Here is a 115,343-nt window from a genome sequence, read left to right as displayed (position 1 = left end):
GATTGCAAGCAGGATGGTTACGGCAGATTTGGAGCCTGCAACGGTAGAGAGCAAGAGAGCGTGGTTCGATGATCATTCGGCTGATTTTCGTCCGCTGTGGATTCTGCTCATTGAGGGAGAAGTCGCGGCTTGGTTCAGCTTTCAATCGTTTTATGGCAGGCCTGCTTATAATGCAACGGCAGAAATAAGCATATATATAGCGGAGCCCTATCGCAAGCTGGGTCTCGGCTCCGTGCTGATTCAGAAGGCCATCGATGAATGTCCGCGTCTGGGCCTCAGCACGCTGCTCGGCTTCGTGTTCGGGCACAATGAGCCAAGCTTGGCGCTGCTTCGCAAGTTCGGCTTTGAGGTATGGGGGCATTTGCCTAAGGTCGCGGTACTCGACGGCGTAGAGAGAGATCTTGTGATCTCGGGGAGACGCGTATGAAGAGAACTCTGGTAATAAGCGATATACATGGCTGCTATACGCCGTTTAACGATTTGCTCGAACAGATGAACTATTGCCCGGGAGAGGATCAGTTGATGTTGCTTGGCGATTTCGTCGATCGCGGTCCCCAGAGCCGGGAAGTGGTGGAGCAGGTCATCGGGCTGGTTCAAAAAGACGGCGCGATAGCTATTCAAGGCAATCATGACGAACGGCTCGTCGATGTCATGCTGGAGAGGAGCGAGCAGGCGCTGCTCAAGTTTATCGGACATGGCGGCAGGCAGACGGCAGAGAGTTACGCCGGTATCAAGCAGGGCTCGATAGAGCATGTCATCGAACAAGCGAAAGCAGCTGTTCAGGAGCATTATACGCATCACATGGCGTTTCTCGATAACCTGCCTTACTATCATGAGGATGAGCATTTTATTTATGTGCATGCCGGCCTTAATCCGAACTATTTGAATTGGAAGGATCAGCCGACCAGAGATTTTCTCTATATCAAGCAGCCTTTCTTAAGCAGACCGACGAACGTAACTAAAACCGTTATCTTCGGCCATACCAAAACGATTGATATCCACGGAAAACCTGATATTTGGTTTGGTCCCGGAAAGATTGGCGTCGACGGCGGCTGTTCGACCGGACTTCAGCTCAATGGATTGGCGATTACCGGAGCGGATGAGTTTAACGTTTATTCTGTGCAGTGGAGGCTGTAGACGATGCGGTTGTACCCGAATGCCCATTTTAAAAGTTTGCTGCTGAACCTGTTTCTCACCGCGCTTGCGTTTGGGTATGCGCTGATCATGTGCTGGCTGTTATTTTATCGCAATCGTTATTTTGGCGAAGGCTACAGCTATAATTTAGTTCCTTTTTATACGATCAAAAAATATATCATCCATCATGATCATTTTAACTTTGATATTTGGTTCAAGAACTTATTCGGCAATATCGTTCTCTTCATGCCGATTGGCCTATTTCTTCCGCTGTTAAATAAGAAGTACAGCCGTGGATTTGTTCTCACCGCGGCCTCGATCATGCTCATTACAATCGTGGAAATGACTCAAATGCTGACGCGCGTGGGCAGCTTCGATATCGACGATATCATTCTTAACACATTTGGGGCGCTGCTTGGTTTGCTGAGTATGAAGCTTCTCGTTCGTCAGGTCTAATGATCGCCATTAAAGCTAGAGAGGGAGAATCGGATGGATCCCCCAGCTCCTATTGTTCGGACAAGAGATGTTTACGTACGAGACGCCGCGAATCGACAGCAGTGTGCTGCTAACGGTTTTACTGTTGTTTCTAGGCTTGATCGAATTGATTTTCTCGGTTTGGAGCTTTATTATTTTTGTAAAAGCAGTAGCCGAAGTCCATCAATTTTCGGCGTGGAAATCGCTCGGGAGCATGTTAATCCCTGCTTTGATTCTAGCTGCCATCGTGATTGTTATTGTGATCATTGCGATAAGAGTAATTGTTCAGTAATTCGCTAACGCATTAATGTTAAAATAATAGCAGTGACTGGAATGCCAAAAACGAAAGGAAGAGTAACCATTGAGTAAATTTTGGAGTCCGCTGACGGCTTCGCTCGTGCCGTACGTGCCTGGCGAACAGCCGAAGGATAAAACGTATATCAAGCTGAATACAAATGAGAACCCCTACCCGCCTTCTCCGAAGGTCATCGAGGCAATTAAGGATGCGTCAAATGCCGACCTGCGCTTGTACCCCGATCCTACCTGCGAGAGTCTTGTGAATGCGGCTGCCGCCTATTACGGATTGCCCGCCGGGCAGGTTTTTGCAGGCAATGGCTCGGATGAAATTTTGGCATTTGCTTTCGCGGCATTCTTCGATCCGGCTAAGAAGCTGTTGTTCCCGGATATCACTTATAGCTTCTATAAGGTATACGCTAAGCTTTACGGCCTGCAGACGGAGCTTGTTCCGCTGGACGAGCAGTTCCATGTACGGGTCGGAGACTTCCGCGCGGATAACGGCGGTATCATCATACCGAATCCCAATGCGCCAACCGCCCAATTGCTTCCGCTCGATGATATTCGCAAGCTGCTTGCAGATCATCCTAATCAGGCTGTCATCGTCGATGAAGCCTACATTGATTTTGGAGGACAGTCGGCGGTAGAGCTTATTAAGGATTACCCGAATTTGCTCGTCGTTCAGACGCTCTCGAAATCTCGTTCTTTGGCAGGCTTGCGCGTTGGGTTTGCATTTGGCAGCGAGGAGTTAATTGAAGGCTTGAACCGAATCAAAAATTCATTTAATTCCTATACAATTGACCGGCTTGCGCTGGCAGGGGCGGATGCTTCCTTTGAGGATGATGCTTATTTCAAGGAAACGACAGCGAAAGTGATCGCCACGCGGGAGCGTGTAACGGAGCAGCTTCTCGCGATGGACTTCAAGGTAACCGATTCGAAAGCGAATTTTGTATTCATTTCACATAAATCTCTCGCTGCTAAAGCCATCTTCCAGCAGCTGCGCGACAAAGGCGTATTGGTCCGTTATTTCGATCAGCCTCGCATCGATGAATACTTGCGGGTAAGCATTGGAACGGATGAAGAAATGAATGTTTTTATCCAGGCGCTGCAAGAAATCGTAGGCGAGTAATGGAAGAAACGGTGAAGGAGCAGGTGTTGTTTAAGCGCTCGATGCGCGCGGTGCTGCTGCTCAGCCTTATTTATGCCGCGGCTGGAAATGCATTTTTGTATACGGCTTACTTTAACAGTGCAATCGTGGAGCGCAGCTACCTGGTATGCGGTCTGATGGTTCTCGCATTCGCGATTCCCATCGTTAAGCTGTTTCGAAATCGGCATTGGTACTTTCCGATCTTCATCTTCTTGTTTTGGATCCCGTTCAGCGTTTTGCTTGCATTCGTGTTAAGCCAGATTCTGCCGCTATCCCAAAATAACACCGACTTTGGACTGCTGCTCGTTTATTTCCTCATCCTAAATGTTATGGTGATGGTGCTCAGCATCGCACTCGCTATGATCTTTAATGCTTGCTGGATGATGTGGGGCAAATACAACGGAATTAAAAACAACCGAATCGAAAATAATCAAATCAAGAAGCAATAAAACAGGGAAGCCATAGCTGTTCTCCGAGTGAAGGGGAGCATGTATGGCTTTTTTTTCTGTTCCGGCAAGCCTTGACTTTTTATCAAAACCGTCTTACAATTCCCTTAAACTAACTAACGTTCGTTAGGTAAACGGACGAACCGAGCATGACGGAGGTATGAATGATGAGTAGTGAGCCTACAACGGCGGAGAAAATTAAGCAGGCGGCATTAACGATGTTTACGGAATCCGGCTACGAGGGAGCGGCCCTATCAGAAATTGCCAAGGCGGTTGGCATTAAGACGCCGTCCATTTATGCGCATTATAAATCGAAAGAGCAGTTGTTCGTCCAGCTAATACAAGAAGTGATTGCGGAAGAGCTGAAGCAGTATGTGGAGCTTCTTCGGGAAATGGAGCAGGAGCCGATTAAGCAGCAGGTATATCGATTGTTTGCTTTCTTCACGGATCTTAACCATATAACAACCGGCCAGGCCTTTTTGAAGCGGACGATTCTTGTGCCTCCGCGCCATTTGAGGGATCAGCTTAGGCAGGATTTCCTGCGGCACGAGAATGAGCTGAGCGAAGGGATTGCTGCAGTCCTTCATAAAGGAGCGGCAGAGGGGCTTTTTAACCCGGAAGAGGAAGAACGTTTAATCGCCGTTTTTTACGTATGCGTTGATGGATTGCTCGTCGAAAACCAATTATACGAAGAAGAGCTGTTCGAAAAAAGAAAGCAAATGGTATGGCAATCATTATGGCAGCTTTGGACGATGACAGCGGGAGAGGAATGAATAAGCATGCAGTGGGTATTTTTATTGTTGGCTGGATTTCTTGAAGTAGGCTGGACGTTTGGCCTTAAATATTCGGAGGGCTTTACGCAGCTTGTGCCCAGTATTATTACGGTCGTGCTGCTCGCAGCCAGCTTTATGCTGTTTGCCCGCGCGATGCGTACGATTGAAATTGGCGTTGCGTACGCTATGTTTACGGGGATCGGTACGGTGGGCACTGTTGTAGCGGGTATTCTGATTTTGGATGAGCCGACTGATTTCTGGCGTTTATTTTTTATTGCTTTGCTTGTCGGCGGCATCGTCGGGCTGAAGCTGGTGTCGAAGGAAAAGCCTGCATCCGAGGCTGAAGCGAGTCGGTCAAGCGCAGTCCACGTAGAGCGAGAAAAGGTGGGATCTTAATATGGCTTGGGTCTTCTTAATTATTTCCGGATTAGGGGAAGTCGGCGGCGTAACGTTTATGAAATTGTCTGACGGTTTTAAACGCTGGAAAGGAACGGTAGGGGCAATTGGCGCAGGCATTGTCAGCTTTTTCTTCTTGTCCAAGGCGCTTCAGACCATCCCGATCAGCACCGCATACGGCATATGGACGGGAATCGGCTCGATCGGCAGCGTTATGCTCGGGATGTTTATTTTCCGAGAATCCCGGGATTGGCGTAAATTGTTGTTTTTATCGATGATTATTTCGGGAGTTATTGGATTAAAGGTCGTAAGCGGAGGCCATTAAGTCTCGTGAAATAGCATAAGACCGTGATGGAGAGCTGGAGAGCTTTCTGTCATGGTCTTTATTTTTATGGCGGGGGGTCTTACAATGAAAGAAAACATTGTTCGTGGATAAAGAAAGAGGGAACACTCATGATGGATGAGAAGCAGTTGGAGTCATTTATCGGGCTAATGAAGAAGACTCTGCTTTCCGAGCTTGTTCTGGGCAGTATCGACCCTGCGGATCCGATCCGTGTGGACGAGACCCCGCAAGGCTGGAAGCTTCTGGGCGCTGGCAATTATGCGGGTGTATTTACGCACCGCGATTATTCGGATATTGCTGTAAAGGTATACGCGCCCGGCCGCGAGGGTTGGGAGAGCGAATGCGAGGTTTATAAGCGGATTGGCAGCCATCCTGCCTATTCGATGTGTTATCACGCCGGCGAGCATAACGGGCATTATTATTTGATCTTGAAACGGCTGAAAGGAAAAACACTGTATCAATGCATCATTGATGGAGTCGTTATTCCCGAAAAGGTGATTCAGGATATCGATGAAGCACTCGATTATGCCCGGTCCCGGGGCCTCCACCCGCATGATGTGCATGGCAAAAATGTCATGGTAAAGGATGGACGCGGCATCGTCCTTGATATTTCCGATTTTTTGAAGGAAGAGCCGTGTACGATGTGGGAGGATTTGAAAAAAGCCTACAATAAAATTTACATGCCCTTTCTGTCCAAGAAGGCGATCCCTGTGCCCGAATGGGTGCTGAACGGCGTTCGCAAAGGCTACCGATGGATGAGAAACTCTTCAGTCATCGGACGCTCGTCCTAACAAGGGAGCCAAGCAGCGGCATCCGCTAAGAATGCCGCTGCTTGGAGTAACGCTGCCGTACCGTGTTAATGCTCCTCGTCAAAAGCATCCAGCAGCACCTTGGCGAGATCGGCATCCTTCTTAAGCACATGAATCCGTCTCAAGGAATTGCCTTCAATGGTAATTTTGGATTTCAGTCCATTGGCTTTGAAATGGGCCTCCAATCGGTCAATCAACTCCGATCTAGAACCCCCCTCCGTACGAACGGGTATCCATCGATTCCAAAATAATGCCATTTTGCGTCACCTCCTTAAAGTTTTACAAAGTAAAACTAGTTTAGGAAGCATGTGCCTATCGGCTAGGTCGGCTAAACCGAATAAGGGGGCACAATTCATATTTATTCGGAGAGAACGCACAAACATGACAATAGGCAAAAAAATACTTGCGGCGCTATCCAAAAATTGAGCGGGGATAACGAGATCATTCCTTCCGTATGCTAAGAAAGTGATTTGGCGGCCTGTCTATTGACAAACTTAACTGTAACTGATAAAATTACAGTACGAAGCAGGGAGGCCCATAAACAGTGAACAGCGAATTTACGATTGCCGTACACAGTCTCGTTTACTTGGCTTATTTACCAGAACGAATGGCTAGCAGCGATATGATTGCCGAGAACGTCGGTACGCACTCTGCTCGTGTTCGCAAGGTAATGGGTGGTTTGCGCCGCAGTGGATATGTGGATACCCGCGAAGGCTCAGGCGGAGGCTACAGGCTGACGATTGATCCCAATGTGGTAACACTTGCTGACATCTATCGAGTGATGGCACAAGGCTCGCTCATTCCGAGCTGGTGCTCGGGCAATCCAGAGATGGATTGTGTCGTTGGATCGAATATGAATCAAGTGATGTTCGGTATATTTTGCACGGCAGAGAAACAGCTGGAAAGCCATTTTAGCGCGATAACGATTCAGGATGTGTTGAAACAAATTCATGCTTGCGGATAGCAAATGACGTTTCAATAAGCGGTGAGACGGGTATTCCCTTTATCATACACATTATTGTTTGGAGAGGATGATTGAAATGGCAGTAGCATTGACAAAAGAAAACTTTAACGAGAGCATTCAAAACGGCGTTTCCCTGGTAGATTTCTGGGCACCTTGGTGCGGACCTTGCAAAATGCAGCTTCCAATTGTTGAGGAGCTTGCAACTGAGCTGGAAGGCCAAGCTGTAATCGCAAAAATTAACGTGGATGAGCAGCCTGAGCTTGCTTCCCAATTTGGCGTAATGAGCATTCCGACATTGATTTTGTTCAAAGACGGTCAACCCGTTGACAAAATGGTCGGCGTTCAAAGCAAAGACGCTTTGAAAGCAAAAATCTCCGGTCAAATGTAAGCAACTTTTTATAATGAAGAAACGTCTAAATATCGTCTGGTATCAGTCTAAGGCTGCTCACCAGGCGATATTTTTTTAATGATCCTGCTGTATCTCTAGTAAACATAAATTGCTATATTAAGCATCTAATGGATAGGAAAACAGCGGAAAATGCACATTTTTTACACATTTTCACAATCGTTTCTGTTGCTTTCTAATAGAGATATTAGTAGAATTGATCTAATTGTGCGCATTGGCGTGCCCAAACTTTGATTTATGGAGTGGTGATGGAGTGAACGCAGTCATGACGAAAAAGGACAGCACGGTAACCGGAGAGTCTCTGCGGCAAGGGTTGACGTCTTCAAAAATATTGATCATTATTCCGGCTTACAACGAAGAGCACAGCATAAGCCATGTGATCTGTGATGTGAAGACTCATTGCCCGTCTGCTCATATCTTGGTCATCAATGACGGCTCGAAGGACCGGACTCGCGAGGTAGCTGAAGCGAACGGTGCGGCTGTTGTGACACTTCCGACTAATCTGGGTATTGGCGGCGCGATGCAGACCGGATATCGTTATGCTTACCGCTATGGATATGATGTTGCCGTACAAGTGGACGGAGACGGGCAGCATAAAGCAGAACAGCTTCATCTCATATTGGACCCGGTGCTTAGCGGGAAAGCCGACTTGGCGATTGGCTCGCGTTTTATAGAGCAAACGGGGTTTCTCTCTTCGGCGTCACGGAGAGCCGGCATCAAAATTTTGTCTACCATAGTCAGCGCGATGACGCATAAGCGTGTGCTTGACGTAACATCAGGCTTCCGTGCGGCCAACAAACGGGCGATTTCGGTATTTCAAAGCGATTACGCAACGGACTATCCAGAGGTGGATTCCATTGTGTTGATCCATCGCAGCGGTTTGCGTACGAGCGAGGTTGCGGTTGTCATGGAAGCACGTACGGGCGGGACATCATCAATAAATGCCATGCGTTCTGTGTATTATATGATTAAGGTTACGCTGGCGTTGTTTATACGCAGCCTGAAGGCAACCAAGCCGGCTGAGGTTCAATCTTAGAAGCAAGGGCAGGCTTCGATTATTTTTTGCTACAAATAAGAGTTCGTGATCGCTTGAAGGAGGATACACCATGCAAGCCTTGTGGATTATCACAAGTGTAGGTTTTTTGTTTGTACTGATTATGTTGATTAACCGGAGATTGCTGCGCGAGCAGTATTCGATGCTTTGGCTGTTGTTTGGCGTGGTAATGCTTATTTTATCCGTTCGCGTACAGATCATTGATGCAATGGCAGATGCAATTGGTATCGATTATGCACCGGCGCTGTTATTTTTGGTTGGTATTTTGTTCTGCATCGCACTTATCCTGCATCTTACGGTTATCGTATCGAAATTGTCGGAGAAGGTTATTCGGCTCACGCAAGAGCTTGGAATATTGCATCACGAATTGCATGAACGCAAAAGGTCGGATTCATAATGGCATATATTATATTGTTTCTTAATATTTTGCTGCTCGTTTCAGGTCAATTATTGTGGAAAACAGGAATGAACAAGATGGATACGGCGAAAGGCGATACTTGGGTATCGCTGCTCTGGTCGCCCCATATTTGGTCGGGGCTTGTTTTGTACGGCATCGCGACGGTTTTGTGGTTATACGTTCTCAAGAAGCTGCCGCTTAGTTTAGCTTATCCGCTGCAAAGCTTGGCGTACGTCATTGCGCTTGTTGCAGCTGTATTTATATTTCACGAATCGGTACCGCTGCAGCGCTGGATTGGTGCCGCAATTATCTTGGCGGGCGTAATCGTACTCGCTTGGAAATAGGCCGCATTCAGCATTGAGGGGGATATGCGAAATTGGTGGGATGGATTAGAAATAACAAAACCTGGACGATAGCGATCGTCCTCATTTTTATGTTCGCCTTTTATTTAAGAGCCGATTTTCTTACTTCCGTAAAGCATACGGTATCGCATGATACAAAGTATTATGATGAGATGGTTCATCGACTGCTGGACAAAGGGATCTACGGCTATAAGGAAGAGGTTTCGAATGCAAGGGTGACACCGGGTTATCCCTTATTTATGACTGGCGTGTATTTGATTGCAGATGCGATCCATGTAGAGCCTTACCCGCTTATTAGATGGATTCAGGCGCTTATTAGCGTTGCTTCATTGGCTTTGATTTATGCTATTGCCATGCTGGCAACCCGGAATAAATGGGTAGCTATGCTGTCGATAATCATCGGTGCGATTTATCATCCCTTTATTTGGTCGACCGGGGCAGTGCTCACGGAAACACTCGCCTTATTTTTCTTAATGGCTTATCTGGCCATGCAGCTTTACGCTTTTCGTACAGAACGGAAGCGCGATGCTGCATTTGCCGGTGTCCTTTTGGGCTTAACGGTGCTTGTAAGAGCAGAGTTTTTGCCTATTTTTGTACCGTTATACGGTGTATTTCTTCTTCAGCGATGGTTTAGCCGCAGAACGGACCTGATGGATACGAGGAAGTCGAAATGGGCGATTTTCAAAAAAGTTGCTTTATTAGGCATCATTACAGGTCTTTGCCTGTCGGCTACGATGCTGCCATGGTGGATTCGCAATGTGGTAACCTTGAACGAATTTGTATTGACGGCTTCACAATCGAATCCGTTTAAAGCGGGTACATATCCGAATAAGGATTATACCGACAAAATTGTCGTTCAAAACGGAATGTCGCAAAATGAATACGCATGGGCACGAATCAAGGCGGGCTTTTCGCAGCAAACCTGGAAATATGTGAAGTGGTATACGGTTGGCAAGCTGGAATATACGTATAATCGGATGTTCTTTGGATCTGGGCATCAGCCGGGATACACGGTATATCCAAAAGGACATAATGTACATCAATTCATTGTATACGGCAGTCTCATACCGCTGCTGCTCCTAATATGGAGATGGAGACACCCAGCGGTTATGCTCGCGGTAGTCATCATCATTATGTCGTTGATCCGGCTCGTATTCGTTCCGGAATACCGTTACAATTTTACCGTCATGCCGCTTTTTATCATTCTATCGAGCTGGTTAGGCGTGTTTTTACTGCAAAAAATCAAGACTTCGATCGGACGCGGAAAAATTGCTCAGCCGATGAAATAAGGAATAAGGAAAGACTGTGTCGGATCCATATCCGATGCAGTCTTTTTTTTATATGGCCTGCAACTTCCTTCATGTATGATGCGTCTAATTTATGAATAAATTGGAAAAGCATTGGAGGGTGAAGCAGTGAAGAAAAAGAACAGCAAAAAGCTTGCGGTCATGCTGTCCGCAGCGATGCTCATGAGTGTATTGCCTGCATCGGCATTTGCTGAAAGCGTTAGCAGGCCTGCGGGAGCGGGGGCGGTATCTACGTCTGCGTCAGGAGGAGATACGGTGGATGAAGCTTTTGCGGCTCCGGTTAATGTAGCCATTACGAAGGAGAAGGCTGAGGCATTGGCCAGGCAGTATGTCAGCATTCCTAAGGAGTATACGCTGCAAGGGGCTAACCTTTCAATGGAAACGCTGGCAGGCGGCAAACGCAATGCCTGGGGCCTCGACTTCGTCAAGAAAGTTAACGGCAAGCATTTAGGAAGTATTTATGTTCGTATTCATGCGGATGACGGGCAGCTGCTCGAATTTAACTCTTACACCGATAATCCCTCCGCTAAGCCGACTTATCCGCTTAAGGTAGAGCGTGATGACGCGCAGCAAATCGCGCTGAAATTCATTAACGCCATAGCAGCCAAATACAAAGACAGTATTCAATATAATCCGGAATACGGACTGCAGCTTCTTCCTCCGCTGACGGGCGAGGTGCTACACAGGCTCCGTTATGACCGAGTGGTGAATGATATTCCCTACGTGGACAACTACATAGAGCTTGAGGTGGACAGCGAAGGGCATGTTCGCAGGTACTCGCTCCAATGGGATGATACGATCAAGTTTCCGAAGGTCGATGCGCTTCTAACAGCGGTGCAGGCAAGCGAGAAGCTTCGTGCCGCAGCGGTTCCGCAGCTAACCTATATCGTGCCTTATAATGCACAGGGGAAAAGAAAACCGCTGCTTAGCTATGAACTTTCGCCTATAGCTATTGATGCTGCAACGGGCGTGCTTAAGGAACAAGCGAATTTTCCGTCTTTCAGGGCGGGAACGGTTTCTGATACGCCTCTGTCAGAGAAGCCGCTTGGCGAGATTCCTAAAGCGGGTGCCGTAACCGAGAAGCAGGCGGCAGATGCGGCTAAGGCTGCTTTTAAGCTGCCCGCTGATGCTGAATTGAACGGTTCCAACTACAGCGAACAAATAAATGAGAGCACAGGCATGGTGGAAGCGTTCTGGCATTTAAATTGGTCCATAAAGAAGGACGGCAAAGAAATTGGCTCAGCCTCAGTTTCTGTGGACGGACGCACGGGAACCGTGCGCAGCTTCTATATCTATTCGTACAATGACCAGGGGCAAGCCGGCAGTCCGAAGGTGTCGCTGGAGCAAGCCTCCGCTCTCGCGGTAGAAACGGTGAAGAAGCAATTGCCTTGGCTGACGGATAAGCTTTATTTCGTTAAGCCTGATCCCAAACAGTATGAGGGAATTAGCGCAGGGGATAATCGTCAGTACTATTTTAGCTTTGTTCACAAAATCCACGGCGCAGTCATTAATTATGACAACATTAATGTTGCGATCGATTCGAGTACGGGAGAAACGGTTAATTTTGATGCTTACCTATCGAACTTCGAATATCCTGCTCAGGCGCCGGCATTGATCAAAAAGGAGCAGGCAGTTGCGAGCTGGTTGAATTACTACCGCACGCAGCTTACGTACCGGCTTGTTCAGCAGTTTTCTTGGAACGGACAGCCGATTCCAATCGAGAAATATAACCTGATGGTGGCTTCGGGCGAAATCAATGGCGATGAGGTCCAGACGCAGACAGAAGCAGAGCTTGTATACCAGCTGGTGCCTCGTCTGATCGATGAATCGGTATTTCTGGATGCGGAGACGGGCGGCTGGCGCAATAGGGAAACCGGTGAGGCCACGCAGCTGGAGAAGCCGAAGGCAAAGGATATCGAAGGGCACTGGGCGCAGCGCCAATTGGAATTGATGGTTGCCTATAAAGCGCTCGATGTCAAAAATGGCGAGGTGCGCCCGAATGAGCCGATCACTCGCGGCGAGCTGATCAAGATGCTGGTGCTCGCAAGAAGCAGCGGCCAATCGCCGCTCTACGGTTCTGCCGATCGCTTAGAAGCCAAGGCTTCATTTAACGATGTAGCTGCTGATTCCAGCTATTTCGTATATGTTGAGTCCGCGTTGGAGCAAAATCTAATCGATGTGGGCGACGGCTCTTTTAATCCGAGCGGCAAAGTATCACGTGACGAGATGGCTGAACTGATCGTGCGCGCTTTAGGTTATAATGCGCTTGCGAATTACGATCATATTTTTAAAGCGACATTCAAAGACTCTGCGCAAATTGAGCATAAGGGTCAGGCGGCTATCGTCGTCGGTCTGAAAATCATGAGCCTCGCAGACGGCAAGTTTCTGCCTAAGAAACAGGTGACGCGCGGCGAAGCATCGGTAGCCTTCTTCCGGTACCTGCAATCCCGCGCAGAGCTGAAGGAAGCTCCGATAAGAATGTAGCGCAAACGGAAAATGGCTTGGCATCACCTTGTGAAGGGGATGCCAGGCCATTTTACTGCTTCAAGGACAAGAGCTAGTCTGTTTTCTTATTGTTTGTGGTGTAGTTAGATGTAGACTTCGTATCTTCGATCGTATCGTTAACGAATGCCATATCCTGGTTTTTTGCGTGCATATTCGTTGTTCCTTTGTAGTTTCCTTTATGCTTTTTGTTTTCCATTAACTCATCTCCTCGTCGTATTTATTGGTGAAGCGCTCATACATAAGCCAGTGCTTCCGTAGTATTTCCGCAGCCGGGCTAATCATTCTCTTGCGGACTCTAAATGTGAAGAAGGGGCATCTTGCCGGCATTGCTTTATTTTTTAGCCGGATGAAAGTGGTTCCTGCCAGCGGGTTACACTTTCAATGTAGGTGATGCTGGGGTATAATAGCTGGAGTTGTTTACTTTCGGGAAAATAGGGGTGTCTTATCGCATGGCATTGAAAGCTGGAATCGTAGGTCTTCCGAACGTCGGAAAATCGACTTTGTTTAACGCAATTACGCAAGCAGGAGCAGAATCAGCCAATTATCCTTTTTGTACTATAGATCCTAACGTTGGTGTTGTTGAAGTACCGGACGAGCGTCTGGACAAGCTGGTTGAGCTTGTCGTTCCGAAGAGCATCGTGCCAACAGCTTTTGAATTCGTTGATATTGCCGGTCTGGTTGCAGGCGCGAGCAAGGGCGAGGGGCTTGGCAATAAGTTTTTGGCGCATATCCGCGAGGTAGACGCAATTGTTCACGTTGTACGCTGCTTCCAAGATGAGAATATTACGCATGTATCGGGTAAAGTAGATCCGATCAGCGATATTCAGACGATTAATTTGGAGCTTATTTTGGCGGACATCGATTCGGTTGACAAAAAAATCGAACGCTCCCGTAAAAATCTCAAGGGCGGAGACAAGAAGGTTGCCCAAGAGATCGAAGTGCTGGAGCGCATTAAAGAAGCATTGTATAACGACATGCCGGCGCGCAGCGTTGAGCTGAGCGACGATGAGAAACTGCTCGTGCGTGATTTGCACCTGCTTACGATGAAAACGGTATTGTATGCCGCTAACGTAAGCGAGGAAGAGGTTTCGAATTCGGACGGCAACGAGTATGTGCAAAAGGTACGTGAATTCGCAGCGGCTGAAGGCGCGGATGTTGTGCCGATCAGCGCGAAAGTTGAAGCGGAAATTGCAGAGCTTGAGGGCGAAGACAAGGAGATGTTCCTTGAAGAGCTCGGCATGTCGGAGTCAGGTCTCAACCGTTTGATCAGCTCGGCTTATAAGCTGCTGGGATTGTACACCTACTTTACGGCAGGCGTACAAGAGGTCCGTGCATGGACGATTCGCAGCGGAACCAAAGCGCCGCAAGCGGCGGGTGTTATCCATACCGACTTCGAACGCGGATTCATTCGCGCTGAGGTTGTTTCCTTTACCGATCTTGCAGCAGCCGGCTCCATGGTAGCGGCTCGCGAGAAAGGTCAAGTTCGCCTCGAGGGCAAGGAATACGTTGTGCGTGACGGCGACGTTATCCATTTCCGTTTTAACGTGTAAATGATTTGGCAATGCTATAGCCCTGTAAGTGCTGTTTGGCGCTTGCGGGGCTTTGTTGTGGCTTGATCTTGTCTTTGGGGTAACCAAAGATGCTTGGCGGGCATATGAAGATTAGAGCGATATCGCAATTTGGGCGCGGATTGCCAGCTGTTAATCCAAACCAGCAGTCGATAGAAATCCGCTGGTATGGTATAATAAACATTATCCTAATGGAATAAATAGAGGTGAATGATCGTGTTTGACCGTTTACAAGCACTCGCAGACCGGTATGAGAAGCTGAGTGAGCTGTTGTGTGATCCGGATGTATCCAGTGATCCCAAGCGGCTTAGAGAGCTTTCCAAGGAGCAGTCAGATTTACAAGAGGCTTATGATGCCTTTACGGAATATAAACAAGTCACCGAGCAGCTTGATGATGCCAAGCTGATGCAGGCAGAGAAGCTCGATGACGAAATGCGTGAAATGGTTAAGATGGAGATTGACGAACTCAGCAAGCGCCAAGCGGAGCTTGATGAGAAAATTCGTATCGTGTTATTGCCGAAGGACCCGAATGACGACAAGAACGTTATCGTCGAAATTCGCGGCGCGGCTGGCGGCGACGAAGCGGCTTTATTCGCATACGAGCTTTACCGCATGTATACGAAATTTGCGGATACGCAAGGCTGGCGCGTAGAGCTCATGGATTTCAGCGAGAATGACCTTGGCGGATTCAAAGAGGTTATTTTCATGATTACGGGCAAAGGCGCGTACAGCAAGCTGAAGTTCGAGAGCGGCGCGCATCGCGTGCAGCGTATTCCGGTAACGGAATCCGGCGGACGGATTCATACATCGACTTCAACGGTAGCGGTTATGCCGGAGGTTGAAGATGTAGAGGTTGAAATTCTTGACAAGGATATTCGCGTCGATACGTTCTGCTCCAGCGGAGCAGGCGGCCAGTCGGTTAATACGACGAAATCAGCGGTACGCGTGCTGCATGTCCCTACGGGCATTATGGCAACTTGTCAGGATGGCAAATCGCAGAACGAGAATAAGGCGAAGGCACTTGCCGTGCTTCGTGCCCGGATCTCTGATGTTCGCCGCCAAGAGGAAGAAGCGAAATACGCCGGCGAGCGCAAAAGCAAGGTTGGAACGGGAGATCGCAGTGAGCGTATCCGTACGTACAATTTCCCGCAAAGCCGCGTGACGGATCACCGTATCGGATTGACGCTGCATAAGCTGGATTCGGTCATGAACGGAGACTTGTCAGAGGTTATTTCCTCCCTGACGATTGCAGAGCAAGCCGATATTATGGAACGTGAAATGGCTTAACAAAATGGCGCTGGACCGCTGGTTGCTTTCGATAAGCAGACAGAGGTTCGGCGTTTTGTTGGGTTACGGGCATTTAAGGCCGTGTTGGGGATGACTGAGAAATGGGTTATGCTGCGGTGCGGCTTTACGGGATAGAATTTGGATTTGAAGGGACGATGCGGAAATGAGCAAGCAACCAGGGGAGCGGTGGTTTAAAGAGCCGTTGACGCTTCGGCAGGCCAGCGTGCAGGCGACCTCGATATTGCAAGCGGAAGCGGTGGAGGAGCCTCGCAATAATACCGAGCTGCTGCTTATGCATCTGCTCGGTATGGACCGCGCCGCGCTGCTTCGCGACGGCGGAGATCCTTTTCCAAGCGAGCGGATTGCGGAGTGGGAAGCGCTCATCCGCCGCAAAGCGGCGGGCGAGCCCGTGCAATATATGATCGGCGAGCAGTGGTTTTACGGGCGGCCGTTCACGGTGACGCCGGCCGTGCTCATTCCGCGCCCGGAGACAGAGCTGCTCGTGGAGGCGGTTCTTGAGGCCGCCGACCAGCTCTGGCCAGCCGCGCAGGGGCTTGCGCCGACGGTGGTCGACGTCGGCACAGGCAGCGGCGCCATCGCCGTGACGCTAGTTTCGCAGCGTCCCGCGTGGCGCGTGTGCGCGTCCGACCTATCGCCGGACGCGCTGGCAGTCGCCCGCACGAACGCCGCCCGCCATGAAGCGGCGGACCGGCTGACGCTCGTGCAGGGCGACCTGCTCATGCCCTTCATACCCGGGCATGAGCAGAGTGAACCCCCGCACGGCGAGCTTCGCATCGACGTGCTGGTCTCCAATCCGCCGTACATACCGTCGGCGGACATGGAGGGGCTGCAGCGTGAGGTGCGCGACTATGAACCGCATCTCGCGCTGGAAGGCGGGGCGGATGGGCTTACGCCATACCGCCGGATGATCGAGCAGCTTCCGCTGCTTGCGCAGATGCCCCGTATCGTCGCGTTCGAGCTCGGCATGGGCCAGCCTCGTATCGTTGCAGAGAAGCTGCGGGCGCTCGACCGCTGGGATGACATCCGCATCATCAGCGATTACGCGGGTATCGAGCGCCATGTCATCGCAACGCAGACGCGCTAATGGCGCGGAAAACAAAAGAATGCCCCGAAAGCGCACAGACTTTCGGGGCATTCTTTTTGTGAATACGGGCTGATAAGAGGCTAATTTTTAAACCTAGTCGGCAGGAGCAGGAGCAGGAGCAGGAGCAGGAGCAGGAGCTGATGCTGTACAGGCTTTCCGCTTCGGAATGCCGGCTATCATAAGCCGCGCTTTCGCTGCTTGCTTCTCGGAATGCCGGCTATTATAAGCCGTGCTTTCGCTGCTTGCTTCTCGGAATGCCGGCTATTATAAGCCGTGCTTTCGCTGCTTGCTTTTCGGATTGCCGGCAATCATAAGCTGCGCTTACGCTGCTTGCTTCTCGAATAGCCGGCAATCATTAGCCGCGCTTTCGCTGCTTGCTTCTCGGAATGCCGGCAATCATAAGCTGCGCTTACGCTGCTTGCTTCTCGGAATGCCGGCTATCATAAGCCGCGCATTCGCTGCTTGCTTCTCGGATTTCCGGCTATTATAAGCCGCGCTTACGCTTCTTGCTTTCGGATTGTCGGCAATGATAAGCCGCGCTATCGCTGCTTGCTTTTCGGATTGCCGGCAATCATAAGCCGTGCTTTCGCTGCTTGCAATAGGTTTTCCGCGTAGTGGACACTGTAAACTACACAGCCAATTTTATTCGGGTTTGAGTTTATATACAGGACTTCAAACAATAAGCCGGTCCCTGTTTCTGTCCGGGTGCATCCGGACAGAATTAACGGGAAATACTCCTGCTAATTTTCGGAAATCTTTAATTTCATAAAGAATAACAGGAAAAACTCCTGTTAAATGCTGAAAACCGGCAATATTATTCCGCAGCTTAGGATTTAGCAGGAGAAATTCCGGTTAAATCAATATTCCTTAGGTTATTCCGATTTTTAACAGGAGAAATTCCATCTAATCCGTTCGTATACCCGAGCGAACAGGCGGAATGTCGGCTGATTCCGTTCGTCTCTGCCATATTCCTGCATCAACGCAAATGTATCGCGGGAAGCGGGAGCAGCAAATACAATTATCGCTGTAAGCTTGCCCTAAGGTTGCCCGGTTCCACTTCCGTTCGCCTCCCGTTCACCTCGCAGTCGCACTCAACACCATTAGTCGATCCAAAAAAGCAACCTTAGCTCTCATCACCCAGCATCACTTACTCCGGCATCATATTCGTGCTGATCGCAATGCGGTTCCACGCATTGATCGTGATGATGGCCATAATAATCTCTCCGACCTGCTTGCTGTCGAAATGGCGGGCAGCCTCCTCGTATACGCTATCCGGCACATGCTCCTTCGTGATGAGCGTAACGGATTCCGTCAGGGCAAGCACCGCTCTTTCCGCATCCGTAAAATAACGCGTATCACGCCAAGCGCTCAAAGCGTATATCCGCTGCTCGGTCTCGCCGAGTGCTCTTGCATCCTTGGTATGCATGTTGATGCAGTAGGCGCAGCCGTTGATTTGCGAAGTGCGAATTTTGATAAGCTCCTTCAGCTCCTTGCTGATGCTCGTCGTGCCTAAATATTTCTCCAGCCCGAGCATCGCTTGATAAGCGGCGGGAATTTCTTTTGCGATTACCGTTCTTTCTGCCATGGTTTTCATTCTCCTCTATCATCCGAATTGTTGGCCATTCGGCCGTTTTGCATGTCTTCATAATCTAAGACAAAGCAGTGCGCTCGGTTGTGACAGGAAAAGAATGATTCCGCAAAAAAAAGTTATTCGGCCAGGACATGCTTTAACTTATCGGGGTTCAGCATAACGAAAATCCGCTCAAAATGCTGATTTTCCGGATCAAGCTGAAAGCTAATCACGCTTCGCGGCTTGCCGTCTTTCATGATAACGACACCGGCCTGCCCGTTGACGACAGTGAAGCGGTGGCCGTCTCCAAGGAAGGTTCTCGGGATCACTCCCTGCAGGAAGGCCATGACGCGAGCCCTGCTGATAATCGCGAAGATAGCCGCACGTACCTTGCCGCCTCCATCGGAGACAAGTACCGCCTCTTCGGTCAGAAGCGCAACCAGTTTATCGTAATCGCCTGTCGCGGCGGCCTCCATAAAGGTAACGACGAGCGGCTCGGCTTTCACGGTATTGATCGGCAGAAGCTCTCGTTCCTTTTGCAGCTTCTCTTTGGACCGGCTGTAAATTTTGCGGCAATTCGTTTCCGTCTTTTGCAGGCAAGCGGCAATTTCATCGTAATCATAGGCAAGCGATTCCCGGAGGACAAATACTGCCCGCTCTACCGCGGAGAGCTGCTCCAACATAACAAGCAGGGCATAGGAAATGGATTCATGCTGAACGTATAGCTCGGCAGGGTCCATGACCGCATGGTCCGTGACCATGCGGCCGACGTTCGGCTCCGGGAGCCACTGGCCGACATATACCTCTCTCCTTTTGCGCGCAGATTGGCTGAGGTTAATGGATCGGTTCGTTACCATCCGGACAAGATAGGCTTTTTCATTATGTATGTCACTAGCGTCAAGCAGGCTGTAATCCGCAAATACGTCCTGAACCAGATCTTCGGCTTCGCTGAATGTGCCAAGCATGCGATAGGCGATGGAATGGAGCAGGGGGCGATAAGCGGCATAGGTTTTTTCGAAATCCATCAGAGATCCATCCTTGTCTTTTGCAAAATAGAGGAGCGTCAATAATGCAAATGCCGTCAAGTTGTTTCTTTAATTATAAACGAAAGTTCTTTTTTACAAATATATGAAATTATAAAATTTCGATGCTTACCGGGATTCTTTTATTTCACCGCGAATCTATCTTTTTCCGCCAGAGGACGGCTAGAATCGTTTACGTTTAAAAAAGATAGTTTGCTAGGTTTATATATTCCGATTGGAGGACATAATGACGGATAGATACGTTCCGGAACGCAAGCAGACGCACTGACGGGTGCGACGAGAGGAGCTTGTGTGTATGTCCAGCCATTATTCCATTCATTCTTATTCCAATGTTGAGGAATTACCATCATCCAAATCCGTTCGTTCCAATAAATTTGGTTACCGTAAATCTTATGGTTTTATTATATTTGCACTTATTCTCTTAATAATGAGCTGGGAAGCCCAGCAAATGGACGCGGCGGTCGCTGGCGGCCAAATCCCGCAGGAATCCATCCGTCTTCGTATATTAGCCAATTCCGATAATCCCGCTGACCAAGTCGTAAAACGCCTTGTTCGGGATGAGATCGTTAAAGCGATGAACAGCTGGGCAACAGGTCCTCAGACGATTGAGGAAGCACGCCAGACGATTCTCGCCAATATGCCCGAAATTGAACGGATTACTGCGGAGGTATTGGAAAGCCGCGGTTTTGAATACGGCTCGCACGCAGAGCTTGGCATGGTGGCATTCCCGACGAAAATGTACGGCAATCAGGTTTATCCGGCCGGCGACTATGAAGCGCTCCGGATTACGCTTGGCGAAGGCGGCGGCCAAAATTGGTGGTGCGTGCTTTTCCCTCCTCTATGCTTCATCGACGCAGCAAGCGGCGAGGCATCGGCAGCTTCTGCTGCTGCTTCCGATTCTGCTGAGGGTGATGCGCTGAAGGCGGATACGGCTCCTGTGAAAACGGCAGCGCTTGAAACGGCTGCGGCAACTTCAGAAGGCCAAGCGCCGGAAGCGAAATTTTTCCTTTGGGAGATCATCGAATCGCTTATCAACTGGATTAAATCATTGTTTTCATAAGGAATGGCAGTCACGTCTTGCAAGCCGAAGATGTGACTTTTTTTGTTCAAAATATGAAGGATAATAAGTTTCCGAAGCTTATCGGGAATCTTATATATCACCGCGAAACGTGCATTTGCCGACATAAGACGGCGAAAGCCGTTTACGCTTGTTTGGGGACGCGTATGCTATAATAGCGGAAGAATGGATAATTTATTATGAGAGCAAGGATTGAAGGATAGAGATGACGATAATGAAAGTATGGCGCGTGAAGCAGGCGAATGAGGAACAGTTGGGTTCGGAGCTCAGGGAGGCAGCCGCTTGGATAAGGGAGGGCGGACTAATCGCTTTTCCGACAGAGACGGTCTATGGGCTTGGTGCGGATGCTCGGAGCACTGCCGCCGTGGAACGGATATTCAGTGCGAAGGGGCGTCCCTCGGATAACCCGCTAATTGTGCATATCGCGCATCGCAAGCAGCTGGATAAGCTGGTGCTCCCATATCCTAAGCTGGCCTCTGCGCTTATGGACCGCTTTTGGCCGGGACCGCTTACGATTGTGCTGCCTGTTCGCGATGAGGTGCTCTCGCCCCTTGTGACGGCAGGGCTGTCTACGGTAGGCATTCGGGTTCCGGATCACAGGACGGCGCTTGCGCTGCTTGAGCAAGCGGACTGCCCGATTGCCGCGCCAAGCGCGAACCGCTCAGGTAGACCGAGCCCGACGCTGGCGGAGCATGTGCTGGAGGATCTGGATGGGCGCATAGACGGCCTTGTGGATGACGGACCGACGGGTGTTGGCTTGGAATCGACGGTTATTGAATTGGAAGGCGAGCTTGGCATTCGTATTTTGCGTCCGGGCGGCATTACGCGTGAAGCACTGCAGCAGGCGGTACCGGAAGCGAGAATCGACAGCGCCTCGATAGAGGAGCCTGAGACAGCGCCTCGTTCCCCCGGCATGAAATATGCGCATTACGCACCGCAAGGGGAGCTAGTGCTTGTACAAGGCGATCCGGGGGCCGTAACCGCTTATATTCATACACAAGTAGATGCCGCAAGCCGGGATGGGAAAGTTACTGGCGTGCTGGCATTCGAGGAGCGATTAGCCGATTACAAGGCTGACCATGTATTGTCGTTAGGAAGCGAAGCGGAGCTGGGCGCTGCCGCCCATCGCTTGTATGCGGCTCTGCGGGAGCTTGACCGTGTTGGCGCGGAACGAATTTGGGCGGAGGGAAGCAGCGAGCAGGGCATTGGTGCCGCGCTGATGAACCGCTTGGCTAAGGCAGCCGGTAATCGAATCGTTCGTGTATAGAAGTAATCATGCAGGCTGGAGCTGGTGCATGTGTTAAGAGTAACATCGTCTCAAATCAAGAGCTGCCTCATGCTCTTACACTGCAGTTAGTACAATGCAACTCGTGCTGGGTCACCCATTATCTCGCTACAATGCAGTTTCTGCAATGGAAAGCATGTCTCGGGGCAGTTTTGTGGCGTGTTGATGGAATTCTGTTGTACTTTCTGCAACGCAGCTCAATTTGTCGGGTACCATGTGAGGTTTCTGTTGTAGAAAGTGCAGTAGAATTAGTTGGTGTTGGTGTTGGTGTTGGTGTTGGTGTTGGTGTTGGTGTTGGTGTTGGTGTTGGTGTTGGTGTTGGTGTTGGTGTTGGTGTTGGTGTTGGTGTTGGCGTTGGCGTTGGCGTTAGTGCTGATGCTGGTGTTAATGTTGGCACTGGCATTGATGTCGGTGTTGATGTAGATGTTGGTATTGAAATTGTAATTGAAATTGAAATTGATATGGATATGGATATGGATATGGCTTCAGTTACAGTTTGAACTGTGTTAAGTATGTTTGTGATAAGTATGTTTGTCCCCATGCCCGCATATGTTTGGTAGAGAAACCAGGCGGACATGGGGGAGATAGACTGTGGTTGAAGCACATTTGCATGCCGGGCAGTTTTTGACGCTACTTATTATTGCGTTAGCGCTTGGCTTAGACGCCTTTTCGCTCGGACTTGGCATAGGATTAAAGGGCATTCGGCTGCTGGATATTTTGAAGCTGGGCATAGTTATCGCTTTGTTTCATGTTCTAATGCCGCTGGCAGGCATCTATACGGGACAGTATGTGGGCGTTTTGCTCGGCGATGTAGCTACGACCGCTGCAGGTATTTTGCTGGTTCTGCTTGGCGGGCATATGATATACAGCTCCTTGCGAGGAGACGCGGTACAGTCCTTTGACCACAAATCCTTATGGGGCTTGCTCGTGCTCTCGCTTAGTGTCAGCATTGATTCATTCTCTGTCGGCATTACGCTCGGCATGTTTGCGGCCAATATGTGGACGACCATTTTGTTGATTGGGCTGCTGGGTGGGCTCATGTCCATACTTGGCTTAATGATCGGCCGTAGAGTTAGCGGCAATCTCGGTGAATACGGCGAGGCTGTAGGCGGCGGAATTTTGTTTATTTTCGGTATTTTGTTTATTTTTTGAGCGAAAGACAGCTTGGAAAAGTGTGCAAAAAGGAGTTGGCAGTGTGAAACGTATACTATTTGTTTGTACTGGCAATACATGCCGCTCGCCGATGGCGGAGGCTATGCTGCGCAGGATGGCTGCTTTGAGAGGCATTACGGTTGCGGTTCGCTCCGCGGGCATATCCACGATCGATGGACTGCCGGTGTCGGCCCATGCGGTGGAGACGCTTAAACACCGGGATATCGAGCATAAGAGCACATCGCTTGCGCTGACAAGCGAGGCGGTCGGTTGGGCTGATATTATTTTGACAATGACGTCTAATCATAAGCGCGGGCTGCTGCAATGGTATCCGGAAGCGGTAGACAAAACCTATACGCTGAAGGAATATGCGAACCAGGATGCCCGGGTGCTCGCTGATATCGAAGAGCTGGAGCGCCTGTATACGGAGCTGCATATGAAGCAGGCTTTGGGCCAGCAGCTGACATCGGGGGAGAGAAGCCGTTTGCTGGAGCTGGAACGCAGAATTCCAAGCTTCGACATCGTGGACCCTTTTGGAGGCTCGCTCTCCATGTATAACAGCAGCGCGAATGAAATTGAAGATGCGCTCGTTAAGCTTCTGGACAAGCTTTCCAAAAGATAATTCCGCGTTTGTCCCATCGATATGGATTGATTTTTCGAGCCTCTTCGGCTATTATGGAAATACAATATACGGTTTCCGATGTAACTGGCGACGGAAGTGGGCTAACCACGGTGGAGCATCGGAATATACGGCCGGTCGCCTGGGCAAAGAGCAGCATGCTATTAAGCATGTCTTGCTCTTTTTTCGTCTTTTTCTGCAAAAACAGGTATACTAGCACTGTGATGTGTCATATCGAAGGAGGTCTTTTGCGTTGAAAATTGCTATTGGTGCCGATCATGCAGGCTATCGTTTGAAGGATGAGGTTGTACCGTTTCTTCAATCGCTCGGCCATGAAATTGAAGATGTAGGATGCAGCTGCGATCAATCGGTTGATTATCCGGACTATGCACTCCCCGTATGCGACCTTGTTACGAGCGGCAAAGCAGAACGCGGTATCTTGATTTGCGGAACCGGAATCGGCATGTCGATTGCGGCCAATAAAGTGCGGGGTATCCGCTGCGCGCTCGTCAATGATATGTTCTCCGCGAAAGCGACCAGGGAGCATAACGATACGAACGTATTGGCGCTTGGGGAACGTGTTCTTGGTCCCGGAGTTGCTTTGGAAATTATTCGGATTTGGCTCGAAACGCCGTTCTCGAACGGTGTACGTCATGTCGGCAGAGTAAATAAAGTGATGCAAATTGAAGAGCAGTTCAGCAGCCAGTCCTAAATAGGGGGCCATCGCGATGAGCATAAAAGAAAATGTACAGCTTGGAGTCATTGCAGCACAGGTAGAGACGATCGTTCGAGAGCTGGCAGCGGCAGGCGGGCTTGCCCTGGGTCAGCTGTTAGTAATCGGTGTAAGTACTAGTGAAGTGCTGGGCCATCGCATTGGAACAGCAGGAACCGTCGAGACTGCTGCACAAATTTATGCGGGCGTTGAAGCTGTGCGAAGCGAGCTCGGCTTTATTACGGTGTACCAATGCTGCGAACATTTGAATCGGGCGCTCGTTATCGACAGGGCAGCAGCCGAGCGTTACGGCTTGGAACCTGTTGGTGCGGTGCCCGTTCCGAAAGCCGGCGGATCGATGGCAGCCTATGCCTACCGCCAGTTGAAGGATCCATGCCTCGTCGAAATGGTACAAGCGCATGCCGGCATCGATATCGGAGATACGTTCATCGGCATGCACCTGAAGCGGGTAGCCGTTCCGGTCCGTCCGTCGATTCGCGAGATCGGGGAAGCTCATGTTACGATGGCTGTCACGAGGCCTAAGCTAATCGGCGGCTCACGCGCGGTATACGAGCTGGGCAATGAGATAACGGCGGAGCAATCTGCTGGAACATGCGATTAGCCGAATGCAGGGAACGAATGAACTGATTTAATAAACCAATTAATAATATACAGGCTGTCTAATTTGAGGAGGAATATGAAAATGGAAAATTTGCGCAAACAAGATCCGGAAGTTTTGAAAGCACTAGGCCTTGAGCTTACTCGTCAACGTGATAACATCGAGCTTATCGCATCGGAGAACATCGTTAGCGAAGCGGTTTTGGAAGCGATGGGAAGTGTACTTACGAATAAATATGCAGAAGGCTACCCAAGCAAACGTTTCTACGGTGGCTGTGAGCATGTAGATATCGTTGAAGATATCGCCCGCAACCGTGCCAAGGAGTTGTTCGGCGCAGAGCATGCGAACGTACAACCTCACTCCGGCGCACAAGCGAACATGGCTGTTTACCTTGCTGCCTTGCAGCCTGGCGATACGGTTCTAGGCATGAACCTTGCGCACGGCGGTCACTTGACGCACGGCAGCCCGGTTAATGCATCCGGCTTGCTTTACAACTTTGTTGCATACGGCGTACAAGAGGATTCCTTCACCATCGATTATGAAGAAGTCCGCAAGCTTGCTTTCAAACATCGTCCTCGTTTGATCGTGGCTGGCGCAAGCGCGTACCCGCGTACTATCGATTTCGAGAAACTTGGCAAAATCGCTAACGATGTTGGCGCTTTGTTCATGGTTGATATGGCTCACATTGCCGGTTTGGTAGCAGCGGGTCTTCACCCGAGCCCAGTGCCGCATGCGCATTTTGTTACAACGACTACACACAAAACGCTTCGCGGACCACGCGGCGGTATGATCCTTTGCCGTAAGCCTTGGGCAGCAGCGATTGATAAAGCGGTATTCCCTGGTTCGCAAGGCGGTCCTTTGATGCATATTATTGCAGCAAAAGCGGTAGCTTTCGGAGAAGCCCTTAAACCGGAATTCAAGCAATATGCAACGCAAGTTGTCAAAAATGCAAAGGTTCTTTCCGAAGAGCTTGTTGCAAAAGGCTTCAACATCGTTTCCGGCGGTACAGACAATCACTTGATGCTGCTTGATACGCGCGGCCTGAACATTACAGGTAAAGTGGCTGAGCATGTACTTGATGAAGTTGGTATTACCGTAAACAAAAATGCGATCCCGTTTGATCCAACAAGCCCGTTTGTTACTTCTGGAATCCGTATCGGTACGCCGGCGGCAACGGCTCGCGGCATGGATGAGAAAGCAATGAAAGTCATTGCTGAGGTTATCGCGCTGGTACTTAACAGTCCGGAAGATCAAGAAGTACTTTCTAAAGCCCGCGGCTTGGTACGTGATCTTACTGCGCAATATCCGCTTTACCCAGGTATGACTTACTAATCAGATCTGCTCTAAAATAGTTTTGTTTCAGAGGACCTATTCGGTGTTTATACACGAGTAGGTCCTCTTTTTGTAAATAAGAATTTATAAGTTTACACAGATAAATATGCTTATATATCTCCGCGAAACGACAGCTTTTGCCACAGAGGACGGCGACAGCCGTTTACGCTTGGTTGTTCTTCCGGCGGCGGATAATAAAATGAGCGGAATAAAATATTTAACCAAGAAGAATGATATATAAAACAACTATATCGTATGACTTGGTTATTTATTTAGTAAAAACGAAGAAAGAGAGCGGATTATTTTATATTTTTATTGATTTTATGACAATGCAGTGAATAAGGGAAATCACAATGATATTGCGCTTTATTTCGTTATTGTATATAAAAAGATAAATTATTATCGAAATGAATTGGGAAAAATAAGAATTTTTAATGATTTATGTATTTTATATAATTTGATCTATATTTGTAAGTTATTACCTGTAATCGCTTCGAAGCGTTAAAGTAACAGAATAATAAACTGAATAAACGCTGTAAAGCATTAAAGCAACAAATTAATTAATTGAATAAACGCGTCAAAGTGCTAAAGTATAGCTGATATTAGTCATTTAATACATAAATTTACTGCATATATATTGTTGATAAATTATTAACATGGATGTATAGTGAAAATTATTAGTAAACTTCAATCTCTATGTTTGGATGGGATGAGTGTATAACATTAGCTCAAGAGGATATGCGCATTTGGATCAGACAAGCTTTTTCTCTGATGCAAACGTTTGTATATAAGGCGAGTAAGGTGGACGATACTACCCACTGCTGAACACAGTAGAGAAAAAAACGGGAGGGTAACAATGAGAACAAGAAAGTCTGCTTTTTCATTTATCGCTGCTTTACTCATTCTTGCTATTATCGCGGTAGGTTGTACGCCGAAAGAAGAAACAAGCAACAACGGCGCTGCTAACGGCGGAAACACTGGCGAGACAACTGAAGCAAAAGTGTTCCGTTTGAACATTCATTCTGAGCCTTCGACTCTTGATCCGGCACTGATGGAAGACAATGTTTCCGGTACGCTTGCTACAGGTATTTATGAAGGCTTGACTCGCAAAGACGAAAATGGTGAGACCATTCCTGCAACGGCAGAAAAATGGGAAACATCTGAGGATGGACTTACTTACACGTTTACCATTCGCAAAGATGCGAAATGGAGCAATGGTGACCCTGTCACAGCAAATGATTATGAATTCTCTTGGAAACGCGCGCTTGATCCTGCTACAGGCTCGACATACGCTTACCAATTCTACTACATCGTTGGCGCACAAGATTATAACGAAGGCAAAACAACGAACGCTGACGCCGTTGGCATCAAAGCCATTGATGCTCAAACGCTTGAAGTGAAGTTGAACTCGCCTACCCCTTATTTCTTGAGCCTAACTTCTTTCTACGTATACAACCCTGTTCATCAATCGGTGAAGGATAACGAGGCTTGGGCGGCAGATGCGGCTACAATCATCGGTAATGGTCCTTTCAAAATGAGCGAATGGCAGCACAATACATCCATTAAACTCGTTCCTAACGAGAACTACTACGATAAAGACCAAGTGAAGTTTGCAGGCGTTAATTTCACAATGCTTGCTGATTCTGCGACTGAACTTGCGAACTATGAGACGGGTGAGCTTGATTACACAGGTAAACCAACCGGTGAAATTCCTGCCGAGCAAATCCCGGTTCTGAAAGAATCGAAGAAGGATGAGTTCGTTACAAAAGGAATTGCTAGCTCGTACTACTACATGTTTAACACAGAAGAAGTTCCTTTCAACAACGTAAAGGTCCGTAAAGCACTTGCGATGGCGATTGACCGTCAAGCGATCGTGGAAAGCGTAACGATGGCCGGTGAGGTTCCTTCATTCGGTTTTGTTCCGCCGGGCATTATTGGTGAGAAAGAAGATTACCGTACAGAAGTGAAAGATGATTACTTTACAGAAAATATTGATGAAGCGAAGAAGCTGCTTGCTGAAGGTCTTGCGGAACTGAAGCTTGCTAAGTTCCCTGAAGTAACATTGACTTTCAACACAAGCGATGGCCACAAGAAAATAGCTGAAGCAATTGTTGAAATGTGGCGTCAAAATCTTGGCATCGTAGTCGTTGCTAAGAACGAAGAATTTTCCGTGCTATTGAAAAACCGTACGGCAATGAATTACCAAATTTCCCGCGCAGGCTGGGGAGCGGACTATAACGATCCAATGACGTACATGGATATGTTCGTTACTGGCGGCGGCCAAAACAATACAGGTTTTGCTTCGCCTGAATACGATGCTTTGATCAAAAAAGCATACGCAAGCGGAGATCAAAAAGAGCGTATCGCTGCTATGGCTGAAGCAGAGAAAATCCTGATGGATCAAATGCCGATTATGCCGATTTACTACTACAGCAACGTTTACATGCTGAAACCTGGATTCAAAAATATCATCACAGATTACAAAGGCGACATTGATTACACAAGAGGTTATTACGAAGCGAAATAGTCATCCTTCCAGTACCTGAAGGTAGGGATATATGCGGGGTGTCCGCATATATCCCTTTCTTATTGACTGATTCAGACTCTAGCACTCACATTTCTTCTTGTTTATATTCTATAAGGAGGTGTCCATTGCGTTGATAAAATATGTATTCAAGAAGTTTCTGTCCATGTTCGCTTCGTTGTTTGTTCTTGCGTCAGCTACTTTTTTTCTCATGAAAATCATCCCGGGCGATCCCTTTGTCAGGGAAAAAGCGATTCCGGAAAAAATAAGAGAGCATCTCCTGGCAATGTACGGCCTTGACCAGCCGGTGTGGAAGCAATACTTGATGTATTTAAACAATTTGCTTCACGGCGATTTGGGTATGTCGATGAAGCAGCAGTATATGTCCGTTTCTCGCATTATCAAAGAAAGCTTTATTTATTCTGCTCAAATTGGACTTTTTGCCGTCATTCTGTCGCTAACGGCAGGCCTTATCCTGGGCATCATTGCTGCGCTTAATCACCGCAAATGGATGGATAGCGCGACGATTATCATTGCGGTGCTTGGGGTTTCTATCCCAAACTTTCTTGCCGCATCTATTTTGCAGTACGTATTCGGAAGCAAGTTGCAATGGCTCAGTGTATCAGGTCTTAACGACCCGACCGACTTCATTATGCCCGTGCTTGCGCTTTCATTCCTTCCCGCTGCATTTATAGCGCGTTTGACACGTTCGACGATGCTGGAAGTGCTGTCTGCCGATTATATTAAGACCGCTCGCGCCAAAGGCTTGAACGGCCGCATCATCTTGGTGCGTCATGCGCTGCGTAATGCTATTTTGCCGGTGGTTACTTATATCGGCCCGATGACTGCGAATATCATTACCGGATCGGTCGTTGTCGAGCAAATTTTCGGTATCGGCGGAATCGGAAAATATTTTGTACAAAGCATTACTAACCGTGACTATACGCTCATAATGGGGCTTACTTTATTTTATGGCATTATCCTGATGGCTGCGCGGTTTTTGACTGATGTTGCTTACGGTCTTGTCGATCCTCGAATCAAGCTGACAAGAGGTGGGGGGAAATGATGAAGGATAACACCTTTACGCCGGATCAATTTGCTAAGCTGAGTAAAGACGAGAAGCATACGGAAGTCGTTGTCCGCGAAAGTATTTCGGCATGGAAAGATGCCTGGCTGCGGCTGCGTTCGAATAAAATTGCGATGATCAGCTTAATTATTCTAATCATCGTTTCTTTGATGGCGATTTTTGGCCCGATTATATCCGAACAGGATTATCAGACGAATCATTTGAAGGAAAAAAATCTTGGTCCTTCGGCTACCTATTGGTTTGGCACGGATGATCTCGGTCGTGATCTGTTCACCCGAACTTGGATGGGGGCAGGCATTTCTCTGCAGGTTGGTTTATACGCTGCGCTTGCCGATTTGGTTCTCGGCGTTATTATCGGAGGAATCATGGGGTATTTCGGCGGACGCGTGGATGAAATATTGAACCGCTTTTGCGAAATTTTATATTCGATTCCGAGCATGCTCATTATTATTCTATTAATCGTAATTTTTAAGCCAAGCATGCTTACCATCGTGGTTGCGCTCAGTATAACCGGGTGGATCAGTATGGCATGGATTGTGCGGGGCCAGATTATGCAGCTCAAAAACCAAGAATATGTCATGGCTGCCCAAGCGCTTGGCGCCGGCACAGGACGTATTTTATTCCGGCATCTGATTCCGAATGCAATGGGACCGATTATCGTAACGCTGACACTGACCGTTCCGAGCGCTATTTTTGCAGAAGCTTTTTTGAGTTTCCTCGGTCTTGGCGTTCAGTCTCCGGCTGCATCTCTAGGTACGATGATCAATGATGCGATTAAAGCATGGACGCTGTATCCGTGGAGAATGATTTTCCCGGCGGCGGTCATCAGTATTACAATGCTTTGCTTTAATATTTTTGGCGATGGTCTAAGAGATGCGCTTGATCCGAAAATGAAAAAGTAGGAGGTGGACAAGGATGGAGAAGTTACTTGAAGTAAACAACCTTCGTGTGAATTTCAAAGTTCGCGGCGGTATCGTTAAGGCGGTTCGCGGCGTTAACTTTCATGTTAATAAAGGCGAGGCAGTAGCTATCGTCGGGGAATCCGGCTGCGGCAAAAGCGTAACTGCCCAGTCGCTCATGCGTTTGATTCCATCGCCTCCGGCAGAGACCAGCGGATCGATTAGGTTTAAGGACAAAGATATTTTGAAATTGTCGAACAGCCAAATGGAGGACATCCGCGGCAAAGAAATGGGTATGATCTTTCAAGATCCGATGACGTCGCTTAATCCTACGTTGACCATTGGACGGCAAATTACCGAAGGGTTGATTAAGCATCAAGGCATTAGCGGTTCGAAGGCTGCTGAGCGGGCTATTGAAATGCTTAATCTCGTCGGTATTCCGAACGCTGCATCACGGGTTAACCAATATCCGCATCAGTTCTCAGGCGGTATGCGCCAGCGGGCGATGATTGCTATTGCGCTTGCTTGCAACCCGTCTTTGCTTATTGCAGATGAGCCGACTACGGCGCTTGACGTGACGATACAGGCGCAAATTATGCGTGTGATGAAGGATTTGCAGCAAAAGCTGGGCACTTCTATTATTCTTATTACTCATGATTTAGGCGTTGTAGCTGATATGTGTGACCGCGTTATCGTTATGTATGCCGGTAAGGTCGTCGAAACGGGCACAAAATGGGAGATTTTCAAAAATCCAAAGCATCCATATACGAGAGGGCTGCTGCGCTCGCTTCCGCGTCTTGATCAGAAGAAGGAAGATCCGCTTGTGCCGATTTACGGAACACCGCCGGATTTAATTAAACCGCCGACGGGCTGCAGCTTCTGCGCCCGTTGTGATGAAGCCATGAGGGTATGTGTAGACAATGATCCTGAATTGCTCCCGGTAGACGGCAATGAATCGCATGCATCGGCATGCTGGCTCGCACATCCTTATGCAAATCGGGAGGTGTCTGTATGAGTGCACCGTTAATTGAAATTAATCATTTGCGCAAGTTTTTTAATTTAGGCGGTGGAGCAACGCTCCAGGCCGTTAATGATATAACCTTCTCTATTCAAAAAGGAGAAACCGTCGGCGTTGTAGGTGAATCGGGCTGCGGGAAGTCAACGGCCGGCCGTACGATCATGAGGCTCTATGAGCCTACAAGCGGCGGCGTCACCTTCGACGGACAAGATATTTATAAGCTGAAGGGTGCTAAGCTAAAAGCGATGCGCCGCGATATGCAAATGATTTTCCAAGATCCGTACGCATCGTTAAACCCGCGTATGACGGTTATGGACATCATCGGTGAAGCGCTTGATATCCACAAGCTTGTGGGCAGCAAGAAGGAACGCAAACATCGCGTCGAGCATTTGCTCGATGTCGTAGGCCTCAATCCTGATCATGCCACGCGTTATCCGCATGAGTTTTCCGGCGGTCAGCGGCAGCGAATTGGGATTGCCCGCGCGCTTGCGGTTGATCCGCGGTTCATTATTGCGGATGAGCCGATCTCGGCGCTGGACGTGTCCATTCAAGCGCAGGTTGTAAACCTAATGCAGGATTTGCAGCGCAAAATGGGTCTCACTTATTTGTTCATCGCGCATGATCTGTCGATGGTTAAGCACATCAGCGACCGCGTAGCGGTTATGTATTTGGGTAAAATCGTAGAGCTTGCAGAGAGCAGCGAGCTCTACGCAAGTCCTGCACACCCGTATACACGGGCGCTGCTGTCGGCTATACCAATCCCGGATCCGGAGGTTGAAGCGAACCGTGAGCGTATTGTATTGACCGGCGATCTGCCGAGCCCAATCAATCCGCCTACGGGCTGCCAATTCCACACGCGTTGTCCGATTGCAACCAATAAGTGTAAGGTCGATGAGCCGGCGCTGCTCGAAGTGAAGAAGGGGCATTTTGCCGCTTGCCACTATGCTTCGGTGTAAGGTGAAGGATAAACAACATGTGATTTAAAAAATAAAAAAATGGCGGAGCAAGGGTATACCCTCGCTCCGCCATTTTTATTTGGTCAGGTTTAATCACTGCTTTTTATTTAACTTTAGTTGCTATAATCTTCTAATCTAATTGGGACTGATCCCATTAGAATTACCGCATCTTTATCCTCGTATTTCTGGGCCCATAACATCTCAAAGGTAAGGGAGTCTACATGGTGCCGTTTGAACTCAACTTCAGGAAAAGTAAGGGCCAAGATATAAGAGGATGCTGTATCGCTTGAATCAATGAACTTAAAATCTTTGGCTTTAAGTGGCGGAAATAATCCATCGGGCAGAACTATGCTTACATCCTCTACATCTGTCCACACTTTATAGCTAAACTGTGCAGAATATTCGATTTTTCCATTTATATTTTTAAAATGACCGCTGTCCGAGAATTTAAGTTTATCTTGAGGCACATTGTCTTTTGTTACATATATTTGTAAATAAAACTGACCTGTGCTAATGCTCACGGTTCTCCCGTCTGCAAGAATCAGGTTTGCTCTATTAAAAAAAGGAACAAACTCTTTCAATGTAAAGTATAGTTTGTTATCGATGATATTAGGGGAATCGACCCTGATTTGTTTAGTTATTAATTCTTTGTTTTGCATCAGTTCAATTGCTTTAACATTAATATTATTCACAGAATACGGAAGATATAAAGTTATTTTTTTATTATCTGTTTCTGGAGTATCGACAAACATCAAGTAATTTTTTTCATTAAGTTTATATGAACTGATTTCTTTTAAAACTACGTCTTCCACATGATGATCGTTTTGGATTTCTTGCCGAGAGGTGCAAGCTATGACTAAAAGCGTTATACATATTAAATATATTATAGATAATAAATGTTTCAGAAGCTTACACATCCTTAGTTGAAGGTCGGAGTTTGTGAAAAGAAACTCGAAGTGTGGCATGGCTGTTATAATTTCGACTAATATACCATACATTCCTTTTTGTGGAACGAATCATTTGTGCTATCTTGTTGCGCAACATAATTTCGTAATTAGATATAAGAATTTGAGTTGAAAGAGTTTTGTTCACATATTCCATGAACTTATCCACAATAATATAAACAACCTGTGGACAAATGAGAATAAGCTGGGGATATGTCTGTGAATAGCTGTATTTTCTGAATTTTAATTCTATTTCAGTGATGCGAATTGATGGTAGATTATTCGGTTATGGCGTTGTCATCACGTCCTCGCTCAGAAGATGAGACGGAACCCGTACGTAAAACCCTGTGCAGAGAGTGCTGCAGAGGTTTTTTTTGATCCGATGGAAACAGCGTTAAGCCTGAAAGGGAACAAATGTGTTAATATATGGGTACGACGAAACGGCGCAGGAGGTTAAGATGGCTCAATTTGCAGTGATTATGATCATTGTGGTATTCCTCTTTATTTTACTAAGCGTAATTATGAAGGCGACTGGTTCTAGCCGAAACGGTCGATCGGGCGGCAGGGGACAAGGGTCGTTTGGTCGGACCAATGCATTTGCGCCTTGGCCGAAAGCGGATATGCCTTCAGCGCTGGGTGTGCCGTACGGACACCCTGCGAGGCGGGCTGCGGAACGCTTGGAGGCGGCGCTCAGCTCAGACTTTGAGAGTCGCGCGAAGGATCGCGTACTGAAGGAATTCCCGAGTATATCAGATAAAGAATGGGATTGGACATGGTTTGAACTCAAGCGGTACTTCTTGATGTGCAGCATTATGCGCAGCGTTCCGATGTACAGCAAGCAGGTGGATGCCGTATGGCATGAGATGCTTATGTTTACCAGGGAGTATGAGCAGTTCTGCACAAGCTTCTGCGGCGAAATGATTCACCATGCGCCTCATGAACCGGGAGCACAGCCGCAGCCGGGAGAGCGGGCGCTGTTCGATTGGGTTTACGGCGAGCTGTTCACCCAGACGCCGGCTAGCGGAAGAATATGGGGAGCGTTCTATCGGACTCGCATGTCAGAGCAAAGACTTGAAGAATTGAAGGAATTCAGCAAAGAAACGATTCGGGCACAGTGGTTTAATATGAAGGCAACGGCCCGTTTCACTGACTTAAATGAAACGGTAGATTATTTAATAGAACGTGCCGGGTCCCAGCTTTCGGCTGTTGGCAGCGGCAAACCGCCTTACGGGAATGAAGCGCGCCCCGCGAGCAGCTATGGCTATGATCCAATACTGGGAGCAACCGGCCTCCTGTCGGGTATGCTTATCTATCATTCAATGTCGAATCCGAATGATTTCGCTCAGCAGATGGATCAAGCCCAGAACGAGGAGCAGCGCAAAGCAAATGGCAGCGGCGATTCAACGTACGCCTGCAGCGGTTCCTCCGACGATGGCAGAAACGATTCTGGGGGTGACCACGGCGGTTCAGGAGGGGATTCTTCCAGCGGCGGAGGAGATAGCGGAGGATCTTCATGCGGTTCCTCCTGCGGAGGCGGCTGCGGCAGCAGCTAAAGAGCATCTAACTCATATAGACTGGCAAAGGCCAGCGCCTTCCACGCGGGAGGCGCCGGCCTTTATTGTATTTAAAATTTATTAATTTTCACTAATAAATATGCTTATCCATCTCCGCGAAACGAGCTTTTGCCGCCAAAGGACGGATGCAGCCGTTTGCGCTTGGCGCGTTTTGCAAAACACAAGATGCAACGGCTTGTTTACAATGCTATAATATACGGGATTGTGTCAGGGCTTGCAACGATTAGAACAACAACAATAACAACAACAATGTACGGGAGGAATACCGCTCCATGAGCAAACTAATCATTTGCGACCATCCGTTAATTCAGCATAAGCTGACTTTTATTCGGAATAAAGAAACGAATACCAAAGATTTTCGGGAATTGGTTGATGAAGTCGCAACATTAATGTCATACGAAATTACGAGAGAAATTCCGCTTGATACGATCAAGGTACAAACACCGGTCGCTGAGACGGACGCTAAGGTTGTATCGGGAAGAATGCTTGGCCTCGTCCCTATTTTGCGTGCCGGACTTGGCATGGTAGACGGCATCTTGAAGCTTATTCCATCTGCGAAGGTAGGCCATATCGGTCTTGCCCGCGATCACGAGACGCTTCAGCCAAAGGAATATTATATTAATCTGCCAACGGATGCTCCAAATCGCATGCTTATCGTCATTGATCCGATGCTTGCAACCGGCGGCTCGGCTATCGCGGCTATCAACTCGCTGAAAAACCATAAATGTGATCAAATCAAACTAATGTGTCTGATCGCTGCTCCGGAAGGCGTGAAAGCCGTACAGGAAGCGCACCCGGATGTTGATATCTACATCGCTGCTTTGGATGAGCGCCTCAATGAAAAAGGCTACATTGTCCCTGGTTTAGGCGATGCTGGAGACCGCATGTTTGGAACAAATTAGTTGCAATCGACATGAAACGATAATAGGAGTGAAAGATTTTGTCTAAACTGAAGGTAATGACCATTTTCGGAACGCGTCCGGAAGCCGTCAAGATGGCGCCGCTCGTGCTGGAACTGCAAAAGCGCGAAGACGAAATCGAATCGATCGTATGCGTGACCGCTCAGCATCGCCAGATGCTGGACCAGGTTCTCGATTTTTTCGAAATCCATCCGAATTACGATTTGAATGTCATGAAGGATCGTCAGACGCTGACAGAGACGACAGTCCGCGTATTAGAAGGACTGGATCCCGTGCTCACGGAAGCCAAGCCTGATATCGTACTCGTTCACGGGGATACGCAGACGACGTTCCTTGCGAGCTATGCTGCGTTTCTAAAGCAAATACAAGTGGGTCACGTAGAAGCGGGGCTTCGTACATGGAACAAACTATCCCCGTACCCGGAGGAAATGAATCGGCAGCTTGCCGGCGTGCTCTCTGATGTGCATTTTGCACCGACGGAATGGTCGGCAAACAACTTGCGCAAAGAGAACAAGTCGGATGCTGCCATTTATGTGACTGGCAACACGGCGACTGACGTATTTCAATATACGGTGGACGAATCCTTCTCGCATCCTGTGATCGACTGGGCGAAAGGGAAAAGAATGATTCTTATGACGGCTCATCGCCGCGAAGCGCTTGGCGAGCCGCATCGGAACATTTTCCGCGCGGTAAAACGGATTGCGGATGAGCATGAGGATGTCGTTGTCGTATATGCGGTGCATCCAAACCCGGCAGTAAAAGAGCCTGCCAATGAAATATTGGGCGATCATCCCCGCATCCGCTTGATTGATCCGCTTGATGTGTTTGAATTCCACAATTTTTACCCGCATGCTCACATGATCATGACGGATTCAGGCGGCTTGCAGGAGGAGGCTCCGTCCTTCGGAGTACCGACGCTTGTGCTGCGTGATACGACGGAGCGTCCGGAAGGCATCGAGGCAGGCACTTTGGAGCTTGTAGGGACGGATGAGGAGCTGGTATACAGTCGTGCACAAGCGCTTTTAACCGATTCTCAGCTGTACGCCCGCATGAGCCAAGCAGCCAATCCGTATGGCGACGGTCAAGCTTCGGAGCGTATTGTAGACGCGATATTGCATCATTTTGGCAGGTTGAAGGAACGTCCGGATTCGTTCACACAACGTTCATAGATTGCGATAAGGCAATGGCCTGAGTGGCGAATGTACAGCATACAGTAGTACTGTACGGTTTTCGGGGGTCATAATACCTTATGTATCAAGGGTTTTGGTCGATCTGTTCACTAAAAGTTTGCAGTTAATTCAATTGACAAACGTGTCACGGCTTGGATAAAATAAATGAGGATTGACAGGGGTATGAGCCATGAATAAAAAGGACAGAAGGGACAATCCGCTGTTTGCGGCCGGACTCGTTGGCGCACTCGGAGTGCAAGTCGCTGTATGTATCTTTTTAGGCTATTGGATCGGCTCGTCGCTCGGGAACCGCTTTGGGGATCCGAAGGCATGGTCGCTCGGTGGCATACTGGTCGGTCTGGCTGTCGGACTACTCTCAGCCATTCTGCTTGTTAAGAAGGTTATGGAGGAAGCCGATGGATAAAATAATGAAGACAGCAATACGTACGCTTGTTTATGCAATGGCGGTATGCCTAATTGTATGGGCGTTCCTTCCGGAATGGCGTACGGTGTCTCTCGGCCTTCTTGTGGGATTGGCAGCAAGTTCCATGAATGCGTTTTTACTAAGGCGCAGAGTAGAAATGGTCACCCTAGGAGCAGCAGGGGTCGGGCCGCGCAAGAGAGGTCTTGGTCTTGGAAACCGTATCGCAACAGTGTTGTTGGTTGCCATGATCGCCTATCGTTTTCCGGAGGACCTGAACATGCCGGCAGCTTTAGCTGGCTGTATGGTCATGCCGTTTGTTCTATTGGTAGCAGCGTATATCCACAATAAACGACAATCTTAGCGGAAAGGGGTGAAAATTTTAGATGCATGAATTTCCCATATGGCAGCTCGGGCCGCTTCAAATCGACATTTCGAGCTTCATTGCCATTACGGTTTCAGTTATTGTAACGTTTTTGATCGCGAAGTTGGCTGTTCGCAACCTTTCTGTGGACAACCCTTCAAAGTTCCAAAACTTTTTGGAATGGGTTGTCGATTTCGTACACAACTTTATCTCTAGCACGATGCCTTTAAATCGTGTAAAGCCTTTCTTGTCTTTAGGGATGACGCTCATTATGTTTATCTTCATCTCCAACCTGCTCGGATTGCCTTTCGGTATCGTGACAGTTCCGCATCACGCGATTTCTTGGTTGGGTGTTACGGAAGAGATGGTTGCTAATCATGCTGAGCTTGCGTGGTGGAAATCGCCAACTGCTGATATCTCGGTAACGGCAGGTCTAGCGCTAATCGTATTCGTGATCGTCCATTTCCTTGGATTAAGACTGAATACGAAGCACTATCTGAAGCATTACTTCCATCCGTTTCCGGTTTTCTTCCCTGTTAACGTGATCGAGACGATCTCTAAGCCGGTAACGCTGGCGCTGCGGTTGTTCGCGAACATTTACGCGGGTGAGGTGCTTATCGCAACCATCTTGATGATGGGATGGGTGGGAACGCCTTTTCTTGTCGCATGGCAAGGTTTCAGTCTTTTCGTCGGCGGTATCCAAGCTTTCTTGTTTACGATTCTTACGATGGTGTATATCTCGCAAGCAGCTATCCACGATGAAGAGCATTAATTTCCGCTTTATGCCTCGGAGTGTCTTTTAGTACTGAGGTTGGCTATACAAACAAAAACAACAATATTCGAGGAGGATTTTAAAAATGGAATTATTAGCAGCAGCTTTGGCAGTAGGTTTGGGCGCAGTTGGCGCGGGCGTAGGTAACGGTATGATCGTTAGTAAAACAGTTGAAGGTATCGCTCGTCAGCCTGAACTTCAAGGTAAATTGCAAACAACTATGTTTATCGGTGTAGGTATCGTCGAAGTTGTGCCTATCATCGGCGTAGTAATCGGTTTCTTGGCTTTCTTCCAAGCATAATAACTGATAATGGCGGGGAAGGCCTTAGCCCTCTTCGCCTTCGTTATGATTAAGACAATATTGTGTTGAGAAAGGAGTCGCTTCTATGTCATGGCATTGGGAATCAACAGTATATGCGATCATTGCCTTCGGGATATTATATTGGTTGCTAAGTAAATATGCATTCGGCCCGTTGTTCGGTGTAATGGAGAAGCGCAGACAGCTTGTTCTCGAACAAATGAACACAGCTGAAAGCAGCCGTAAAGCAGCTGAGCAGCAAATGGAAGAGCAGAAGATTGCTCTCCAGCAAGCTCGCAAGGAAGCTTACGAAATTATTGAACAATCGAGAACGACAAGTTCGAAGCAAGCTGAAGAAATCGTTCAAACTGCGAAATCGGAAGCAACTCGTCTTAAAGACGATGCCCTCAAAGATATCGAAAGCGAGAAAAACAAAGCAATTGCAGCCCTTCGTACAGAGGTTGGCGGCATTTCCGTGAAAATCGCATCGAAAATTATTGAGAAGCAAGTAGATGAGAAAGCGCAAGAACAGCTGGTTGGTCAATATTTGAAAGAAGTTGGAAATAAATGAGCCGCGATGCAGCCGTAGCGAAGCGCTACGCTAAAGCATTGTTCGAGGTTGCTGAGAAGCAGCAGGTTGTTTCGGAGGTAGAGGAGCAGCTTAAGCTGATCGTGCAAGCTCTCGAGCAAGACGCTGACGTTCAAAAGTTCCTATCTCTTCCGAGCATTGATCCGGCAAGCAAGATTGCCGTTCTAAAAACAGCGTTTGGCGATCGTGTATCTGCACTTGTGATCAACACGCTGGAAATTCTTGTATCCCGCAGACGCCAAGACATTATTGCCGATGTATACGCGGCTTACACGAAGGTTGCGGGGGATTCGCTTGGTCAAGCGCATGCAACGGTTTATTCCGCACAAGCCTTGTCTGATGAAGAGCTTGCCGGAGTAGCGGCGCAGTTCGGACAATTGACCGGCAAAACTATTATTGCACAGCAAATCGTAGAACCTGCTTTGCTTGGAGGCGTACAAGTACGCATCGGCGACCGCCTATATGACGGTAGCTTGTCCGGCAAGCTGGAACGTTTACAAAAATCGTTTAAAATCTAATGCACTGTAGATAGGGGTGAACGAATTGAGTATCAGACCTGATGAAATCAGCACGCTGATTAAACAACAGATCGAACAATATAAATCCGAAATTCAAGTCGTAGACGTCGGCACCGTAATCAATGTCGGTGACGGTATCGCCCGCGTACACGGTTTGGAAAATGCGATGCAGGGCGAATTGCTCGAATTCTCCAACGGTGTTGTCGGTATGGCTTTGAACTTGGAAGAAAGCAATGTCGGTGTCGTTATCCTTGGGCCGTACACGGATATTCGTGAAGGCGATCAAGTAAAACGTACAGGCCGCATTATGGAAGTACCTGTCGGCGAAGAGCTTCTTGGCCGCGTAGTAAACCCGCTTGGTCAGCCGCTTGACGGCAAAGGACCAATCAACACGACTCAATTCCGTGCGATTGAATCTCCAGCACCTGGCGTTATCGACCGTAAATCGGTTCATGAGCCTATGCAAACGGGAATTAAAGCAATCGATGCGATGGTACCAGTAGGCCGCGGACAACGTGAGCTTATCATCGGTGACCGTCAAACGGGTAAAACAGCGATTGCAATCGATGCAATCATTAACCAAAAAGGCAACGGCGTGAAATGTATTTACGTAGCTGTCGGCCAAAAACAATCCACAGTTGCCAACGTAGTTGAAACTCTTCGCCGTCACGGCGCTCTTGAGTACACAATCGTCGTAACAGCTGGCGCATCCGAGCCTGCTCCATTGCTCTTCCTAGCTCCTTACGCGGGCTGCACAATGGGCGAGTACTTCATGTACAAAGGCGAGCACGTTCTTGTTATCTATGATGATCTATCGAAACAAGCAGCAGCTTACCGTGAGCTTTCACTCTTGCTTCGCCGTCCACCGGGTCGTGAAGCATACCCAGGGGATGTATTCTATCTTCACTCCCGTTTGCTTGAGCGCGCAGCTAAGCTAAGCGACGCGAGAGGCGGCGGTTCAATGACGGCATTGCCATTCATTGAGACGCAAGCATCAGACGTATCGGCATACATTCCTACGAATGTTATCTCGATCACAGATGGTCAAATCTTCCTAGAAGCAGATCTGTTCTACTCGGGTCAACGTCCAGCGGTTAACGTTGGTATCTCCGTATCCCGTGTAGGTGGCTCCGCTCAAATTAAAGCGATGAAAAAAGTAGCTGGTACGCTCCGTTTGGATCTTGCGGCTTACCGCGAGCTTCAAGCGTTCTCGCAATTCGGCTCTGATCTTGATAAATCTACACTAGCTCGCCTTAACCGCGGTGCTCGTACAATGGAAATTCTGAAACAAGACGTTAACCAGCCAATGCCGGTTGAGAAGCAAGTAATCTCAATCTACTCCGCTGTTAAAGGTCACTTGGATGAAATTCCAGTATCGGATATTCTTCGCTTTGAGAAAGAGTTCCACGCGTACTTGGATTCGAACAGCCCGGAAATCGGCCAATCGATCCGCGATACGAAGGACATCGTTGCTGACAACGAGAAAGCTCTTGTAGATGCGATCAATAAATTCAAGAAAAGCTTTGCTGTATCAGCATAATCTAGCGTAAACAGCTGTCGCCACGTTTGTGGCGAAGCTTGTGCTGCGCTGTGAAATAGAAGTCAACGCCCGTTCATATGTCCGGGCTTAGACTGCTTACTCCACCAACACCAGGCTTTGGAGCAGGTCCAAAGCAACAAAGGCGGGTGAAACCAAATGGCAAAAGGTATGCGCGATATTAAGCGCGAGATCAAGAGTAAACAAAATACGAAGCAGATTACGAAAGCGATGGAGATGGTTGCCGCTTCCCGCCTAAGAAAAGCACAGGAAGCCGCGCAAGCAGCGCGTCCATACGCCGAGAAGCTGAAGGAAGTTGTAGCGAGCATCGCTGCCGGCACTAGAGATGTGAAGCATCCTATGCTGGAGTCACGTCCGGTGAAGAAAACGGGTTATCTCGTTATTACTTCGGACCGTGGTCTTGCAGGAGGCTACAATGCGAATATTCTTCGTAAAGTAACGCAAACGATTCGTGAGAACCATAAATCAAGCGATGAGTACGTGTTGTTCGTTATCGGACGGAAGGGCCGCGATTATTTCCGCCGCCGTAATATGCCAATCGTTGAGGAAGTGACTGGGTTGCCAGACGCTCCTTCATTCGCTGACATTAAATCGGTTGCGTATTCCGCAGTTCAAAAGTTTTCCGAAGGCGCGTATGACGAGCTTTATCTATACTACAATGAATTCGTAAATGCGATTACTCAAGTACCGACAGCATTGCGTTTGCTGCCGCTTGAAGAAGTGGGCGGAAATGCAGCTGTTACATCGTATGAATACGAGCCATCACCAGAAGGCGTGCTTGAAGTTCTGCTGCCTAAATACGCGGAAACGCTTATTTACAGCGCGGTACTAGACGGCAAAGCGAGTGAGTTCGGCGCACGTATGACTGCCATGGGAAGCGCAACGAAAAATGCGACGAAGATCATCAACCAATTGACGCTCACTTACAATAGAGCGCGTCAAGCGGCGATTACCCAGGAAATTTCCGAAATCGTTGCAGGGGCAAATGCCCAATCTTAATATAGGCACTGCAAGGGCCGGACGCTTGCGATAAGCAGATCGGCGTGCAGTAACAAGAAGGAACCAGGAGGGAAAACCATGAAAAAAGGACATGTTGTATCCGTCATGGGTCCGGTCGTAGACTTAGAGTTCGAACGCGGCAATTTGCCGGAAATTTTGAACGCTGTCAGAATCGAGCAAAAGGGCGAAGCAGGCGGCATTGATATTAACTTGACGCTTGAAGTAGCCGTTCACCTCGGTGACAATAAGGTACGTGCCGTAGCTATGAGTACGACAGACGGTCTTGTACGCGGTATGATCGCAGTAGATACAGGCGCAGCAATCACTATTCCGGTTGGCGCACCAACACTTGGCCGTGTATTTAACGTACTTGGTCAACCAATCGACGAAGCTGGCGATGTTACATCGGCAATTAACCTTCCGATTCACCGCGAAGCACCTGCTTTTGACCAGCTTTCCACGCAAGCGGAAATTCTTGAAACAGGCATTAAAGTAATCGACCTTCTCGCACCATACGCAAAAGGCGGTAAAATCGGCCTCTTCGGCGGCGCGGGCGTAGGTAAAACGGTTACGATCCAAGAGCTTATCAATAACATCGCGCAAGAGCACGGCGGTATCTCCGTATTCGCGGGTGTAGGTGAGCGTACTCGTGAAGGTAATGACCTTTACCACGAGATGAAAGATTCCGGCGTACTAAGCAAAACTGCGATGGTATTCGGACAAATGAACGAGCCGCCAGGCGCTCGTCAACGCGTTGCTTTGACTGGTCTGACAATGGCAGAATATTTCCGTGACGAAGAAGGAAAAGACGTACTATTGTTCGTCGATAACATCTTCCGTTTCACGCAAGCAGGTTCCGAGGTTTCGGCCCTTCTAGGCCGTATGCCTTCCGCGGTAGGTTACCAGCCAACGCTGGCAACTGAAATGGGTCAATTGCAAGAGCGTATCACGTCTACGAAAAAAGGTTCGGTTACTTCGATCCAAGCGATCTATGTACCTGCCGATGACTATACGGATCCGGCTCCTGCAACGACGTTTGCCCACTTGGACGCAACGACAAACTTGGAGCGTAAAATCTCTGAGATGGGTATTTTCCCAGCGGTTGATCCACTCGCATCGTCTTCGCGTATCCTAAGCCCATCTGTTTTGGGTGAAGAGCATTACAACGTAGCTCAAGGCGTTAAGAAAATTCTTCAACGCTATAAAGAGCTTCAAGATATTATCGCAATCCTTGGTATGGACGAGCTTAGCGAAGAGGATAAATTGACCGTGTCTCGCGCACGTAAAATTCAACTTTTCCTATCTCAGCCGTTCCACGTTGCTGAACCGTTCACAGGTATTAAAGGTAAGTACGTACCTGTTAAAGAATCCGTTCGCAGCTTTAAAGAAATTCTCGAGGGCAAACATGACGACCTTCCGGAAGAATCTTTCCGATATGTTGGTGTGATTGAAGAAGCCGTGGAGAAAGCCAAAACGCTTTAATAGCGAAAGGCGGGAGGAATCCACATGAGTTCTTTTTTGGTAGAGATCGTAACACCAGAGCGTAAAGTATACGCAGAGACTGCGAATATGGTTAGCGTAACGGGCGTTGAAGGTGAGCTTGGCATATTGCCAAACCACATTCCGCTGGTAACGCCGCTTCGTATCGCACCTGTCGTCATCAAACGCGATAATAATAAAGCAGATGTAATAGCAGTTAATGGAGGCTTTATCGAGGTACGCAAGGATAAGATCGTTATTCTTGCTGAGAGCGCGGAGCTTGCAACTGATATTAACATTGAACGTGCTGAAGCTGCTAAACAGCGTGCCCAGCAGCGTCTTGCGGCTAAGCAAGATCAGATTGATTTCCGCCGCGCAGAGCTTGCTTTGCAACGCGCAATGAATCGTCTGAACGTAAAGCAAAAATAAGATTAACCGATTAAAGCATCATTCATGCCTTCAAGGCGTGGATGATGCTTTTTTTAATTTTGAAGAAAGTATTTTTTAACCTTACAAGATGGTTATATTTCATCGTGAAATGAGATTTGCGGTAGAGGATGACGTAAGATGTTTACGCTATTGGTCATGCGATCATCCATGTAAGGTTATCTTCTAATATTCGTGTTTTCAGGGAAAAACGATGTTATATATCTCTTTAAAAGACCTTATTCGACAAAAAGACTAATATTATGTATGAATTCTCCAGCATTGTATGTTAATATAGTTAACATCAGAAATGACAGAGCTAGCAGGGGGAGAGTCATATGTTTGAACAGCTTCCGCATTGCCCCGATAAATGGGGGATGATGTGCGAGGGCGATTTGGAGGAGATTTACCGCATCCGCAGCATCGGCTGGAGGCAACGGAAGCTGCAGCTTATCTCCATTGTGAGCTTAAGTGTGATGACCGCGCTGCTCATCGTGTTCATTGCATCCAGTGCTCCGATTTGGATGACTGCCGCAGCAGCGGGTATATTTAATCTTTTGTTCGGTTTAATCTACAGCGGAGTCTTTCAGAAGAAAGAATCCGAGCGGGTCGTGTCCCATTTGCGTAAAATCAACGGCTTTATACGCATTAATGCCGAGGGTAAAGGCGATTTGACCCAGCGTCTTGCGCTGCATGATTTTGATAACGATGAATCGAAGGAATTAGCCAAATGGATCAATAATATGATTGATTCCTTGGAGGGCATTATGCTTCAGGTGAGGCTTGCCTCAACAGATGTGTTATCCAGCCAACATATACTCAATGAATCGGCGGCAGTGACGTCGGCTTCAACGGAACGGGTGAGCGGGAAAGTAACGGATATGATCGGCAGCATCCGACTTCAGCTAAAGGATATCGACATGGCTAAGGATGCAGCAGGCGATATGAGGACAACGCTGAAACAGATTGAAGAGCAGGCGGCCGAGCAGATTGCGGTAGCCAAAACCGAGGTTGACCGGATTGGGGATAAAATGCATCACATCTCTGCCAAGGTTGGAGAGACGAACAAGACCATTCATAAATTTATGGATACCGTTCAGGAAATTCAAAGCGTCCTGCATGTTATCGAGGAAATTTCGGCGCAAACGAATCTATTAGCGCTTAATGCCTCAATTGAGGCTGCTAGGGTTGGCGAGCAGGGCCGTGGCTTTGCTGTGGTTGCATCCGAGATACGCAAGCTTGCGGATATGACAAAAAAATCTACCGAAGAAGTGCATGGGATTACACGCCATATCTATGATGAGGCTAAGCAGGCCTATGCATCGATGGATGAGGGGACAAGAGTCGTCGAGGAAGGCAATCAGCTTGTTGCGGCAGCGGCCAATACGCTTGCAAACGCGCATGCGGAGGATCTTCGCAAGTCGCAGGTTGTCGACGAGGTCGTACAGCTTATGGAGAAAATCGCTCTCGTAAGCAGAGAGAACCGCAAGGTATCCTCCGATGTTGAGAGCAAGGTACAAGAGCTTATCGGAGAAATGACGAATGTCCGGCAAACCTCGCAAAGCGTGGAGTCCATAACAACGCTGCTGCAGCAATTGGTCGGACAGTTTAAGCTGACAGATTCAAGAATCAGATAGTAAGAATAAGAGGAAAGCCGCAGGGAACCGTGTTGATACGGTCCTGCGGCTTTTTTGCGCTGAGTCGATTTGGTATGCAGACTTATTGGCCGATAAGGCTGTGTACATAATTATGCCATGGAATAGTTATCCTAAGACAACGATCAATAATAACGGGAAGGAGAGGGGCATATGTACAAAGCTTATGTACGAGGCAAAGGCAAAGCGGGAAAAAAAACGGATAAAAGATCATCCCGTGCAGAAAAGCATGAGAAAGAACAGCTCGATCCCTATGCGGATAAGCCCCTTTCACTTTCTGTTGAACAGAATATGGAGATGATCAAAAAAGAGCTGGGCGAGAGCCAAGATATCATCTTTCGCGAGCTGTCGCTAACTGACCTTAGCCGTACGAAGGTTGTGGTTGTGTATGTGCAAGGAATGGTGGATGACGAGCGTTTGAATGAATTTATCATTCAACCGATCCATAGGGAACAATTCTCGCAGGAGGAGCAGATTAAGCCGGAGGAACTGCTAGCGGTCATGAGGAGCGGATTGCTGTCTACAGGAATTATCAATGATATAAGTGATTGGAAGCTATTATTCCAAAAGCTCTTTCTAGGCTACAGCATCCTTTTTGTAGAGGGGACGGATAAAGCGATCGCGGCCAATGTAGTCGGCGGAGCGAGAAGAGGAATAGAAGAGCCGAAAACGGAGATGGCTATTCGAGGTCCGAGGGAAGGATTTACCGAATCGATTCGAACGAACACCTCCATGATACGCAGAAAAATACGCAGTCCAAAGCTTTGGATGGAGCAGTGGACGATCGGAGAAATTTCGCAAACGCCCGTTTGTATTTTGTATATTAAAGATTTGGCTGACGAGAATGTGCTCAAGGATTTGCGGGAAAGGCTGGAAGGCATTCAGATAGACGGAATTTTGGAATCCGGATATATCGAGGAGCTTATAGCGGATCAGAAATGGTCGCCCTTTCCTACCGTGCTTAGCAATGAACGGCCTGATGCGGTTGCAGGTAATTTGTTAGAAGGGCGCATAGCCATCTTAGTCGACGGAACGCCATTTGTTCTCGTTGTGCCCGCTATATTGAATATGTTCTTCCAAGCGTCAGAGGATTATTATCAACGCTTTGATATTACTACCTTTTTGAGGCTGCTTCGATTTGTTTCTTTTCTGATTGCGCTGCTAATGCCATCTGTGTACGTAGCCATTGTCGGCTATCATCAGGAAATGATTCCTACGCAGCTGCTCTTGAAGCTGGCCGCACAGCGTGAGGGTGTGCCGTTTCCCGCTTATTTAGAAGCCTTTATTATGGAAATTGTTTTTGAAATCCTGCGCGAGGCAGTCGTCCGAATGCCGAGCGCTGCCGGAAATACGATATCGATCGTCGGCGGTTTAGTTATCGGCCAATCCGTTGTCGAGGCAGGTATCGTATCTCCCGCAGTCGTAATCGTCGTTTCTTTCACGGCCATTGCCAGCTTCGTATCGCCGACCTACAGCCTCGGCATCGCGGCAAGGCTGCTGCGGTTTTTCCTGCTGCTGGCCGCATCGACGCTGGGCTTTTACGGCATTGGCTTGGTCGTTCTGATTCTCATTTTGCATTTAAGCAATATAAGGTCGTTTGGCATGCCGTACATTAAACCGTTTGCGCCGCTCTTCTTTAAAGATATGAAGGATACGCTTATCCGGGCACCGCTTTGGATGATGCGTGAGCGTCCTCAAATGCTATCCAACGAAAATACGATAAGACAGGACACGGAGACAGAGCATAGGAAGGAGCCTGAGCAATGAGCCGCGCGCAGGACCAGAAGCGGCAAGGTTTCTTCAAGCGGGCATTCCGTAAAGGGGTCCTCTTGTGGACAGCTTGCCTGTTAATTATGCTTAGCGGCTGTTGGGACCTTCGATATCTGGACAAGCTTGGTGTCGTAATGGCCTTGGGAGTGGATGAAGATCCGAGCGGCAAACAAAAGCTGCAGCTGACGGTACAGGTTGTGCTCCCGCAAAACGTTGCCGCTGGGAGCAAGGGCGGGATTGGAGGAACGCCGGTAACGACGTTTACGGAAACAGGCGATACCCTATTTGAAGCGATACGCAAGATGTCGGCCAAAACGTCGAGAAGGCTTTTTTTCTCCCATACTCAAATGCTGGTTATAGGGGAGCAGATAGCGAAAACGGGCATTTTCCCGTTGATTGATTTAATTGAAAGAAACCAAGACATTCGAACGGATATCTCTGTATTGGTTACGCGCGGTGTAAAAGCACGGGAACTGCTGCAGTTAACTACGCAAATGGAATCGATTCCGATTAATCAGATTCATGAGATGCTGGAGGTTAACCAGACTGCCTACGGGGTGAACTACGCGGTGAAGATCAATGACTTGACGAGGCTGCATGGGAAAGGAAAAGAGCAGGCTGTGCTTCCATCTATGCGAATCGAGGGAGACAGGGCTAACGGCAATAAAGATGAAAATGTAAACAGCATACCCGCTTCAGCCATTCCCGTGCTCTCTACCATGGCTGTATTTCGCAATGGCAAGCTCGTTGACTATTTGAAGCCTAAGGAATCAAGAGGACTGTCGTGGATGCGCGATAAAATGAAAAGCACCGTCATTAAGCTAACATGCCCGGATTCGGAGGGAGACTTAATCGTGGAGGTGCAGGGGGTGACCGTGGAGCATAAGGTCAAAAAAGGCGAGAGAGACATGCCGATTGTTCAGGTACATCTAAGAGTGACCGGCAGCATACAAGAGATTATGTGTCCGAATGTGAATGTAACGGATGAAAAGGTGTTAAACCAGATAGGAATGATGGCGAGCAAGGCGGTGAAGGGCGAGGTGGAGGCTACGATCGATAAGCTTCAAAAGAAACTGCAAGTAGATGCGCTTGGTTGGGGTAAGGAAGTTTACTTGAAGCAGCCGGCTATTTGGAAGCGAGTGGAGGGAGACTGGGCGGAGCTTTTTCCTAAGGTGGAAAGCGAAGTGATATGCAATACCATCATTATGGGATCGGGTGTGCGGGGCAAATCTATTGTGGAATGAGTGATCAAGATGCTGGCTCCTATCGGTATTTTTCTGCTTGCGGCAGCAACAGGGGCGGTGGTTTGGAAACGGAATGGCGATATGCATCGTTTGCGCGAGAGGGGCTGGGCTTTGTTTATTCTAACAATAGGCACGCTGTTAATCATGGCCCAGCTGTTTCGTATACCGGTGCCGAATCCTACAGATTGGATTAAGACGATTGTCGGACCGATATATAGACCGATTATTTCCTGGATAGAGGAGGAGGCATAGCAGCGATGAGTAAATTTGCGGGAATGAACAATGCGGAAATCACATCCGGCCAATGCGCGAAAATGTTGTTTTTATTTGCGCTTGGGAGCGCAGCGCTTATTTTGCCGACTTCGGTAACGGCCATTGCGAAACAGGACGGATGGATATCCATGCTCTTGGCGGGGCCGTTTAATTATTTCATCCTGATCGTCTTCTTGGCGCTGTCAGACCGCTTTCCCAATTTGTCATTGGCCCAGTATGCGGAGCGGGTGCTGGGAGCATGGGGCGGCAAGGTCGTGTCCTTGCTCTATATCCTGTTTTTCCTGCTGCTGAGCGCGCTTGTCCTTCGCAATATTTCAGACTTTATGGGCCTCTCTGTACTGCCGATCACGCCGGAGTGGTTTATTGACAGCACCTTTATGATGGTCGTGATTTATGGTGTCTTCTTAGGCATCGAAACGATAGCCCGAACGGGGGAAATCCTATTTGGCTGGGGCTTGTTCGTCATCGTCATTGTGACTTTCGCATTGTCTAATCAATTTGATTACCACAATTTCGAGCCATTTTTATACGAAGGCTGGGAACGGCCGGTGAAAGGAGTTTATCCTATCTTGGGATTCCCGATCGGCGAATTTGTATTTATGACGATGATATTCCCGCTCGTGCGTGAACAAGACCGTAAAAAGCTGAGAAAATCATTGAAGCTCTCCGCTGTTTTGATCGCAATCGTAAGTGTATTGATTTGTATATCCCTCGTGGGTGTGATGGGAGTCGACGAGGTGAGCCGAAGCCCGTTCGCGGTATATGATATGGCTAAAAATATTAATATCGAGGAAATTTTGGTGCGGGTCGAAATTTTGGTCGCCATGGTCTGGGTCGGAACCGTCTTTATGAAGCTGGCGTTATGTGTATATGTACTGACCGTTATGACCGCTCAAGTACTGAATTTATCTACTTATCGGACATTGATCGTTCCTTATGCGTTCATTATCGTCCCGCTCTCTTTGATGGTCTATCGCAACGTGGCCCATGCAAAGGAGTTTGCCATGGGAGTATGGACGGTGTACAGTCTTTTTCACGGATTCCTCCTGCCGCTCTTGCTGCTTGTCATTGCTGTTATTAGAGGCAAACGTGATAACAGCGACGGCAGCTTTCCGGCAGTCCAGCCGAATAGAGAAGAAACCGCGGAAGACCAAAAAACATCGGATAAACAGCGTGAGATATCGGACAAGGAGCCTGCCGTGACGTAACTCCGTCATAGACGTCAGTGGTAGCATTTGTTATAATTGTGAGGAAAAATTGACCAAGCGGCAACGGTCCGTACCTACCCAATTTGACGGAGGCGATCGTGTGGAAAACTACGCCAATAACTATGTCGTCGTGGCTGTTTTTATTTTTCTTGGCATTTTGCTCCCAGTCGTTGCATTGACTGTAGGAAGGCTGCTAAGACCGAACAAGCCGAATGAGCTCAAGCAAACCACCTATGAAAGCGGGAATGAGCCGGTAGGTGAGGGACAGGTCCGTTTTAACATCCGCTATTACTTGTTTGCCTTAATGTTTGTCATCTTTGATGTGGAAACCGTTTTCTTATATCCGTGGGCCGTCGCATACAATAAGCTCGGCTTATTTGTGCTAGTCGAAATGGTGATATTTGCGGGAATGCTTCTTATCGGTCTTCTATATGCCTGGAAAAAGAGGGTGCTGAAATGGAATTCAGTTTAGAGTCAATTTCAATAGAGGAACGCCGGGAGCTGGAACGCAACGTATTTATGGGCACCTTGGAGCAGTTAAAAGCTTGGGCGAGAAGCAATTCATTATGGCCGCTGACATTCGGACTGGCTTGCTGCGCGATTGAAATGATGGGAACGGGCGCGTCGCATTATGATCTCGACCGCTTTGGTGTCATGTTCCGGACCTCGCCGCGGCAATCCGATGTGATGATTGTAGCCGGGACCGTTACGAAGAAGATGGGTCCCCTGCTCAGAAGACTATATGATCAAATGCCCGAACCGAAATGGGTGATCGCTATGGGCTCTTGCGCAACGGCCGGCGGCCCTTACATCAAATCCTATTCAGTCATAAAAGGCGTCGATCAGATCGTGCCTGTTGATGTATATATTCCGGGCTGTCCGCCTAACCCGGCAGCGCTGATCTACGGCATCAACAAGCTGCAGGAAAAGATCCGATATGAAGCAAAAACCGGGAAGCGGGTGACCGGTCGATGAGTGAGGAGCAGAATAAGGGCGGCGAGAAGCCCGCTGTGGATTCGCCCCCGGCAGACGCGGAGCGGGAGGCAAAGCTGAAGGCAGCGGCCGAGGCGCGCGCTGCGAGAGCCGCTGCAAAGGAAAAGGCGGAAGCAGAAGCGGGGGAAGCGCAGCCGGACTTGCCCAAGCCGCCGTCTCTCCGGCAGCCGGAACTGGATGCCATTACAGCGCTGCTTAAGCAGGAGATTGCCGAATCCGCAGTCGAGGATGCTTACGTGAACGAATTAAATGGCGACATGCCAATGATTATAATCAACAATGTTTATTGGCGGGAAGTTTCGCGGCTGTTAAAGGAGCACGAAGTGCTGCGATTCAACTACTTACGAAATGTGTCCGGCATCGATTACGAGACCCATATGGAAGTGGTCTATCATATGCTTTCGCTTGGCAGCAATAGAGAGGTCGCGATCAAGATCAAGGCTGATCGTGATTCAGCATCCGTATATTCAGCGACGCCGGTCTGGGCGACGGCGAATTGGAACGAGCGGGAAATTTATGACCTGCTTGGCGTCGATTTTCCCGGACACCCCGATTTGCGGCGGATTATGATGCCTGACGATTGGGTTGGCCATCCGCTGCGCAAGGATTATGAACCGTTAGATTCGGAGGTGTAGGCAGCCCTTGATCCGTACAGAAGAACTGCTCTTAAACGTAGGTCCGCAGCATCCAAGCACGCATGGCGTATTTCGAATTATCGTTAAGCTCGATGGTGAAGTCATAACCGAGGCTACACCCGTTATGGGGTATTTGCACCGGGGAACGGAGAAGATCGCGGAAAATTTGAATTTCACGCAAATCATTCCTTATACGGACCGAATGGATTATGTCTCTGCCATGACGAACAATTACGTGCTCGTTCATGCGGTTGAGACGATGATGGGGCTTGAGGTGCCGCAGCGGGCGGAGTATCTGCGGCTTGTTGTCATGGAGCTGCAGCGCGTCGCGAGCCATCTTGTCTGGTGGGGAACCTATCTGCTCGATATTGGAGCGATGAGCCCATTTCTGTACGCTTTCCGCGATCGAGAAATGATTATTGATCTGTTTAATGAGCTGTGCGGAGCAAGATTAACCTATAATTATATGAGAGTGGGCGGCGTGAAGTGGGATGCGCCTCCCGGCTGGTTGGATAAGGTGCGCGAATTTATTCCTTATATGGAGAGCAAGCTCCAGGAGTACGATAAGCTCGTCAGCGGCAATGAAATCTTCTTAGCCCGTATCAAGGGAGTTGGCAGGTATGATGCCGCAACTGCGATTGATTATGGACTAACGGGAGCCAATTTAAGATGTACCGGAGTAGACTTCGATGTTCGCAAGGCCGAGCCTTACAGCCTATACAGCCAATTTGAATTCGACGTGCCGCTTGGTAAGGAGGGTGACTGCTACGACCGATATCGAATCCGTCTGGAGGAAATACGCCAAAGCCTGCGTATTTTGAAGCAAGCGCTTGAGAAGTTCCCAAGCGGCGGAGATACGATGGGGAAGGTGCCGCGCGTGCTTCGTCCGCCAGCCGGAGAGGTATACGTGCGCATTGAATCGCCGCGCGGCGAAATCGGATGCCACATCGTATCCAAGGGCAAAGCGGAGCCGTACAGGCTCAAGTTCAGGAGGCCCTCATTCGTTAATTTGCAAATATTGCCGAAGCTTCTGGTTGGGGAAACGATGACAAACCTCATTACGATACTGGGCGGCATTGACATTGTCGTCGGGGAGGTCGATTGCTGATGCAGTCTTGGCTAAACCAGCCGCTCACCTGGGGCAATGTGCTTGTGCTGTTTCTATGGGCGGTTGTTTTCCTTTTTATCGTGCTTGGTTTCGTAACGTATGCCATCTATTTCGAGCGCAAGGTAATCGGCTGGATGCAGCTGCGTATCGGCCCTAACCGGGTTGGACCGTTTGGACTGCTGCAGACGGTGGCGGATATCTTCAAGCTGCTCATTAAGGAAGATACGATTCCGCGCAAGGCTGATCGCGTGCTGTTCATTCTTGCGCCCGCGCTGGCTTACATACCTGCCTTCTCTGTGCTCGCGGTTTTGCCGTACACGCAAAATCTTTATTTCGCGGATTTGAATGTCGGGCTGCTCTACTACGTGGCATTGTCAGGGATCTCGACGCTTGCCATTGTACTCGGGGGCTGGGCTTCCAATAACAAATATGCTCTTCTCGGGGGTATGCGCTCGGCGGCACAGATGATCAGCTATGAGGTGCCGCTCGTGATTTCGGTGGTAGGCGTTATCCTGCTCAGCGGCAGCTTGAATTTACGGGATATTGTTGCTGCACAGGACGGAGGCTGGTTCTGGAACTGGAATTTCCTCCCTCAAATCATCGGCTTCGTTATCTTCATCATTGCAGCGGTCTCTGAGCTCAACCGAACGCCCTTCGATTTACCGGAGGCGGAGTCAGAGCTTGTGGCGGGTTATCACGTCGAGTACAGCGGTTTTCGCTTTGCTTTCTTTATGCTCTCGGAATATGTTTACGTTTATGCGATTGCTGCCCTTACGACGGTGCTGTTCCTTGGCGGCTGGCATGCGCCGGCGCCTTTTCTAGATTTTGTGCCGGGTATCATCTGGTTTTTGCTGAAGTTTGCATTTGTTGTGTTTTTCCTGTTTTGGATCCGTGCGACGATGCCGCGAATTCGTGTAGATCAACTGATGGGACTCGGTTGGAAGGTGCTGCTGCCCGTTTCGCTGCTTAACGTGTTCCTAACGGCTGTATATTTGGAACTGTTTATTAAGAACTAGCAAAGGGGAGAAGGAAATGAAAGGAATGCTGCAAGGACTGGGTGTAACGCTCAAATCGATGACGGCTCCAAAAGTGACCACTTCCTATCCAGACGTGCCTTTTATCATGCCGGATCGGTTCCGTGGCATTCAGCATTTTATTCCGGATCTGTGCATCGTTTGCAATCAATGCGCGCGTATTTGCCCGACGGATTGCATTACGCTGACAGGCAAGCCGAATCCGGATCCGGACAAAAAGGGCAAGGTCATCGATACGTTTGATATCAATTTTGAAATCTGCATCCTATGCGACCTCTGTACGGAGGTTTGTCCGACGGAAGCGATCGTCATGTCGAATCATTTTGAGCTGGCCACGTTCAGCCGCGATGATCTGTTTAAGGACGCACAGTGGCTGACGGACAACAATACGCTTACTCGGCAGGATAATAACAATATCGGAGCGCCGGCCAAAGGGGGCGCGAAATAGTTGTTCAATATTGCATTTACGGGCGAATTCGTCGCTTTTTTTATCTTTTCGGCGATCATGATTTGCGGCGCTGTTCTCATGATTACGCTGGAGAAGGTCGTGCATATGGTCATTTCTATGGCAGCTGTATTTCTCGGCTTAGCGGGAATGTTCGTGCTGCTTGATGCAGAGTTCGTCGCGTTCGTTCAGGTGCTGATTTATGCGGGAGCGGTTTCGATCTTGATGATCTTCGGCATCATGATGACGAAGCATCAAGCCGGAGCGCGCGAGCCTGCGAAGCCGCTGCATGAAACGCTGGCGGCAATTGGCGCGCTGAGTTTGTTCGGCGTACTGTTTTATGCGATTCGGTCGACGGAGTTTCCTGAGCCGCAGCCCTTCCAGCAAGCGGAAGATAATACGATGGCCATCGGAGAGCTTTTATATACGGGGTACGTGATTCCCTTCGAGCTTCTTTCCGTGCTTTTGACCGTCGCTTTTATTGGAGCCATCGTGCTCGCCAAAAAGGAGGCGGATTAAACAAATGTTATCCTCCTATTTAACGCTGGCAGCGATTTTGTTCTGTATCGGGCTGTACGGCGCTTTAGTGAAACGAAATGCGGTCGTCGTCCTGCTTTCGCTTGAGCTTATGCTTAATGCGGTCAACTTGAATTTGGTCGCCTTTTCGAAGTACGGCGTCGTGCCGTCCTTGACCGGTCAAATCTTTTCTTTATTTACGATTACGGTCGCCGCGGCAGAAGCTGCGATCGGAGTAGCAATACTGATTGCGTTGTTCCGGATGCGGGGGACAGTGAACGTCGACGAATTTGACAAAATGAGGAGGTAGCGCAGCGTATGGATAAATACACACAAACGGCTTGGTTGATACCGTTGTTTCCGCTGGCAGCATTCCTCGTTTTGACGGCGCTCGGCCGCAGCTATCGGCGGGCGGGCGTATTCATCGGTTCGTTGGGTTCTTTTGCAGCCTTTGTGTTCTCGCTGTTGATTTTGGCAGATCGCTTGGGTGCCAATGAAGTGGATTATAATTATTCCTTCGATTGGATTACGATTGGTGATTATTCGCTCCGATTGGGGTTTGAGGTGACGAACCTGACAGCGCTTATGCTGGTGGTCGTTACGTTTGTCAGCTTTCTCGTGCAGCTGTACTCAGCTGGTTATATGAAGGATGACGAGAGGATTTCAGTGTTTTACGGCTATGTTTCCTTATTTACCTTTTCTATGCTGGGCCTGGTGCTGTCGGATAATTTATTGTCGCTTTATATTTTTTGGGAATTGGTCGGCGTATGCTCATTCCTATTGATCGGCTTTTGGTTTACGCTGCCTAAGGCTCGCGCTGCCGCCAAAAAAGCCTTTATCGTTACGCGCATCGGCGATGTCGGACTTCTGCTGGCTATCCTGCTGCTGTTCTGGTATATGCCGGAGCATGCGCTTGATTTTACAACGATTCAAAGCGTGTTCGACGGTCAGTCAGGCGCCATTACAAACGGGATTACGACGCTCATTGCCCTGCTTATTTTTGTGGGCGCCATTGGAAAATCCGGTCAATTTCCGCTGCATGTCTGGCTGCCTGATGCGATGGAAGGGCCGACGCCCATCAGTGCGCTGATCCACGCGGCGACCATGGTTGCCGCGGGCGTGTTTCTTATTGCGCGGACGTACGATATTTTTCAAGACTCTGCTGCCGCGATGGAGACGATCGCATATGTAGGCGGATTTACAGCTATCTTCGCAGCGACGATCGCGCTGGCGCAAAATGACATTAAACGAATATTAGCTTACTCAACGGTAAGCCAGCTCGGCTATATGATGCTTGCGCTCGGTCTCGGTTCCCTAACAGGCGGGATCTTTCATTTGTTTACGCACGCTTTCTTTAAAGCGCTGCTGTTCCTGGGAGCCGGAAGCATCATCCATGCCGTACATACCCAAAACATTAACGAGATGGGCGGACTAAGCTCGAAAATGCGTGTGACGACATGGACCTTTGGGATCGGCGCTCTGGCGCTTGCCGGCATTCCGCCCTTATCCGGCTTTTGGTCGAAGGATTTGATCTTGTCGGTTGCGTGGGAAACAAACCCGCTGTTGTTCGTTGTTGGTTTGGCAGCGGCTTTCTGTACGGCGCTTTATATGTCACGGCTGTTCTTTCTCGTATTTATGGGGAAACCAAGCGCCGCGGCATCCAAAGCCCATGAATCGCCTGTCTCCATGACGCTGCCTCTGATTGTTTTAGCTGTCTTGGCTGTTGCAGCCGGGTTTATCGAGACGCCGTGGAACGGCTGGTTCGGTTCGTGGATTAACGACGGCCCTGAAGAAGCGCATACCAACGGCGCAGCGCTCGTGGGTTCAATTGCCGTTGGGCTTTTAGGGATTTACATCGGATGGCTCGTATACGGGAAAAAAAGTATCAGCAGCACTGCGCTGCGCGAGAAAATGCCTTGGCTTGTCAGGCTGCTTGAACGCAGCTACTACATCGATGAACTGTATGCAGCCGTGATCGTGAAGCCGCTCAAGCTGCTTGGCTCCGTTTTGCTTGCATTCGATGCCTATGTCATAGGCGGAATCGTCCGGCTGACAGGAACGGCTGTAAGCACCGCTGGCCGGGCTGCTGCCCGGCTGCAGAACGGTCAGGTGCAATCCTACAGCGTAGCGGCCGTTATCGGTTTTGTAGTGATTGTGGTTGCCATCGTCGGAAGGAGGTTCCTGCCGTGAGCATCCTGAATGATATCCCTATATTGTCGTTTATTTTGCTGTCGCCTCTGTTAGGCGTCATCGTATTGCTTCTGCTTCCCAAGCATCGGGGCAGTTGGATGAAGACAGCGGTCGTCGTAACAACGCTCATTCCTCTGGTTCTATCCTTCTGGCTGTACGCCCATTACGACAAGCAGCAGGGCGGCGCTGCGTTCGACGAGCAGCAAAGCTGGGTGCAGCTTCCGCTGAATAAGGAGACGCAGCAAGCAGGCGTTTCGGAATTCATGTTCTCGTTCCAATATGAGCTTGGCGTGGACGGCTTGTCGCTTCCTCTCCTGCTGCTCACGACGCTTGTATCGGCAATGGCATCGCTGGCCGCCATTCAGGTCAAAAAAAGATGGAAATCGTTTTTTATTTGGTTTCTATTGCTGGAGACGGGAATGCTTGGCGTATTTCTAGCCCGCGATCTGTTCATGTTTTTTATATTTTTCGAGATTACGCTCGTTGCGATGTATTTCTTAATCGGAATCTGGGGTTATTTCAACCGCGAGCGCGCGGCCAATCAATTTCTTATCTATAACGGGATTGGTTCAGCCATCATGCTCATTGCCTTTGTTATTCTGGTGAATACGGCTGGCTTCCGCATTGACCAGGCCGGCGATCAAGTTAGCTTTATTTACAGCGGCAGCTATTCGGATATATTTCGCAATATATCCGACCCGGCAGCATGGATGAATTTGGCTCCGGAGCAGGTCGGCATGGTCAATCCTTTCCTAATGACGGATACGATGCAATGGACGCTGTTTATTATGCTGCTGATTGCCTTTGGCATTAAGCTGCCGATCTTTCCGTTCCACACCTGGATGCTGAAGGTGCATACGGAAGCCCCCACATCCATCGTCATGATCCACTCGGGTCTTTTGCTGAAAATGGGCGCATACGGCTTGCTCCGATTCGGGCTGCTGCTCTTTCCGGAGCAGGCACGCGCATTTGCGATACCGCTGGCAGTGCTGGGCGTCATCAATATTTTGTACGGTGCGCTGCTCGCCTTCAGGCAGCAGGAATTCAAGCTCGTGCTTGCCTATTCCTCGATCAGCCATATGGGAATCGTCCTTCTCGGCTTTGCTGCCATGAATGAGATTGGTATACAAGGCGCTGTATTTCAGCTTGTATCGCATGGACTCCTGTCGGCGCTGCTCTTCTTAATCGTTGGCAGCATTTATGAGCGAACGGGCACGACAGAGCTTGGTGAACTGGGTGGTTTGGCGCGTTCTATGCCATTTATAAGCGGCGTATTGCTGACAGCAGGACTCGCTTCGATCGGCCTGCCGGGATTATCCGGCTTTATTGGCGAATTTCTATCGCTGCTTGGGCTGTTCGAGTCGCAGCGCTGGTTGACGGCGGCAGCGGCGCTTGGCATTATTTTGACCGCGGTTTACATGCTTCGGGCTGTTTTGAAAATAACGTTCGGAGCGCAGCGGGAGACCTTTGCCGCGCTCAAAGATGCAAGGCTCATTGAAGCGCTGCCGATGATCGTGCTGCTTGCGTTCATTTTGCTGCTCGGCTGCTTCCCATCCATCCTTACGGACACGGTACAGTATGGCATGGATGGCCTGTTCGACCAATTACTTGCAACAAGGGCGGGGGGATAGACCATGTACGAAGGCGTTTCATTTGTACCACTGACATGGACGGATATGCTCTACCTTGCCCCGGAATTTACGCTTGCCGCCGTATTTTTGCTGCTGGTCGTGCTGGATTTGATATTGCCGAAACGCATAAGCAGGCTGACGATCGGCTGGCTGACGCTGGCGGGCATCCTTGCCTCGCTGCTGCTCGTGGTGCTTCGGATGCTCGATATGAATCAGGGAGGCACCTCTGCTGAAGCGATTAGGCTGCTGAGCAACAGTTATCGCATCGATGATTTCGGAAGCTTGCTCAAGATCGTATTTTTGACAGGTACCGCGCTTATCGTCCTGCTGGCGATCGGATCAGTACGGGATGACGAAGCGATAACGGATCGATCGGAATACTTTTATCTTCTGCTTCCGGCGCTTATCGGGGCGATGATGATGGCCTCATCGGGAAATTTGGTAACGCTGTACATCGGACTTGAGCTGCTCAGCTTAACGAGCTACGTCCTGGTCGGAATAAGAAGGAGAGCTTCGTTATCTGCCGAGGCCGCGTTCAAGTACGTGGTAACGGGGGGCATTTCGTCCGCGATGGTTTTGTTCGGAATGTCGTATTTATACGGCATAACGGGGTCCGTTGATCTTGGAGTAATCGCAGAGGCGCTGCCGCGTGCTTTCATTGACTTTAAGGCGTTTGTGTATGTGGGCTTCCTCTTTATGATTGCGGGCTTCGGCATCAAGGTGGCAGCGGCTCCCTTCCATGCCTGGGCACCCGACGTGTATCAGGGAGCGCCTGCACCGGTTTCTGCTTTTCTGGCGGTTATTGCTAAAGGTGCGGCGCTTGCGGCTGTTTTTAGAATCATGTTCAGTACGATATTAGTTGCGAGCGGCGAAGACGCGAATGTGTCCAAGGATCTTTTCCTTGTGCTTCTGGTATTAGCCGCGGCTGCGATGCTTGTTGGGACCACGGCGGCTTTGAGGCAAAAAAACGTGAAGCGGCTGCTCGCCTTGTCGGGCGTTGCTAACGCGGGTTATATGCTCGTGCCGATCGGGGTTTCAATAACGGTGATCCACAGCAGCAACTTCTCGGAGTTCGTTTATTATTTGGCAGCCTACCTGTTTATGACGATTGGGGCATTTGCCGTGCTTACGGTCGTCAGCCGTGCTTCGGGCAATGATGAGATGAGGAGCTTCGCTGGTATGTATTACAGGGCTCCTTGGACCGCCGCGGCGATGGTTATTTTCGTCTTATCACTGTCAGGATTACCGATATCCGGAGGGTTTTTCGGGAAGCTTTTTATTCTGCTTGGCGCGGCAAGTGCCAAGGCCTACTGGCTCGCGGCGATTATGGTTGCAAGCAGCGTGATCTCCTACTATTTCTACTTCAGCTTGGTGCGCCAAATGTTTATGCGAAGCGGGAACGAGGACGGCGGGCTTCGCCTCTCTGGAGAAACCGGAGCCGTCATTTGGATATGTGCAGCGGCGACGTTAGCGCTGGGTATTTTCCCCGGGCCGTTAATGGAATGGATCGACGCGATATTCTCGCTTAAAGGCGACTTATTGATAGGCGGTTAGCAAGGTGAGCAAACGCAGAGGTTCGTTGGATTTTTCATAATAACAGTGAGGGGCTGTCCGAAAGGCCATGAATATGGACCTAGAGGACAGTCCTTTGTTTTAGGCTCATCGATGAGAATTTGTATGTTTTCGCTTTAAAATGTGTGCCTATTTAACCCTGCGATACGATAGTTTTTGCCACACAGGATGGTGTCAGTCGTTAGGCTTGATTGGCTTTGCTAGGCGAAAGAGGTTTTTTTGTTTCAGCGATAAAAGATGTGGGTAATGAGCATCAGGGGAGAAATGGTTCATGTAGGTAGTCGTTGAGGCGTACTGAGCTTCTATCACCCACGTTTACTCTAGTACATATTTACCGGGAAATAATAGTTTTTGACCGATTTTCTTTTGCTTCTGTTGTGCAGTCTTAGAATCATAGGACTATTGTCCTTTTGTCTGCGTGCAACAAGGGAATTGGCGGCTCCGGAGAGAACTGATATGAATGGTATATTTAAATGAAAGTGGGAACGGAAAATAACGGATTCATTAATCGAAGGCAGAATGCGATGATAAATCGAATAGAACCAAAAAGAGTTGGAAATAAGCGGGAGGTTGGCTGCGTTGCAACGATTGTGAGGTTAGCTGCTGCGGTCCAAAACCGCGCTGCGCGCTTGCAAATGCAAGTAAGCTCGCAAAGCATGCTTGCCCCGCGCAAGCTCCTCCGTCAGGCGCTGCTCGCGCTGCTGATCGGGAGCTTCACCCTCGGGGGCACTGCCCCCGCAGGGCTCGCTCCCGGAGCGCTGCCTGCGGCGCTTGCCGCCGCAGGCGGCGTAACCGAGCAGCCGCAAAGCTGGCTGCTCAAATGGCGAAGCCCCGCGCTCGCGCATGAGCTGCGCGGGACACAGGTGCTGCGCCGCCAAAATGAGGCGGCGGTCATGCTCGTACGTCCGGCCGATAAGGACGCGGACGTGCAGGAGTGGCTGCGCCGGCTGCGAAGCTTGCCGGACGTGGAGTATGTGCACCCGAATGATGCGGTGCACATTCTATCCATGCCTGCGGACACACCTTCGCAGGAGCCGCTCATGCCCTCGCAAGCGGAGGGAGTGCCGGAGAGGGCTGTAGTCCCTTCGGCCCCTGCAGCGAAGCTTGCAGCCGCCGCTGTGCCTGTCACGCTGCCTGCCAATGACCCAGAGCTGCCTAAGCAGCTTTATCTCGGTCAGATTGGCGCAATAAAAGCGTGGGAAACCGTCCAAGAGCAGCAGGAGCTGACCATTGCAATCGTTGACACCGGCGTTGATCTCGACCATCCGGATTTGAAGGATAATCTCGTTCCGGGCGCCAATCTGGTGAATCCGGGAGAGCCGCCTGAAGATGACAACGGACACGGCACAAGCGTAGCTGGTGTCATCGCAGCAAGAGGAAATAATGGCATAGGTGTATCAGGCATCGTTTGGAAAGCCAAAATAATGCCGATTAAAGCGCTCGATCAGAGTGGCGACGGCACAGAGCAGGAGCTTGGCGAAGCGATATTGTATGCGGTCCGAAGCGGCGCAAAGATCGTTGTGCTGTCCGTCGGCTTACATCGTTACTCCCCTTACATGCTGGATATCGTAAAGTATGCGGAAAGCAAAAACGTGCTTCTGGTAGCAGCGGCGGGCAACGATGGGGTGGCTCTCGGAGAGAGAGCGTCGGTAAAATATCCTGCAGCCTATCCAACCGTGCTTGCTGTTGGAGGCGTGAAGACAAACAATACGGTTGACGCAAGATCTAACCATGGAACTGAGCTTGATCTGGTCGCACCGTGGAATGTATATACGACGGCCCTCGGCGGGCTGTATAAGAAAGAGGAAGGTACCTCTATGGCTGCCCCGCAGGCAGCTGCTGCAGCGGCTCTCATATGGTCGCGCTACAAGAACCTGAAGCCTTATCAAATACGCGAGCTGCTGCGGCAAACGGCCAAGGATATCGGTCCGTCCGGCGCGGACAGCTCTTCCGGCTACGGCGTGCTGCAAATTGACCAAGCGGTACGTTCAACATTGCAGACAGATGGGTTCGAACCAAACAACAGCCAGAAATCGGCTGCGAGGTTTCCGCTCGGCACTCAAGTTTCAGGCTTGCTGAAGGGGACCGCCGATCATGATTGGTATCGAATCGATACCCCGTATGACGGTAAGCTGACGATACAATACGCAGGGCTTGTAGCCAGCGGAAAAATCGTTCCGCCAGTCCGTCTTACCCATTATACAATTGGCGTAAAGCAGAGCACCGCGGATACGAAGCTGGCAAACCGTACGATTGATCTTGATGTTAAAAAGGGCCAGCATCTTATTCATCTTGAGCTTATTAACCAAAGCAGCGATGATGACCTGCCTTACCTGCTTACATCTACCTTTACAATAAAACCAGATGATTATGAGAAGAATGACAAATCGTATGAAGCGTCGACGCTTCAACCCCGTTCCCAGTCGATTATCGGCAATTTTCACCAGACCGCCGACCGGGACTGGTTTGCCGTGACTTTTACGCAAAGCGGCAAGCTTAGTCTCGTGCTCACGACGAATACCGCGCGTATCGATCCTGGGCTTGCACTCCAAAAAGCAGGGCAGCAGCTCATGGTGTACGACGACGAAGGCGAAGGGGAGACCGAACGGTCACCAGTCATAACTGTGACACCTGGTAAATATTATATTCGTGTTCACAATGCGATCTCCTCCGAAGCAAGTCCGTCTCTAGGGATCTACACGCTCAAGATGGACTATACGCCGAAATATGATGATCCGAATGAACCAAACGATAAATCCTATGAAGCTTTTATGATGAATTCCGGCACGGAATATCTAGGTGTGATCGGCAGCTATGCCGACGTGGATTGGTTTCAATATCGCGTTGCGAGTCCAAGTATCATCAGCATGGCTATAACCGGCGTGCCGAGCGATAATGATTTGAATCTTCAGCTGTACGACAAACGTATGAAGCAATTAGCGTCTGCAAGTACGAGGTCGAGCGGCAAGCTTCAAACGAAGGAGCTGCTGCTGCAGCCAGGCGTGTATTACGTAAAGCTGCTGGCTGAAGCCCCGTTCGACAAGCAATATTACCGATTAAAAGTAAAATCAGATGAGCTAATTGCCGGATTCAAGGACATCAAAGGGCACTGGGCGCAAAATCAAATTGTAGCGTTAAACAAAAAAGGCATTATTAATGGAACGGGCAGCTATCGGTTCGAGCCGAAGCGTGCCATAACGCGAGCGGAGGCCGTGGCGATGGTCGTCAAGGCGTATAAGCCCATTTCAACGGGTACAGCTCCGGATAAACGCTTTAATGACGTTTCAGTAAACCACTGGGCGTATGATGCGATTGCGAGCGCCGTCGGTCAAGAGTGGGTAAAAGGCTTCCCGGGAGGCTCCTTTAAGCCGGATCAGCCGATTACGCGGGCGGAAATGGCATTGATTATCGGCTATGCGGACGGCGTGCAGCCTCGGCTGCCGATTTCAGACCCGTTCGCTGACGTATCCAAAACGCATTGGTCCGCTCCCATGCTCTATGCCATGAGGGTAAACGGGCAGATTGAAGGGGTGGAATCAAATCAGTTTATGCCGAAGCAGCAAGCAAGCCGCGCAGATTTTACCGTGCTTCTTCACCGGGTGCTTACCTAAAATTTGCATAAAACAATTTTACTTCGCGTTTCGTTAGTAACCGTAGGTAGGGATTGTACGAACGGCCAGATTGCTGCTTGCGCGCAGTGCCAGTCTTTGATCCTAAAAGAAGGAGAAGCCAGGGGGGCAGCATGAACGTTGATACCGAGCTTTATCATGATTTGCAAAACTATACCGGCATGACCGGATTATTCTCGATTATCATTGTTATCCTAAGTATTATATTTGTTTGGTTTGTCCTGCAGGAGGTAAAGTGGGAGACGTTTTTCCGTTTTCCGCGCAGTCCCAAAGCACGTCTTTTTCAAGTTATTGTTGCCATCATTATGGGTCATTTATTGGCCAAATTCATTTTGGAATATTGGGGCTATACCGTGCTTCTCAAAAGCTTTGTCGAATAACAAAAGCGAAACATGTCAACAATGGGTAATACATGACGGACTCAAAAAGCAAATGGCTTGCGAATAGATATAATTTAGCGGCTATTCTTGGAATGGAAACGTATTTTTTCACTTGAAAAGTAACGTTTCTGGAGAAAAAAGTCATAAATTGCCGAGGGAAGCGTGTACAAAAAGTGGCAATAATTTAACGCTTGTCGATTCATGTAAATGAGTGATAAGATGAGGTTTGGGTAAAATGAGAAATTCCAGATTATTCACGATTAGGTAATAGAAATTGCAGTTCGCGGAGGGAACCATAAGATGACCAAAATTATCGTCCGCGGAGGCCAGCGTTTGAAGGGAACGGTCCGTGTTAGCGGAGCAAAAAATGCAGTACTCCCCATTTTAGCGGCCTCATTATTGGCGACAGAAGGAGACAGCGTCATCCATGACGTACCCCTCCTCGACGACGTTATGACGATTCAGAAAGTGCTCGCCTCTTTAGGCGCACAATTATCCTATAACAATGAAACCATGCGCATTACAGCGCGAGCTATTACGTCTTTTGAAGCTCCTTATGAGCTTATCCGTAAAATGCGCGCATCCTTCCTTGTGATGGGACCGCTTTTGGGCCGTATAGGCAAGGTAAGAATTTCGCTGCCGGGTGGCTGCGCGATCGGCACTCGTCCGATTGACCAGCATCTGAAGGGCTTCGAGGCGATGGGCGCAGAAATTACGCTTGGACATGGGTTTATCGAAGCCAGCACGAAGACTCGACTTAAGGGTGCGAAGATTTATTTGGATGTAGCTAGCGTTGGCGCAACAGAAAATATAATGATGGCGGCTGCTTTAGCCGAAGGCACGACGATTCTTGAAAATGCAGCCAAAGAACCGGAAATTGTTGATTTGGCTAATTACATTAATGCAATGGGCGGCAAGGTTCGCGGCGCAGGTACGGGCGTTATTCGTATCGAAGGCGTAGACCGCATGTATGGCGCAGTGCATAATGTGATTCCTGACCGCGTTGAAGCTGGCACGTTTATGATCGCTGCGGCGATTACGGGCGGCGACGTCTTCGTAGAAGGCGCGATTGCCGATCATTTGACACCGGTTATTTCCAAGCTTCAAGAAATGGGCGTGGAAATTACGGAAAGCGATAATGGAATCCGGGTACAATCGGGGACTGTTTTGAAATCCGTCGATGTCAAAACATTGCCGCATCCGGGCTTCCCGACAGATATGCAATCGCAAATGATGGCTCTTCTGCTTGTGTCGGAAGGCACGAGCGTCGTGACGGAAACGGTGTTCGAAAATCGTTTTATGCATGTTGAGGAATTCCAAAAAATGAACGCTCAAATAAAGGTAGATGGACGTACGGCGATTGTCAGCGGAGGATTGCCGCTTACGGGCGCAAAAGTCTGTGCAACCGATTTGAGAGCAGGAGCAGCGCTTATATGTGCAGCGCTCCGCGCAGACGGTGAGACGGAAGTAACCGGACTGCATCATGTGGATCGCGGTTATGTCAATATTACAGGTAAGCTCGCTGCTCTTGGCGCAGATATTCATCGCGTCGAGTCAATGGAAGAGAGCGCTGCTGCCGCAGCAACTTCAAGCAAGCAAGGCAATCCTGCATCGGTGGCTCGGGAAAAAGCGTCCGTGGTCGCGATTTCCGCAGCGGTAACAGAGGCAGACACGGCTGTACCTTATAAGCGTGAGAAAGAGGTAGCTGTTCTTAAAGTGCAGCCAACCTGGGCTTAACAGTTATCCATACGCAAAACGAAGAAGCTGTTTCAAATAAGCCGTAACGGGCTTATCTGAAACAGCTTCTTTTTATTGTATGGAACAAGTGAGAAAGAACAGATCATACAAGCATTTTGAACCGCAGAACGAGTATAAATTTGCAGTTCATTTCGCTATAATGGGTAGAACGACTGAAAATGCAAAGGGGCAGCCATGGCAACGATACATGATGTGGCAAAATTAGCGAACGTATCCGTAACGACGGTTTCCCGCGTATTAAATAATCGCGGTTATATTAGCGAGGCAACAAGGGCCAAGGTGTACAAGACCATGGAGGAACTTCATTACCAGCCAAATGAAATTGCTCGTGCATTATTAAGAAAGCAATCTAACGTAATCGGACTAATCATCCCTAGCGTATCTCATCCTTTTTTTAGTGAGCTGGCGAACCATGTGGAAAACTATGCTTATGAACTGGGCTATAAAATGCTGCTTTGCAACTCGGAGCTCGATCCGCTTAAGGAAAAGGACTACATCGAAATGCTCAAGCGGAATCGTGTCGATGGTATCATTATGGGAAGCCATACTCTGCAGGTAGAAGAGTACAAAAATTTAAGGTCCCCGATCGTGACAATTGATCGCCAAATCAGCGGTGAAATCCCGTTTATTTCTTCGGATAATTTTGCGGGTGGAAATCTTGCTGCGAACCTGTTGATAGGTAAAGGCTGTAAAAAAATAGCGCATATATGTGGAAATCTGGAGCTGCAGCTGCTGGCAAACCAACGAACAGAGGCTTTTCGAGCAGTGATGGAGGAGCATGGAATTGAGCACATCATCATACAGACAGATATGAATGTATTTGATCAAGTGCAGTATGAACAAATCATTTATCAGCTGTTCAAGGATCACCCCGACATTGACGGCCTATTCGCAACGAGTGATATTATTGCTGCATTCGCCGTTAAGGAATGCATGGCTGCGGGCAAACGAATTCCAGACGATGTGAGGATTATTGGCTACGACGACGTCAAGGCTGCTAGATGGATAACGCCGGAGCTCACGACGATAAAACAGCCGATTTCAGAAATCGGGAAAATGGCGGTCGATTTAATTGTGAAGCAGATGAATGAGGATTTTTTTGAGACCGAAAATATTATTCCAGTGTCTCTTGTTGAAAGAGCAACCACATAGCATTAACAATGAAAATCCCTTATGAAATAAGGGTTTTTTTATTTTTCTATAATATGTCAATCGTTTGACATGTCAAACGATTGACATAACGATTTTACGAATATATAATACGGTATGAAAGCGGTTTACACGATCGGTAAGACGTTTATAAATTTAAAGAATCGGGGGCAATGATATGAAATCTTTGAAGTGGATACAGGTGCTTGCGCTGTCGCTTATCGCTGTTATGGTTGTTACGGCATGCGGCAATTCTGGTAATACCGGTAATTCCAGCAATATCAGTAATTCCGGTAACGCAGGTTCATCTAATGAAAAATCAGAAGTGAAAATAACGCTGCTTAACTCTAAGGGTGAAATTCAAGCCCCACTGGAAGAAGCGGCAAAAACATTTAAAGAAGACTATTCGAACATAACGCTTGAAATCATACCTGTACCTGCTGGACAATCGCCTTTTGAGAAAGCATCGGCACTTTATGCCTCAGGAAACCCAGCGACCATTACGATGCTGGACACAGGCGATGTTGAGAAATTCAAGGATCGTGTGCTTGATTTGAGCGGCGAGAAGTGGATGGCCGACGCGGTTGACCGCAGCACTTCACTTACGACGTTCGATGGCAAAAACTACGCTTTCCCGCTTGCCATTGAGGGATATGGATTCATTTATAACAAAGCGGTTGTAGATAAAGCGGTAGGCGGGTCGTTTGAACCCGCGACGATCAACACGACAAACGCGCTGGAAGAGCTGTTCAAAAAAATCGAGGCCTCCGGGAAAGCACCGCTAATCATTTCCCCAATGGATTGGTCGCTCGGTGCTCACTATTTGCCGCTAGCTTACGCGGGTCAATCTGCTGATACTGCAGCGGTTACGAAGTTCGTAGAAGATTTGAAAGCAGGGACAGTCGATTTGGCAAGCAACGCTGTCTTTAATGGTTTGATAGATACGTTTGATGTGATGGCAAAATACAACATTGATAAGACATCCCCGTTGTCCGGTACCTATGAGAGAGGACCGGAAGTGCTGGGTAAAGGTGAGGTAGGCATTTGGTTCCAAGGGAACTGGGCATGGCCGCAAATTAGCAGCTTTGATACCGCGAGCGGTCAGTATGGATTCCTTCCAGTACCGGTGAGCAACAATGCGGATGATTTCGGCAATACACAAATTTCTTCTGCTGTTTCGAAGCGTTTGGTGCTCGACAAAGAGAAGAATACGGCTGAGCAGCAAGCTGCTGCAAAAACGTTCTTGGAATGGATGGTATACAACGAGAAGGGGCAAGACTTCCTTGTAAATAAAGCGAACATCATTCCAGCGTTTAAGAATGTTACGCTCGAAGCGAAGGACCCTCTTGCGAAATCGATTTCTGAGCATATCGCAAACGGCAAAACACAAGATTCAATGAGCACGCTTCCTGCAGACCACTGGGCTAAGTTAGGTGCCGCGATGCAAAAATATTTGGCTGGCGCAGGTGATCGCGCGGAATTAACCAAAGAAATCGAGGATTATTGGAAAGCCGTTAAATAAACATTTGCAGCAAGACAGCGGCCTACCCAGCGAATGTGACGGGGTAAGCCGCTTACTCTTATCTATGTTTCGATTCACCAAATAACATGCATGAATGCGAGGGATCATGATGATAACGGAAAAAGGGCTGTGGAATCGCTTGCGACTGCGGCTGCTGTTTACCGGACCTACTTTATTTGCCTTTCTAGCTGTAATGATTGTTCCTTTCTTGTATGGCATATATTTGACCTTCACGAACTGGGACGGCATATCGACATCAAGCAGTCTAGTGGGGTTTGATAATTACGCATCGGTATTTAAGGATGCTGTGTTTTGGAAGTCCTTTTTACTGACTTTGAAATACGTGTTTATTTCAGTTGCACTTATTAATGTGGTGGCCTTCCTGCTGGCCTATGTTCTAACGAGCGGCTTGAAGGGGCAAAGTATGTTCAGAGCCGGATTCTTCATTCCGAATTTGGTGGGCGGTATTGTGCTGGGCTTTGTGTGGCAATTTATTTTTTCCAATGTATTAGTATATGTAGGGAAAGAGTGGGGTATCCCGCTGCTTGGTGCCTCTTGGCTGGCTGATCCGAATAAAGCCTTTTGGTCGATGATTATTGTAACGGTATGGCAATATGCAGGTTATATGATGGTCATTTATGTGGCCGGACTAATGAATGTGCCTAAGGATATTTTGGAGGCGGCCAGTATCGATGGAGCGAGCCTGTTGACCAAAATGCGCAAAATGATTTTGCCGCTGATGGTACCGTCATTTATCGTTTGTATCTTTCTATCTCTCCAAAGATGCTTTATGGTTTATGATTTGAACCTTTCTTTAACGAAGGGCGGTCCGTTCAAAAGCACGGAGATGGTATCGATGCATGTGTACGAGAAGGCATTCCTATCGAGAGACTATGGAGTCGGCCAAGCCGAGGCCTTCGTTCTGTTCCTGCTGGTAGCTACGATTACCATTGCTCAGGTTTACTTTAGCAAGAAGCTGGAGGTTGAGGCGTGATGGAAAATAAAAATGGAGCACTTGCTTGGACGAAATTCATTGCCCTCCTCATTTGCTTGGTTCTTTTTGTCTTTCCTTTTTTGATGCTGCTGGTCAACTCGTTTAAGGAAAATAAGGCGATTACATCAAGTCCGCTGTCCTTGCCGGATAGCTTCAGCTTCGCAAATTATACGAATGCATTTGGCAAAATGGAGTACGTTTCTGCATTTACGAACTCGGTCGTTATTACGGTGCTTAGCGTCATACTGATCTCTTTTCTGGCAGCTATGACGGCTCATTATTTTGTAAGAAATCAAACGAAGCTGAATCAATACACCTTTTTCTTAATGGTAGCGGCAATGATTATTCCGTTCCAAGCCATTATGATCCCTCTCGTCAAAATATACGGCTCCATTGGTTTCTTAAACAGCAAATGGGCCCTCATTTATATGTATATCGGATTTGGAAGCCCGCTTGCGGTCTTTATTTACCATGGTTTTGTAAAAAGCATACCGGCTGAGCTGGAAGAAGCGGCGCTTATTGATGGCTGTACGCGAACGCAAACCTTTTTTCGTATTGTTTTTCCAGTGCTTGCCCCGACGACGGTTACGATTGCGATCTTGAATGTGTTATGGATTTGGAATGATTTCCTATTGCCATCCTTAGTGCTGATCGCGCCGAATGAGCGGACGCTTCCGCTGTCTACTTTCTATTTCTTCGGTACGTACACCGTTGATTACGGCCCGCTTATGGCTGGTCTTATGCTGACGATCTTGCCTGTGCTTGTTGTCTACTTATTTGCGCAGAAATATATTATCCAAGGAGTTATGCAGGGTTCAATTAAATAATAAGTAAGGGTTGGATGCTTTATTTTGTACACGAGAGAAAATGCCGACACATTTATTGCAGAGCGTAAATATTTGATGAAAGAACAGTACCGGCTGGGCTTTCATTTAATGGGCGAGTTTGGCTGGATGAACGATCCTAATGGTTTTATCTACTATAACGGCGAATACCATATGTTTTATCAACATTATCCGTATCAACCGGTATGGGGGCCGATGCACTGGGGACATGCTGTGAGCCGCGACCTTATAACGTGGGAATATCTACCTGTAGCTCTGGCGCCGGATCAGGATTACGATCGCGACGGCTGTTTCTCCGGCAGCGCTTTTGAGCAAGACGGGAAGCTGTATTTAATGTATACCGGCCATGTCATAACGGGGCCGGATAAGGAAAATGATTACCGCCAAAATCAAAACATTGCCGTATCCGAGGATGGCATTCGTTTTGAGAAGCTGACAAGCAACCCTGTCATCGGATCAGAGCTAATACCAGCGGACGTAAGCCAGAAGGATTTCCGAGATCCTAAGGTATTTACGCGCGAGGGTGTTTATTATTCGGTAATAGGCTCAAATGATGGGCAAGGCACTGGCCTCATCTTATTATATCGCTCGGAGGATCTTGGGAATTGGAGCCTGGTTGGCGAAATCGCCCGCAGCGACGGTCAGCTGGGCGATAATTGGGAGTGTCCGGATCTGTTCGAGCTGGGTGAGCATGACGTGCTTGTGATGTCGCCGCAGCGTATGCCTGCACAAGGAGACGACTATCATAATCTTCACTCCGCCACTTATATGGTCGGCCGATTGGATATCGAGCAAAGCAGCTTTAGTTATGATTGCTATGAGCCAATAGACTGCGGCTTTGATTTTTATGCACCGCAGACAACGATCGATGATAAAGGCAGACGAATCATCATGGGCTGGATGGAAACGTGGGAGACGGAAATTCCGACGCAGCTCGGCCATTATTGGGCAGGAGCGATGACGATGCCGCGAGAGGTCGTCATGCAAGGAAAGTCATTACTGTTTAAGCCGCTGGAAGAAGTGAAGGCGTACAGGCATAACGCTTATGAGATAGGCAATGTTCTTTTGACTGGCGTTAAAGACATGGAAGCCTGTGGAGACTGCTACGAGCTGGAGGTTGTATTTCAGGCGGACCAGGCGGAGGAGTTTGGCTTGAAGCTGCGGGTACACGGCGGGGAAGAGACCGTATTATCCTATCGTCAAACGGAAGGAATCTTCCGATTTAACCGTGATAAGTCAGGCATCGGTCTTGGCGGGGAGCGCAGAACAAAGGTAGCGCTCAAGGATGGTTTGCTCGCATTGCATATTTTCGTCGATAAATCCTCCGTCGAGATCTTTATACAGGGCGGCGAAAAGGTGATGACATGCCGAGTTTACCCCGGCAGTAATTCACTAGGCATTCAAGCGTATGCCGAAGGGTTATGTTCTATGGTATCCTTTAAAAAATGGGATATAAAGTAGGAGGGGCTTAAGCTGTCGAAAGTATATACGATCGGTGAAGCGTTAATTGATTTTATTCCGGATACGCGGGGAATTGAATTAAAGAATGTGGTTGGCTTTCGGAAGGAGGCTGGAGGCGCTCCGGCTAATGTTGCTTGCGCAGTGGCGAAGCTGGGCGGAAGCAGCGCATTCATCGGCAAGCTGGGCGTCGACGCCTTTGGTGATTTTCTCGTGGAAACATTGGAGGAAGCCGGTGTAGATACAAGTTTCGTGCTGCGAACGAATGAAGCGAATACGGCGCTTGCCTTTGTCAGCTTAAAGGCAGACGGTGACCGGGATTTTTCTTTCTATCGGAATCCTAGCGCGGATATGCTGCTTTCCGAGGATGAGATCTGCGGGGATCGGTTCGCGAAGGGAGATATCCTGCACTATTGCTCGGTTGATCTCATTGAAGCTCCTGTTAAATACGCGCATATCAAGGCGATTGCGGCGATGAAAGCAGCAGGCGGTCTCATCAGCTTTGATCCCAATGTACGGCTGCCGCTGTGGTCGAATCATGAGGAGTGCAGGCAAACGATTTTGCAATTCATCCCGCAGAGCCATTTGGTCAAAATCAGCTCGGACGAGCTAGCTTTTATTACGGGTATCGAGGATGAGGAGGAGGCTATCTCTTCTTTATTTGTCGGGGATGTACAGGCTGTTGTATACACGAGGGGCTCTGAAGGAGCAGTATGGTATACGCCACACTACCAAGAAGCTGCGCCTGGTCAGAAGGTAGCGGTGGTAGATACAACGGGAGCGGGCGATGCCTTCATAGGCGCCCTGCTGTACCAGATTCTGCTGAATGAGGGTGCTGTAAGCGGGATTGATGCAGAAAAGGCACAAAGGATGGTTTCGTTCGCCAATGCCGCTGCGGCTCTGACAACGACAAGAGCAGGGGCAATCTCCTCGCTGCCCGTTCTGCAGGAGCTTCCGCCTTTATAAATGAGTAATGGTAAGAGCATAGTTCCTTCTCCCTCTTTGGGCGAAGGGGTTATGCTCTTTTTTTATGTTGTACCTGCCGGCATGCAGCAAGTCAAAACTGGGGGGCCGCGAACGCAGGCTTGTTCATCTTCCGTTCATTTTTGCGTGCTATATTCTAACTTACTAAGACCGATGGAAGGTGGATTACAGTAGATGAAGAAATGGACGATAGGGCTCAGCATTATCATTATCCTGGCTGCTGCTGGGGCAGGTGCCTATTATTTTTATTTTGCGAAAGAGAAGGAAGCGGCAGGTGAGACGCCCACTTCTCGTACGGTAACCGCTACAAAAGGATCTATTTTAAAACAAATTAGCGGTACGGGATCGGTAGCAGCAAATTCGAGGGAGACGGTCACGGCGGGCAAGAGCGGTACGATTGCGACGGTGAATGTGAAAAAAGGGGATAAAATCAAAGCTGGCCAAATTCTCGTTACATTTGAGGCCGCAGAAGATAATGAAGACAAAATTTCAACGATAGAAAAAAGCATAACCAAGCTGGAACAATCGATAGAAGAATACCAAGAGAATTATAAGGAAGCAACGGGAACGGAAAACGAGGAGGCAACGAAGCAATCCCTTCAGAAAAATATAGAAGACGCGAACACGGAAATAGCCGATTACGAGGAGCAATTGCAAGATATATACGATGAGCAAGCGAAAGAGGAAAAGGTAGTCTCCGCCTCGATTGACGGGGAAATTACGGAAATGTATATTGAAGTGGGCGATGAAGTCAATGCCAATACGACAGTAGCGACAATTGTGGACTATACCAAGCTGGAGTTTGTTACCTCTGTAGATGAGCTTGATATTTCATCGGTAAAGGTCGGCCAAGCCGTTGATCTGTCTTTGAGCGCCATTACGGACCATACGATTGATGCGACCGTATCCGAAATTGCAATGGAAGGCACCTCGAATAATGGCTCGTCGGCGTTTGAGGTGAATATCCTTCTTACGGATATTGAAGGAGTCAAGGTCGGCATGTCCGGTGAAGCGGCTATAACGATTGCGTCCAAGGAAAACATCGTTCTGGTGCCGGTTAATGCTGTCGTTGAAATGGGAACAAAATCATTCGTTCGCATACCTAGTGAAAACGGGGAGCAAGCTGCTGCAGCGGGCGGGCAGCAGCAAGGACGGACAACAACTGGATCAGGCGCTGCCGCAGGCGGCCAGCAGGGAGCAGCGTCAGGTCAAGCAGGCGTAGCGACTGGAGAGCGGCCTGCGGCGGGCCAAGGTACGGGCGCAGCGGCAGGCGGCCAGCAGGGAGCAGAGTCAAGACAAACGGGCGCGGCGAGCGGAGAACAGCCGGCAGCGGGCCAAGGTACGGGCGCAGCAGCGGGCGGCCAGCGTGGCACGGCAGGGCAAGCAGGAGCAAACGGAGAAGCGGGGGCAGCAGCCGGCGGCGGTTTTGCGGCAGGCGGGCGAGCAGGCGGCAGGATGCAGGGCGGGCTTGAAGGTCAGCTGGTTGAGGTGACGACAGGTCTTAGCGATGCGAGCTTCGTAGAGATCGTCTCCGGGCTTGCGGAGGGTGACAGCGTACTTGTTCCGATTGCGCAAGGAACGGCCGGCATGGGCACCGAAACGGAAGAGATGACCATGCAGCAGGGCTTTTTCCCAGGCGGCGGCATGGCCTTCCCAGGCGGAGGCACGGGCGGAATGGCTGGCGGAGGCGGAATGCGGAACACAACAAGCGGCGGTGCGCGATGAGTATGAACTCAAACGTTCCTTTAATTGAGATGACGAATATTACGAAGTCATATATGATGGCGCGGGAAAAGACGACCGTTTTGCATGAGGTATCGCTAACGGTAGCGCACGGCGATTTTCTAGCGATTGTGGGCCCATCCGGATCGGGGAAGTCGACGTTAATGAACATTATAGGCTGCCTTGACCTGCCAAGCGAAGGAAGCTATAAGCTGGAAGGCCTTGAGATAACGGGGCAAAACGACAATAAGCTGACTGAAATGCGCAATAAAAAAATAGGTTTTATTTTCCAAGGCTATCACCTGCTGCCAAAGCTTACGGCACTCGAGAACTGTGAGCTTCCCCTTATTTACCGGGGTTTGCCTGGCAAGGAGCGGAAGCTTCGCGCAATGGACGCGCTGGAGAGGGTCGGGCTTGGCCAAAAATTAAACCACCGCCAAAATGAGCTCTCGGGCGGCCAGCAGCAAAGGGTTGCGATCGCACGCGCGCTAGCGACTAACCCGCCTATGCTGCTTGCCGATGAGCCGACTGGCGCGCTGGATTCGAAAACGGGCATGGAAGTGCTTAACATGATGGAGGAACTAAACAAAGCGGGTCAGACGATTGTGCTGATTACGCATGATATGGAAGTAGCGAAGCGGGCAAGCCGAACGGTAATTATACGGGATGGGGTGTTGACCGAGCAGGAGCAAGGAAGGAGGGGTAGCGATGAAACTCACGCAAGGCTTCAAGATGGCAGTCAAGAGCGTCTTGTCCAACAAGCTTAGAACAATCTTGTCTATGCTTGGTATTCTGATAGGCGTTGCAACGGTTATCGCGTTGGTGGCGATGGGGAAGGCATCCTCCAACGAGGTGGCCGAGCAGGTATCGTCACTTGGAAGTCCGGATTCGCTCTCCGTTACGATTACTGGCCGAGGTACGGTTACGACGCTCTCCGTGGATGAAGCGAATGAGCTTGGCGAAGTTGCCAATGTGGCGGGCGTTGCTCCGGTGACAAGTACGACGGGCTATGCGAAGTATGGCAAAACGCAAGTAACGGTGACCGTAGAAGGAATTACGGCCGCTTACGAAGAAGTAAAGGATTTTCCGGTGCAAGATGGAAGATATATCGCCTCTCCGGATATTAAAAACAACACAAAGGTAGCGCTTATCGGCGTGGATACCGCGACCGACCTGTTCGAGGATGAGGGTGAAGACCCGTCTGCCGCAGTCGGCAAAAAAATAACAATCAACGGTTACAACTTTACGATCGTTGGCCTGCTTGAATCGCAGGGCAGCTCGCTTACGGGTTCGAATGACGAGAAAATATTAATTCCCGTAACGACGGCTCAAAAGATATTTCAAACAAGCGGTGTATCTACCATTAACCTAATCGTGTCGGATACAAAGCTGATGGATAGGACCGTTACAGGGATTGAAGCTGTTCTCTATGAGAAATTCCGGGGGAATGAGAATGCTTACCGGGTGCTTAATCAAGAAGAAGCCATGGAAACATTGAATTCGGTAAATGAAATAATGAATAGGCAGCTTATATATGTAGCAATCATATCACTTATCGTTGGCGGGATCGGCATAATGAATATCATGCTCGTGTCAGTAACGGAACGGACGCGTGAAATTGGCATTCGCAAATCATTGGGAGCCAAGAAACGGGATATTTTATTTCAATTTCTGGTAGAGGCGGTTTGCATAAGCGGTCTTGGAGGCGCACTCGGCATTGGTCTTGGTTATATCGCCTCTTTTACTATCGGAATGGTAATGAAAACAGAAACGGAGGTTCCAATAGATACCGTATGGCTGGCTTTTGTATTCTCTGCTTTCGTCGGTGTCATATTCGGCTACTTGCCTGCGAATAAAGCGGCAAGCCTGCGGCCAGTTGACGCGCTTCGCCATGATTAGACGTTTAACGGTTCTACCCTATCATTCACGCTCATAGAATGTACCATCAGGACCGGTTTAAGAGAGAGGGACTCCTCGCTAGCGGATTCTTATAAACTCTCCCCCGGCCAAGGTGGAAGGAGAGCTCATGAAGCGTAGGATAGGGATGTATTCAATAGTTTCGTTGATCAGTCGAGTGCGGACAAGCAGAGGGCTGGCTTTGTTTGCTGTAGGCGCAATGCTGGGAGCCTCTGTGCTGCTAGTGAGGCTTTCGCTGAATGAGCTCCGGGGCGCGCAATCCGCAAGGTACATAACGGAGAATCATTTGGCGGAGAATGATACGCAAGCAGAGTCTTCTATTAATACTCCGAAGGACACCGAGGAGCGGCAGACTACTTCTAAAGAAGCCAATCCGCAGAAGACGAATCCAGCTGCAGGCGGTCAATCGAATGCGGAGACGCCTGCGATACTCGATCGTCTCGTGGTCCGTGTCTATATGACAGAAGAGAAACGAATTGAGCGTGTACCGCTCGAAACCTATGTCCGCGGCGTTGTGGCTGCGGAAATGCCAATCGGCTTCGAGCTGGAGGCGCTAAAGGCGCAAGCCATTGCCGCGCGTACGTATATGATACGGAGAATCATACAAGGCAATGACAGCGGGGTTCCGGTTGAAGACGCAGATGTGACGGATACGATTGAGCACCAGGTTTATGTCTCTGTCGCGGATCTCGCCAAAAAATGGCCAAAGTCCGAACAGAAAACAAACATGAAAAAACTGAATGATGCGGTTGCAGAAACGAGAGGCAAGATCATTACGTATAAAGGTGATCCGATCGAAGCAACCTTCTTTTCCACGAGCAACGGGTATACCGAAAATTCGGAGGACTACTGGAAACAGGAGATTCCTTATTTGCGAAGCGTGGCAAGTCCATGGGATGAAGCCATTTCACCGCGATATAAGGAAACGGTAGAGCTGCCGCTAAAAGAGTTTTACAAGAAGCTCGGAGTTGCAAGGAAGAGCTCTGCCAAATCAGCTATTCGTATAGTAGAGAAGACCGCTGGCAATCGGATCAGCAAGATAGTGATAGGAGGAGCAACCTTTACGGGGCGGGAAGTGAGAGAAAAACTAGGTCTCGCATCCTCTCAATTTACTTGGAATATAAAAGGCAGTTCGATATGGATTACCACCTACGGCTATGGGCATGGCGTAGGTATGAGCCAATGGGGAGCGAACGGTATGGCGCAATCGGGGGCGGGCGCTGAGGAAATTTTGGCGCATTACTATTCTAGCGTTCAAGTGGAGCAAGCTTCAAAGCTTTCGGAACAGCTCGCCAGTCACTCTTAATTTAAACTCTTTCAATATTTCATTATCACCTCACGTATAAACCTAGCAGATCTGGTAACAATGGCTAGTGAGGTGATAGAAAATGAATGATCAAAATCAAAGTAAACCGAAGCAAAGACCAGAAGAAACTCCCAAAACCGTTCTGGGAGGAACGTCTGCCGCCAAATCTAGCAGTGGATGGAAGAACCTTTTTGCAAAGCGATGGGTATCTCCAGCAATCTTCATGGCCGCGGCAGCAATTATCGTAACCTTAATGTGGATCTATCAGGGAGCGGATCAAACGAGTCCTACAACAGGAAAAGCCGTTACTACTGAAGATTCAAAAGAGGGTACGACTGAAACGCAAGGCAAGGGTGAGGATGCTGTTGAGGTTATCGCAGGCAATGAGTCGATTAAATGGCCGCTGGCTGACAGAGCCGCACTGCAAGTAGAACTGCCGTTCTATGACGAAAAAGCAAGCGATGAAGAGCGCGAGGCTGCTCTCGTTCAAGTAGGAGAAACCTTCTCCGCGCATATGGGAATTGACTTCGTTGACCCAAGCGGTAAAACCTTCGACGTGCTGGCTGCACTATCGGGTAAAGTCACTTATGTAAAGGCTGAACCGACGAACGGCAATGTAATTGAGATTACCCATGCCGGCGGTCTTGTAACGGTATACCAAAGCGTAACCGATGTTGCGGTTGAAGTTGGCGATGATGTTACGCAAGGTACCGTGATCGCAAAAGCCGGACGCAATGACTTGGAACGCGACCTTGGCATTCACCTTCATTATGAAACACGCAGCAACGGCAAGCCGGTTAATCCAAGCTCGCTAATCACAGAGTAAAAATTTCAAAAATAGGACTTTAGACGTACAGGCAGGGAGCAAATCCCTGCCTGTTTTTCGTTTTTCTGAAAAAAATTTCACATTCCGGCTTGTCAGGCTTGACCATAACGAATATATACGTGACCTACTCATATAATGTACCAAACTATCTCGAGTAGGGAGGCGGGAACGTGCACGATTACATCAAGGAGCGAACCATTAAAATAGGCCGCTGCATCGTGGAAACGAAGCACACGGTGCGAACGATCGCCAAAGAGTTCGGTGTATCCAAAAGTACGGTGCACAAGGACTTGACTGAGCGGCTTCCTGAAATAAACCCCGATTTGGCCGATCAGGTTAAGCACATTCTCGAGTACCACAAATCCATTCGGCATCTGAGGGGAGGAGAAGCGACCAAGATCAAATACAAGAAAACGAGCACGAAGAAGCGTGAGGTACTCGCTGCCGGGAAACTGTGAAGTTTTTTCTCGAATTATAGAGGAAATTTGTCTATTTTGGCGAATAATAAACGTTAGCGGTTTCTGTGTCAAGGGAACCAAACGTACGTTTTGTAATTATTATTCGTTGGGGGACTTAAGCCTTATGTTGAGCAAGGATATCGGGATCGATCTTGGTACAGCCAATGTATCCATTCATGTGAAAGGTAGAGGCGTCGTGCTCGATGAGCCTTCAGTCGTTGCGATTGAAAGCGATACGAAGCGCGTGCTGGCCGTAGGTGAGGAAGCGCATCGCATGGTAGGCCGGACGCCAGGCAACATCATAGCGATTCGTCCGCTGCGCGATGGCGTTATTGCGGATTTTGAAATTACGGAAATCATGCTAAAAGCATTTATTGACCGTGTCGGGGGACGGAAATGGTTTAGCCGTCCCCGAATACTAATTTGTGCGCCAACCAATATAACCTCAGTAGAGCAGAAAGCAATTCGTGAAGCTGCGGAACGCAGCGGTGCCAAGGAAGTTTTTCTTGAGGATGAGCCGAAAGCTGCCGCTATAGGGGCTGGAATGGATATCTTCCAGCCTAGCGGCAATATGGTTGTTGACATTGGCGGGGGCACGACAGACGTGGCCGTTCTTTCTATGGGCGACGTTGTCACTGCCTCCTCCATTAAGGTTGCGGGGGACAAGTTCGACGATGCGATCATGAAGTTTATCAAAAATAAATACAAGCTTCTCATCGGCGAGAGAACGAGCGAGGACATTAAGATCAAGATCGGAACAGTGCTTGAGGGAGGACGGCAAGAAGAGATCGATATTCGCGGCCGTGACATGGTCTCGGGGCTTCCTCTTACGCTCACGATTCGTTCGGGTGAGGTGCGCGAGGCGCTGTGGGATTCAGTTATGTCTATTGTATCGGCAGCTAAAGCCGTACTCGAGCGCACGCCGCCGGAGCTGTCGGCAGACATTATTGACCGCGGCGTTATTTTGACAGGCGGAGGCGCCTTACTCAGTGGTCTTGATGCGCTGCTTGCGGAAGAGCTGATGGTGCCGGTACTCATTGCAGAGGATCCTATGCACTGCGTCGTTAAAGGAACTGGAATTTTGCTAGATAACTTGGACAAGCTCGGGAAGAAGTAAAGATAGATGCGGCCTAAAACAATAACATTTGCGTGGGTAGGGAGCCTTAGGGGGGCGCAGCCGAGGCGTAAATGAGTCATAGGTCGCAGGACAAGCTATTCAGGCAGCCTTGCTTTCAACCGATAACATATATAGTAAGATCGATTGGAAGCATCCAGGGAGGTAACAACTTGATAAGAGGCTTATATACCGCCGCGTCGGGCATGATTTCTCAGCAGCGCAGACATGATACCGTCACGAATAATATTTCAAATATAAATACGCCTGGCTATAAACAGACCAATGCGGTAACTCGTTCTTTTCCGGAAATGATGCTTTCTTTAACTGGAGCGGGAGAAGAAAATTATACGAAGATCGGGAAACTGACAAACGGCGTTTTTGCGGAAGAGAGCTTGTCTATCCATTTGCAAGGCGATTTAACGCAGACGAATAACTCATCGGATTTCGCGTTGATTTCCAACATTGAATTGAACGGACTGGCTTTTGATGCATCCGGCAAAAATGTAGGTCCGGACGGAGAAGTCACCTATCAGCCGCAAGCCTTCTTTACCCTGCAGGATCAAAACGGCGAGGTTCGTTACACGCGGGGCGGGAAGTTTACGTTGACGGAGGAAGGCTTCCTTATGGGCAGCGATGGATCAAGCGTGCTTGGCACAGACGGACAGCCTATTCAAATGCCCGCCGGTGTGGGGCTTGACAGATTGATATTAACGGAAGATCAGCGATTTATCGATGCGAATGGACAGGATATAGGTGTACAGCTGCTAATTAGCCGCGTTGATAATCCGAATATGCTGGTTCGTGAAGGGAACGGCAGCTTTCGCCTTGCAGGCGAGGACGGCGAAGCGGTTGCAATTGCTCCGGGCGAGCGCGTTGAAGTGAGGCAAGGCTATGTCGAGCGTTCGAATGTCGACGCGGCGCAAGCGGCTGTTGACCTGATGTCGGCGCTGCGGGCTTATGAAGCGAACCAGAAGGTTATCCAATTTTACGATCAAAGCTTAAGCAAAGCGGTTAACGAGGTCGGTCGCGTTTAAGCAACAGGTTGAAGCAGCGGAGGTGCACGAAGCATGAACAGTTCAATGATCAACGCGATGGTATCGATGAATGGGCTTCAACAGAAGCTCGATCTTCTTGCTGATAATATTGCGAATGTAAATACGGTAGGATACAAGCGGAAGGAAGCGACCTTCGAGGATCTTCTAACGAACCTAAGAAGCCAGCCTGAAGCGTTCAGTCAACCCGGCCGTAAAACGCCAATGGATTTCACGCAAGGCTGGGGCTCAAGAATGACGATGGTTCAACCAAATTTATCGCAAGGGCCCATGCAGGGAACGGATAAAGAAACGGATATTGCGATTGAAGGCAATGCGCTGTTTGAGGTGGAAGTGGACGCCGCTGGCAACCGTGCTTACACGCGTAACGGGGCGTTTCAGTTGACGGTCGGCGCAAACGGTGATACGATTTTGGCAACGGAAGACGGTTATCCGGTCGTTGCTAACGTAAGAGACCCCTTGACTGGGAACATAGTTGAAGGCAATATCGTATTGCCGCAAGGGTACAGTCTTCGCGTGAATCCGGATGGAAGCGTGCTTGGCGTATCTTCTGAGCGAACGATAGAGCTGGGCAGCATAAAGCTGCTGCAAGCTTCCCGCCCTGCGGCATTGACTGCGGTTTCCGACAATCTGTTTGTTGTTGCTAATGGAATTGATGCTGGCGATGTTGTACAGCAAATCGTACCGGATTCGGAAAATAGCATTGTTCTGCGTCAAGGATACTTGGAACAATCAAATGTTGAGCTCACGGATGAAATGACCGAGCTTATTAATGTGCAGCGCGCTTATCAATTGGCAGCTAGAGCTTTATCATCAAGCGATACGATGATGAGCCTTACGAACGGGCTGCGCGCATAAGGATAGGATGATGGTGATGAGTATGGCCGATGAACGAATGGACCGCGAAGAAGGCGGGTTCGGGAGTACAGCGGAAGAGGGAAGATCCGGCAGAAAGAAGCGCAATAGCCGCGCAAAGGCTGACGGAGACTCCAAAAAGAAGCAACGGCCCAAAGGGGTAAGCACGCTGCTATGGATATTACGCAAAAGCATCGTGCCGCTTATAATGGTTATCATGCTTGTGGCAGGCCTCTATATAGGTTATGTCGTTTTGGGCAAGCAAGCAGAGGGCGACGTATTCAGCTGGGCGACGTGGCGGCATTTGTACGATCTCGTGTTTGCTGAATCCTAATGAATATAGAAATAAAAAAGGTTATCCGATAAACGGCCGCGGCTGCTTATCGGATAACCTTTTTTGATAGATAAGAAGCTATCCCACAGGTCTGAATGAAGCCCTGGGATACCCTTATCCGCTTTATTTGACGGTTACCCGTATTGTTACGCTCTTGCCTGCATAGGTTGCTTTAATGGATGCCGTGCCTTTGCTGACGGTGACGATTTTGCCATCCTGGACGGTCGCGACGCTTGCTTTGGAGGATGTCCAAACGGCGCTCTCCGTAACGTCGGCAGGATCGCCCGTCGTGAAATTAGCTTGCAGTTTAGCGGAATAAGTTCCGCCTGCACTCAATTGTACCGATTTGCTAGATAGAAGCAGCGATTTCAGCTTCTGAACCACTACGATGGGCACAACGACGGTTTTTCCTTGGTAGGTTCCGGTGATCTTCGTCGTTCCAACAGCAACCGCTTTAACGGATGTGCTGCTGACGGTTGCGATACCTGGATTTCCGACTTCCCAATTCATTTTTGAGCCTAAAGAAACTTGTTTGCCGCTTTTATAGTATCCGGTGACTTTAACCGATTTGGTTCTTCCCGGATATAGCTCAATCGAAACGGGGTCGACGACAAGCTTAACGATTTCTTCTTCGACCTTCACCCGAACGGATACGCTCTTGGTCAAGTATGTGGCTGACAGCGTAAGGCTGGCTACATCCAATCCCTTCATGGTCGTATCTTTCAAAATGATATCCTCGGAGGTCGTTTTCCACTGGATCTTGCTTGAGACATCTTCTTCCTCGCCATCCTCATTAATGACGGTTACAGAAGGGAACGCTGTTTCTTTTCCTAAAATAATGCTCAGATCCTTCACTTCAGCAATAAGCTTCAAGGGCTTCACGTGAACGATTAGCTTCACTCCGACTTTATGCCCTTGTACTGATGCGGTTAGCGTAGATTCGCCGAGCTCCTTCGCTGTCCATTTTCCGTCTTTGATGATTGCAATTTTCTCGTCGGCGGAAGTCCAGGTAACGATTTTGGAGACGTCTACCTTCGTTCCGTCAAAGGTTGTTGCCGTAACGGCCGGCAGGTCCCCGCTGATGCCCTTAAAGCCATCAATGGTCTCACTCTCAACGCTTAGCTCATTAACGCTTGGATACACGGTAATGTCGATGCTGCGGCTTACGCCTTTGTGGCTGGCCGTAATTTTGGTTGTGCCTACGGACTTAGGCGTCACTTTACCAGCGGAAACGGTAGCGACTACAACGTTCGAGGACGTCCATTCGGCTTGGCTTGTCATATCGGAGGTCACGTTGGAATTGTTTAGAACTTCCGCTTTTATTTGAATCGGCGAATCCTGCAGAAGCATGTGATATTCCTTCTCCGGCGACAGCTTGATCGATTGGAAAGCTGTACGGACGACGACATCGACAGATGTGGATACGCCCTTATAAGAGACGGTAATCGTTGTTTTACCAGCGCTTACCGCTGATACCAGGCCTTTTTTTACGGTAGCGATCTTTTCATTGGCACTGACCCACTTGGCAACGTCCGTGACGGGCTCAGTACCGCCTGTTTTGGGTGCGGCCGAGGCTGTTAATACCTTATCGTCATAGCCGATGTCTAACTCGACCAAATTGCCGGAAGCAGCGTTATCGATCGTTATCGACTTATAGGGTGAAGTGACATTAAGCGTAACGGTGTCAGACTTGCCCTTCAGCTTAGCTGAAATCACAGCAGAGCCGACGCCGATTAATGTAATCACACCTTCATCAACGGTTGCGACAGCGGCGTTTGAGGTTGTCCATACCGCTTCGGTTGTGACTGCTAAATCGGTCACGCTTCCTTTCGTTCCGTTCAGCGTGAAGGCCAGTGGTTGTCCGATTTCAATATCCTTGGATACAGGAGCTGCTGTTCCGTTCTGCATAAGCGTAATCGAATCATACACATAATCAGAAGCCGCTTTGATGGAAATCGTAAAGCCTTTATAAGTAGCGCTTATCGTCGCGGTTCCCTTGCCAACGCCGGTTAAAACGCCTTTTTCTGCTTTAACGTACGCAGTATTGGAAGATTTCCATGTAGCTTCCATAGTAATGTCCCTCTTTGATGACGAGCCTGAGATGGAGGCAAATACGGATAAGTTGACCTTGTCATCTTCAACGAATACTTCGAGCGATGATGTGCTGCTGTTGTAATCTGACGCATCATAAGTAAATTCAATGCCGGTTACGGTGTCTTCTGCGGCGTTTACGACGCCCGTTGCCGAGGTCATAATCATTGCAATTGCAAGCACAGCTGCCAGCCACCTACGAGGTTCTTTCAACGACATGCTAAAGCGTAAACTAAAATTCACTACATCCCTGTCCTTTCTTGTTTAAAGTAAATGTTTTCTTTTATTAACGGTAAAAGGACGGCGAAAATGAATAACGAAGGCAATATTTGTTATTTAAATTTTAGTAAACCACGAGGCGATAAGGGCTCTTAACCGGCAGAGCGGGTTTTGCGAAGCAGTGATAGTTTTATTTTTACGGGAGGTAGTTGTATAATAGTTGGGAACCATGGTGGACAGTCAGCAATAGGTAGAGGAGCGTGAGAGTTTGAATCTGCCGAATCTCTTAACATCATTGCGTTTTGTATTGATCCCCGTCTACATAGTGGTGTTCGTAAAAGGACATATGATTCCAGCGTTTCTGATTATGGTTGCTGCAGGTATTACCGATGTTCTTGATGGTTATATCGCCCGCAAAAGCGGTCAGGTTACGTTGGTCGGCATTATGCTTGATCCGCTCGCTGATAAGTTAATGCTCATCACGGTTATTGTATCGCTGCTCATCTCCGGCCATATTTCATGGGCTGCTGCTGCGGCGATGTTTTTGCGCGATTTGGGCATGATAGCCGGGGGATTGTATTTTCATTTTCGGGGAAAAAAGACGGTACCTGCGAATTGGATGGGCAAGCTGACAACTGTGCTCTTCTATGTAGCGATCATGCTCATTTTCTTCGAAGCGCCAAATGCTCATTCTTATTTGTGGGCGGTTATTGCTTTCTCGTTCTTGACTTCTATCATGTATATCGTTATGTTCAAGGCGCTGAACAAACCGATTGCAGAAACACCTACCGGACATACGTGAACTTCTGAGGCAACTACATATCATGCGTAAACGGCTGCAGCCGTCCTTTGGCGGCAAAAGCCCGCTTCGCAAACATATATATGCACATTTATAAGTGAGAACTTATAAAGTCTTATATATGAACAAAGAGGCTTGGCGGAGGACACTTCGGGTCCAAGCAGCCAAGCCTCTTATCTTAACCTTCATAAACTGCAGTTTTATGATGGATATGTATAGTGTCGTACAATTTGACACTTTTTATACTATCTAACCATCGAAAGGAGATTTTTTTGACATGTTGGACATTAATCAAATTCAAGAAATTATTCCGCACCGCCCGCCGTTCTTACTAATCGACCGGATTCTAGAGGTTGAGCCGGGTGTACGGGCTGTCGGTCTCAAAAATGTGACGATGAACGAACCTTATTTTGTCGGCCATTTTCCCGGATATCCCGTTATGCCTGGTGTGCTGATTGTAGAAGCGCTCGCGCAGGTCGGTACCGTTGCTATGTTGATGATTGAGGCTAATAAAGGCAAGCTGGGCTTTTTTGCAGGCATTGACGGCTTCCGCTTTCGCGGACAAGTTAAGCCAGGCGATACGTTGACGCTAGAAGTCCAAATTACAAGACTCAAAGGTTCAATCGGCAAAGGGCAAGGGACAGCAAGGGTAGGCGATCAGATCGTTGCCGAGGGCGAGCTCATGTTTGCTTTATCTAATCCTTCATAAATCAAAATTCATGAATGAAAGAGGCTGCTAATTATGACGAATCCAACGAATGCTACTATTATTGCTAAATATGAGGCTTGGCTGAATGACCCGCTTATCGATGCTGCAACGAAGGAAGAGCTTCGCGGCATTGCAGGAGAAGAAAAGGAAATTACGGATCGTTTCTATCGGGACCTTGAATTCGGTACGGGCGGCCTGCGCGGCGTAATGGGCGCGGGGACGAACCGTTTGAACGCATACACAGTGGGGAAAGCCACGCAAGGACTTGCGAATTGGCTGCTGGCCGGCGCAAATTCGGAGGGAGCCAGCCCATCGGTTGTTATTGCTCATGATTCCCGTAATTACTCGCCTGAATTTGCGCTTGATGCCGCGCTCGTGCTTGCAGGAAACGGTATTACGACATATTTGTTTACTGCACTGCGCCCGACTCCGCAGCTTTCTTTTGCTGTGCGTGCGCTTAAAGCATCCAGCGGGATTGTTATTACGGCAAGCCACAACCCTCCTGAATACAACGGCTATAAGGCATACGGCGCCGACGGCTGCCAGCTCATTCCGGAAGAAGCGGAGCAAGTAATTGCCGCGATCGGTCAAATTGCCGGCTTTGATGAAGTGAAGAGGCTGAGCCGCGAGGAAGCGGAAGCTAAGGGCTTGCTGCGCTGGCTTGGAGAGGAAGCCGATCAACAGTTTATTGATACGGTTGTTGCTCAAAGCCTGAATGCGGAGCTTATTCAAGGGGAAATCGGCGAGAAATTCAGCGTTGTCTTTACGCCGCTGCATGGGACAGGCAATATGCCGGTACGTGAAGTGCTGAAGAAGGTTGGCTTTAAGAACGTGCATATCGTACCTGAGCAAGAGCAGCCGGATGGTTATTTTAACACAGTGAAATCCCCTAACCCGGAAGAGCGCGAAGCGTTCACGCTTGCTATTAAGCTTGCTCAGCAGGTGAATGCAGACATTATTATCGGTACGGATCCGGATGCGGATCGTATGGGTGCGGTCGTGAAAAATAATGAGGGCGAGTATGTCGTTCTCACAGGTAACCAATCAGGCGCATTGATGGTTCATTATGTGCTGAGCCAGCTGAAAGAGCGCGGACAATTGCCGGACAACGGCATCGTCATCAAAACGATCGTGACAAGCGAGCTCGGGGCGGATATCGCACGCTCATTTGGCGTAGCCGTCGACAATACGCTGACAGGCTTTAAATATATCGGTGAAAAAATGACAAGCTATGAGAAAACAGGTGAGTATTCCTTCCTGTTTGGTTATGAAGAAAGCTACGGTTATCTAACGGGTACCTATGCACGCGATAAAGATGCGATCGTTGCGGCGTTATTGATTGCAGAAGCTGCGGCATACTATAGCAGTCAAGGAAAAACGCTGTATGATGTATTACTCGAGCTTTACGCTGGATTTGGCTTCTATTTAGAAGGCTTGGAATCACGTACGCTTAAGGGCTTTGACGGGGTTCAAAAAATCGGAGCGATTATGGATGATTGGCGTCAAAACCCGCCAACCGAAATCGGCGGCGTCAAAGTAGAGCAGGTACTGGATTACGGCAAGGGCCATGACGGTCTTCGTCCAGAAAACGTATTGAAGTATTTGCTTGAGGATGGATCGTGGTTCTGCTTGCGTCCTTCTGGTACCGAACCGAAAATCAAAGTTTATTTCGCAGTGAAGAGTGAATCAAAGGATGCTGCCGCCGCTGCGCTGGAAACGTTGAAAACCGCCGTTATGGAACGGGTAGACCGTAGCGAATAGATCGACAATCACCTGTTTAGAACGGAGGAATTTCGTGTTTTTACGTTGGCAGCAATGGAATCGGCGCGCAAGATTCGTACTTTGGATTATTGCATTGTTAGGGGTGGCGGCAGCATTGCCGCTCGGCGCTGTTCGCATGGAAATGGAAAAGTCGTCGAAACAAGTGGAGTATGTTTTTGATTACCGAGATATTGTCGATGTATCGGAGCGTCAGGCAAGGCCTCAGGAGTTCCTGACGGAGAAGCTCGCCATGTTAAAGGAATCGGGCATTACCACGATGGCCGTGTACGAAAGCTCGTTGAAGGAGCTGCAGTTAGCGGGCAGGCTGACTTATTACAGCTCAAGGGATGCTGCGCTGCTGCAAGGCAAGTTTGAGCAGGCAGGCCAAAACTTTACTTATATTTTATTTAACGGTCCGGAAGAAGAAAAAATGATCGGTCCGATCGTGCGCCAGGCACTTGATCGATCGGAAGCTGTGTATAGCAATTGGACCTATGGGGGCCGTAACGGGATGGTCGTCGAAATGCCGATTGCCGAAGCGGTTATGAAAACGATGGATTTTGACCCGATGTCCCTGCAAACGATTCGCGACGCAGGCTTTGGCATTCTGCCGCGTTTCTCCGACCGCGTACAGCCTTATGATCAAGACGAAACGGATGCCGTGCTTACAAATTTAAAGACGTACGGTGTGAACCGCGTGTTATTTGACGGCGATAAAGTGAAGGGCGCATCTGATCAAGCCGTCGATAACAGCCTGTATCAGTTCGGTGAATTGCTTAGTAAGTACGATATGGGCATTGCCGCAATCGAAAATTTAAAAAAACCTCAGCAAGGCATAAATAAATTAGCATATATTACAAACTATAACGTAGTCAGATTATATTCCTTGTCGGATAACGACGGGATGACAATGACTTCCGACGCGATAAGCGACCGTTTTCTTCTAGCGGCTAAGGATCGCAATATCCGTATGTTTTTCATGAACGGGACAACCCAGTCAAACACGGATAAGGCAAAAATCGTCCATTCCTTGGACAGGCTTGCTGAAGCTATGAGCGAGAAGAACGGCATCGTCGAAAAGCTGTCTAAGGCTGGATTTACACCAGGCAAGGCAAAGGCTTTCGATTATGAACAGCCTTCTTGGAATAAGCCTGTCAGAGCTATTGTCGCTGCTGGCGCCATTGCCTTGATTGCTTTATTGATAGGCGCGTTTATTCCTGGCGTATATATTCCTGTATTCGTTATCGGTCTCTTTGGCAGCGCCGGCTTGTACAAACTGAACAGCTCTATGATGGAACAGGGCTTAGCTTTAGGCGCGGCGATTGCCGCACCTACACTCGCGTTAGTGTGGGTCATGAACCGTATCTATTCCCGTACGGTAGGCGACCGGCGCGTGGTTGGCGGACCCGACTGGACGGTGGGCCGCAGCAAGCAGAGCCAGACGCCTCAGCAGCCCGGTGCCGTTTATGAAAATGGAAGCCATACTAAATGGATATTTCCGGCGTTGTCTATGGGGCGGCGTTTTGGACTCGCTTTGAATTGGTTTATCGTAGCGACGTTGATTTCACTTACGGCTGTACCGATTGTTTTCGGCTTGCTCAATAACATCACTTACAATTTGGTGTTGGAGCAATTCCGCGGCGTAAGCCTGCTTCACCTCGCGCCAATTGCGTTGGTTGCGGTTTATGTGCTGCTGTATAACGGCCAAATGTCGCTAGGCAGACTGAGAATTCTGCTTTCAAAGCCGATTACGTTAACTTGGATTATCCTTGCGGGCGTTATCGGAATTATTGGCTATTACTACCTGTCGCGTACAGGCAACAGTGGGCAAGTATCCTCCGTTGAATTGGTTATTCGTCATTTCCTGGAGTCGACCTTCGGCGTAAGGCCGCGGTTTAAAGAGTTTTTGCTGGCGCATCCGTTAATGCTGCTTGGGCTATTCTTATCGCTTCGTTACCGTGCAGCTTGGCTGCTCATTATTATCGGATCGATAGGACAGCTCTCGATGGTGGATACGTTCGCACATCTTCATACTCCGCTTTATATTTCAATGATTCGCGTACTGCTTGGCTTGGGTACAGGGATGATAATCGGCTGTATTTTGATCTTGGCTTGGCAGCTAGTGGAAGGAGCAATTCGTAAATGGGCACCGGCAATCATTCGCAAGTTCGTCGCATAGTGATCTCGGGCTATTACGGCTTTCGCAACAGCGGCGACGAAGCGGTGCTACGATCGATATTGCTTGCTTTAGAAGAACAAAGCAGTTCCCAGGGCATTAAAATTCAGCCGGTCGTGTTGTCGGCTGATCCGGCCTGGACAAGCAGTATGTATGGCGTAGAAAGTGTTCGGAGAATGCATCCAGGAGACTTGTGGAATGCGCTGAAGAGCTGTGACGGCCTCATAAGCGGAGGCGGAAGCCTTCTTCAGGACGCAACGGGTACCAAGACTATTCCTTACTACACGGGAGTCATGAAGCTCGCGCAACTGCTCGGCAAACCTACATTCGCCTATTCACAAGGCATCGGACCGGTAAACCGCCGCTTTATGGATCCGCTTATTCGCGGAGTTATGAAGCGCAGCGCGTACGTATCCGTTCGTGATACTGAATCCGCCGCTTTGCTTGGCCGCATCGGGGTACCGGTACAGATGATTGAAGTGGTGCCTGACCCGGTAATGGGCTTGCCTCTGCCGGCGGGCTCGGAAGAAGAAGTCCTTCGCTCCTCGCGTAATGCTGAGGACATGTCTTCGGAGCCGCCGCTAGTCGGCGTATCCTTGCGCCGTTGGCGCAGCGACGGCGCAGATCTCACGCGCGCCGCGGAAGCGCTGGTCGCGCTGTCGAAGCGCATGCCTGTGCGGCTGCGCTTCCTGCCGTTCCACACCCCCTCCGACACAGAAACGTCGGAGCAGGTGATGGAACGGCTGCGCGGCAGGCTCGGCATCGGTTCCACCGCCGAGCTGGCCGCGCCCGGCGACGACCCCCAGCAAATGTTGCTGGAGGTCAGCCGGTGCGACGCTTTGTTCGGCATGCGCCTCCATGCGCTTATCTATGCCGCAGGCCAAATGGTTCCCATGCTTGGCCTATCGTACGACCCGAAGATCGATCAGTTTCTTGGCCGTTTAGGGCTGAAGGCCATCGGCACGACCGAGCAGCTGGACGCGGAGGCATTTGCGGATGCGGCATGCCAGCTGCTCGCTGACAAAGCCGGCTGGCAAGCAAAGCATAAGCCAGCAATCGACCTTTTAAAACAACAATCGCAAAAACCGGCGCAACAAATCGTTCAATACCTGCGTCATACATTATCGAGGTGAGTTTCTCTTGTCGAAACAATTACCAACAGTGCCGATATACGGCATACCATTCTCCAAGGCGAGCATGGATGAAACGGTTCAATATTTAACGGCGGCAATCGAAGAAAGACGGTTAACGCATGTCATTACCGCTAACCCGATCATGATTATGTCGGCTGTCGAGAGCACGAACTACAGCGCGATGATTCGTCGCGCGGATCTTATCGTACCCGACGGAGCAGGCGTGGTATGGGCAGCCAAATACGTTGGCAATCCGGTCACGGAGCGCGTTACGGGATTTGATCTGATGCACCGCCTTTTGGAGCAGGGTGAAAGACGCAAATGGAAGGCCTATCTGCTTGGCACCTCGCAAGAGGTTATCGAGGCAGCGGCAGAGAAGCTTCAGCTGCAATATCCTCAGGTAAAAATCGTAGGCTATCGGGATGGTTTTTTTGGACCAGAACAGGACGAAGAAGTGGTGGAAGCCATTCGCGCAGCGGCGCCTGACTTATTGTTTGTCGCGCGCGGAGCGGATACGCAGGAGCCTTGGATTGTTAAGTTTAAGAAAAAGCTCGGCGTGCCTTTAATTATGGGCGTCGGCGGCAGCTTCGATGTCGTTTCGGGTAAGCTAAAGCGAGCTCCGATCATGTTCCAGAAGCTTCGGCTTGAATGGTTTTACCGCTTGCTTCAAGAGCCGAAAAGGTACAAAAGAATGCTCGTTTTGCCGAAATTCGTAGTGAAAGTGCTTCGCGACAAAGAAAACGTAACAAAACCTCGGTCTACACCGTGAAATTCTCGTTAAAACCCGCTAAATTGGTTAAAAACGGGGTTGGAGTTTCTTTTTCAATCGGAGTATAATTCACTTCGGTAGAAAGAAAAGGGGAGTTGCACACATGCCGGTTGGCTTGCTGTATTCAATTGGGTTCATAATCGCTCTTGTTCTAGCCATTGCGATGACGCCGCTTGTTAAGAAGTTCGCATTCAAAGTAGGCGCAATAGACAAACCAAACCACCGCAAGGTACATACGCGCATTATGCCGCGTCTTGGCGGTCTAGCTATTTATATTGCATTCGTTGGCGCATTTTTTCTCTTATCGCCATTTATACCGGACGGTTTGCTCCGTCCACAAGATTCAAACATGATCAATGCGCTGCTTGTCGGCGGGACGATGATCATTATTTTAGGTGCTTTCGATGACCGCTTCGAGCTGTCGGCAAAAGTGAAGCTTTTGGGTCAAATAGCTGCAGCATGCGTTGTCGTATTCGTTTTTGACGTAAAGATCGACCTGGTGAACATTCCGTTTGGTGAAACGATGCAGCCGATTGCCGGCTGGATCAGCATCCCGATTACGATTTTATGGATCGTTGGCGTAACGAACGCCATAAACTTAATCGACGGTTTGGACGGGCTTGCTGCCGGTGTATCCGGCATCGCGATTGCAACGATTGTTGTGATGGCCTCGCTAATGGGCTTCCAGCCCGTGATCCTGCTCAGCACGCTGCTGTTAGGCGGAATCGTCGGATTTCTCGTGTTCAACTTCCATCCCGCAAAAATATTCATGGGAGACTCGGGCTCGCTTTTTCTCGGCTTCAGCTTAGCAACGCTTTCGATGCTTGGTTTCAAGCAGGTTACGATTGTATCATTCGTCACGCCGCTGCTTATTATCGGCGTTCCGCTCTCAGATACTTTCTTCGCCATCGTTCGCCGCTGGGTGAACAAACGTCCGATCTTTGCACCGGACAAAGGCCACTTGCATCACAGACTGCGTGATCTTGGCTTCAGTCACCGCCGTACGGTTCTTATTATTTGGGGTGTTGCCGCAATCTTCGGCGCACTGGCAATCGTACAATCGGCTGTCGTGCAATCGAGTGCAGCGAACTGGATTACCTTTGCCGTTATTTGTATGCTCATGTTCTTCTTGCAAATAGGTGCCGAGGTTACCGGAATCGTAGATAAAACGCGCAGACCGTTAATTAATTTTCTAAATCGAATGAGGCTTCGACTTAAGGTTGATGCTGAATCTCGTTCCAAATAATCAAGAGCTCTGAATCCCTTAGGGGAAACGGGGCTCTTTTTTTGTTTTTGTAAATGGCGTAATACACTAAAAAAATGGGAGCTGTTAGCCGATAACTACAGTACAGAACTTTTCTGCGGTCAGCACGTCTAGCTGCACAGCAACCGATAACTGGCTAAAGAGGAAAAGGGAGGAAGGTTTATTCGTAAGCAGGCCGCAAATTCGTCAGTCGAACTTTAATTCTAATACCCATGCTCGTTATATACATAAAGGAGGAACATTGTTTTGAAAAGATTACTTTCATTAGCGCTAACGCTGGCACTGTTGATTACATTGTTGCCGCCGTTCGGTTCGTCACAGGTGGCAAACGCCGCAACAGGCAGCTTCAGCTTCCCTAAGGAGAAAGATTTATCTACGCAAGCAAGGGTAACGACGGATCCAAGCCTTACGCTGACAGGATCCATTACCGGGGTAGACCCATCGTCTGTTTCGTATAGCGTTACTCAAATTATCAATAACAAGGGCAATGATAATCCTTCCGATGATCAAATTGGCTCGAAGCGTGAGAACATCACAAGCAACATCTATATCAACGGATTTTCTATCCAAGTCTATAACGTTGAACTTTTTCCAGGTCTGAACCGCATTACGTTCAAAGGCGTTCAAGGCGACGGCGAAGTGACCAATTCGATCTACATCGAATATCACAACGGGCCGGTATTTTATGATTTGGTTGCACAGCTTGACGGAAATAAATTCAACATCGAAGAAGCAGGTACTACGGTCGTTCACTCTGCGGCATCCGCAGGCCGTCAATCTGCGGATATCAGCATTACGGGCTTCGCGCCTAATGCGCAGCAGGTAACGATTGACGTAAACGGAAGCAGCAAAACCTATTCCGTGAACAGCTCCAACAGTTATCAGTTTGCGGCGTCGCCGATCACGCTCCAAAAAGGTAAAAACTTGGTTACGATTAAAGTGAAAAATGCGAACCAAACCGTAGAGACGACTCGTGAAGTAGCCTTTTACAACGGTGAAGTAACCTTTTATGATGTCAACTTGAACGGAGTTGCGAACGGTGCAGCAACATCTGAACCGCTAGAGTACAATCCTAATTTATTAGTAACGAATACAAATACGACATCCCTAACGGGTAAAATTATTGTTCCTAACTATTTGAAGGATGATTCCGTTCCAGCGGATGGCACGCTTGAGCCGCATCCGAATCCTACTGGAAGCATCCCGATTAAGTATACGATTACGGCGAGCGGTGGGACTAATTTTACGCAGCCTGTTGCTCCTCCAGCGAACGTGCCTGTTGCAACTCCGGTGGGTACTTATACAGGAAATGAAGCCTTTTTCATCTATCAGTTTACAACAGCTATCGGAGCCAACCATGCACTAGTTTTTGACAAATCCTATAATATTCAAATTACAGCAGAAAACGCGAAAAAAGATGCACTTGGCCAACCTGCCGATGAAGGAACCGGACTTATGGGTTTCTCGTTGAAGGATGCAACTAAGAAATTTATCGAGAATATTAACTATTTAAGTGGTTATAGAACGGGCAACGGGGAAGCTTTGACAGGAACTCCGCTTGAAGGCGCTAATCTTTACACTGTGCCATTCGCTATGGAAGTTCTTGTTGGAAATCCTGTTTTGTCTGAAACAAACGGTTTGGTAACCGTAGAGGATGTTAAAAATGTTTCTGGTACATCTGCACCCACAAGCTATGATTACGATAGTACCAGTAACATCGAAAACGTGTCCTCAAGTCTTGTCAATAAATACGTAAACGTCAATGGGAAAGTTTATAAGCGAGAAATTCTTATTTTCAAAAAACTCCCTTTCGAAGGTACGCAGACGGTTACGCTGGATGTTGGCGGAGTATCGAAGCAAGTTAAGTTCACGATGCTATTCGGACCGTATGTAAGCTATACGAGCGTATTTGATAATATGACGGTTTATGATGATACGAATAAGCTTAAAGCGGATCGTATCGCCGAGGCTATTACGGGAACGTTGAGCGATTTCAAAGGTATTCTCAACAATATCAATAATACTTCTGAAATTCGTTACGACTTTAACGGTACTGCAGCGCAAACGGTGTTCTTCTATGTCAACAATACACCAATTAAGCTCACGCAAGGGGCAAGCGGAGTAACGAGCTTTACGATTCTAAATGCTGCTGAGCGTACAAAAGCTTTCGAGTCTTTGTTCAGCGGAGAGAATGAGATCAAATTCGTATTCCAAGGCAGTAAAAATTCCTATGAGAAGAAAATCAAGCTTTATCTCATTCCGACGAATATTCCTGTCATACCGGTAGAGGGCACCATCATTTATCCTTATGGCGCGCAATACAGTGAGCCGGTTCCGAATGATCCGAACTTTGTTAATCGCGGCAGCGTTTTTACGACAAATGAAGCATTCATGAATGTGTTCGGTACATTTGACTTCATTGATTTTACGGCAATTGGCGCTACTGATGCTGATATCGTCAGCAATATTCAAGCGAAAATTACACAGATGGATAATCCTATAAACGGTCTAACGGATCCGAGCAATTATATCCTGAAAATCGAGAACAGCAATTTCACGAATCCGATTGCTTGGGACTTGAGTAAGAAACTCATTATTATGCGCGGTCCAAACGTGATTGGTACGGTAAATAACGGCGCAAGTAACGATGTAGCGAATCTTGCGGTTCGATACGATATTTTAACCAAAACCTTTTCTTTCATTTTAGTGGGGCAAGAATTGAATTCAGACGGCAGCTCCAGCGTGTATACCTTTACGGTGTTCAACAACGGCGAAACAGGTCCGAAAGCGTCTTATCGCTTAGAGGTTGACCCGACATCGCTGCCTTACAAAGTATTGCGTCCGATTTTGCCGGCAAAAAATATCGTCAATCAAAACTACGTTGAAGTGGTCATCGATGCTCCTGGGGCGCAGACGATAACGATTAATAAACAGGCTGCGGAGAAAATCGACTTCGATTCCGATAACAATCCGGCTACCGTAGAACAATTTTATAACAATACGTACCGCGTATTCGTAAATAATCTAAAAGTTGGCAAGAACAAAATCGATTTCATAATCTCGAACGCGAATGATAAAGTACAAAGCAGCATCGAAATTACGTATGCGCCAACCAATATTCCCGGCGCACAATTTCTTCAAACCATGGCGAGCAGCCACAAGATTTTTGACGGAGCACTAAATTTGAAGTTTGAAAAAGGCACAACGCTGATCAGAACCGATTTCAACGTGCCTGCGGCTCTGAAAAACCAAGTGTTCACTGGCCATAATCTCTTGTTTGCCATCGCAAACTCAGAAGATGGCGTAGTTGACCGCCGAGAGCTTGAAGCATTGCCGCCTAACTACAATATTATATTGGAAAGCTTTGGGACAAGGTTTAGGCTTTCGTATCCAACTCGCTTCACCAAAGCTAGTCCGGTTTATTGGATTGATGCGGGATTAGCGGATGATCCGGCGACAACGAATGCTTACGATCCGCTGACAATGGGTGTTGATCCGTATCAATTCCCGAACGCGACTGGAAAAGGCGGAACGAAGATCCCTACCTATGACGAGCGTCCGGACAATAGAGAACTGGTTACTTCCAAGACCGGCACGTTGACGCTTGCCTTCGATCCGAATATGAAGGATAGCATCGGGACAATCATTACGGTCTACCGTTACGATGTAAAAGCGAAGTATTGGGAAAATATCGGCGGAACGGTCGACGTGAAGAAAAACACAATTACGGTTCCATTCAATAAATTCGGTTACTATGTGGTTGGGAAAATGGTGTACTCGTACACTGACATGACATCGCATCCTTATGCAAGAAACTTCCTCGAAGCCATCTATTCGAAAGGCATTATGAATGCAGCAGGCTTTGACGATTTCGGCGCTAACATCTATATCTCACGCGGCGAGTTCGCGAGAATGATGGTTAAGGCGCTTGATATTCCTCTTAACTATGAGCTGAGCAAGCCGCATTTCGATGATGTACCAGCGATCATTAACCCCGATGCGTTATGGGATTATCGCTACGTAGAAACAGCAGCACGAGAAGGGATCATCCGCGGAACCGGCCCGAGAACGTTCCAGCCTAGCGCCAACTTAACAAGAGAAGAGGCTTCTGTCATTATCGCAAGAGCGCTCGACTTGAAGCTGGCTACAGATTCGACGAAAATCGATAAGGATCTGGAAAAAACGTTCAAAGATGCAGGAAGCGTGAATTTCTATGCGAAAAGCTCGGTTATCGCTATCGCAAAGAAAAAATACATTATCGGCTCTCCTGTAGATCCGAGCAATCCGAAAGCAGGCTCTGTATTCGAACCACGGTCTAATCTTCTACGCTCGGATGCAGCAATCATTGTAGCTCGTATTTTAGCTGATTTGAAGAAGCTTCCGAGCATTGGTTAATTGGATATATAAAGAAATCCCAAGCTGGATGCAGACTTGTTCTGCATCCAGCTTTTTTCTTGCAGCCATGGGTGTTCCACGCCGCGTGAAACATTATATTTGGAAAATGTTTATTATCGACGAGCTCTATGAAAACAAGCTATACTATCAAAGTACTCAACGTACACGAGCAAACCACGCGAAATGAGGTACATACCACGCAAAACAAAAAACTTTAATTTTTTTTCAGAACATCGCAACTTTTTGTTGTGACGTGCGTTTAAATACATGACGTTGTAACAAACGCATGTAATTGATGCGCTAGACCTACTGCAGCTGGAAAGGAATTGGAATGAATTCTCAACTTCCTCTTTACGGTACGACCCGCCCATTGTATAATGTTATAGTGGTGGCGCGACTCTAGCATTTTTCTCGCATTTTTTACAAGTTTCTACGACATGATTTTACAAATGGGTTTATCATGATTGTAGACATCATTTATATCAAATCTATGCTCAACTCTGGAAAGGGGGTGAATCGACATGAGGGAAAAGAGCAATTCACTATTTAAACAAAACTCTCAACAACCGCACGTATTTAGAGGAGGAGAAATAAAGGTTATGAAGAAAAAAATAGCAGCATTTGTACTAGCTACAGCGCTAGTCATTCCATTATCAGTTCCAGCTTTCGCAGCAACACCATCTGATGTAGTGGGTAAACCAGTACAATCCGCAGTAGAAGAGCTTACTGCACTTGGCGTAATCAACGGTTACGAAGATGGTACTTTCAAACCAGAAAACGATATTACTCGCGCAGAACTTGCTAAACTAATTGTTATTGCAACTGGTAACGCAAGCAATGCTGAGCTTTTGAAATCACAAAAACCTAACTTCAGCGACGTTAAAGCAAACCAATGGTACACTGGTTACATCAACGTAGCAGAAGCTAAAAAATTGGTTCAAGGCTTTAACGGTAAATTCCGTCCAAGCGAAAAAGTTAAGTTTGAAGAAGCAGTAGCAGTATTGGTACGCGCACTTGGATACAAAGACGCTAACCTTTCTGGCACATGGCCTAATAACGTATTGTTGCAAGCTAACTCTTCGGATCTCAACATGTTCAAAGGCGTTGACATCACTAAGGGTCAAGCAGCTAACCGTGGCGTTGTAGCACAATTGGTATCTAACACACTTGATGACAAATTGGTTACTTACGACAAAGATCAAAACGTTGTTGTAGGCGCTAAAACAATGATCGAACAAATCGGTGCAGTAACAACTGGCGTTCTTGAGAACGTAGCACTTGAAAACAACAGCACTGCAATTCGCGTTAATGGTACGCTTCACACGGTTGCAAAAGACTTTGTTGTAACTGGCGGCAAAAAGCTTTCTGAGCTTGCTGGACGCACAGTGTCTGTAATCAAAGTTGGCGGTAACGTAGTAGCAGTTTCCGACAAACAAGATGCAGCTAAAATTGCAACAGGCAAAAACAAAACAGCAATCGATGGTCTTACTGATGCTGGAACAATCACTTTGGATGGCGTATCTACTCCATACCAAATCGCTCCTGGTTTCTTCTTCATCAAAAACGGTGCACTAGTTACCGTTGCTGCTGATAAAGACATTTCTGCAAATGCTAGCGTATCTTTGTACCTAAATGCTGCTGGCAATGAAGTAAGTGCAGTAGTAGTTACTGAATACTCTGCAACAAACAAATTGTTCGTTAGCTACGATGCAAAAACAGCTTACCGTGCAGCACAAGTTACTTACAACGGTGGTATTGTATCTGTAGACGAGAACACAGTTATTACTCTTGATGGTAAAGCTGCTCTTGCAACTGACCTGAAAAAAGACGATGTACTTGATGTTGTTGCTAGCGGTTCGAAAGCTGTATCCGTTGAAGCTGTTCGCAAAACAGCAACTGGTAAAGTAACTTCGACTTCTACTACTGGTTCTGAAAAAGCATATGTTGTTAACGGCACTAACTATGTAGAAGTTTCCGCTCTTAACCTTGTAATCGGTACTGAGTATAACTTCATTCTTAACAAAGACAACAAAATCGTGTCTGCTACTGTAGTTACTGCTGGTGAAGGCGCTCCTGCATACGGCGTTATCACTAAAGTTGTTAATGACGTAGCTGTACTTGATGGCGTACAAGTAAGCACTAAGGATAAAGTTGAATACTTCTCCTTGAAAACAAATGCTAAAGAAGTAGCTTACCTTGCTTCTACTTATGCAACTGCTGACAGTGATGCTAATGCAATTGCTAAGTTCACTTATGACGCTGCTGGTAAAGTAACAGGTATTACTGCAGCACAAGATCTAGCTGTAGGCGCTTCTGCTGATGTTACTGAAATCTCGGCATCTGCTATCAAAACAACTTCACTTTACAACATTACTGCAAGCACTGTAGTTGTAAACGGTCTTGACCTGGTTAACAACAACGTTTCGATCGGTACTCTTGCAAACATCACTAAAAACGATAAAGTAGTCATCGTTAACGACAGCATTAATGCTTCGTATATCGTAGTGACTAAAGACAACGAAGCAACTACTGAGCTTGCTAAAGTGTCTGGACTATTCGTTTCGAAAACTGAAGGTGTAACTGCTACTGGTTCCACTTACAGCGTGAAATTGAATGTTGCTGGCAAAGAGGAAACTTATGTTGTTTCTGAAGCTGCTTTCGGTACTGCTGTAGCTGCTAAACAATTGGTAACTCTTGTTGATTCTACACCTGCAACACTTGGTTATGAAACACTTACACCAGCAGTATCTGGTAACAACCAAGTTAGCGATGTAAACACAACTACAAAAACATTTGAAATCAATGATGTTAAACACGTAGCAACGGCTAACACGCTTTACTACGTAATCGACAAAGACGGCGTTGTATCTGTAGCTGGCTTTGATGCAGTAACATTTGCTGGTACTGGCGTTGCTGGTACACAGTACAAATTGGCTTTCACAGTAACTGGTAACCAAGTTGGCGGCGCGTTCGCTGAAGTGGGCGCTATCGTTATCACTCAACTTCCATAATAGAAGTTGAATCAAGGAAGAAAGAGTCGCCGGATTACCGGCGGCTCTTTTTTTTGTGTTCATCATGATAGATCTAGCGAGCAATGATTCGAATCGTTCATATGCTGTTCACAATAAACAGCTATAGTTGAACTAACATGATAACACTATCACTTGTAAGAATAAGGGGGCTAAAGTTCCGCCAATGAATTAATTTCTTTTTGTTAGACGTTGATATTGCGAAACTATTGCAAGGTTTTTATCGTCTAAATATGAAACGCTAAAATAATAGGAGTGATTATCACAATGCGACACAGCTTTAGAAAAGCATCCGTACTTATATCTGCCATAGTCGCTTTAATCGTAATGGTAAGTGCGATTCCAGTCAGTTTCGCGGCTAGTACACCAGCTTCAGCAGCTGTGAACAAGAAAGTCTACATAAGCGGAGCTTCTTACGTACAGCTCATTGATGCAAACTTAATCCCAAGCTCAAGTGGAGCAACGGCCAGTTTTACGTTTACCTTTTATAATGGAGACAGCAAGGATCTTGTCTTAAATGATTATTGGGCTAGATTGAAATCAGTAGGTGGGACAAAATATACGTTAACCCTACTTGATCAAACGAAAAAAAGAATAGCTCCTAAATCGTCGGCAACGTTGACCTTTTATAGTCAGGTCGGCTCTAAGATGACGTTAGACCAGCTTGTTGTAAATATAATAAAGTTTGATTTTTCTGTTGCTGGCTATGAGCGTACGGTAGCGAAATACACCTTCCCTAAGGGATATGCTAATTTTATTAAAGCGGGCGGCTTCAAACCGGTTCAAATCAATAATTCCAATGTAAATGTAAGAGTAGATCAAATTAACGTAACTAAAAAAGAGAAGTATTATGAGTTTAATTTGAGTTACGTGGCAAGAAATACAAGCAAGTTTGGTGTAACTCTTCCGGTTTACAATTATTATGTACAAACATCAGCTGGTTTATATAAGCTGAATTTAAAAAACAAGACGGATGAAACACTTTTGCTTGAGCCTTCGGTATTGAATGCTATACGATTGACAGGAAATATTCCATCCACATTGGCTACTACTGGCTGGAAGCTTATCATTACAAATTCGGTAGGCGCTGAAACAAATAAAGTGGAGCTGCCTGTCGGTACATTTGATATTCCATTCAAGCTTACAACTACGCCAGTAGGCTCAGCTGTTACCACATTTACGAATGATAGCGGCACTTACGAGGTTACGCTTAAATCGGTGCAAAGATTGCCGTGGACGACGAAGGATCATGTCATTGCAGAACTTGTCATTCGTAATAAAGAATCGGTATTCGTACCGTTACCTGATTTAACAGGGCAATATGTGGTCGATGAGAACATAAAACTTGAATCCAAGAAAGTAACGGGTACAGATACGATCGGCCTCGCTCCTGGAGCATCGGCAACCGTTCATTTTATTGGAGACATTCCTTTTACTTATTCTTGGAAGCAATTTAAATTGCAATTAAGCGAGAAAACTGGTGAAGAAACTTCGTTGCTCGCTGAGCTAACCAAATCGGCAATCACCTCAGTACCCGTTGTGAAATCGGGTTCTGTATATACACAATCCGTTGCCGGATCACAGTTAACGGCGCAAGTTACAGATGTTCGAACGTATAAAAACGAAGATAGTGAGTTATTTGCTGTATATATGGATGTTACGAATAAACAAAACCGCAGTAATACTTTGCCGGTGTGGGCAGGCTATTTCAAAACGGTTGACGGAAATTATTATGAAGTGAAGACGGTTAAAGCAAACAATACCATTAAGCCATCTAATAAAGAGCAAGTTATTTTGTATGCGGATTTGCCGATAAATGCGAACAAAGAGGGCATCCAGCTACTTATCGGTGAAGCTTATGATGACAATGGCGTTATAGTGGGAACCGGAACGGCTAAAGGATATATCAGACCGATTCAGCTTGAGCTGCCCATTGAAAAAACAGACATTTCAAGTTTTAAACAATTGAAGGTAGGCCCGTATACTGTTGATATGACTTACTTCAATGCTTATATGATTGAAAGAATTCTTGAGATTAGTATGGGCGCAACAGTTGCGAAGGAACGCGCTTATGATGGCTTCACGCAAAGCAAGCTAACCATGGTACTAGAGAAAGAACGGACAAATGAAATCATTCTTACTCATATGATTGATCTTGAAGGGAAGTCCGAAGGCGGGACGACTTGGAAGGTTGGAGATAACTTCAGTGAAGTAAGCAAAGATATGTCTTCAACGCCAGTATGGGATAATTACACACTCAATATTTACGAAACATTTGAAAATCATAAGAAAAAGCTTGCCTCCGTTGATATTGAATGGTCATCCTTTGTGAATTGGCTGGCAGACAAATAATCAAATGAGAAAAAACTGGTTTCTCCTACTTAAATCTAGTATCTTTATAGGAGATGCGTGATAGAGAGGAGATTGCTAAGTGAAACAAAAAGTACTACGAGGAGTCGTTGCTGCTGTTTTAGTAGGAGCTGGCGTGTGGGTCGGCGTGAACTTTGCTTCCCCGCTTGAAGCGGAATCAAATGCGCTGACTCCAGGCTCTGCCGAGGATCCGGTTGTTACGAAAAGCTATGTAGACGAGCAGCTTGCCAAAGCGGGTGACGGTCCTACAGAAACACCTGGCGCAAATACGGCGCTTGAGGTTGTTACTGTACCTGCAGGCAAGACACTCATGGCAGGACAAGGTACTGAAGTCATTGTACGCGTCGGCAAAGCAATTGCTTACAGCTCCGATGCCAGCGGTATTGCGGATCTGACTGGCGGTACCGATTTGACGAAGGGGAAAGCAGTTCCGACAAATCATTTGCTGCTGTTTCCTCGTGAAGGACGCGGCATACTGCCTGATCCAAACCAAAAGAATGGTTTGACTGTATTGGTAAAGGGTAGTTATACCTTGCAATAATATGGATGGATGATCTACATTTTACCCGAACTGACAATAGATTATACGCTTCAAAAAGGATGGAAGGATGCACAATACAAGTGTAGTCAACATTCTATGGAGGTGCTATTCATGAGTCGTTCGAATAAAGTGGTTGTTCCTACAAGCAAAGCTGCGTTAAACCAGCTGAAGTATGAGATTGCTGCAGAATTTGGATTAACGTCGGGAGCCTATGCAGGCACCGGTGCTGACACAGAATTCGCAGGAGATCTGGGTGCGTCTTCGGGTGCTGGCGGCGGACATAGCGTACATTGGTCTTCCTTATCCACACGTCAAGCAGGCTCAGTGGGTGGAGAAATCACAAGAAGACTGATTGCGCAAGCGGAATCAGTGCTTGGCGGATACCAATAACTGGTTAAAAACCCGGCGTCCATTGACACAAAGCGACATTTTCGGTATCATACTGTTTTAGAAGAGTTGTCAAACAACCTTTTCCTTCGGGGAAAGGTTCATTTTTTGTGTAGAATGTCCGCACTTATTTCATACTAAGGTTGTAGGAGGTTGATACGAATGTCGGTTAAAGGACGCCACTTGTTCACATCGGAATCCGTTACTGAAGGCCATCCGGATAAGATCTGTGATCAAATATCCGATGCTGTCTTAGATGCATTCCTAGAAGCAGATCCACACGCGCGTGTCGCTTGTGAAGTTTCAGTAGCAACAGGACTTGTTTTGGTTATCGGGGAAATTAGCAGCAGTGCAGATTATGTTGATATTTCAGCAATCGCACGCCGTACGATTAAGGAAATTGGCTATACGCGTGCCAAATACGGCTTTGACTCCAGCACTTGCGCAGTATTGACATCGCTCAATGAGCAGTCAGCTGATATTGCACAAGGCGTTAACGCAGCGCTTGAGACTCGTGATGGCAAGGACATGAAGCAAGAGAACGAAGATATCGGCGCAGGCGACCAAGGTTTGATGTTTGGTTTCGCGACAAACGAAACACCTGAGCTTATGCCGCTTCCGATCGCTTTATCGCATCGTATCGCTCGCCGCTTGTCTGAAGTACGTAAGAATGAGACGCTTGCATACCTTCGTCCAGACGGAAAAACGCAAGTGACAATCGAATACGCAGACGGCAAGCCTGTTCGCGTAGATACTATCGTTGTGTCCACGCAGCATGCGGAAGAAATCACGCTTGAGCAAATCCAACAGGATATTCTTGAGCATGTTATTAAGCCGGTTGTTCCAGTGGAATGGCTTGATGCGGATACAAAATATTTCATCAACCCGACTGGCCGCTTCGTAATCGGCGGACCGCAAGGTGATGCTGGTCTTACAGGCCGTAAAATTATCGTTGACACGTATGGCGGCTATGCTCGTCATGGCGGCGGCGCATTCTCCGGCAAGGATCCTACAAAAGTTGACCGTTCAGCTGCTTACGCGGCTCGTTATGTAGCTAAGAACATCGTAGCTGCAGGACTTGCTGACAAATGCGAAATCCAATTGGCTTATGCCATTGGTGTTGCTCAACCAGTTTCAATTAACGTGGATACGTACGGCACTGGAAAAATTGGTGAAGATAAGCTCGTTGATCTGATCACAAGCAATTTTGACCTTCGTCCAGCAGGCATTATTAAAATGCTTGACCTGCGTCGTCCGATTTACAGACAAACTGCTGCTTACGGTCACTTTGGCCGTACGGACATCGACCTTCCTTGGGAACGCGTTGACAAAGCCGAGAAGCTTAAAGCAGACGCTGGCGTACAAAGCGGCGTATAATAATTTCATTTAACGACAAATAACGCCTTAACCGGCGTTCTAAGCTGTCCACAAAGTAGCTCCGCTGCTTTGCGGGCAGCTTTTTTGTTTGTCATGCGACACAAAAAAGTAGTTTAACCTAAATTTTTCATGTCAACTAACCGACAAATAAGGTACGAGTGTAATTTTTTGAGGAGTGAATTGAAATGAATCGAACCAGCAAGCTGTCATCGTTTATCGCCGTTATGCTGCTGCTCCAACTAAGCTTGGCAGGCTGGGCAACAGATCCGCAGCAAGCATCTGCCGCATCTGCAGGTCCGGTCGTATTAAGTCTCAGTCCAGCCGATGATCTCATTAATGTATCGCTTGCGGCTGATTTGAAGATGACCTTTGATGAAAACATTTCTAAGGGATCCAGCTCAACGTATGTGTCTATTTATGATTATGCCACGAGCAATTTGGTGGAAAGCATTCCTTTATCGTCTGGTCGTATAACCATTGATTCCACGCAACGTACAGTGACCATAGATCCGACTAATAATTTCGCTTTAAATACGAATTATTACCTATTGGTTGATGCCGGCGCTTTTGTGAATCAGTCGAACGGTGCAGGTTATGCAGGGATCAATAGCGCTAGCAGCTGGAACTTTCGTACGATTGCAGCAGTAGATTCGACAAGGCCCAATCATACAGCGTTGGTGCCAAATACAGTGCCTGCTGCGGTTACAACCCCGATTACCATTACGTTTGATGAACCTGTCTATGTAGCAAGCGGGAGCATACAAATCAACTCCGCAGAAGATAACAGAACGGTCGCTGTAACTTCCAATGCAGTAAGAGGCAGTGGAACCAACCAAATTATCATTCAGCCGCCAGCAGCGCTGCAGCCAAACACCGCGTACTCGGTTGTCATTCCGAATACGGCATTTCAAGACGCGGCAGGCAATCTTTATTATGGGACATCGTGGAGCTTTTCAACCGCATCGGCGCCTGTGAATGTGGCGGCGCCATTCGTACCGGCAGATAATGCAACATCCGTTCCGGTTAATGCGGCGCTTACCATTACTTTTGATAAAAACGTGCAAGCACGAGCAAACAAATATATTGAATTACGCAGGATCAGCAATAATATTACCTTTGAACGTTTTAATGCAGCTTCATCCAGAGTTGTTGTAACCAATAATACGGTCAAGATTTCACCCAGCACTAGTTTGGAACCCAATACTGCTTATTATGTATTAATTGACGCGGGTGCCTTTACTCAACCCGATCCAAGCGGGGATCAATGGTATCACGGCATTTCGGGTGCGTCAGTATGGAACTTCAGTACAGATCCGGGCAATGAAAACGTTCCGCCAATTGAGTCTGCCTTTTTTCCGACAACGGGAGGATCGATCAGCAGTTTAAGCTCTGAATTGAAAATAACCTTTAATGAGCCTGTTTTTCCAAGCAGCGGAGCCATTGAAATTAGGGAATCGGCGACTGGGGCATTATTCCGCTCCATTCCTATTACATCCGAGCGCGTAACAGGCGGCGGAACCTATCAGATGACCATTGATCCGAATAAAGCGATTAACGGTGAAGCCGAGAAAGCTTTCGTCAATAATACGAAATATTATGTGACGATTGGCAATCGTGCGATTCGTGATGCGGCAGGAAATTATTACGCAGGACTTGCGTCATCAACATCATGGCACTTCACCGTTTCACAAGATACGGTAAGACCGACTTTAGCACTCTTGAACCCGATTAATAATGCGGTTTCTGTTGGGCTAACCCAAGCCTTTACCGCAACATTCAGCGAGGCGGTTAAGAAAGGTTCCACCGGATCCATAACGTTTAACCCGATTGGTAATAACCTGCTGTCGCCTATCCCCGCTAACTTTTATGTAGACGGTAACGACAATAATGTGTTGGTCATTGCGCCAACGCAGGCGTTCGAAGCTAATACCGGTTATTATGTATCCATCGATGCCAGCGCAGTGACTGATCTGGCAGGCAATAGCTTTGCCGGGATATTAAATGAGTATCAATGGACGTTCCATACGTTTGGTTCGGATACCACAGCCCCGAGCTTGAGTAAGCTGGAGTGGAGCGGATCCGCGATTACGATAAGCTACAGTGAAGAGCTGAATCCTAATGTAATTCCTTCGACGGGCAGCTTTTATGTAACGGTTAACGGAGCGCCTCGCGCAGTAATCGGGGTGCAAGTTAAAGGGGAAGCGGTTATTCTTCAGTTACTAAGCCCTATTGTATCAGGGCAGCAGGTGAAGCTTTCCTATTCAAAAGCAGCAGTTGGGCTCATTCAGGATACTTCTCGAAATGAAGCAGCAAGTGTTGCGTATCAAGATGTGGCTGGCGCAAAGGATGTTACGCCGCCAATACTTGTGAGCGGGAATGCTTCAGGCGCCGCTATTACGCTATCGTTTGACAAGGATTTAACGGCTGTAAACAGCTATGCCTATCTGCAGTTTTCGGTTAGCGTCGGCGGTGTGAAATACAGCACGACCTCGATCTCAAGCAAAGGCAGCAATATTTTGTTAACCGTTAACGGCAATATACAAAACTATCAAACCTTCAATGTGTCATATACGCCAGGCTCCTATCCTATAAGAGATTCGGCGGGCAATTATTTGGCAGCCATTCAAAACTACAGTATGTACAGCATGCCTGATACAGGGTTGCCTACGCTGCAATCCGTCAGCTTTAGCAGCACAGTCGTTACCTTGAAATACAATAAAAGCTTGAATTCACAGAGCGTTCCTTCAGTTGGTCAATTCGGAGTATTGGTCGACAATATCGCGCGTTCCGTTCTGCAGGTTCGCATTACAGGAGATTCGGTCCTATTGACACTATCGTCGGCTGTAAATGCCGGACAAGTGGTTTCGGTGTCTTATTTAGCTTCTATGACCTTGATCACAGATCTGGCAGGCAATGCAGCCCCCTCCTTTAACAACGCTGTATCCGGTGGGACTTCGGGCGGCGGCCAGAACGGCAACATTTACGGAGTCATTGCAAAGGGCTCAACACTTACGATTAATTTTGCTGAAACATTAAATAGCAGTTATGTGCCGAGTTCAATCCAGTTTCTCGTAAAGGCCAATGAATCCGTAAAATCGATATCCAGAGTTGATATAAGCGGGGCATCTGTTATCTTAACGCTAGCGGCTCCATTTAACGTTGGGGAAACCGTTAATGTTACTTATTACTCAACATCCGTTGGACTTCGAACAAACAGCGGAACAACCATAAGCAGCTTTTCAAATATAAGCGCAGCAAATCAAACGACCATTCTAGATGGGTTGTCCGGTGATTTCGAGGCTGCCGACGGCGGCGGTATCGGTCTGAAAACATCGGCAGCCTCCGTAACAGGGGATATCTCTCCTGCTGGCGTACAGGCTAATCGCTATACCGTATCAGGCGAGAAGGTGCTTACGGCTTTCCAAACGGCCCGCACTGCAGGCTTGGCTAATCCACGCGTGGCGTTTAAAGTGCCGTCAACGGAACGGGCAGCAATTGTTGCAGTTCCAATAAGTGTGCTGGATACGGCATATCAGCTAAACGCCAGATCTGTATTTGCCGTACAATTCGGCGATGCTTCCTACGAGCTGCAGCTGAATGCGGCGGATTTTGTGAAAATCAATGCTTTGCTCGGCGGCAGCAGCAGTTCCGGTCAATTGCTTATTCGCATTGATCAAGGACTGTCTACGCTGACTGGAAATATCAGTTCCATAATAAACAGCTCTAATACGAGCCTGATCGCAGGGCCTTACCATTTCGATGTAACGGCAGTGAGCGGTTCTATACAGCAGGCTGTTAATGAATTTAACGGTTATGTGTCGCGAACGATTCAAACTTATCAGAATATCGATTCCAGCAAAACAGCGGTCGTTTGGTTTGATCCGATCACTGGAGGGATCTCTTATGTTCCAACGGTGCTATCGACTAGCGGCGGCAAGACGACAGCTACATTTAAAAGAAAGGGTAACAGCTCCTACGCGCTTGTAAGCAACTCAAACAGCTTCACGGATCTATCCAAGCACTGGGCAGCGAGCTCCATTCATACGCTGCTGCGAAAATTCATCGTGGAAGGACGCACGGCAGCGAAGTTTGAGCCGAGTAAAAACATGACGCGCGGTGAATTCGCAACGTATATTGCGAAAGGGCTTGGCCTGAGCAGCAATCGCTCGGCAGCGGCTAAGTTCAAGGACGTGAACACGAATACGGCTATGGGCGCCTATATTGGAGCGGCTTCTGCCAAAGGAATCGTTGCAGGCAATACCGATGGCACCTTTAAGCCGAATAATCCGATTACGCGTCAGGAAATGGCCGTTATGATGATTAGGGCAGCGAAGGTAGCTGGGGTTACCGTTCAACTTCCGCAATCGACTTCCGCCTATTTGCAGAAGTTTACGGATCGCGGCAAGGTTGGCGCATGGGCGAAGGAGGATGTCGCAAAATCGATATACCTTGGCGTTATTGGCGGCAAAACAGCTACGACATTAAGTCCGCAAACGAATGCAACTCGCGCAGAAGGAACGGTTATGATTATGCGTTTGCTGCAAAAAGTGAATTTTTTATAATATAATTCAATTCTTAGAAAAAGGCTCAACCAGTCTCCATGGCGAGTTGTGCCTTTTTTTACTTTTAAAGTATAGAGGAAATTTATCGGTCGAAATAAAACGATAGCAGTCTTTTATCATACGTAACTTTTCTACTACTCTTGTAGTCTATAACTATTAGATTAATGGATGGGAGAGTTGCAAATCTAATGGTTAAGTTTCAAAAAATGATAGGACTGCAGTCGGAGGGCTTAGGAAAACGCGTCATAGTCGTTATGTTAGGTGGAGCATTGCTGGTACAGCCGATAGCATCGCTTCTGCCTGGAAGCGTGCAGAAGGCAGCTATAGAGACTACAGAGGCTGCTGCAAGCGATCCCGTGCTTAAGCTGTCGCAGCAATCTTATATTACTGCAGGGGCCAAACGACTAGACTACGTATTTCATACAACGCGCGGAAGCGCAAAAGCACAAACCGATGTGCATGTCATTGAGATAGATCTAACGAATCCCTATGTATCTTTAAATGCGATGAGCGGAAAAAATAACAGCATTGGCCAGGTTAATACCATTCTAAATATGACAAAAGAAAGCGGTGCGGTAGCGGCTATCAATGCGGATGTATTTGTCATGGGCAATGAAGGTGCGCCTATGGGTGGCCAGGTTATAAGCGGCATGTTTATGTCGAGTCCTTCGAAGCTGAAAGGGATGTACGCGTTTTCGGTATCAAAGGATCGGAAGCCCATGATCGATAACTATTCTTTTGACGGTATGGTAACGGCGGCGGATGACTCATCTTTTGCGATAGAAGGTCTTAATCAATCCGCGTATGCTCCCGAAACAACAGGCTCGATCTACAGTCATGTTAATAAAATGTATATATATACAAGTGCATGGGGCGGAACGGAGCGCCCGAAAAATTCAGGCTCCACGCCGACGGAGGTATTGGTCCGCAATGGGATAATCGAAGAAATTTCGATTGACAAGGCGATAGCGGGACAAGCGCCGGAAGACGGCTACATACTTCGTACGCACGGCATGGCAGCTGCGTACGTGAAGGAACATCTGCAGGTTGGACAGCCGATAACGGCTGATTATTCGCTTGTGTCGCAAACAACGGGAGCGAAAGTTGATCCATCCTCTTTTGAAATGATGGCCGGGGGACATACGCTGTTAGTTAATGCGGGTGCGGTGGCGCCGTTTTCGCGCGATATCACCGGTGTCAGCGGATCGTCGTATACTTCTCGTTCGGGGGTTGGCTATTCGAAGGACGGAACGAAAGTTTATCTCATCACGAGTGAGCGTTTCGGCGGTAATACAGGGCTCAGCCTGAAAGAGCTTCAACAAGTCATGCTGCAATTGGGTGTATTTAAAGGCGTCAATCTTGATGGCGGCGGCTCAACAACGATGATCGAGCGCCCGCTTGGGGACTTTGCCTTGCAGCTGGCCCATTCCACGCATTATGGTTCAACCCAAAGAAGCGTCGCAAATGGAATTGGCGTATTCACCACAGCTCCAAAAGGAACGCTTAAAGGCATTTCTGTGAGTGGTTCTAAAGCCATGTTCATAGGTCAGAAGTCGTCTTATTTAATAAAAGGTTATGATACGTATTACAATCCTTACGAGGTAGACAACGCCTCTGCGGTATGGAGCTCGGAGAAGGCAATCGGCACTTTCAACGGGAATGAGTTTACAGCGACTAAAGCAGGTAAAACGACGCTTAGCGTGAAGTCAGGGGCTATTGCTACCAAGCAGGAAATTGAAGTAATCGGCCAGGATCAAATTGCTTCACTTTCCATTGATACGGCGGCAGGCGTATTGGCAAAAGGAGCCACGATTTCTGTTCCGCTAACCGTTAAGCTCAAAAATGGCACAACGTATAAGTTAAGCGGAGACTCAGTGAAATGGGAATTTATCGGGTTTACCGCAGTTCAAAATGGCGACAGCCTAACCGTACAATCGGTGAATGCGGGAACATCCACAGGTTATGCGATCGCGCGTTATGACGGTTTTCCAGCGATGATCCCCTTTACGCAGGGCGAAGCGGTTAAGACCTTCGAGGATTTCGAGAAATCGACGTATCCGATCACTTCCCAGATCACACCCGCAACGACAGTGGGCAGCGTGAGCTTGGCAGCTGACTTCCCGGGACAAACCTCTGCAAAGGCTTTGAAATTGGATTATGATTTCACGAACGGTACGGGAACGAAAGCTTCTTACGCCGTATTTAATACAAATGGCCGTGTAATAGAGGGCTCTCCTACGTCAATGACGGTTGACCTTTACGGAGATAACAGCCTGAACTGGGTGCGCGCAGAGTTTATCGATGCCGATGGGAAAGCTCATCTTCTTGATGTGGCTAAGCAGCTGGACTTTAGCGGATGGAAAAACGTAAAGGTAAATCTATCGTCCGCAGGTATGAAATTCCCGGTTAAACTAAAGCGGATCTACGTTGTAACCATTGCGGAAGGCCAGGATGAGAGGTCGTCTTCAGGTGCAATCGGACTAGATAACATGAAGCTGCAATATCCGCCTTCGGTAACGGTAGATACAAACACGAAGGTCGAAATGACTGTAGGTAAAACAACGGCTTTGGTTAATGGAAAAGCGATAAAGCTGGATTCAGCGCCGCTCGTGCTGAACGGGATAACCTTCGTACCGGTTCGATTTGTATCGGATGCTATGGGCTCGCGTCTGTTATTTGATGGAAATACGGGTCAGGTCACGGTGCTGCGAGGCAATAAGCTGATGGAAATGACTCTAGGTAAAAAGGATCTCATTCTAAATGGCGCACGGCAAAGCTCAGAGGTAACGCCGATTATCCGAAATAACCGCACGTTAATCCCGGTACGCCTATTTTCCGAAAAATTAGGTCTAAAGGTGGGTTACGACGGAAAAACGAAAAAGATTACCATCGATTAACGATGGACGAATGATATCCAATCTGTGGTATGATAGAGTAGATTAACCTTTAATACAGAAAGGTTGCCGATCTACAGTGGACCACCTTACAGGCGATATAAATCGAGTAATCAAAAATGCTATCGAAGTCATGGAAGACAGCAAATATCAAATTTATGAAATATGTGAATCAGCGCGCGCGGAGATGGAGTCTTTGGAACAGGAGCTTGAAATCGTTCTTCAAGAAACTGTGAAGACGATCGATAAAGTCGATCAGCTAGAGCAGGACTACCGCCGTGCGCGGATAAGGCTGACGGAGGTTAGCCGGGATTTTGTACGCTACAAGGAAGAAGACATTAAGTCTGCTTATGAGAAAGCCACCCAGATCCAGCTGGATCTGATGGTATACCGCGAGAAGGAATCTTACCTGAAGGCACGTCGCGACGATTTGCAAAAACGTGTCCGTAATGTAGAAAACTCCATTGAGCGGGCTGAAACAATCGCATCACAAATAAATGTTGTGCTTGAATATTTAGCGGGGGATTTGAACCAGGTTACCCGTATTATTGAATCTGCCAAAACCAGGCAGCTGCTGGGTCTGAAAATTATATTAGCGCAGGAGGAAGAGCGTAAGCGGATCGCTAGGGAAATTCATGACGGACCGGCGCAATCACTCGCTAATATCGTGCTTCGAACAGAAATTGCTGAACGAATGCTTATCAAGCAGGAGTTTGTGATGGTCCAGGAAGAATTAGTAGATTTGAAAGGGCAGGTGCGCTCCGGACTAGAGGAGATACGCAAAATTATATTTAATTTGCGTCCGATGGCTTTGGATGATTTGGGACTTGTGCCGACTCTTCGGAAATTCACGCAGGATTTTGAAGAGAAAACAAAAATACATACCGTATTCGAGCTTATTGGCAAAGAGGCTAGAATGCCATCGGCAATGGAAGCGGCGATTTACCGTTTGGTTCAGGAAGCTTTCTCTAATGCGCTTAAGCATGCGAGCGCTACCCATGTCTCGCTCGAAATTAACTATCGGCCACAGCATATTTCACTCGTTATTCAAGACAACGGCGTTGGTTTTCATAGCGAACTCATTGAGCAGGATGCTAGTCGAAATGCGCATTTTGGATTGGTAGGGATGAGAGAACGGATTGAACTGATAGAGGGAAGGATGGATATAGACTCAAATCCCGGTAGAGGGACGAAAATTATAATAGATATACCAACTACTGCCGAATCTAGAAAGGAGTAAGATGATGATGATCCAGAAACCTGCAAGCAATGTGAGTACAATCAAAATTTTACTTGCGGATGACCACCAGCTGTTTCGTGAAGGTCTTAAGCGGATTCTAAATATGGAAGACGATCTTGAGGTCATTGGCGAGTGCGGGGACGGCATCCAAGTGTTAGAGTTTTGTAATCATACGATTCCAGAAATCGTTTTGATGGATATCAATATGCCAATCGAGAACGGCGTTGTCACGACAGAACGTTTGAAGAGCATGTTTCCTGACGTAAAGGTTATCATTCTATCTATCCATGATGATGAGAGCTATGTGTTTGAAACGCTTCGAAAAGGGGCAACCGGCTATTTGCTGAAGGA

104 protein-coding genes and 1 riboswitch (2 of these 105 cut by a window edge) are annotated in these 115,343 nt (G+C 48.2%); of the genes, 98 read left to right on the top strand and 6 right to left on the bottom strand.

The window, feature by feature from the left end; all coding sequences use genetic code 11:
- From RCO25_RS06425 to RCO25_RS06380, 10 genes are all read left to right on the top strand, one after another.
- Positions 1 to 427, top strand: partial view of a GNAT family N-acetyltransferase gene (locus tag RCO25_RS06425; RefSeq protein WP_308995299.1) — the 3' portion only. It extends 80 nt beyond the left edge of the window; only the last 427 of its 507 coding nucleotides appear in the window; the start codon falls outside the window, past its left edge; the stop codon is at positions 425 to 427.
- Positions 424 to 1,137, top strand: a complete 714-nt coding sequence (locus tag RCO25_RS06420) for a metallophosphoesterase family protein (RefSeq protein ID WP_308995298.1) — start codon at positions 424 to 426, stop codon at positions 1,135 to 1,137. Before RCO25_RS06425 ends, RCO25_RS06420 begins: the two co-directional genes overlap by 4 nt.
- A 3-nt stretch (positions 1,138 to 1,140) precedes the next feature.
- Positions 1,141 to 1,590: a VanZ family protein gene (locus RCO25_RS06415; RefSeq protein WP_308995297.1), complete on the top strand. Its 450-nt coding sequence runs from the start codon at positions 1,141 to 1,143 to the stop codon at positions 1,588 to 1,590.
- A gap of 52 nt (positions 1,591 to 1,642) precedes the next feature.
- The gene (locus tag RCO25_RS06410; RefSeq protein ID WP_308995296.1) at positions 1,643 to 1,900 is read left to right on the top strand and encodes a hypothetical protein; all 258 of its coding nucleotides are present in this window, start codon (positions 1,643 to 1,645) and stop codon (positions 1,898 to 1,900) included.
- A gap of 69 nt (positions 1,901 to 1,969) precedes the next feature.
- A complete protein-coding gene (gene hisC / locus RCO25_RS06405) occupies positions 1,970 to 3,031 on the top strand; it encodes a histidinol-phosphate transaminase (RefSeq protein WP_308995295.1) in 1,062 nt (353 codons plus the stop codon).
- Positions 3,031 to 3,498 (top strand): hypothetical protein, encoded by a 468-nt coding sequence (locus tag RCO25_RS06400; protein WP_308995294.1) that lies wholly within the window; start codon positions 3,031 to 3,033, stop codon positions 3,496 to 3,498. The genes hisC and RCO25_RS06400 overlap by 1 nt, the downstream gene beginning before the upstream one ends.
- Positions 3,499 to 3,659: 161 nt before the next feature.
- The gene (locus tag RCO25_RS06395) at positions 3,660 to 4,268 is read left to right on the top strand and encodes a TetR/AcrR family transcriptional regulator (protein WP_308995293.1); all 609 of its coding nucleotides are present in this window, start codon (positions 3,660 to 3,662) and stop codon (positions 4,266 to 4,268) included.
- Positions 4,269 to 4,274: 6 nt separating this feature from the next.
- A complete protein-coding gene (locus RCO25_RS06390; RefSeq protein WP_308995292.1) occupies positions 4,275 to 4,664 on the top strand; it encodes a DMT family transporter in 390 nt (129 codons plus the stop codon).
- A gap of 1 nt (position 4,665) precedes the next feature.
- Positions 4,666 to 4,989 (top strand): DMT family transporter, encoded by a 324-nt coding sequence (locus RCO25_RS06385; protein WP_308995291.1) that lies wholly within the window; start codon positions 4,666 to 4,668, stop codon positions 4,987 to 4,989.
- 128 nt (positions 4,990 to 5,117) lie between these two features.
- The gene (locus tag RCO25_RS06380) at positions 5,118 to 5,798 is read left to right on the top strand and encodes a serine/threonine-protein kinase (protein WP_308995290.1); all 681 of its coding nucleotides are present in this window, start codon (positions 5,118 to 5,120) and stop codon (positions 5,796 to 5,798) included.
- A 65-nt stretch (positions 5,799 to 5,863) separates the two neighbouring features.
- Here the strand turns inward: RCO25_RS06380 and RCO25_RS06375 are convergent, their stop codons facing one another.
- The gene (locus tag RCO25_RS06375; RefSeq protein ID WP_308995289.1) at positions 5,864 to 6,073 is read right to left on the bottom strand and encodes a ubiquitin family protein; all 210 of its coding nucleotides are present in this window, start codon (positions 6,071 to 6,073) and stop codon (positions 5,864 to 5,866) included.
- Between the two features lie 287 nt (positions 6,074 to 6,360).
- On the opposite strand from RCO25_RS06375, the gene RCO25_RS06370 reads away from it, so the two are divergent.
- The 7 genes from RCO25_RS06370 (at position 6,361) to RCO25_RS06340 (ending at position 12,790) form a co-directional block, all read left to right on the top strand.
- Positions 6,361 to 6,780, top strand: a complete 420-nt coding sequence (locus RCO25_RS06370; RefSeq protein WP_076266281.1) for an RrF2 family transcriptional regulator — start codon at positions 6,361 to 6,363, stop codon at positions 6,778 to 6,780.
- A gap of 76 nt (positions 6,781 to 6,856) precedes the next feature.
- On the top strand, positions 6,857 to 7,168 hold the full coding sequence (gene trxA, locus RCO25_RS06365) for a thioredoxin (protein ID WP_308995288.1): 312 nt from the start codon (positions 6,857 to 6,859) through the stop codon (positions 7,166 to 7,168).
- Between the two features lie 283 nt (positions 7,169 to 7,451).
- Positions 7,452 to 8,222 (top strand): glycosyltransferase family 2 protein, encoded by a 771-nt coding sequence (locus RCO25_RS06360; protein WP_308995287.1) that lies wholly within the window; start codon positions 7,452 to 7,454, stop codon positions 8,220 to 8,222.
- A 70-nt stretch (positions 8,223 to 8,292) separates the two neighbouring features.
- Positions 8,293 to 8,637: a DUF2304 domain-containing protein gene (locus tag RCO25_RS06355; protein WP_308995286.1), complete on the top strand. Its 345-nt coding sequence runs from the start codon at positions 8,293 to 8,295 to the stop codon at positions 8,635 to 8,637.
- A complete protein-coding gene (locus RCO25_RS06350; protein ID WP_308995285.1) occupies positions 8,637 to 8,981 on the top strand; it encodes an EamA family transporter in 345 nt (114 codons plus the stop codon). Before RCO25_RS06355 ends, RCO25_RS06350 begins: the two co-directional genes overlap by 1 nt.
- 35 nt (positions 8,982 to 9,016) lie before the next feature.
- Positions 9,017 to 10,288: a phospholipid carrier-dependent glycosyltransferase gene (locus tag RCO25_RS06345; protein WP_308995372.1), complete on the top strand. Its 1,272-nt coding sequence runs from the start codon at positions 9,017 to 9,019 to the stop codon at positions 10,286 to 10,288.
- Between the two features lie 126 nt (positions 10,289 to 10,414).
- Positions 10,415 to 12,790: an S-layer homology domain-containing protein gene (locus RCO25_RS06340; RefSeq protein ID WP_308995284.1), complete on the top strand. Its 2,376-nt coding sequence runs from the start codon at positions 10,415 to 10,417 to the stop codon at positions 12,788 to 12,790.
- Positions 12,791 to 12,863: 73 nt separating this feature from the next.
- On the opposite strand, the gene RCO25_RS06335 is transcribed toward RCO25_RS06340, so the two are convergent.
- The gene (locus tag RCO25_RS06335; RefSeq protein ID WP_308995283.1) at positions 12,864 to 13,007 is read right to left on the bottom strand and encodes a hypothetical protein; all 144 of its coding nucleotides are present in this window, start codon (positions 13,005 to 13,007) and stop codon (positions 12,864 to 12,866) included.
- A 253-nt stretch (positions 13,008 to 13,260) separates the two neighbouring features.
- On the opposite strand from RCO25_RS06335, the gene ychF reads away from it, so the two are divergent.
- The 3 genes from ychF (at position 13,261) to prmC (ending at position 16,771) form a co-directional block, all read left to right on the top strand.
- Entirely contained in the window at positions 13,261 to 14,361 is a 1,101-nt protein-coding gene (gene ychF / locus RCO25_RS06330) for a redox-regulated ATPase YchF (RefSeq protein WP_308995282.1), read from the top strand.
- A 234-nt stretch (positions 14,362 to 14,595) separates the two neighbouring features.
- Positions 14,596 to 15,666 carry a peptide chain release factor 1 gene (gene prfA / locus RCO25_RS06325; RefSeq protein WP_308995281.1) on the top strand — a complete coding sequence of 357 codons (1,071 nt, stop codon included), beginning with the start codon at positions 14,596 to 14,598 and terminating at the stop codon, positions 15,664 to 15,666.
- A 163-nt stretch (positions 15,667 to 15,829) separates the two neighbouring features.
- Positions 15,830 to 16,771: a peptide chain release factor N(5)-glutamine methyltransferase gene (gene prmC / locus RCO25_RS06320; protein ID WP_308995280.1), complete on the top strand. Its 942-nt coding sequence runs from the start codon at positions 15,830 to 15,832 to the stop codon at positions 16,769 to 16,771.
- A 1,147-nt stretch (positions 16,772 to 17,918) separates the two neighbouring features.
- Here the strand turns inward: prmC and RCO25_RS06315 are convergent.
- Complete coding sequence (locus RCO25_RS06315; RefSeq protein ID WP_308995279.1) at positions 17,919 to 18,356, bottom strand: carboxymuconolactone decarboxylase family protein; 438 nt, start codon at positions 18,354 to 18,356, stop codon at positions 17,919 to 17,921.
- A gap of 122 nt (positions 18,357 to 18,478) precedes the next feature.
- Positions 18,479 to 19,366 carry an RNA polymerase sigma factor SigJ gene (gene sigJ, locus RCO25_RS06310; RefSeq protein ID WP_308995278.1) on the bottom strand — a complete coding sequence of 296 codons (888 nt, stop codon included), beginning with the start codon at positions 19,364 to 19,366 and terminating at the stop codon, positions 18,479 to 18,481.
- A gap of 313 nt (positions 19,367 to 19,679) precedes the next feature.
- On the opposite strand from sigJ, the gene spoIIR reads away from it, so the two are divergent.
- The 13 genes from spoIIR (at position 19,680) to RCO25_RS06245 (ending at position 32,665) form a co-directional block, all read left to right on the top strand.
- Entirely contained in the window at positions 19,680 to 20,444 is a 765-nt protein-coding gene (spoIIR, locus tag RCO25_RS06305) for a stage II sporulation protein R (RefSeq protein ID WP_308995277.1), read from the top strand.
- Positions 20,445 to 20,667: 223 nt separating this feature from the next.
- On the top strand, positions 20,668 to 21,729 hold the full coding sequence (locus RCO25_RS06300) for an L-threonylcarbamoyladenylate synthase (RefSeq protein WP_308995276.1): 1,062 nt from the start codon (positions 20,668 to 20,670) through the stop codon (positions 21,727 to 21,729).
- Between the two features lie 170 nt (positions 21,730 to 21,899).
- Positions 21,900 to 22,247: a hypothetical protein gene (locus RCO25_RS06295; RefSeq protein ID WP_308995275.1), complete on the top strand. Its 348-nt coding sequence runs from the start codon at positions 21,900 to 21,902 to the stop codon at positions 22,245 to 22,247.
- Between the two features lie 91 nt (positions 22,248 to 22,338).
- A complete protein-coding gene (locus tag RCO25_RS06290; protein ID WP_308995274.1) occupies positions 22,339 to 22,899 on the top strand; it encodes a manganese efflux pump MntP in 561 nt (186 codons plus the stop codon).
- Between the two features lie 43 nt (positions 22,900 to 22,942).
- The gene (locus RCO25_RS06285; RefSeq protein ID WP_308995273.1) at positions 22,943 to 23,521 is read left to right on the top strand and encodes a low molecular weight protein arginine phosphatase; all 579 of its coding nucleotides are present in this window, start codon (positions 22,943 to 22,945) and stop codon (positions 23,519 to 23,521) included.
- 70 nt (positions 23,522 to 23,591) lie between these two features.
- A riboswitch (ZMP/ZTP riboswitch) is annotated at positions 23,592 to 23,673 on the top strand.
- A 98-nt stretch (positions 23,674 to 23,771) separates the two neighbouring features.
- The gene (rpiB, locus tag RCO25_RS06280) at positions 23,772 to 24,230 is read left to right on the top strand and encodes a ribose 5-phosphate isomerase B (RefSeq protein WP_308995272.1); all 459 of its coding nucleotides are present in this window, start codon (positions 23,772 to 23,774) and stop codon (positions 24,228 to 24,230) included.
- Positions 24,231 to 24,246: 16 nt separating this feature from the next.
- Entirely contained in the window at positions 24,247 to 24,852 is a 606-nt protein-coding gene (locus RCO25_RS06275) for a TIGR01440 family protein (protein WP_308995271.1), read from the top strand.
- A gap of 81 nt (positions 24,853 to 24,933) precedes the next feature.
- Complete coding sequence (locus tag RCO25_RS06270; RefSeq protein ID WP_308995270.1) at positions 24,934 to 26,181, top strand: serine hydroxymethyltransferase; 1,248 nt, start codon at positions 24,934 to 24,936, stop codon at positions 26,179 to 26,181.
- Positions 26,182 to 27,037: 856 nt separating this feature from the next.
- Positions 27,038 to 28,708, top strand: coding sequence for a peptide ABC transporter substrate-binding protein (locus RCO25_RS06265; RefSeq protein WP_308995269.1), 1,671 nt, complete (start codon positions 27,038 to 27,040; stop codon positions 28,706 to 28,708).
- A gap of 130 nt (positions 28,709 to 28,838) precedes the next feature.
- The gene (locus RCO25_RS06260) at positions 28,839 to 29,771 is read left to right on the top strand and encodes an ABC transporter permease (RefSeq protein WP_308995268.1); all 933 of its coding nucleotides are present in this window, start codon (positions 28,839 to 28,841) and stop codon (positions 29,769 to 29,771) included.
- Positions 29,768 to 30,694, top strand: coding sequence for an ABC transporter permease (locus RCO25_RS06255; protein ID WP_308995267.1), 927 nt, complete (start codon positions 29,768 to 29,770; stop codon positions 30,692 to 30,694). Before RCO25_RS06260 ends, RCO25_RS06255 begins: the two co-directional genes overlap by 4 nt.
- A gap of 13 nt (positions 30,695 to 30,707) precedes the next feature.
- Positions 30,708 to 31,706, top strand: a complete 999-nt coding sequence (locus RCO25_RS06250; protein WP_308995266.1) for an ABC transporter ATP-binding protein — start codon at positions 30,708 to 30,710, stop codon at positions 31,704 to 31,706.
- Complete coding sequence (locus RCO25_RS06245; RefSeq protein ID WP_308995265.1) at positions 31,703 to 32,665, top strand: ABC transporter ATP-binding protein; 963 nt, start codon at positions 31,703 to 31,705, stop codon at positions 32,663 to 32,665. The genes RCO25_RS06250 and RCO25_RS06245 overlap by 4 nt, the downstream gene beginning before the upstream one ends.
- A 113-nt stretch (positions 32,666 to 32,778) precedes the next feature.
- Here RCO25_RS06245 and RCO25_RS06240 read toward each other — a convergent pair whose 3' ends face one another.
- Positions 32,779 to 33,477, bottom strand: a complete 699-nt coding sequence (locus RCO25_RS06240; protein ID WP_308995264.1) for a hypothetical protein — start codon at positions 33,475 to 33,477, stop codon at positions 32,779 to 32,781.
- Between the two features lie 590 nt (positions 33,478 to 34,067).
- On the opposite strand from RCO25_RS06240, the gene RCO25_RS06235 reads away from it, so the two are divergent.
- The 48 genes from RCO25_RS06235 (at position 34,068) to RCO25_RS06000 (ending at position 83,276) form a co-directional block, all read left to right on the top strand.
- Positions 34,068 to 35,162 carry a glycine-rich domain-containing protein gene (locus tag RCO25_RS06235; protein WP_308995263.1) on the top strand — a complete coding sequence of 365 codons (1,095 nt, stop codon included), beginning with the start codon at positions 34,068 to 34,070 and terminating at the stop codon, positions 35,160 to 35,162.
- A gap of 293 nt (positions 35,163 to 35,455) precedes the next feature.
- Positions 35,456 to 36,085 (top strand): uracil phosphoribosyltransferase, encoded by a 630-nt coding sequence (gene upp, locus RCO25_RS06230; protein ID WP_308995262.1) that lies wholly within the window; start codon positions 35,456 to 35,458, stop codon positions 36,083 to 36,085.
- A 38-nt stretch (positions 36,086 to 36,123) separates the two neighbouring features.
- Positions 36,124 to 37,272 (top strand): non-hydrolyzing UDP-N-acetylglucosamine 2-epimerase, encoded by a 1,149-nt coding sequence (wecB, locus tag RCO25_RS06225; protein WP_308995261.1) that lies wholly within the window; start codon positions 36,124 to 36,126, stop codon positions 37,270 to 37,272.
- Positions 37,273 to 37,462: 190 nt separating this feature from the next.
- Entirely contained in the window at positions 37,463 to 37,696 is a 234-nt protein-coding gene (locus RCO25_RS06220) for an AtpZ/AtpI family protein (protein ID WP_308995260.1), read from the top strand.
- Positions 37,689 to 38,057: an ATP synthase subunit I gene (locus RCO25_RS06215; RefSeq protein WP_308995259.1), complete on the top strand. Its 369-nt coding sequence runs from the start codon at positions 37,689 to 37,691 to the stop codon at positions 38,055 to 38,057. Before RCO25_RS06220 ends, RCO25_RS06215 begins: the two co-directional genes overlap by 8 nt.
- Before the next feature lie 22 nt (positions 38,058 to 38,079).
- Positions 38,080 to 38,829, top strand: a complete 750-nt coding sequence (gene atpB, locus RCO25_RS06210; protein ID WP_308995258.1) for a F0F1 ATP synthase subunit A — start codon at positions 38,080 to 38,082, stop codon at positions 38,827 to 38,829.
- 85 nt (positions 38,830 to 38,914) lie between these two features.
- Positions 38,915 to 39,130: a F0F1 ATP synthase subunit C gene (atpE, locus tag RCO25_RS06205; protein WP_053373757.1), complete on the top strand. Its 216-nt coding sequence runs from the start codon at positions 38,915 to 38,917 to the stop codon at positions 39,128 to 39,130.
- An 85-nt stretch (positions 39,131 to 39,215) separates the two neighbouring features.
- A complete protein-coding gene (gene atpF, locus RCO25_RS06200) occupies positions 39,216 to 39,698 on the top strand; it encodes a F0F1 ATP synthase subunit B (RefSeq protein WP_308995257.1) in 483 nt (160 codons plus the stop codon).
- Entirely contained in the window at positions 39,695 to 40,234 is a 540-nt protein-coding gene (locus tag RCO25_RS06195; protein WP_308995256.1) for a F0F1 ATP synthase subunit delta, read from the top strand. The genes atpF and RCO25_RS06195 overlap by 4 nt, the downstream gene beginning before the upstream one ends.
- A 25-nt stretch (positions 40,235 to 40,259) precedes the next feature.
- Positions 40,260 to 41,774: a F0F1 ATP synthase subunit alpha gene (gene atpA, locus RCO25_RS06190; RefSeq protein ID WP_308995255.1), complete on the top strand. Its 1,515-nt coding sequence runs from the start codon at positions 40,260 to 40,262 to the stop codon at positions 41,772 to 41,774.
- A gap of 156 nt (positions 41,775 to 41,930) precedes the next feature.
- A complete protein-coding gene (gene atpG / locus RCO25_RS06185; protein ID WP_308995254.1) occupies positions 41,931 to 42,791 on the top strand; it encodes an ATP synthase F1 subunit gamma in 861 nt (286 codons plus the stop codon).
- A 78-nt stretch (positions 42,792 to 42,869) separates the two neighbouring features.
- Positions 42,870 to 44,273, top strand: coding sequence for a F0F1 ATP synthase subunit beta (atpD, locus tag RCO25_RS06180; protein WP_308995253.1), 1,404 nt, complete (start codon positions 42,870 to 42,872; stop codon positions 44,271 to 44,273).
- A 24-nt stretch (positions 44,274 to 44,297) separates the two neighbouring features.
- Positions 44,298 to 44,699 carry a F0F1 ATP synthase subunit epsilon gene (locus RCO25_RS06175; RefSeq protein ID WP_308995252.1) on the top strand — a complete coding sequence of 134 codons (402 nt, stop codon included), beginning with the start codon at positions 44,298 to 44,300 and terminating at the stop codon, positions 44,697 to 44,699.
- A gap of 335 nt (positions 44,700 to 45,034) precedes the next feature.
- Positions 45,035 to 46,333 carry a methyl-accepting chemotaxis protein gene (locus RCO25_RS06170; protein ID WP_308995251.1) on the top strand — a complete coding sequence of 433 codons (1,299 nt, stop codon included), beginning with the start codon at positions 45,035 to 45,037 and terminating at the stop codon, positions 46,331 to 46,333.
- A gap of 171 nt (positions 46,334 to 46,504) precedes the next feature.
- Positions 46,505 to 48,118, top strand: a complete 1,614-nt coding sequence (locus RCO25_RS06165) for a spore germination protein (protein WP_308995250.1) — start codon at positions 46,505 to 46,507, stop codon at positions 48,116 to 48,118.
- Entirely contained in the window at positions 48,115 to 49,365 is a 1,251-nt protein-coding gene (locus tag RCO25_RS06160; protein WP_308995249.1) for a Ger(x)C family spore germination protein, read from the top strand. The genes RCO25_RS06165 and RCO25_RS06160 overlap by 4 nt, the downstream gene beginning before the upstream one ends.
- Before the next feature lie 9 nt (positions 49,366 to 49,374).
- The gene (locus RCO25_RS06155) at positions 49,375 to 49,617 is read left to right on the top strand and encodes a hypothetical protein (RefSeq protein WP_308995248.1); all 243 of its coding nucleotides are present in this window, start codon (positions 49,375 to 49,377) and stop codon (positions 49,615 to 49,617) included.
- Positions 49,618 to 49,622: 5 nt separating this feature from the next.
- Complete coding sequence (locus tag RCO25_RS06150) at positions 49,623 to 50,846, top strand: GerAB/ArcD/ProY family transporter (RefSeq protein ID WP_308995247.1); 1,224 nt, start codon at positions 49,623 to 49,625, stop codon at positions 50,844 to 50,846.
- 100 nt (positions 50,847 to 50,946) lie between these two features.
- On the top strand, positions 50,947 to 51,318 hold the full coding sequence (locus RCO25_RS06145; RefSeq protein ID WP_308995371.1) for an NADH-quinone oxidoreductase subunit A: 372 nt from the start codon (positions 50,947 to 50,949) through the stop codon (positions 51,316 to 51,318).
- Entirely contained in the window at positions 51,303 to 51,821 is a 519-nt protein-coding gene (locus RCO25_RS06140) for a NuoB/complex I 20 kDa subunit family protein (RefSeq protein ID WP_308995246.1), read from the top strand. The genes RCO25_RS06145 and RCO25_RS06140 overlap by 16 nt, the downstream gene beginning before the upstream one ends.
- Positions 51,818 to 52,474 carry an NADH-quinone oxidoreductase subunit C gene (locus tag RCO25_RS06135; protein WP_308995245.1) on the top strand — a complete coding sequence of 219 codons (657 nt, stop codon included), beginning with the start codon at positions 51,818 to 51,820 and terminating at the stop codon, positions 52,472 to 52,474. The genes RCO25_RS06140 and RCO25_RS06135 overlap by 4 nt, the downstream gene beginning before the upstream one ends.
- Positions 52,475 to 52,481: 7 nt before the next feature.
- Positions 52,482 to 53,582: an NADH-quinone oxidoreductase subunit D gene (locus RCO25_RS06130; RefSeq protein ID WP_308995244.1), complete on the top strand. Its 1,101-nt coding sequence runs from the start codon at positions 52,482 to 52,484 to the stop codon at positions 53,580 to 53,582.
- Positions 53,582 to 54,598, top strand: a complete 1,017-nt coding sequence (gene nuoH / locus RCO25_RS06125; RefSeq protein WP_308995243.1) for an NADH-quinone oxidoreductase subunit NuoH — start codon at positions 53,582 to 53,584, stop codon at positions 54,596 to 54,598. The genes RCO25_RS06130 and nuoH overlap by 1 nt, the downstream gene beginning before the upstream one ends.
- A gap of 16 nt (positions 54,599 to 54,614) precedes the next feature.
- Positions 54,615 to 55,064 carry an NADH-quinone oxidoreductase subunit NuoI gene (gene nuoI / locus RCO25_RS06120; protein WP_308995242.1) on the top strand — a complete coding sequence of 150 codons (450 nt, stop codon included), beginning with the start codon at positions 54,615 to 54,617 and terminating at the stop codon, positions 55,062 to 55,064.
- Positions 55,065 to 55,580 carry an NADH-quinone oxidoreductase subunit J gene (locus RCO25_RS06115; RefSeq protein ID WP_308995241.1) on the top strand — a complete coding sequence of 172 codons (516 nt, stop codon included), beginning with the start codon at positions 55,065 to 55,067 and terminating at the stop codon, positions 55,578 to 55,580.
- A 4-nt stretch (positions 55,581 to 55,584) separates the two neighbouring features.
- Positions 55,585 to 55,887: an NADH-quinone oxidoreductase subunit NuoK gene (gene nuoK, locus RCO25_RS06110; RefSeq protein WP_374992068.1), complete on the top strand. Its 303-nt coding sequence runs from the start codon at positions 55,585 to 55,587 to the stop codon at positions 55,885 to 55,887.
- Between the two features lie 8 nt (positions 55,888 to 55,895).
- Positions 55,896 to 57,767, top strand: coding sequence for an NADH-quinone oxidoreductase subunit L (gene nuoL / locus RCO25_RS06105; protein WP_308995240.1), 1,872 nt, complete (start codon positions 55,896 to 55,898; stop codon positions 57,765 to 57,767).
- A gap of 2 nt (positions 57,768 to 57,769) precedes the next feature.
- A complete protein-coding gene (locus RCO25_RS06100) occupies positions 57,770 to 59,398 on the top strand; it encodes a complex I subunit 4 family protein (RefSeq protein ID WP_308995369.1) in 1,629 nt (542 codons plus the stop codon).
- A 3-nt stretch (positions 59,399 to 59,401) separates the two neighbouring features.
- Complete coding sequence (locus RCO25_RS06095; protein ID WP_308995239.1) at positions 59,402 to 60,952, top strand: NADH-quinone oxidoreductase subunit N; 1,551 nt, start codon at positions 59,402 to 59,404, stop codon at positions 60,950 to 60,952.
- Between the two features lie 542 nt (positions 60,953 to 61,494).
- Positions 61,495 to 64,581, top strand: coding sequence for a S8 family peptidase (locus RCO25_RS06090; protein ID WP_308995238.1), 3,087 nt, complete (start codon positions 61,495 to 61,497; stop codon positions 64,579 to 64,581).
- Between the two features lie 131 nt (positions 64,582 to 64,712).
- A complete protein-coding gene (locus RCO25_RS06085; RefSeq protein ID WP_308995237.1) occupies positions 64,713 to 64,979 on the top strand; it encodes a DUF1146 family protein in 267 nt (88 codons plus the stop codon).
- A gap of 300 nt (positions 64,980 to 65,279) precedes the next feature.
- A complete protein-coding gene (gene murA / locus RCO25_RS06080; protein ID WP_308995236.1) occupies positions 65,280 to 66,716 on the top strand; it encodes a UDP-N-acetylglucosamine 1-carboxyvinyltransferase in 1,437 nt (478 codons plus the stop codon).
- A 195-nt stretch (positions 66,717 to 66,911) separates the two neighbouring features.
- On the top strand, positions 66,912 to 67,889 hold the full coding sequence (locus tag RCO25_RS06075) for a LacI family DNA-binding transcriptional regulator (RefSeq protein WP_308995235.1): 978 nt from the start codon (positions 66,912 to 66,914) through the stop codon (positions 67,887 to 67,889).
- A gap of 175 nt (positions 67,890 to 68,064) precedes the next feature.
- Entirely contained in the window at positions 68,065 to 69,408 is a 1,344-nt protein-coding gene (locus tag RCO25_RS06070; protein ID WP_308995234.1) for an ABC transporter substrate-binding protein, read from the top strand.
- Positions 69,409 to 69,517: 109 nt separating this feature from the next.
- Complete coding sequence (locus RCO25_RS06065) at positions 69,518 to 70,402, top strand: carbohydrate ABC transporter permease (protein ID WP_308995368.1); 885 nt, start codon at positions 69,518 to 69,520, stop codon at positions 70,400 to 70,402.
- Positions 70,402 to 71,229, top strand: a complete 828-nt coding sequence (locus RCO25_RS06060) for a carbohydrate ABC transporter permease (RefSeq protein WP_308995367.1) — start codon at positions 70,402 to 70,404, stop codon at positions 71,227 to 71,229. The genes RCO25_RS06065 and RCO25_RS06060 overlap by 1 nt, the downstream gene beginning before the upstream one ends.
- Positions 71,230 to 71,253: 24 nt before the next feature.
- A complete protein-coding gene (locus RCO25_RS06055) occupies positions 71,254 to 72,708 on the top strand; it encodes a glycoside hydrolase family 32 protein (RefSeq protein ID WP_308995233.1) in 1,455 nt (484 codons plus the stop codon).
- A 12-nt stretch (positions 72,709 to 72,720) separates the two neighbouring features.
- Positions 72,721 to 73,671, top strand: a complete 951-nt coding sequence (locus tag RCO25_RS06050) for a carbohydrate kinase family protein (protein WP_308995366.1) — start codon at positions 72,721 to 72,723, stop codon at positions 73,669 to 73,671.
- Between the two features lie 192 nt (positions 73,672 to 73,863).
- On the top strand, positions 73,864 to 75,414 hold the full coding sequence (locus tag RCO25_RS06045; RefSeq protein WP_308995232.1) for an efflux RND transporter periplasmic adaptor subunit: 1,551 nt from the start codon (positions 73,864 to 73,866) through the stop codon (positions 75,412 to 75,414).
- Positions 75,411 to 76,178, top strand: a complete 768-nt coding sequence (locus tag RCO25_RS06040) for an ABC transporter ATP-binding protein (RefSeq protein WP_308995231.1) — start codon at positions 75,411 to 75,413, stop codon at positions 76,176 to 76,178. The genes RCO25_RS06045 and RCO25_RS06040 overlap by 4 nt, the downstream gene beginning before the upstream one ends.
- Positions 76,120 to 77,310, top strand: coding sequence for an ABC transporter permease (locus tag RCO25_RS06035; protein WP_308995230.1), 1,191 nt, complete (start codon positions 76,120 to 76,122; stop codon positions 77,308 to 77,310). Before RCO25_RS06040 ends, RCO25_RS06035 begins: the two co-directional genes overlap by 59 nt.
- Positions 77,311 to 77,437: 127 nt before the next feature.
- Positions 77,438 to 78,634 (top strand): stage II sporulation protein D, encoded by a 1,197-nt coding sequence (gene spoIID, locus RCO25_RS06030; protein ID WP_308995229.1) that lies wholly within the window; start codon positions 77,438 to 77,440, stop codon positions 78,632 to 78,634.
- 82 nt (positions 78,635 to 78,716) lie between these two features.
- Positions 78,717 to 79,460, top strand: a complete 744-nt coding sequence (locus tag RCO25_RS06025; protein ID WP_308995228.1) for a peptidoglycan DD-metalloendopeptidase family protein — start codon at positions 78,717 to 78,719, stop codon at positions 79,458 to 79,460.
- A 170-nt stretch (positions 79,461 to 79,630) separates the two neighbouring features.
- Positions 79,631 to 79,918 carry a sporulation transcriptional regulator SpoIIID gene (gene spoIIID / locus RCO25_RS06020; RefSeq protein WP_053373789.1) on the top strand — a complete coding sequence of 96 codons (288 nt, stop codon included), beginning with the start codon at positions 79,631 to 79,633 and terminating at the stop codon, positions 79,916 to 79,918.
- A 124-nt stretch (positions 79,919 to 80,042) separates the two neighbouring features.
- Positions 80,043 to 81,035, top strand: a complete 993-nt coding sequence (mreB, locus tag RCO25_RS06015; RefSeq protein WP_308995227.1) for a rod shape-determining protein — start codon at positions 80,043 to 80,045, stop codon at positions 81,033 to 81,035.
- Positions 81,036 to 81,205: 170 nt separating this feature from the next.
- Complete coding sequence (locus tag RCO25_RS06010) at positions 81,206 to 82,069, top strand: flagellar hook-basal body protein (protein WP_308995226.1); 864 nt, start codon at positions 81,206 to 81,208, stop codon at positions 82,067 to 82,069.
- A 33-nt stretch (positions 82,070 to 82,102) separates the two neighbouring features.
- Positions 82,103 to 82,945 carry a flagellar hook-basal body protein gene (locus tag RCO25_RS06005; RefSeq protein WP_308995225.1) on the top strand — a complete coding sequence of 281 codons (843 nt, stop codon included), beginning with the start codon at positions 82,103 to 82,105 and terminating at the stop codon, positions 82,943 to 82,945.
- 16 nt (positions 82,946 to 82,961) lie between these two features.
- On the top strand, positions 82,962 to 83,276 hold the full coding sequence (locus RCO25_RS06000; protein ID WP_308995224.1) for a DNA-directed RNA polymerase subunit beta: 315 nt from the start codon (positions 82,962 to 82,964) through the stop codon (positions 83,274 to 83,276).
- Between the two features lie 123 nt (positions 83,277 to 83,399).
- On the opposite strand, the gene RCO25_RS05995 is transcribed toward RCO25_RS06000, so the two are convergent.
- The gene (locus RCO25_RS05995) at positions 83,400 to 85,550 is read right to left on the bottom strand and encodes an Ig-like domain-containing protein (RefSeq protein WP_308995223.1); all 2,151 of its coding nucleotides are present in this window, start codon (positions 85,548 to 85,550) and stop codon (positions 83,400 to 83,402) included.
- A 304-nt stretch (positions 85,551 to 85,854) separates the two neighbouring features.
- Here RCO25_RS05995 and RCO25_RS05990 point away from each other — a divergent pair, with 304 nt between their 5' ends.
- From RCO25_RS05990 to RCO25_RS05910, 17 genes are all read left to right on the top strand, one after another.
- Positions 85,855 to 86,388 (top strand): CDP-alcohol phosphatidyltransferase family protein, encoded by a 534-nt coding sequence (locus RCO25_RS05990; protein ID WP_308995222.1) that lies wholly within the window; start codon positions 85,855 to 85,857, stop codon positions 86,386 to 86,388.
- Between the two features lie 274 nt (positions 86,389 to 86,662).
- Positions 86,663 to 87,094: a 3-hydroxyacyl-ACP dehydratase FabZ gene (gene fabZ / locus RCO25_RS05985; RefSeq protein WP_138753720.1), complete on the top strand. Its 432-nt coding sequence runs from the start codon at positions 86,663 to 86,665 to the stop codon at positions 87,092 to 87,094.
- Between the two features lie 33 nt (positions 87,095 to 87,127).
- Positions 87,128 to 88,855: a phospho-sugar mutase gene (locus tag RCO25_RS05980; protein ID WP_308995221.1), complete on the top strand. Its 1,728-nt coding sequence runs from the start codon at positions 87,128 to 87,130 to the stop codon at positions 88,853 to 88,855.
- 34 nt (positions 88,856 to 88,889) lie between these two features.
- Positions 88,890 to 91,034: a DUF5693 family protein gene (locus tag RCO25_RS05975; protein WP_308995220.1), complete on the top strand. Its 2,145-nt coding sequence runs from the start codon at positions 88,890 to 88,892 to the stop codon at positions 91,032 to 91,034.
- Positions 90,998 to 92,164, top strand: a complete 1,167-nt coding sequence (csaB, locus tag RCO25_RS05970; RefSeq protein ID WP_308995219.1) for a polysaccharide pyruvyl transferase CsaB — start codon at positions 90,998 to 91,000, stop codon at positions 92,162 to 92,164. Before RCO25_RS05975 ends, csaB begins: the two co-directional genes overlap by 37 nt.
- A 64-nt stretch (positions 92,165 to 92,228) precedes the next feature.
- Positions 92,229 to 92,933, top strand: coding sequence for a WecB/TagA/CpsF family glycosyltransferase (locus RCO25_RS05965; protein WP_308995365.1), 705 nt, complete (start codon positions 92,229 to 92,231; stop codon positions 92,931 to 92,933).
- Between the two features lie 103 nt (positions 92,934 to 93,036).
- Entirely contained in the window at positions 93,037 to 94,179 is a 1,143-nt protein-coding gene (locus RCO25_RS05960) for a glycosyltransferase family 4 protein (protein WP_308995218.1), read from the top strand.
- A gap of 264 nt (positions 94,180 to 94,443) precedes the next feature.
- Entirely contained in the window at positions 94,444 to 98,592 is a 4,149-nt protein-coding gene (locus RCO25_RS05955; protein WP_308995217.1) for an S-layer homology domain-containing protein, read from the top strand.
- Between the two features lie 521 nt (positions 98,593 to 99,113).
- On the top strand, positions 99,114 to 101,603 hold the full coding sequence (locus RCO25_RS05950; protein WP_308995216.1) for an S-layer homology domain-containing protein: 2,490 nt from the start codon (positions 99,114 to 99,116) through the stop codon (positions 101,601 to 101,603).
- Positions 101,604 to 101,888: 285 nt separating this feature from the next.
- On the top strand, positions 101,889 to 103,973 hold the full coding sequence (locus tag RCO25_RS05945) for a hypothetical protein (RefSeq protein WP_308995215.1): 2,085 nt from the start codon (positions 101,889 to 101,891) through the stop codon (positions 103,971 to 103,973).
- 79 nt (positions 103,974 to 104,052) lie between these two features.
- Positions 104,053 to 104,532, top strand: a complete 480-nt coding sequence (locus RCO25_RS05940) for a hypothetical protein (RefSeq protein WP_308995214.1) — start codon at positions 104,053 to 104,055, stop codon at positions 104,530 to 104,532.
- A gap of 111 nt (positions 104,533 to 104,643) precedes the next feature.
- Positions 104,644 to 104,922: an alpha/beta-type small acid-soluble spore protein gene (locus RCO25_RS05935; protein ID WP_308995213.1), complete on the top strand. Its 279-nt coding sequence runs from the start codon at positions 104,644 to 104,646 to the stop codon at positions 104,920 to 104,922.
- A gap of 159 nt (positions 104,923 to 105,081) precedes the next feature.
- Entirely contained in the window at positions 105,082 to 106,296 is a 1,215-nt protein-coding gene (gene metK, locus RCO25_RS05930; RefSeq protein ID WP_308995212.1) for a methionine adenosyltransferase, read from the top strand.
- A gap of 185 nt (positions 106,297 to 106,481) precedes the next feature.
- Positions 106,482 to 110,858, top strand: coding sequence for an Ig-like domain-containing protein (locus tag RCO25_RS05925; protein ID WP_308995211.1), 4,377 nt, complete (start codon positions 106,482 to 106,484; stop codon positions 110,856 to 110,858).
- A 188-nt stretch (positions 110,859 to 111,046) separates the two neighbouring features.
- Positions 111,047 to 113,755 carry a stalk domain-containing protein gene (locus RCO25_RS05920; protein ID WP_308995210.1) on the top strand — a complete coding sequence of 903 codons (2,709 nt, stop codon included), beginning with the start codon at positions 111,047 to 111,049 and terminating at the stop codon, positions 113,753 to 113,755.
- A gap of 76 nt (positions 113,756 to 113,831) precedes the next feature.
- Complete coding sequence (locus tag RCO25_RS05915; protein ID WP_308995209.1) at positions 113,832 to 114,992, top strand: sensor histidine kinase; 1,161 nt, start codon at positions 113,832 to 113,834, stop codon at positions 114,990 to 114,992.
- A 7-nt stretch (positions 114,993 to 114,999) separates the two neighbouring features.
- A protein-coding gene (locus RCO25_RS05910; RefSeq protein ID WP_308995364.1) for a response regulator crosses the window boundary here: on the top strand, positions 115,000 to 115,343 show its 5' end (the start). The gene runs 385 nt beyond the window's last position; only the first 344 of its 729 coding nucleotides appear in the window; it begins with the start codon at positions 115,000 to 115,002; its stop codon lies off the right edge, out of view.

It is taken from the genome of Paenibacillus sp. LHD-38 (genome assembly GCF_031157315.1).
GTDB lineage: Bacteria > Bacillota > Bacilli > Paenibacillales > Paenibacillaceae > Pristimantibacillus.
Note: the sequence above shows the minus strand (reverse complement) of the source record. Positions and strands in the feature narration are given on the sequence as shown.

Bases quoted from the DNA above. Each gene is read 5' to 3' on its own strand.
- RCO25_RS06420 (WP_308995298.1), top strand. From the start codon at position 424: ATGAAGAGAACTCTGGTAATAAGCGATATACATGGCTGCTATACGCCG.
- RCO25_RS06415 (WP_308995297.1), top strand. From the start codon at position 1,141: ATGCGGTTGTACCCGAATGCCCATTTTAAAAGTTTGCTGCTGAACCTG.
- RCO25_RS06400 (WP_308995294.1), top strand. From the start codon at position 3,031: ATGGAAGAAACGGTGAAGGAGCAGGTGTTGTTTAAGCGCTCGATGCGC.
- RCO25_RS06395 (WP_308995293.1), top strand. From the start codon at position 3,660: ATGATGAGTAGTGAGCCTACAACGGCGGAGAAAATTAAGCAGGCGGCA.
- RCO25_RS06390 (WP_308995292.1), top strand. From the start codon at position 4,275: ATGCAGTGGGTATTTTTATTGTTGGCTGGATTTCTTGAAGTAGGCTGG.
- RCO25_RS06385 (WP_308995291.1), top strand. From the start codon at position 4,666: ATGGCTTGGGTCTTCTTAATTATTTCCGGATTAGGGGAAGTCGGCGGC.
- RCO25_RS06380 (WP_308995290.1), top strand. From the start codon at position 5,118: ATGATGGATGAGAAGCAGTTGGAGTCATTTATCGGGCTAATGAAGAAG.
- RCO25_RS06375 (WP_308995289.1), bottom strand. From the start codon at position 6,073: ATGGCATTATTTTGGAATCGATGGATACCCGTTCGTACGGAGGGGGGT.
- trxA (WP_308995288.1), top strand. From the start codon at position 6,857: ATGGCAGTAGCATTGACAAAAGAAAACTTTAACGAGAGCATTCAAAAC.
- RCO25_RS06360 (WP_308995287.1), top strand. From the start codon at position 7,452: ATGACGAAAAAGGACAGCACGGTAACCGGAGAGTCTCTGCGGCAAGGG.
- RCO25_RS06355 (WP_308995286.1), top strand. From the start codon at position 8,293: ATGCAAGCCTTGTGGATTATCACAAGTGTAGGTTTTTTGTTTGTACTG.
- RCO25_RS06350 (WP_308995285.1), top strand. From the start codon at position 8,637: ATGGCATATATTATATTGTTTCTTAATATTTTGCTGCTCGTTTCAGGT.
- RCO25_RS06335 (WP_308995283.1), bottom strand. From the start codon at position 13,007: ATGGAAAACAAAAAGCATAAAGGAAACTACAAAGGAACAACGAATATG.
- ychF (WP_308995282.1), top strand. From the start codon at position 13,261: ATGGCATTGAAAGCTGGAATCGTAGGTCTTCCGAACGTCGGAAAATCG.
- prmC (WP_308995280.1), top strand. From the start codon at position 15,830: ATGAGCAAGCAACCAGGGGAGCGGTGGTTTAAAGAGCCGTTGACGCTT.
- RCO25_RS06315 (WP_308995279.1), bottom strand. From the start codon at position 18,356: ATGGCAGAAAGAACGGTAATCGCAAAAGAAATTCCCGCCGCTTATCAA.
- sigJ (WP_308995278.1), bottom strand. From the start codon at position 19,366: ATGGATTTCGAAAAAACCTATGCCGCTTATCGCCCCCTGCTCCATTCC.
- spoIIR (WP_308995277.1), top strand. From the start codon at position 19,680: ATGTCCAGCCATTATTCCATTCATTCTTATTCCAATGTTGAGGAATTA.
- RCO25_RS06300 (WP_308995276.1), top strand. From the start codon at position 20,668: ATGACGATAATGAAAGTATGGCGCGTGAAGCAGGCGAATGAGGAACAG.
- RCO25_RS06275 (WP_308995271.1), top strand. From the start codon at position 24,247: ATGAGCATAAAAGAAAATGTACAGCTTGGAGTCATTGCAGCACAGGTA.
- RCO25_RS06270 (WP_308995270.1), top strand. From the start codon at position 24,934: ATGGAAAATTTGCGCAAACAAGATCCGGAAGTTTTGAAAGCACTAGGC.
- RCO25_RS06265 (WP_308995269.1), top strand. From the start codon at position 27,038: ATGAGAACAAGAAAGTCTGCTTTTTCATTTATCGCTGCTTTACTCATT.
- RCO25_RS06255 (WP_308995267.1), top strand. From the start codon at position 29,768: ATGATGAAGGATAACACCTTTACGCCGGATCAATTTGCTAAGCTGAGT.
- RCO25_RS06250 (WP_308995266.1), top strand. From the start codon at position 30,708: ATGGAGAAGTTACTTGAAGTAAACAACCTTCGTGTGAATTTCAAAGTT.
- RCO25_RS06245 (WP_308995265.1), top strand. From the start codon at position 31,703: ATGAGTGCACCGTTAATTGAAATTAATCATTTGCGCAAGTTTTTTAAT.
- RCO25_RS06235 (WP_308995263.1), top strand. From the start codon at position 34,068: ATGGCTCAATTTGCAGTGATTATGATCATTGTGGTATTCCTCTTTATT.
- upp (WP_308995262.1), top strand. From the start codon at position 35,456: ATGAGCAAACTAATCATTTGCGACCATCCGTTAATTCAGCATAAGCTG.
- RCO25_RS06220 (WP_308995260.1), top strand. From the start codon at position 37,463: ATGAATAAAAAGGACAGAAGGGACAATCCGCTGTTTGCGGCCGGACTC.
- RCO25_RS06215 (WP_308995259.1), top strand. From the start codon at position 37,689: ATGGATAAAATAATGAAGACAGCAATACGTACGCTTGTTTATGCAATG.
- atpB (WP_308995258.1), top strand. From the start codon at position 38,080: ATGCATGAATTTCCCATATGGCAGCTCGGGCCGCTTCAAATCGACATT.
- atpE (WP_053373757.1), top strand. From the start codon at position 38,915: ATGGAATTATTAGCAGCAGCTTTGGCAGTAGGTTTGGGCGCAGTTGGC.
- atpF (WP_308995257.1), top strand. From the start codon at position 39,216: ATGTCATGGCATTGGGAATCAACAGTATATGCGATCATTGCCTTCGGG.
- RCO25_RS06195 (WP_308995256.1), top strand. From the start codon at position 39,695: ATGAGCCGCGATGCAGCCGTAGCGAAGCGCTACGCTAAAGCATTGTTC.
- atpG (WP_308995254.1), top strand. From the start codon at position 41,931: ATGGCAAAAGGTATGCGCGATATTAAGCGCGAGATCAAGAGTAAACAA.
- atpD (WP_308995253.1), top strand. From the start codon at position 42,870: ATGAAAAAAGGACATGTTGTATCCGTCATGGGTCCGGTCGTAGACTTA.
- RCO25_RS06175 (WP_308995252.1), top strand. From the start codon at position 44,298: ATGAGTTCTTTTTTGGTAGAGATCGTAACACCAGAGCGTAAAGTATAC.
- RCO25_RS06170 (WP_308995251.1), top strand. From the start codon at position 45,035: ATGTTTGAACAGCTTCCGCATTGCCCCGATAAATGGGGGATGATGTGC.
- RCO25_RS06165 (WP_308995250.1), top strand. From the start codon at position 46,505: ATGTACAAAGCTTATGTACGAGGCAAAGGCAAAGCGGGAAAAAAAACG.
- RCO25_RS06160 (WP_308995249.1), top strand. From the start codon at position 48,115: ATGAGCCGCGCGCAGGACCAGAAGCGGCAAGGTTTCTTCAAGCGGGCA.
- RCO25_RS06155 (WP_308995248.1), top strand. From the start codon at position 49,375: ATGCTGGCTCCTATCGGTATTTTTCTGCTTGCGGCAGCAACAGGGGCG.
- RCO25_RS06150 (WP_308995247.1), top strand. From the start codon at position 49,623: ATGAGTAAATTTGCGGGAATGAACAATGCGGAAATCACATCCGGCCAA.
- RCO25_RS06140 (WP_308995246.1), top strand. From the start codon at position 51,303: ATGGAATTCAGTTTAGAGTCAATTTCAATAGAGGAACGCCGGGAGCTG.
- RCO25_RS06135 (WP_308995245.1), top strand. From the start codon at position 51,818: ATGAGTGAGGAGCAGAATAAGGGCGGCGAGAAGCCCGCTGTGGATTCG.
- nuoH (WP_308995243.1), top strand. From the start codon at position 53,582: ATGCAGTCTTGGCTAAACCAGCCGCTCACCTGGGGCAATGTGCTTGTG.
- nuoI (WP_308995242.1), top strand. From the start codon at position 54,615: ATGAAAGGAATGCTGCAAGGACTGGGTGTAACGCTCAAATCGATGACG.
- nuoK (WP_374992068.1), top strand. From the start codon at position 55,585: ATGTTATCCTCCTATTTAACGCTGGCAGCGATTTTGTTCTGTATCGGG.
- nuoL (WP_308995240.1), top strand. From the start codon at position 55,896: ATGGATAAATACACACAAACGGCTTGGTTGATACCGTTGTTTCCGCTG.
- RCO25_RS06095 (WP_308995239.1), top strand. From the start codon at position 59,402: ATGTACGAAGGCGTTTCATTTGTACCACTGACATGGACGGATATGCTC.
- RCO25_RS06090 (WP_308995238.1), top strand. From the start codon at position 61,495: ATGATAAATCGAATAGAACCAAAAAGAGTTGGAAATAAGCGGGAGGTT.
- RCO25_RS06085 (WP_308995237.1), top strand. From the start codon at position 64,713: ATGAACGTTGATACCGAGCTTTATCATGATTTGCAAAACTATACCGGC.
- murA (WP_308995236.1), top strand. From the start codon at position 65,280: ATGACCAAAATTATCGTCCGCGGAGGCCAGCGTTTGAAGGGAACGGTC.
- RCO25_RS06075 (WP_308995235.1), top strand. From the start codon at position 66,912: ATGGCAACGATACATGATGTGGCAAAATTAGCGAACGTATCCGTAACG.
- RCO25_RS06070 (WP_308995234.1), top strand. From the start codon at position 68,065: ATGAAATCTTTGAAGTGGATACAGGTGCTTGCGCTGTCGCTTATCGCT.
- RCO25_RS06065 (WP_308995368.1), top strand. From the start codon at position 69,518: ATGATAACGGAAAAAGGGCTGTGGAATCGCTTGCGACTGCGGCTGCTG.
- RCO25_RS06060 (WP_308995367.1), top strand. From the start codon at position 70,402: ATGGAAAATAAAAATGGAGCACTTGCTTGGACGAAATTCATTGCCCTC.
- RCO25_RS06045 (WP_308995232.1), top strand. From the start codon at position 73,864: ATGAAGAAATGGACGATAGGGCTCAGCATTATCATTATCCTGGCTGCT.
- RCO25_RS06040 (WP_308995231.1), top strand. From the start codon at position 75,411: ATGAGTATGAACTCAAACGTTCCTTTAATTGAGATGACGAATATTACG.
- RCO25_RS06035 (WP_308995230.1), top strand. From the start codon at position 76,120: ATGAAACTCACGCAAGGCTTCAAGATGGCAGTCAAGAGCGTCTTGTCC.
- spoIID (WP_308995229.1), top strand. From the start codon at position 77,438: ATGAAGCGTAGGATAGGGATGTATTCAATAGTTTCGTTGATCAGTCGA.
- RCO25_RS06025 (WP_308995228.1), top strand. From the start codon at position 78,717: ATGAATGATCAAAATCAAAGTAAACCGAAGCAAAGACCAGAAGAAACT.
- mreB (WP_308995227.1), top strand. From the start codon at position 80,043: ATGTTGAGCAAGGATATCGGGATCGATCTTGGTACAGCCAATGTATCC.
- RCO25_RS06005 (WP_308995225.1), top strand. From the start codon at position 82,103: ATGAACAGTTCAATGATCAACGCGATGGTATCGATGAATGGGCTTCAA.
- RCO25_RS06000 (WP_308995224.1), top strand. From the start codon at position 82,962: ATGAGTATGGCCGATGAACGAATGGACCGCGAAGAAGGCGGGTTCGGG.
- fabZ (WP_138753720.1), top strand. From the start codon at position 86,663: ATGTTGGACATTAATCAAATTCAAGAAATTATTCCGCACCGCCCGCCG.
- RCO25_RS05980 (WP_308995221.1), top strand. From the start codon at position 87,128: ATGACGAATCCAACGAATGCTACTATTATTGCTAAATATGAGGCTTGG.
- csaB (WP_308995219.1), top strand. From the start codon at position 90,998: ATGGGCACCGGCAATCATTCGCAAGTTCGTCGCATAGTGATCTCGGGC.
- RCO25_RS05965 (WP_308995365.1), top strand. From the start codon at position 92,229: ATGGATGAAACGGTTCAATATTTAACGGCGGCAATCGAAGAAAGACGG.
- RCO25_RS05960 (WP_308995218.1), top strand. From the start codon at position 93,037: ATGCCGGTTGGCTTGCTGTATTCAATTGGGTTCATAATCGCTCTTGTT.
- RCO25_RS05950 (WP_308995216.1), top strand. From the start codon at position 99,114: ATGAGGGAAAAGAGCAATTCACTATTTAAACAAAACTCTCAACAACCG.
- RCO25_RS05945 (WP_308995215.1), top strand. From the start codon at position 101,889: ATGCGACACAGCTTTAGAAAAGCATCCGTACTTATATCTGCCATAGTC.
- RCO25_RS05935 (WP_308995213.1), top strand. From the start codon at position 104,644: ATGAGTCGTTCGAATAAAGTGGTTGTTCCTACAAGCAAAGCTGCGTTA.
- metK (WP_308995212.1), top strand. From the start codon at position 105,082: ATGTCGGTTAAAGGACGCCACTTGTTCACATCGGAATCCGTTACTGAA.
- RCO25_RS05925 (WP_308995211.1), top strand. From the start codon at position 106,482: ATGAATCGAACCAGCAAGCTGTCATCGTTTATCGCCGTTATGCTGCTG.
- RCO25_RS05920 (WP_308995210.1), top strand. From the start codon at position 111,047: ATGGTTAAGTTTCAAAAAATGATAGGACTGCAGTCGGAGGGCTTAGGA.